Source organism: Macrococcus capreoli (assembly GCF_025628935.1).
Classification (GTDB): Bacteria; Bacillota; Bacilli; order Staphylococcales; family Staphylococcaceae; genus Macrococcoides; species Macrococcoides capreoli.
Window position 1 is genome coordinate 1 of sequence record NZ_JAOTIS010000007.1, and the last position, 115,343, is coordinate 115,343.

119 protein-coding genes, 1 riboswitch and 1 other annotated feature are annotated in these 115,343 nt (G+C 36.1%); of the genes, 87 read left to right on the plus strand and 32 right to left on the minus strand.

The window, feature by feature from the left end:
- Window positions 1-165 precede the first annotated feature (165 nt).
- Both OCL94_RS06435 and pdxR read right to left on the minus strand, forming a co-directional pair.
- On the minus strand, window positions 166-1,059 hold the full coding sequence (locus OCL94_RS06435) for a nuclease-related domain-containing protein (protein WP_262995710.1): 894 nt from the start codon (window positions 1,057-1,059) through the stop codon (window positions 166-168).
- Between the two features lie 9 nt (window positions 1,060-1,068).
- Window positions 1,069-2,412 (minus strand): MocR-like pyridoxine biosynthesis transcription factor PdxR, encoded by a 1,344-nt coding sequence (gene pdxR, locus OCL94_RS06440; RefSeq protein WP_262995712.1) that lies wholly within the window; start codon window positions 2,410-2,412, stop codon window positions 1,069-1,071.
- A 108-nt stretch (window positions 2,413-2,520) separates the two neighbouring features.
- Here pdxR and pdxS point away from each other — a divergent pair, with 108 nt between their 5' ends.
- The 3 genes from pdxS (at window position 2,521) to OCL94_RS06455 (ending at window position 4,702) form a co-directional block, all read left to right on the plus strand.
- Window positions 2,521-3,408 (plus strand): pyridoxal 5'-phosphate synthase lyase subunit PdxS, encoded by an 888-nt coding sequence (gene pdxS, locus OCL94_RS06445; protein WP_262995714.1) that lies wholly within the window; start codon window positions 2,521-2,523, stop codon window positions 3,406-3,408.
- Between the two features lies 1 nt (window position 3,409).
- On the plus strand, window positions 3,410-3,970 hold the full coding sequence (pdxT, locus tag OCL94_RS06450) for a pyridoxal 5'-phosphate synthase glutaminase subunit PdxT (protein WP_262995947.1): 561 nt from the start codon (window positions 3,410-3,412) through the stop codon (window positions 3,968-3,970).
- Window positions 3,971-4,048: 78 nt separating this feature from the next.
- Window positions 4,049-4,702 carry a nitroreductase family protein gene (locus tag OCL94_RS06455; protein WP_262995716.1) on the plus strand — a complete coding sequence of 218 codons (654 nt, stop codon included), beginning with the start codon at window positions 4,049-4,051 and terminating at the stop codon, window positions 4,700-4,702.
- A 47-nt stretch (window positions 4,703-4,749) separates the two neighbouring features.
- Here the strand turns inward: OCL94_RS06455 and OCL94_RS06460 are convergent, their stop codons facing one another.
- Complete coding sequence (locus OCL94_RS06460) at window positions 4,750-5,958, minus strand: NupC/NupG family nucleoside CNT transporter (RefSeq protein WP_262995718.1); 1,209 nt, start codon at window positions 5,956-5,958, stop codon at window positions 4,750-4,752.
- Window positions 5,959-6,143: 185 nt separating this feature from the next.
- Between OCL94_RS06460 and OCL94_RS06465 the strand changes: the two genes are divergently transcribed.
- The 8 genes from OCL94_RS06465 to ispF all read left to right on the plus strand — a co-directional run bounded on the left by OCL94_RS06465 (window position 6,144) and on the right by ispF (window position 14,185).
- Window positions 6,144-6,605, plus strand: coding sequence for a CtsR family transcriptional regulator (locus tag OCL94_RS06465; protein WP_262995720.1), 462 nt, complete (start codon window positions 6,144-6,146; stop codon window positions 6,603-6,605).
- An 11-nt stretch (window positions 6,606-6,616) separates the two neighbouring features.
- Complete coding sequence (locus OCL94_RS06470; RefSeq protein WP_262995722.1) at window positions 6,617-7,009, plus strand: UvrB/UvrC motif-containing protein; 393 nt, start codon at window positions 6,617-6,619, stop codon at window positions 7,007-7,009.
- Window positions 6,999-8,009, plus strand: a complete 1,011-nt coding sequence (locus OCL94_RS06475) for a protein arginine kinase (protein WP_262995723.1) — start codon at window positions 6,999-7,001, stop codon at window positions 8,007-8,009. The genes OCL94_RS06470 and OCL94_RS06475 overlap by 11 nt, the downstream gene beginning before the upstream one ends.
- Window positions 8,010-8,021: 12 nt before the next feature.
- On the plus strand, window positions 8,022-10,445 hold the full coding sequence (locus tag OCL94_RS06480; protein ID WP_262995725.1) for an ATP-dependent Clp protease ATP-binding subunit: 2,424 nt from the start codon (window positions 8,022-8,024) through the stop codon (window positions 10,443-10,445).
- Between the two features lie 161 nt (window positions 10,446-10,606).
- A complete protein-coding gene (gene radA / locus OCL94_RS06485; protein ID WP_262995727.1) occupies window positions 10,607-11,968 on the plus strand; it encodes a DNA repair protein RadA in 1,362 nt (453 codons plus the stop codon).
- A 12-nt stretch (window positions 11,969-11,980) separates the two neighbouring features.
- Window positions 11,981-13,036 (plus strand): PIN/TRAM domain-containing protein, encoded by a 1,056-nt coding sequence (locus tag OCL94_RS06490; RefSeq protein WP_262995729.1) that lies wholly within the window; start codon window positions 11,981-11,983, stop codon window positions 13,034-13,036.
- Window positions 13,029-13,721 (plus strand): 2-C-methyl-D-erythritol 4-phosphate cytidylyltransferase, encoded by a 693-nt coding sequence (gene ispD, locus OCL94_RS06495; protein WP_262995731.1) that lies wholly within the window; start codon window positions 13,029-13,031, stop codon window positions 13,719-13,721. The genes OCL94_RS06490 and ispD overlap by 8 nt, the downstream gene beginning before the upstream one ends.
- The gene (ispF, locus tag OCL94_RS06500) at window positions 13,709-14,185 is read left to right on the plus strand and encodes a 2-C-methyl-D-erythritol 2,4-cyclodiphosphate synthase (RefSeq protein WP_262995733.1); all 477 of its coding nucleotides are present in this window, start codon (window positions 13,709-13,711) and stop codon (window positions 14,183-14,185) included. The genes ispD and ispF overlap by 13 nt, the downstream gene beginning before the upstream one ends.
- A gap of 63 nt (window positions 14,186-14,248) precedes the next feature.
- Here ispF and OCL94_RS06505 read toward each other — a convergent pair whose 3' ends face one another.
- The gene (locus OCL94_RS06505) at window positions 14,249-14,770 is read right to left on the minus strand and encodes a hypothetical protein (protein ID WP_262995735.1); all 522 of its coding nucleotides are present in this window, start codon (window positions 14,768-14,770) and stop codon (window positions 14,249-14,251) included.
- Window positions 14,771-14,951: 181 nt separating this feature from the next.
- Between OCL94_RS06505 and OCL94_RS06510 the strand changes: the two genes are divergently transcribed.
- The 26 genes from OCL94_RS06510 to tuf all read left to right on the plus strand — a co-directional run bounded on the left by OCL94_RS06510 (window position 14,952) and on the right by tuf (window position 43,981).
- Entirely contained in the window at window positions 14,952-15,080 is a 129-nt protein-coding gene (locus tag OCL94_RS06510) for a hypothetical protein (RefSeq protein ID WP_262995737.1), read from the plus strand.
- A 403-nt stretch (window positions 15,081-15,483) separates the two neighbouring features.
- Entirely contained in the window at window positions 15,484-16,935 is a 1,452-nt protein-coding gene (gene gltX / locus OCL94_RS06515) for a glutamate--tRNA ligase (protein ID WP_262995739.1), read from the plus strand.
- Between the two features lie 255 nt (window positions 16,936-17,190).
- Window positions 17,191-17,832 carry a serine O-acetyltransferase gene (gene cysE / locus OCL94_RS06520; protein WP_262995741.1) on the plus strand — a complete coding sequence of 214 codons (642 nt, stop codon included), beginning with the start codon at window positions 17,191-17,193 and terminating at the stop codon, window positions 17,830-17,832.
- Window positions 17,816-19,210 carry a cysteine--tRNA ligase gene (gene cysS, locus OCL94_RS06525; protein WP_262995743.1) on the plus strand — a complete coding sequence of 465 codons (1,395 nt, stop codon included), beginning with the start codon at window positions 17,816-17,818 and terminating at the stop codon, window positions 19,208-19,210. The genes cysE and cysS overlap by 17 nt, the downstream gene beginning before the upstream one ends.
- The gene (locus OCL94_RS06530; RefSeq protein WP_262995745.1) at window positions 19,203-19,601 is read left to right on the plus strand and encodes a Mini-ribonuclease 3; all 399 of its coding nucleotides are present in this window, start codon (window positions 19,203-19,205) and stop codon (window positions 19,599-19,601) included. The genes cysS and OCL94_RS06530 overlap by 8 nt, the downstream gene beginning before the upstream one ends.
- On the plus strand, window positions 19,601-20,350 hold the full coding sequence (rlmB, locus tag OCL94_RS06535) for a 23S rRNA (guanosine(2251)-2'-O)-methyltransferase RlmB (RefSeq protein ID WP_262995747.1): 750 nt from the start codon (window positions 19,601-19,603) through the stop codon (window positions 20,348-20,350). The genes OCL94_RS06530 and rlmB overlap by 1 nt, the downstream gene beginning before the upstream one ends.
- The gene (locus tag OCL94_RS06540) at window positions 20,350-20,868 is read left to right on the plus strand and encodes an NYN domain-containing protein (protein WP_262995749.1); all 519 of its coding nucleotides are present in this window, start codon (window positions 20,350-20,352) and stop codon (window positions 20,866-20,868) included. Before rlmB ends, OCL94_RS06540 begins: the two co-directional genes overlap by 1 nt.
- A 76-nt stretch (window positions 20,869-20,944) precedes the next feature.
- Window positions 20,945-21,571 carry a hypothetical protein gene (locus OCL94_RS06545; protein WP_262995750.1) on the plus strand — a complete coding sequence of 209 codons (627 nt, stop codon included), beginning with the start codon at window positions 20,945-20,947 and terminating at the stop codon, window positions 21,569-21,571.
- Window positions 21,572-21,722: 151 nt separating this feature from the next.
- Complete coding sequence (gene secE / locus OCL94_RS06550) at window positions 21,723-21,902, plus strand: preprotein translocase subunit SecE (protein ID WP_262995752.1); 180 nt, start codon at window positions 21,723-21,725, stop codon at window positions 21,900-21,902.
- Window positions 21,903-21,913: 11 nt separating this feature from the next.
- Window positions 21,914-22,459 (plus strand): transcription termination/antitermination protein NusG, encoded by a 546-nt coding sequence (gene nusG / locus OCL94_RS06555; protein WP_262995753.1) that lies wholly within the window; start codon window positions 21,914-21,916, stop codon window positions 22,457-22,459.
- A 152-nt stretch (window positions 22,460-22,611) separates the two neighbouring features.
- Window positions 22,612-23,034 (plus strand): 50S ribosomal protein L11, encoded by a 423-nt coding sequence (rplK, locus tag OCL94_RS06560; protein ID WP_224183617.1) that lies wholly within the window; start codon window positions 22,612-22,614, stop codon window positions 23,032-23,034.
- A gap of 109 nt (window positions 23,035-23,143) precedes the next feature.
- Entirely contained in the window at window positions 23,144-23,839 is a 696-nt protein-coding gene (gene rplA, locus OCL94_RS06565) for a 50S ribosomal protein L1 (RefSeq protein WP_262995761.1), read from the plus strand.
- Between the two features lie 46 nt (window positions 23,840-23,885).
- Window positions 23,886-24,011 (plus strand) — a sequence feature (ribosomal protein L10 leader region).
- A gap of 38 nt (window positions 24,012-24,049) precedes the next feature.
- Complete coding sequence (rplJ, locus tag OCL94_RS06570; RefSeq protein WP_262995763.1) at window positions 24,050-24,574, plus strand: 50S ribosomal protein L10; 525 nt, start codon at window positions 24,050-24,052, stop codon at window positions 24,572-24,574.
- A 62-nt stretch (window positions 24,575-24,636) separates the two neighbouring features.
- Window positions 24,637-25,002 (plus strand): 50S ribosomal protein L7/L12, encoded by a 366-nt coding sequence (rplL, locus tag OCL94_RS06575; protein WP_411268489.1) that lies wholly within the window; start codon window positions 24,637-24,639, stop codon window positions 25,000-25,002.
- A 112-nt stretch (window positions 25,003-25,114) separates the two neighbouring features.
- Window positions 25,115-25,711 carry a class I SAM-dependent methyltransferase gene (locus tag OCL94_RS06580; RefSeq protein ID WP_262995765.1) on the plus strand — a complete coding sequence of 199 codons (597 nt, stop codon included), beginning with the start codon at window positions 25,115-25,117 and terminating at the stop codon, window positions 25,709-25,711.
- 192 nt (window positions 25,712-25,903) lie between these two features.
- Entirely contained in the window at window positions 25,904-29,446 is a 3,543-nt protein-coding gene (gene rpoB / locus OCL94_RS06585; protein WP_262995766.1) for a DNA-directed RNA polymerase subunit beta, read from the plus strand.
- A 120-nt stretch (window positions 29,447-29,566) separates the two neighbouring features.
- A complete protein-coding gene (rpoC, locus tag OCL94_RS06590) occupies window positions 29,567-33,184 on the plus strand; it encodes a DNA-directed RNA polymerase subunit beta' (RefSeq protein ID WP_262995768.1) in 3,618 nt (1,205 codons plus the stop codon).
- A 70-nt stretch (window positions 33,185-33,254) separates the two neighbouring features.
- On the plus strand, window positions 33,255-33,443 hold the full coding sequence (locus OCL94_RS06595) for a hypothetical protein (protein WP_262995770.1): 189 nt from the start codon (window positions 33,255-33,257) through the stop codon (window positions 33,441-33,443).
- Between the two features lie 393 nt (window positions 33,444-33,836).
- Window positions 33,837-35,840 carry a hypothetical protein gene (locus OCL94_RS06600; protein ID WP_262995772.1) on the plus strand — a complete coding sequence of 668 codons (2,004 nt, stop codon included), beginning with the start codon at window positions 33,837-33,839 and terminating at the stop codon, window positions 35,838-35,840.
- Between the two features lie 17 nt (window positions 35,841-35,857).
- The gene (locus OCL94_RS06605; RefSeq protein WP_262995773.1) at window positions 35,858-37,399 is read left to right on the plus strand and encodes an ABC transporter substrate-binding protein; all 1,542 of its coding nucleotides are present in this window, start codon (window positions 35,858-35,860) and stop codon (window positions 37,397-37,399) included.
- Complete coding sequence (locus OCL94_RS06610) at window positions 37,399-39,021, plus strand: ABC transporter substrate-binding protein (protein ID WP_262995775.1); 1,623 nt, start codon at window positions 37,399-37,401, stop codon at window positions 39,019-39,021. Before OCL94_RS06605 ends, OCL94_RS06610 begins: the two co-directional genes overlap by 1 nt.
- 96 nt (window positions 39,022-39,117) lie before the next feature.
- Window positions 39,118-39,375 (plus strand): ribosomal L7Ae/L30e/S12e/Gadd45 family protein, encoded by a 258-nt coding sequence (locus OCL94_RS06615; RefSeq protein ID WP_262995777.1) that lies wholly within the window; start codon window positions 39,118-39,120, stop codon window positions 39,373-39,375.
- Window positions 39,376-39,461: 86 nt separating this feature from the next.
- Window positions 39,462-39,881 (plus strand): 30S ribosomal protein S12, encoded by a 420-nt coding sequence (gene rpsL, locus OCL94_RS06620; protein WP_262995779.1) that lies wholly within the window; start codon window positions 39,462-39,464, stop codon window positions 39,879-39,881.
- Between the two features lie 107 nt (window positions 39,882-39,988).
- Complete coding sequence (gene rpsG, locus OCL94_RS06625) at window positions 39,989-40,459, plus strand: 30S ribosomal protein S7 (protein ID WP_096077875.1); 471 nt, start codon at window positions 39,989-39,991, stop codon at window positions 40,457-40,459.
- A 104-nt stretch (window positions 40,460-40,563) separates the two neighbouring features.
- Window positions 40,564-42,645, plus strand: coding sequence for an elongation factor G (gene fusA / locus OCL94_RS06630; protein ID WP_262995782.1), 2,082 nt, complete (start codon window positions 40,564-40,566; stop codon window positions 42,643-42,645).
- 148 nt (window positions 42,646-42,793) lie between these two features.
- Window positions 42,794-43,981 carry an elongation factor Tu gene (gene tuf, locus OCL94_RS06635; RefSeq protein WP_262995784.1) on the plus strand — a complete coding sequence of 396 codons (1,188 nt, stop codon included), beginning with the start codon at window positions 42,794-42,796 and terminating at the stop codon, window positions 43,979-43,981.
- Window positions 43,982-44,055: 74 nt separating this feature from the next.
- Here tuf and OCL94_RS06640 read toward each other — a convergent pair whose 3' ends face one another.
- From OCL94_RS06640 to OCL94_RS06650, 3 genes are read right to left on the minus strand one after another with little or no spacing between them, the layout of a single operon-like run.
- A complete protein-coding gene (locus OCL94_RS06640) occupies window positions 44,056-45,225 on the minus strand; it encodes an amidohydrolase (protein ID WP_262995787.1) in 1,170 nt (389 codons plus the stop codon).
- Window positions 45,226-46,398, minus strand: a complete 1,173-nt coding sequence (locus OCL94_RS06645) for an amidohydrolase (RefSeq protein WP_262995789.1) — start codon at window positions 46,396-46,398, stop codon at window positions 45,226-45,228.
- A complete protein-coding gene (locus OCL94_RS06650; protein WP_262995791.1) occupies window positions 46,395-47,558 on the minus strand; it encodes an amidohydrolase in 1,164 nt (387 codons plus the stop codon). The genes OCL94_RS06645 and OCL94_RS06650 overlap by 4 nt, the downstream gene beginning before the upstream one ends.
- A 157-nt stretch (window positions 47,559-47,715) precedes the next feature.
- Here OCL94_RS06650 and OCL94_RS06655 point away from each other — a divergent pair, with 157 nt between their 5' ends.
- The 5 genes from OCL94_RS06655 (at window position 47,716) to OCL94_RS06675 (ending at window position 53,023) form a co-directional block, all read left to right on the plus strand.
- Window positions 47,716-48,906: a glycine C-acetyltransferase gene (locus OCL94_RS06655; RefSeq protein WP_262995793.1), complete on the plus strand. Its 1,191-nt coding sequence runs from the start codon at window positions 47,716-47,718 to the stop codon at window positions 48,904-48,906.
- A 152-nt stretch (window positions 48,907-49,058) separates the two neighbouring features.
- Window positions 49,059-50,012 carry an L-threonine 3-dehydrogenase gene (locus OCL94_RS06660; RefSeq protein ID WP_262995795.1) on the plus strand — a complete coding sequence of 318 codons (954 nt, stop codon included), beginning with the start codon at window positions 49,059-49,061 and terminating at the stop codon, window positions 50,010-50,012.
- 152 nt (window positions 50,013-50,164) lie between these two features.
- On the plus strand, window positions 50,165-51,235 hold the full coding sequence (locus tag OCL94_RS06665) for a branched-chain amino acid aminotransferase (protein WP_262995797.1): 1,071 nt from the start codon (window positions 50,165-50,167) through the stop codon (window positions 51,233-51,235).
- 12 nt (window positions 51,236-51,247) lie between these two features.
- Window positions 51,248-52,282: a PTS sugar transporter subunit IIC gene (locus tag OCL94_RS06670; RefSeq protein WP_262995798.1), complete on the plus strand. Its 1,035-nt coding sequence runs from the start codon at window positions 51,248-51,250 to the stop codon at window positions 52,280-52,282.
- 48 nt (window positions 52,283-52,330) lie between these two features.
- A complete protein-coding gene (locus OCL94_RS06675) occupies window positions 52,331-53,023 on the plus strand; it encodes an HAD family hydrolase (RefSeq protein ID WP_262995799.1) in 693 nt (230 codons plus the stop codon).
- A gap of 94 nt (window positions 53,024-53,117) precedes the next feature.
- On the opposite strand, the gene OCL94_RS06680 is transcribed toward OCL94_RS06675, so the two are convergent.
- Both OCL94_RS06680 and OCL94_RS06685 read right to left on the minus strand, forming a co-directional pair.
- A complete protein-coding gene (locus tag OCL94_RS06680) occupies window positions 53,118-53,774 on the minus strand; it encodes a deoxynucleoside kinase (RefSeq protein WP_233681938.1) in 657 nt (218 codons plus the stop codon).
- Window positions 53,755-54,375 carry a deoxynucleoside kinase gene (locus tag OCL94_RS06685; protein WP_262995800.1) on the minus strand — a complete coding sequence of 207 codons (621 nt, stop codon included), beginning with the start codon at window positions 54,373-54,375 and terminating at the stop codon, window positions 53,755-53,757. The genes OCL94_RS06680 and OCL94_RS06685 overlap by 20 nt, the downstream gene beginning before the upstream one ends.
- Window positions 54,376-54,447: 72 nt before the next feature.
- Between OCL94_RS06685 and tadA the strand changes: the two genes are divergently transcribed.
- The 7 genes from tadA to OCL94_RS06720 all read left to right on the plus strand — a co-directional run bounded on the left by tadA (window position 54,448) and on the right by OCL94_RS06720 (window position 63,060).
- On the plus strand, window positions 54,448-54,942 hold the full coding sequence (gene tadA / locus OCL94_RS06690) for a tRNA adenosine(34) deaminase TadA (RefSeq protein WP_262995801.1): 495 nt from the start codon (window positions 54,448-54,450) through the stop codon (window positions 54,940-54,942).
- A gap of 54 nt (window positions 54,943-54,996) precedes the next feature.
- Entirely contained in the window at window positions 54,997-55,863 is an 867-nt protein-coding gene (locus tag OCL94_RS06695; RefSeq protein WP_262995802.1) for a Cof-type HAD-IIB family hydrolase, read from the plus strand.
- A gap of 349 nt (window positions 55,864-56,212) precedes the next feature.
- A complete protein-coding gene (locus tag OCL94_RS06700; protein ID WP_262995803.1) occupies window positions 56,213-57,286 on the plus strand; it encodes an extracellular solute-binding protein in 1,074 nt (357 codons plus the stop codon).
- A gap of 60 nt (window positions 57,287-57,346) precedes the next feature.
- Entirely contained in the window at window positions 57,347-58,357 is a 1,011-nt protein-coding gene (locus tag OCL94_RS06705) for an ABC transporter ATP-binding protein (RefSeq protein WP_262995805.1), read from the plus strand.
- 1 nt (window position 58,358) lies between these two features.
- Window positions 58,359-60,065, plus strand: coding sequence for an ABC transporter permease (locus OCL94_RS06710; RefSeq protein ID WP_262995808.1), 1,707 nt, complete (start codon window positions 58,359-58,361; stop codon window positions 60,063-60,065).
- A gap of 11 nt (window positions 60,066-60,076) precedes the next feature.
- On the plus strand, window positions 60,077-60,907 hold the full coding sequence (locus OCL94_RS06715; protein WP_262995810.1) for a glycerophosphodiester phosphodiesterase family protein: 831 nt from the start codon (window positions 60,077-60,079) through the stop codon (window positions 60,905-60,907).
- A gap of 20 nt (window positions 60,908-60,927) precedes the next feature.
- Entirely contained in the window at window positions 60,928-63,060 is a 2,133-nt protein-coding gene (locus OCL94_RS06720; protein ID WP_262995812.1) for an extracellular solute-binding protein, read from the plus strand.
- 44 nt (window positions 63,061-63,104) lie between these two features.
- Here the strand turns inward: OCL94_RS06720 and OCL94_RS06725 are convergent, their stop codons facing one another.
- The 5 genes from OCL94_RS06725 to thiD all read right to left on the minus strand — a co-directional run bounded on the left by OCL94_RS06725 (window position 63,105) and on the right by thiD (window position 66,550).
- Window positions 63,105-63,665 carry a sugar O-acetyltransferase gene (locus OCL94_RS06725; protein ID WP_317618547.1) on the minus strand — a complete coding sequence of 187 codons (561 nt, stop codon included), beginning with the start codon at window positions 63,663-63,665 and terminating at the stop codon, window positions 63,105-63,107.
- Window positions 63,666-63,668: 3 nt separating this feature from the next.
- A complete protein-coding gene (folE2, locus tag OCL94_RS06730; RefSeq protein ID WP_262995814.1) occupies window positions 63,669-64,547 on the minus strand; it encodes a GTP cyclohydrolase FolE2 in 879 nt (292 codons plus the stop codon).
- A gap of 13 nt (window positions 64,548-64,560) precedes the next feature.
- The gene (bshB2, locus tag OCL94_RS06735; RefSeq protein ID WP_262995815.1) at window positions 64,561-65,223 is read right to left on the minus strand and encodes a bacillithiol biosynthesis deacetylase BshB2; all 663 of its coding nucleotides are present in this window, start codon (window positions 65,221-65,223) and stop codon (window positions 64,561-64,563) included.
- Window positions 65,224-65,236: 13 nt separating this feature from the next.
- On the minus strand, window positions 65,237-65,596 hold the full coding sequence (locus OCL94_RS06740) for a YojF family protein (protein ID WP_262995817.1): 360 nt from the start codon (window positions 65,594-65,596) through the stop codon (window positions 65,237-65,239).
- Window positions 65,597-65,719: 123 nt separating this feature from the next.
- Window positions 65,720-66,550, minus strand: a complete 831-nt coding sequence (gene thiD, locus OCL94_RS06745; protein WP_262995950.1) for a bifunctional hydroxymethylpyrimidine kinase/phosphomethylpyrimidine kinase — start codon at window positions 66,548-66,550, stop codon at window positions 65,720-65,722.
- Between the two features lie 107 nt (window positions 66,551-66,657).
- Here thiD and OCL94_RS06750 point away from each other — a divergent pair, with 107 nt between their 5' ends.
- The 3 genes from OCL94_RS06750 to OCL94_RS06760 are packed head-to-tail and all read left to right on the plus strand — an operon-like array spanning window position 66,658 to window position 68,008.
- Window positions 66,658-67,314 carry a uracil-DNA glycosylase gene (locus OCL94_RS06750; RefSeq protein WP_262995819.1) on the plus strand — a complete coding sequence of 219 codons (657 nt, stop codon included), beginning with the start codon at window positions 66,658-66,660 and terminating at the stop codon, window positions 67,312-67,314.
- A complete protein-coding gene (locus OCL94_RS06755; protein ID WP_262995821.1) occupies window positions 67,314-67,622 on the plus strand; it encodes a YwdI family protein in 309 nt (102 codons plus the stop codon). The genes OCL94_RS06750 and OCL94_RS06755 overlap by 1 nt, the downstream gene beginning before the upstream one ends.
- 23 nt (window positions 67,623-67,645) lie before the next feature.
- Window positions 67,646-68,008, plus strand: coding sequence for a DUF423 domain-containing protein (locus OCL94_RS06760; protein WP_262995823.1), 363 nt, complete (start codon window positions 67,646-67,648; stop codon window positions 68,006-68,008).
- A gap of 234 nt (window positions 68,009-68,242) precedes the next feature.
- On the opposite strand, the gene OCL94_RS06765 is transcribed toward OCL94_RS06760, so the two are convergent.
- Complete coding sequence (locus OCL94_RS06765; protein ID WP_262995825.1) at window positions 68,243-69,592, minus strand: APC family permease; 1,350 nt, start codon at window positions 69,590-69,592, stop codon at window positions 68,243-68,245.
- A gap of 264 nt (window positions 69,593-69,856) precedes the next feature.
- Here OCL94_RS06765 and OCL94_RS06770 point away from each other — a divergent pair, with 264 nt between their 5' ends.
- The 5 genes from OCL94_RS06770 (at window position 69,857) to OCL94_RS06790 (ending at window position 74,238) form a co-directional block, all read left to right on the plus strand.
- The gene (locus OCL94_RS06770; protein ID WP_262995827.1) at window positions 69,857-70,888 is read left to right on the plus strand and encodes a siderophore ABC transporter substrate-binding protein; all 1,032 of its coding nucleotides are present in this window, start codon (window positions 69,857-69,859) and stop codon (window positions 70,886-70,888) included.
- A 92-nt stretch (window positions 70,889-70,980) separates the two neighbouring features.
- Window positions 70,981-71,937, plus strand: coding sequence for an ABC transporter permease (locus tag OCL94_RS06775; protein WP_262995829.1), 957 nt, complete (start codon window positions 70,981-70,983; stop codon window positions 71,935-71,937).
- The gene (locus tag OCL94_RS06780; RefSeq protein ID WP_262995830.1) at window positions 71,927-72,880 is read left to right on the plus strand and encodes an iron chelate uptake ABC transporter family permease subunit; all 954 of its coding nucleotides are present in this window, start codon (window positions 71,927-71,929) and stop codon (window positions 72,878-72,880) included. The genes OCL94_RS06775 and OCL94_RS06780 overlap by 11 nt, the downstream gene beginning before the upstream one ends.
- Window positions 72,873-73,679 carry an iron ABC transporter ATP-binding protein gene (locus tag OCL94_RS06785; protein WP_262995832.1) on the plus strand — a complete coding sequence of 269 codons (807 nt, stop codon included), beginning with the start codon at window positions 72,873-72,875 and terminating at the stop codon, window positions 73,677-73,679. Before OCL94_RS06780 ends, OCL94_RS06785 begins: the two co-directional genes overlap by 8 nt.
- A gap of 25 nt (window positions 73,680-73,704) precedes the next feature.
- Window positions 73,705-74,238 carry a hypothetical protein gene (locus OCL94_RS06790; protein WP_262995835.1) on the plus strand — a complete coding sequence of 178 codons (534 nt, stop codon included), beginning with the start codon at window positions 73,705-73,707 and terminating at the stop codon, window positions 74,236-74,238.
- A 176-nt stretch (window positions 74,239-74,414) separates the two neighbouring features.
- On the opposite strand, the gene hemQ is transcribed toward OCL94_RS06790, so the two are convergent.
- The gene (gene hemQ, locus OCL94_RS06795) at window positions 74,415-75,164 is read right to left on the minus strand and encodes a hydrogen peroxide-dependent heme synthase (protein WP_262995837.1); all 750 of its coding nucleotides are present in this window, start codon (window positions 75,162-75,164) and stop codon (window positions 74,415-74,417) included.
- Between the two features lie 153 nt (window positions 75,165-75,317).
- Between hemQ and pta the strand changes: the two genes are divergently transcribed.
- From pta to OCL94_RS06840, 9 genes are all read left to right on the plus strand, one after another.
- On the plus strand, window positions 75,318-76,307 hold the full coding sequence (gene pta / locus OCL94_RS06800) for a phosphate acetyltransferase (protein ID WP_262995839.1): 990 nt from the start codon (window positions 75,318-75,320) through the stop codon (window positions 76,305-76,307).
- A 3-nt stretch (window positions 76,308-76,310) separates the two neighbouring features.
- Complete coding sequence (locus OCL94_RS06805) at window positions 76,311-77,150, plus strand: lipoate--protein ligase family protein (RefSeq protein WP_262995841.1); 840 nt, start codon at window positions 76,311-76,313, stop codon at window positions 77,148-77,150.
- A complete protein-coding gene (locus OCL94_RS06810) occupies window positions 77,143-77,469 on the plus strand; it encodes a YuzB family protein (protein ID WP_233681957.1) in 327 nt (108 codons plus the stop codon). The genes OCL94_RS06805 and OCL94_RS06810 overlap by 8 nt, the downstream gene beginning before the upstream one ends.
- A 261-nt stretch (window positions 77,470-77,730) precedes the next feature.
- Window positions 77,731-78,843, plus strand: coding sequence for an ATP-grasp domain-containing protein (locus OCL94_RS06815; RefSeq protein WP_262995844.1), 1,113 nt, complete (start codon window positions 77,731-77,733; stop codon window positions 78,841-78,843).
- Window positions 78,844-78,860: 17 nt separating this feature from the next.
- Window positions 78,861-79,976, plus strand: a complete 1,116-nt coding sequence (locus OCL94_RS06820; RefSeq protein ID WP_262995846.1) for a GNAT family N-acetyltransferase — start codon at window positions 78,861-78,863, stop codon at window positions 79,974-79,976.
- Window positions 79,977-80,053: 77 nt separating this feature from the next.
- Window positions 80,054-80,569 carry a GNAT family N-acetyltransferase gene (locus OCL94_RS06825; RefSeq protein WP_262995848.1) on the plus strand — a complete coding sequence of 172 codons (516 nt, stop codon included), beginning with the start codon at window positions 80,054-80,056 and terminating at the stop codon, window positions 80,567-80,569.
- Window positions 80,556-81,029 carry a GNAT family N-acetyltransferase gene (locus tag OCL94_RS06830; protein ID WP_262995849.1) on the plus strand — a complete coding sequence of 158 codons (474 nt, stop codon included), beginning with the start codon at window positions 80,556-80,558 and terminating at the stop codon, window positions 81,027-81,029. Before OCL94_RS06825 ends, OCL94_RS06830 begins: the two co-directional genes overlap by 14 nt.
- 95 nt (window positions 81,030-81,124) lie before the next feature.
- A complete protein-coding gene (locus OCL94_RS06835) occupies window positions 81,125-81,331 on the plus strand; it encodes a type II toxin-antitoxin system HicA family toxin (protein WP_262995852.1) in 207 nt (68 codons plus the stop codon).
- An 18-nt stretch (window positions 81,332-81,349) separates the two neighbouring features.
- A complete protein-coding gene (locus OCL94_RS06840; protein WP_262995854.1) occupies window positions 81,350-81,745 on the plus strand; it encodes a type II toxin-antitoxin system HicB family antitoxin in 396 nt (131 codons plus the stop codon).
- A 57-nt stretch (window positions 81,746-81,802) separates the two neighbouring features.
- On the opposite strand, the gene OCL94_RS06845 is transcribed toward OCL94_RS06840, so the two are convergent.
- From OCL94_RS06845 to mtnK, 9 genes are read right to left on the minus strand one after another with little or no spacing between them, the layout of a single operon-like run.
- Window positions 81,803-82,321, minus strand: coding sequence for a 1,2-dihydroxy-3-keto-5-methylthiopentene dioxygenase (locus OCL94_RS06845; RefSeq protein WP_262995855.1), 519 nt, complete (start codon window positions 82,319-82,321; stop codon window positions 81,803-81,805).
- A gap of 14 nt (window positions 82,322-82,335) precedes the next feature.
- The gene (mtnB, locus tag OCL94_RS06850; RefSeq protein ID WP_262995857.1) at window positions 82,336-82,941 is read right to left on the minus strand and encodes a methylthioribulose 1-phosphate dehydratase; all 606 of its coding nucleotides are present in this window, start codon (window positions 82,939-82,941) and stop codon (window positions 82,336-82,338) included.
- Window positions 82,938-83,579, minus strand: a complete 642-nt coding sequence (locus OCL94_RS06855; RefSeq protein ID WP_262995859.1) for an MtnX-like HAD-IB family phosphatase — start codon at window positions 83,577-83,579, stop codon at window positions 82,938-82,940. Before OCL94_RS06855 ends, mtnB begins: the two co-directional genes overlap by 4 nt.
- A complete protein-coding gene (locus OCL94_RS06860; RefSeq protein ID WP_262995861.1) occupies window positions 83,564-84,733 on the minus strand; it encodes a 2,3-diketo-5-methylthiopentyl-1-phosphate enolase in 1,170 nt (389 codons plus the stop codon). Before OCL94_RS06860 ends, OCL94_RS06855 begins: the two co-directional genes overlap by 16 nt.
- A complete protein-coding gene (locus OCL94_RS06865; RefSeq protein WP_262995863.1) occupies window positions 84,687-85,688 on the minus strand; it encodes an ABC transporter permease in 1,002 nt (333 codons plus the stop codon). The genes OCL94_RS06860 and OCL94_RS06865 overlap by 47 nt, the downstream gene beginning before the upstream one ends.
- A complete protein-coding gene (locus OCL94_RS06870) occupies window positions 85,678-87,057 on the minus strand; it encodes an ATP-binding cassette domain-containing protein (protein ID WP_262995865.1) in 1,380 nt (459 codons plus the stop codon). Before OCL94_RS06870 ends, OCL94_RS06865 begins: the two co-directional genes overlap by 11 nt.
- A 17-nt stretch (window positions 87,058-87,074) precedes the next feature.
- Window positions 87,075-88,097 carry a sugar ABC transporter substrate-binding protein gene (locus OCL94_RS06875; protein ID WP_262995867.1) on the minus strand — a complete coding sequence of 341 codons (1,023 nt, stop codon included), beginning with the start codon at window positions 88,095-88,097 and terminating at the stop codon, window positions 87,075-87,077.
- Entirely contained in the window at window positions 88,097-89,116 is a 1,020-nt protein-coding gene (gene mtnA / locus OCL94_RS06880; RefSeq protein WP_262995869.1) for an S-methyl-5-thioribose-1-phosphate isomerase, read from the minus strand. Before mtnA ends, OCL94_RS06875 begins: the two co-directional genes overlap by 1 nt.
- Window positions 89,113-90,315, minus strand: a complete 1,203-nt coding sequence (gene mtnK / locus OCL94_RS06885; RefSeq protein ID WP_262995871.1) for an S-methyl-5-thioribose kinase — start codon at window positions 90,313-90,315, stop codon at window positions 89,113-89,115. Before mtnK ends, mtnA begins: the two co-directional genes overlap by 4 nt.
- Before the next feature lie 80 nt (window positions 90,316-90,395).
- A riboswitch (SAM riboswitch) is annotated at window positions 90,396-90,500 on the minus strand.
- Window positions 90,501-90,737: 237 nt separating this feature from the next.
- Between mtnK and OCL94_RS06890 the strand changes: the two genes are divergently transcribed.
- The 6 genes from OCL94_RS06890 (at window position 90,738) to OCL94_RS06915 (ending at window position 96,877) form a co-directional block, all read left to right on the plus strand.
- Window positions 90,738-92,033 carry an HD domain-containing protein gene (locus OCL94_RS06890; RefSeq protein WP_262995873.1) on the plus strand — a complete coding sequence of 432 codons (1,296 nt, stop codon included), beginning with the start codon at window positions 90,738-90,740 and terminating at the stop codon, window positions 92,031-92,033.
- A gap of 9 nt (window positions 92,034-92,042) precedes the next feature.
- Entirely contained in the window at window positions 92,043-92,540 is a 498-nt protein-coding gene (locus OCL94_RS06895; RefSeq protein ID WP_262995875.1) for a YwhD family protein, read from the plus strand.
- Window positions 92,541-92,755: 215 nt separating this feature from the next.
- Window positions 92,756-93,163: a YwiB family protein gene (locus OCL94_RS06900; RefSeq protein WP_262995877.1), complete on the plus strand. Its 408-nt coding sequence runs from the start codon at window positions 92,756-92,758 to the stop codon at window positions 93,161-93,163.
- The gene (gene argS, locus OCL94_RS06905; RefSeq protein WP_262995879.1) at window positions 93,163-94,821 is read left to right on the plus strand and encodes an arginine--tRNA ligase; all 1,659 of its coding nucleotides are present in this window, start codon (window positions 93,163-93,165) and stop codon (window positions 94,819-94,821) included. The genes OCL94_RS06900 and argS overlap by 1 nt, the downstream gene beginning before the upstream one ends.
- Window positions 94,822-95,076: 255 nt before the next feature.
- Window positions 95,077-95,937 carry a heme/hemin ABC transporter substrate-binding protein gene (locus tag OCL94_RS06910; RefSeq protein WP_262995881.1) on the plus strand — a complete coding sequence of 287 codons (861 nt, stop codon included), beginning with the start codon at window positions 95,077-95,079 and terminating at the stop codon, window positions 95,935-95,937.
- Entirely contained in the window at window positions 95,927-96,877 is a 951-nt protein-coding gene (locus OCL94_RS06915) for a FecCD family ABC transporter permease (protein WP_262995883.1), read from the plus strand. The genes OCL94_RS06910 and OCL94_RS06915 overlap by 11 nt, the downstream gene beginning before the upstream one ends.
- On the opposite strand, the gene OCL94_RS06920 is transcribed toward OCL94_RS06915, so the two are convergent.
- The gene (locus OCL94_RS06920) at window positions 96,861-97,382 is read right to left on the minus strand and encodes an NUDIX hydrolase (RefSeq protein WP_262995885.1); all 522 of its coding nucleotides are present in this window, start codon (window positions 97,380-97,382) and stop codon (window positions 96,861-96,863) included. The two genes, OCL94_RS06915 and OCL94_RS06920, sit on opposite strands and share 17 nt — an antisense overlap.
- Window positions 97,383-97,457: 75 nt before the next feature.
- Between OCL94_RS06920 and OCL94_RS06925 the strand changes: the two genes are divergently transcribed.
- Genes OCL94_RS06925 through OCL94_RS06940 form a run of 4 tightly spaced genes read left to right on the plus strand, consistent with a single transcriptional unit; the run spans window position 97,458 to window position 100,387 of the window.
- Window positions 97,458-98,129 carry an HAD family hydrolase gene (locus OCL94_RS06925; protein ID WP_262995886.1) on the plus strand — a complete coding sequence of 224 codons (672 nt, stop codon included), beginning with the start codon at window positions 97,458-97,460 and terminating at the stop codon, window positions 98,127-98,129.
- Window positions 98,130-98,843 (plus strand): hypothetical protein, encoded by a 714-nt coding sequence (locus tag OCL94_RS06930; protein WP_262995889.1) that lies wholly within the window; start codon window positions 98,130-98,132, stop codon window positions 98,841-98,843.
- An 11-nt stretch (window positions 98,844-98,854) separates the two neighbouring features.
- On the plus strand, window positions 98,855-99,637 hold the full coding sequence (locus OCL94_RS06935; protein ID WP_262995891.1) for an alpha/beta fold hydrolase: 783 nt from the start codon (window positions 98,855-98,857) through the stop codon (window positions 99,635-99,637).
- A gap of 15 nt (window positions 99,638-99,652) precedes the next feature.
- Window positions 99,653-100,387 (plus strand): class I SAM-dependent methyltransferase, encoded by a 735-nt coding sequence (locus OCL94_RS06940; protein WP_262995893.1) that lies wholly within the window; start codon window positions 99,653-99,655, stop codon window positions 100,385-100,387.
- A gap of 84 nt (window positions 100,388-100,471) precedes the next feature.
- On the opposite strand, the gene OCL94_RS06945 is transcribed toward OCL94_RS06940, so the two are convergent.
- The 4 genes from OCL94_RS06945 to OCL94_RS06960 form a co-directional block, all read right to left on the minus strand.
- A complete protein-coding gene (locus tag OCL94_RS06945; RefSeq protein ID WP_262995895.1) occupies window positions 100,472-100,771 on the minus strand; it encodes a DUF2316 family protein in 300 nt (99 codons plus the stop codon).
- Window positions 100,772-100,863: 92 nt separating this feature from the next.
- Entirely contained in the window at window positions 100,864-101,349 is a 486-nt protein-coding gene (gene nrdG, locus OCL94_RS06950; RefSeq protein ID WP_262995897.1) for an anaerobic ribonucleoside-triphosphate reductase activating protein, read from the minus strand.
- Window positions 101,346-103,205, minus strand: coding sequence for an anaerobic ribonucleoside-triphosphate reductase (gene nrdD / locus OCL94_RS06955; RefSeq protein ID WP_262995898.1), 1,860 nt, complete (start codon window positions 103,203-103,205; stop codon window positions 101,346-101,348). Before nrdD ends, nrdG begins: the two co-directional genes overlap by 4 nt.
- Window positions 103,206-103,662: 457 nt before the next feature.
- A complete protein-coding gene (locus OCL94_RS06960) occupies window positions 103,663-104,544 on the minus strand; it encodes a 3-hydroxyacyl-CoA dehydrogenase (RefSeq protein WP_317618548.1) in 882 nt (293 codons plus the stop codon).
- A gap of 255 nt (window positions 104,545-104,799) precedes the next feature.
- Between OCL94_RS06960 and OCL94_RS06965 the strand changes: the two genes are divergently transcribed.
- The 9 genes from OCL94_RS06965 to OCL94_RS07005 all read left to right on the plus strand — a co-directional run bounded on the left by OCL94_RS06965 (window position 104,800) and on the right by OCL94_RS07005 (window position 111,233).
- Window positions 104,800-105,918, plus strand: coding sequence for a hypothetical protein (locus tag OCL94_RS06965; protein ID WP_262995901.1), 1,119 nt, complete (start codon window positions 104,800-104,802; stop codon window positions 105,916-105,918).
- Window positions 105,919-105,992: 74 nt separating this feature from the next.
- Window positions 105,993-106,244, plus strand: coding sequence for a hypothetical protein (locus tag OCL94_RS06970; protein ID WP_262995903.1), 252 nt, complete (start codon window positions 105,993-105,995; stop codon window positions 106,242-106,244).
- 97 nt (window positions 106,245-106,341) lie between these two features.
- Window positions 106,342-107,280, plus strand: a complete 939-nt coding sequence (locus OCL94_RS06975) for a nucleoside hydrolase (RefSeq protein WP_262995905.1) — start codon at window positions 106,342-106,344, stop codon at window positions 107,278-107,280.
- A 117-nt stretch (window positions 107,281-107,397) separates the two neighbouring features.
- A complete protein-coding gene (locus OCL94_RS06980) occupies window positions 107,398-107,895 on the plus strand; it encodes a DinB family protein (protein WP_262995907.1) in 498 nt (165 codons plus the stop codon).
- Between the two features lie 9 nt (window positions 107,896-107,904).
- Window positions 107,905-108,579, plus strand: coding sequence for a response regulator transcription factor (locus OCL94_RS06985; protein ID WP_262995909.1), 675 nt, complete (start codon window positions 107,905-107,907; stop codon window positions 108,577-108,579).
- Entirely contained in the window at window positions 108,566-109,219 is a 654-nt protein-coding gene (locus OCL94_RS06990; RefSeq protein WP_262995911.1) for a hypothetical protein, read from the plus strand. Before OCL94_RS06985 ends, OCL94_RS06990 begins: the two co-directional genes overlap by 14 nt.
- Entirely contained in the window at window positions 109,111-109,758 is a 648-nt protein-coding gene (locus OCL94_RS06995) for a sensor histidine kinase (RefSeq protein WP_262995914.1), read from the plus strand. The genes OCL94_RS06990 and OCL94_RS06995 overlap by 109 nt, the downstream gene beginning before the upstream one ends.
- A gap of 85 nt (window positions 109,759-109,843) precedes the next feature.
- Window positions 109,844-110,269: a DUF2231 domain-containing protein gene (locus OCL94_RS07000; RefSeq protein WP_262995915.1), complete on the plus strand. Its 426-nt coding sequence runs from the start codon at window positions 109,844-109,846 to the stop codon at window positions 110,267-110,269.
- A 13-nt stretch (window positions 110,270-110,282) separates the two neighbouring features.
- Window positions 110,283-111,233 (plus strand): cation diffusion facilitator family transporter, encoded by a 951-nt coding sequence (locus OCL94_RS07005; protein ID WP_262995917.1) that lies wholly within the window; start codon window positions 110,283-110,285, stop codon window positions 111,231-111,233.
- Window positions 111,234-111,296: 63 nt separating this feature from the next.
- Here the strand turns inward: OCL94_RS07005 and OCL94_RS07010 are convergent, their stop codons facing one another.
- A complete protein-coding gene (locus OCL94_RS07010) occupies window positions 111,297-111,578 on the minus strand; it encodes a hypothetical protein (RefSeq protein ID WP_262995919.1) in 282 nt (93 codons plus the stop codon).
- Window positions 111,579-111,826: 248 nt separating this feature from the next.
- Here OCL94_RS07010 and OCL94_RS07015 point away from each other — a divergent pair, with 248 nt between their 5' ends.
- Window positions 111,827-112,888 carry a TcaA NTF2-like domain-containing protein gene (locus OCL94_RS07015; RefSeq protein WP_262995921.1) on the plus strand — a complete coding sequence of 354 codons (1,062 nt, stop codon included), beginning with the start codon at window positions 111,827-111,829 and terminating at the stop codon, window positions 112,886-112,888.
- A gap of 167 nt (window positions 112,889-113,055) precedes the next feature.
- Here OCL94_RS07015 and trhA read toward each other — a convergent pair whose 3' ends face one another.
- Window positions 113,056-113,724: a PAQR family membrane homeostasis protein TrhA gene (gene trhA / locus OCL94_RS07020; protein ID WP_262995923.1), complete on the minus strand. Its 669-nt coding sequence runs from the start codon at window positions 113,722-113,724 to the stop codon at window positions 113,056-113,058.
- Window positions 113,725-114,225: 501 nt separating this feature from the next.
- Here trhA and OCL94_RS07025 point away from each other — a divergent pair.
- A complete protein-coding gene (locus tag OCL94_RS07025) occupies window positions 114,226-115,302 on the plus strand; it encodes a LysM peptidoglycan-binding domain-containing protein (RefSeq protein WP_262995925.1) in 1,077 nt (358 codons plus the stop codon).
- The last annotated feature ends 41 nt before the right edge of the window (window positions 115,303-115,343 follow it).

Consider the following 115,343-nt stretch of genomic DNA (forward strand, 5'->3'; position numbering starts at 1 on the left):
ATTCATAAGAGATCCTTCGGGGTCTCTTTTTTGTTTATGTTTTGTATTTGTGAGTGGTCTGTATTCATTAAATACGGACCACTTGTTATTAAAATAATATAAATTTACGAATTGAGTGGGCTGTAAATATAAAATACAGCCCACTCAGAAAATAGAAATAAATCACTATTTCTTATATCGATAATGTGCATCTTTATAACTACCTACTTTTTCACAATACTTTCTTAAGTATCGTTTCAAAGTAGTAGCGTTCACGCCTGTATACCTCTCTACTTCCTTTCTAGTAAAACTTCCATTCTTAAACAAACTCACATCTTCTATTGCTTCAATAATATACTCTTTCTTTTTTACTTCATGTCCACATATACACTGCATCGTTCGTTGTGATTTTTCGAAAAACATTCCAAACATATCACACTGCACACAACGTACACCTTTCTCCATAAGCTCGTATTTATAATAAAATACTCGATTATATTCTTTCTCTACATGATTATCCACTAGTATTAAACCTAGTTTTAAATCCGCCTCATTTGAGACTAAACTCTTTAAATATGAGACGACATCTTTCATTTGATTAAAGAATACAATTTGTTCATTCCCGTTATATCCTTGTAGCTTAAATTCAGGATTAACAAATAATATACGGCTGCTTACTTTATAGTCAAATTTGTGATGCGCTATAAATTGTTCTAACTTTCTATGCGCACGATCTAATTGACTTAAAAGTCCCTGGTGAACATAACCTTTCTGGCTAATAAAGTTTCCGTTATCAAAACGGTATAACCCTGAATAATTCTTAATATCAATATGAATAACAGTTTCATTTGCTACATATAAAAAATCATATTGAGCGGTTCCGAATACATCTAGTGTTAAATCCCATATTCGTACCAAATCATCAAAATCTTTGATGCACTCGAAGAATGCATATTCACCATCAAACCCTCGTAAATAATTTTTGAGATTCTGATAGTCTATATCTTCTAATACAATACGACCATTTACTTTACATAGATAATGATAATAGAATGATCTTTGATGTCGTTTGAGCAGCACGAGAGCCTCCTAATAATCACACAAGAGTTCTTTAATAATCGTGTCTATTTTATCATCATCAAAACTTCCAAAGCCAATAATATATTGATTAAGATATTTTTTATTTTTTCCTTCATAATAATCCTGGATGGTGTTAATCTCTATATCTTTTAAATTTAGTTTAGCACTTGTTTCCAAAACAAAATGCATCCCTGCATCACTACCATAAATTGCGTAGTCCTCAAAATATCTTTCAATGGCTTCAAGGGTAAGCTCTAATTTCTTTTTATAAATTTTACGCATCCTATTAATATTGCGTTCAAATTCTCCATCTTTCAGAAAGGCAGTAATCATAAACTGCATATGCTTAGGGACAGTGTTGTTAGGTTTATTTTCTAGAGTAAAATATTTATCTAACAATAAATTTGGTAATACCATATACGCCACACGAATACTTGGAAAGATCGACTTTGAAAATGTACTCATATAAATCACGCGGTCACTATTACTCATTCCTTGTAAAGCTTTCAAAGGACGTCCTTTATATCTAAATTCACTGTCATAGTCATCTTCAATGATATATCTGTCGCCATTATCAGCCCATTTTAATAATTCAATACGTCGCTTCGCACTTAAAACTACACCAGTAGGGAATTGATGGCTCGGTGTTACATGTACGACACTCGCATTATCTTTTAGTTTATTTGCGATAATACCATCTGCATCGACATCAACATTTACGTATTCATGCGCTTCGTATTGAAGCACTTTCTTTATTAATGGATAACCGGGATTCTCAATATAATACTTTCTACTACCGAGTATACGTGTTAATAATGTAAATAATTGTTCTGTTGAACTTCCAACGATAATTTGTTCATTTGTACAATTCACGCCACGAGAATGATATAAATATCTTCTGATTTCATTGCGCAGTTGTGATTCACCTTGGTCATCACCGCGTTCTAATAAATTAAATTGTTCAGCTTCAAATGCATCTCGTGCATACTTTCTGAATTTTTGAAAAGGAAATGACTTAATATGACTATCTTCAATTTTGAAAGAAGTATATTCTTTATCTTCATATTTTGGAGTGCTATCGATAGTTGTCGCAGGTATCATATTGATGGTTTGAATATTCTCTACGAAAAAACCGACTTTAGGTCGGGAGTAAATATATCCTTCATCGAGTAATTGCTGATAGGCAATTTCTACGGTTGTTAAACTTAGATTCAAATGATGACTTAGCTTTCTTTTTGATGGTAATTTTTCGTTAAACATTAATTTCCCGCTTAAAATATCTTCTTTTATCATTTGATATAATTGTGCGTATAAAAATTCTCCTTCTTTAAAACGATAAGTTAGCATTTCCATATTAAACTGACCCCTTAATTTTGTTGAAATCTGATACTTTTATAATACCAAAAATTACGATACATTTATCAATGTAAATAAATATTCTTACTATTTAGGGGTGTAATGATGAGTAAAATTATAGGATCTGATAAAGTTAAACGTGGTATGGCAGAAATGCAAAAAGGCGGCGTTATTATGGACGTTGTTAACGCTGAGCAAGCTAAAATTGCTGAAGCTGCTGGTGCAGTGGCAGTAATGGCATTAGAACGTGTACCAAGTGATATCCGTGCCGCTGGTGGGGTTGCACGTATGGCTGACCCACGTATCGTTGAAGAAGTTATGAACGCAGTATCTATTCCGGTTATGGCGAAAGGACGTATCGGACACATTACTGAAGCACGTGTATTAGAAGCGATGGGTGTTGACTATATCGATGAGTCAGAAGTATTAACACCAGCAGATGAAGAGTTCCACTTAAAGAAAGATGAATTCACAGTACCATTCGTATGTGGATGCCGCGATTTAGGTGAAGCTGCACGTCGTATTGGTGAAGGTGCTGCAATGTTACGTACGAAAGGTGAACCGGGTACAGGTAACATCGTTGAAGCTGTACGTCACTTACGTAAAGTAAATGCACAAGTACGTAAGTTAACTGTCATGAGCGACGATGAAATTATGACAGAAGCAAAAATCTTAGGCGCACCTTACGAAGTATTAAAAGAAATTAAAGCATTAGGTAAGTTACCAGTTGTTAACTTCGCAGCGGGTGGTGTTGCAACTCCAGCGGATGCAGCTTTAATGATGGAATTAGGAGCTGATGGTGTATTCGTAGGTTCAGGTATCTTCAAATCTGAAAGCCCTGAAAAATTCGCGAAAGCGATCGTACAAGCAACAACTCACTACCAAGACTACAAATTAATCGGAGAATTATCTAAAGAGTTAGGTGCCGCGATGAAAGGTTTAGACATTAATAAACTTTCATTAGAAGAAAGAATGCAAGAGCGTGGCTGGTAAGATGGAAATCGGTATTTTAGCATTACAAGGTGCGGTGCGTGAACACGCGCGCCACATTGAGTTATGCGGTCATACACCTAAACTTATTAAACGTGTTGAAGATCTTGAAGGTATCGATGGTCTAGTATTACCTGGCGGCGAATCAACGACGATGCGTCGACTCATGGATTTGTACGGATTCACTGAAGTACTACGTAATAGTAACTTACCGATGTACGGAACATGTGCCGGGCTTATTCTGCTTGCCGAAAATATCGTCGGTTATGAAGAAGGTCACTTAAAAAAAATGAACATCACGGTTGAACGTAATTCATTTGGACGACAAGTCGATAGCTTTGAAGCTGACCTTGAAGTTAAAGGCATTGAAGATCACGTGAATGCTGTATTTATTCGTGCTCCTCATATTGTATCAGTTGGCGATAACGTAGAAGTTCTTAGTGAAGTAGATGGTAAGAAGGTTGCTGTAAGACAGAATAACTATTTAGGCATTTCATTCCATCCAGAATTGACGGATGACATCAAGATTATGAAGTACTTTATAGAAGAAATGGTTGCAAAATAGTTTAAAAGTGTATGAGCTTATCTTTTTCATTCCAAAAAATAATATGGTATATTTCTTTCAAAAACAGAGGTGTAACCAGTGAAAAATTTAAGTTTAATAGAAGCAATTAACATGCGTCAGTCTGTAAAAGGATTTGATCCTAATGTTAAGATTCCACATGAAACGATGGAAGAAATGATTCAACTTGCTACAAAAGCACCATCATCAATTAATTTACAACCATGGCGTTTCGTCATTGTAGAATCAGATGAAGCTAAAGCTGCAATTAAAGACTTAGTAAGATTTAATACACATCAGCTAGAAACAAGTGCAGCATTTATTCTTGTACTATCAGATAATCATCATACAAAAGATGTAGATAAGATAATGAAGAAAAATGTTGAACTAGGTTATATGCCGGAAGAAGTAGAAGTACAAAATACAGCGATTATTAAACAGTTAGTTTCTAGTGCTCCGGAATCATATTTTGTGCAGCAAGGTATTATGGATGCGAATCTGGCAGCTATGCAACTCATGCTTGTAGCCAAAGAATATGGATATGATACAAATCCAATCGGTGGCTTTGAACGCCAGGAAGTAATGGAAGCATTAAATATTGATACGAACCGTTATGTACCGATTATGTTTATTGCAATTGGAAAAGGTGTGAAGGCACCACACGGTTCAAGTAGGCATGAAGCGAAAGAAATTATGAGTTATGATATTTTAAATAACGGTGTTATAGGAGAATAAAAACAAAGCACTCCAATGCAATTTGCATTGGAGTGCTTTACTTTATATTAGATAAAGAATCCAGCGATTGTCGCTGAGATAAATGATACTAATGTTGCACCATATAATAATTTAAGTCCGAAGCGAGCAACAACGTCACCTTTTTCGTCATTTAATGATTTAATCGCACCAGCGATAATACCAATAGATGAGAAGTTAGCGAATGATACTAAGAAGATTGAAACAACACCAATTGTGTGCTCTGATAAAGCTTTTGTTGCCGCGATTTCTTTCAAGCTACCCATCGCTACGAATTCGTTAGAAACAAGTTTAGTTGCCATTACAGAACCTGCTTTAACAGCATCATCCCATGGGATACCTGCTAAAAATGCAAGTGGCGCGAATACAAATCCTAATACATCCTGGAAGTTCATTTTTCCTGGTGTAATGCCATCAACGATACCATTTAACATTGAGATTAATGCGATATAACCGATTAACATAGCCCCAACGATAATCGCTACTTTAAATCCATCTAAAATATATTCACCCAACATTTCGAAGAATGATTGTCTATGACCTTCTTCAATCACAATAGCATCTTCTTCTTCAGTTAATTTATACGGATTAATAATTGATGCAATAATGAATCCACCGAATAAATTTAATACAATCGCTGTAACAACATATTTAGGCTCAAGAATTGTAAAGTAAGAACCTACGATAGAGAACGAAACAGTACTCATCGCTGAAGCCGTTAATGTGTATAAACGATGTTTAGGAATATGTGGTAATTGTTTCTTAATAGAAATAAATACTTCAGATTGTCCTAAAATTGCTGATGCTACAGCATTGTAAGATTCTAATTTCCCCATACCATTGACTTTAGAAATTGCTAAACCTAAATATTTGATGATAAATGGCAATACTTTAATGTATTGTAAAATACCAATTAATGCAGAAATGAATGTGATCGGTAATAATACGTTTAAGAAGAAGTTAAAACCTGGCACACCTTTTTTATCTGTATTTACTAAGCCACCAAATACGAAGTTAACGCCATCTGATGCATATTTTAATAAATGATCAAATACAGATGCCATCTTTCCTACAACGAATACCCCACCCGTCGTTTTCAGTAATAAGAATGCGAATAAAAACTGGATAGCCATTAAGATACCAATATACTGCCATCTTACTCCTTTTTTATCCGAACTCATAAGCCATGCGAGTAATAAAAAGACGATAAGACCTACGACACTAACAATAATATTCATGATATCGCTCCTTTGTAATATATTATTTGAACTAGTGATATCATACTACATAATTTATGAAAGCGCTAAACATTTTTTCAATAATGCGTGAACATTTGTTCAAAAATGATGTACAAACATATTATTTGCTTAAAAAACATTGATTAAATATAATAAAGTCAAAGAAGGTCAAAGGCGGTGATGTCATGCATAATATGTCAGATATAATTGAACAATATTTAAAGCAACTCCTTGATGAAGCACAGGATGATGTTGTTGTAATTAAACGTGCACATATCGCGGAGAAATTCGATTGTGTTCCATCACAGCTAAACTATGTGATAAAGACGCGATTTACGAATGAACATGGGTATCAAATTGAAAGCAAACGTGGTGGTGGTGGTTATATTCGTATCACTAAAATTGAATCGAACAATAAAGCAGCATTTATTGAACATTTAATTGAGCTTACCGGTCAGCAAATCTCGCAACAAAATGCTGAACGTATTATAGATGGGCTTTATCAAAATGAATTAATTAATGAACGTGAGAAAAAGATTATATTATCAACCATTCATCGTGATACATTAGTGGTTGATGTACCTTATCGTGATTTCATTCGTGCGAATATTTTGCGCAACGTGCTCAATATCATTCACTACAACTAAGGAGAGATAGTATGCAATACGAAGAAGAATTTTCAATGAATCAGTTACTCAAGCACTTACTGAATAGTGGAGAGTTTCATGCGGCACAAACACCGGACAAATGTCCGAATTGTGGATTATCACTCCGAGAAGCTTTGCATATCGGTAAATTTGGTTGTTATGAATGTTATAACACTTTCAGCGATTATGTACCGCAAGTGATAGAAAGAGTTCAGGCAGGTAACTTGCAGCACATCGGTGTTACACCACATAAATCGCAGGAGAAAATAGCGTTAAAGAAAAAGATTGAAGCATTAGAAACGAAGCTTCAGAAGCTCGTTGATGCGCAAGCATTTGAGGAAGCAGTTATTGTTCGCGATGAAATTCGCAAGTTAAAAGAAGGTGGGGATCAACATGTTGAATGAGCATCTGCAAAATATATTAAGTGACTGGATGCAGTCAGCTGATGAACCTGCTGTTATATTGAGTTCACGTATACGTCTTGCACGCAATTTAGAAAACTACGTCCATCCGATGATGTTTACTGAAGGTGTGGGAGAACAAGTGATTAATGAAGTTAATAATGTGTTGTCAGATGATTATCATCTCATTAAAATGGCTGATACACCGATGAAAGAACGTCAAATGCTTGTTGTAAAGCATTTAATGAGTAAAGAGTTGATGGAAACAAAGCATGGCGCGGTATTTATTAATGATGATGAGTCTGAAAGCATCATGGTAAATGAAGAGGATCATATTCGTATCCAGGTATTAGGCAACGATTTATCATTGCATCATTTATATGAGCGTGCGCGTGTTATTGATAAGAAGCTTGATGACAAGTTAATGATTTCATACGATGAACATTATGGTTATTTGACAACGTGTCCAACCAATATTGGAACAGGCCTTCGCGCAAGTGTCATGCTTCATTTGCCGGGACTTTCGATCATGAAACGTATGACTCGTATCGCACAGACTATTAATAGATTTGGCTTTACTATTCGTGGTATATATGGAGAAGGATCTCAAGCATTAGGTCATGTGTTTCAAGTATCCAATCAATTGACGTTAGGTAAATCTGAAGAAAGCATTATCGATGATTTAACGCAAGTTGTTGAGCAGATTATTGAAGAAGAAATCAATATGCGTAAACGTATGAACAATTATGACCATCTTGAAACGATTGATAGAATTTATAGAAGTTTAGGGATTTTAAAGTATAGTCAAAAAATTTCTGTAGAAGAAGCAAGTGTTAGACTAAGTGATATTAAATTAGGGATAGATATGGGTATTATAAAAGATACACCTTTTAGATTTAATGAATTGATGGTTGCGATTCAAGCGCCATTTTTAAATAGTTTGTATCCGGATAATAGAAATATAGATGAAAAAAGAGCACAAATGCTAAGAGCGCATTTGTAAGGAGGATAAAATATGTTTGGAAGATTAACAGAAAGAGCACAACGTGTGTTAGCACATGCACAAGAAGAGGCAATTCGTTTAAATCATAATAATATTGGTACAGAACATTTATTATTAGGACTCGTAAAAGAACCAGATGGTATTGCAGCGAAAGTACTCGCAGCATATAACATTACTGAAGATAAAGTTGTTCAGGAAGTTGAACAATTAATCGGTCATGGCACTGATATGGGTGGTGTGATTCAATATACACCGCGTGCGAAGAAAGTCATTGAATTATCGTTAGATGAGGCGCGTAAATTAAATCATAATTTCGTGGGTACAGAGCATATATTATTAGGTTTAATTCGTGAAAACGAAGGTGTCGCAGCACGTGTGTTAGCTAACCTTGATTTAAATATTACAAAAGCACGTTCTCAAGTCGTGAAACTTTTAGGAAGTCCTGAAATGGATGCGAAAGGGTCAGGTGAATCTAAAGCACAAGGCACACCAACACTTGATGGTTTAGCCCGTGATTTAACTGTTATCGCTAAAGATGGAACGTTAGATCCTGTCATTGGTCGTGCGGCTGAAGTGACGCGCATTATTGAAGTATTAAGTCGACGTACGAAGAATAACCCGGTATTGATTGGTGAGCCGGGTGTCGGAAAAACGGCAATTGTTGAAGGACTAGCACAAGCAATCGTTAATAATGAAGTACCTGAAACTTTAAAAGGAAAACGCGTGATGAGTTTAGATATGGGTACCGTTGTTGCGGGTACGAAATACCGTGGTGAATTTGAAGAACGTCTGAAAAAAGTAATGGATGAAATTCATGCTGCAGGTAATATTATTTTATTCATCGATGAGCTACACACGTTAATTGGTGCGGGTGGTGCTGAAGGTGCAATCGATGCATCAAATATTTTAAAACCTGCATTAGCCCGTGGTGAAATTCAATGTATTGGTGCAACAACATTAGAAGAATACCGTAAATATATCGAGAAAGATGCAGCTTTAGAGCGTCGTTTCCAACCTGTACAAGTAGATGAACCAAATGTAGAAGATGCAATTGAAATATTACGTGGTTTACGTGATCGTTACGAAGCACACCATCGCATTCAAATTTCGGATGAAGCGATTATTGCAGCGGTTAAAATGAGTGACCGTTATATTTCTGACCGTTTCTTACCAGATAAAGCAATCGATTTAATTGATGAAGCAAGTTCAAAAGTGCGTTTACGTAATTACACAACGCCACCAAGTTTAAAGGAACTTGAAGCGGAGCTTGAAAAAGTGAAAAACGAAAAAGATGCGGCGGTACATTCTCAAGAATTCGAACAAGCAGCTGCATTACGTGACAAGCAATCACAACTTGAAAAACAATTAGATGAAACGAAAAAAGAATGGCAAAAAACACAAGGTTCTAACAATACATCAGTGACACCTGATGATATCGCGATTGTTGTTGCGAACTGGACTGGCATTCCATTAAATAAAATCGCAGAAACAGAATCACAAAAATTATTAAACTTAGAAGAAATCTTACATGACCGTGTTGTAGGTCAACACGATGCTGTTGTATCTATTTCTAAAGCAGTACGTCGAGCACGTGCGGGTCTTAAAGATCCGAAACGCCCAATCGGTAGCTTCATCTTCTTAGGACCAACAGGTGTTGGTAAGACTGAGCTTGCGAGAGCATTAGCTGAAGCGATGTTTGGTGAAGAAGATGCAATGATTCGCGTTGACATGAGTGAATTCATGGAGAAACATAGCGTATCTCGATTAGTAGGTTCTCCTCCAGGATATGTTGGCTTTGAAGATGGTGGACAATTGACTGAGAAAGTACGTCGTAAACCATACTCAGTAATTCTGTTCGATGAGATTGAAAAAGCACATCCAGACGTGTTCAACATGTTATTACAAGTGTTAGATGACGGACGTTTAACAGATTCTAAAGGACGTACAGTGGACTTTAGAAATACTGTGATTATTATGACAAGTAACGTTGGCGCACAAGAATTAAAAGATAACAAATTCGTCGGATTCGGTGGTAGCGATGCTGCACAAGACTACGAAACAATCCGTAAGACGATGATGGATGAGTTAAAGAAACAATTCCGTCCTGAATTCTTAAACCGTATCGACGATATTATCGTGTTCCATAAGTTAGAGAAAGAACAATTGAAAGAAATCGTTACATTTATGGTCAATGGTTTAACGAAACGATTGAAAGAACAAGATATCTTTATCACTTTAACTGATGCTGCGAAAGAAAAAGTAGCAGATGACGGATATGACCCAGAATATGGCGCGCGTCCATTAACGCGTTCTATCCAAAAGAATATTGAAGATAAACTATCTGAAGAGTTATTAAAAGGTGAAGAGTTAGCAGGTCATGAAGTAACGATTGATTATAAAGATGGCGAGTTTGTCATTACGAAAGAGAAGAAATAAAGTATAGTAATATAAATTGTAACAGTTGGTGTCATAGTAAAAGTGCTATGATGCCAACTGTTTTTATATTTCAAATAATCTTGCGTTTGATAAGGGTATAACATTGTCTAAATTTACAAAAAGATTTAAAATAAATACATATTAAAATAGGGGGAATAGCGTTGGCTAAAGCAAAGTCGAATTTTGAATGTATGGCCTGTGGTTATCAGTCCCCAAAGTGGATGGGTAAATGTCCTAATTGTGGTGCTTGGAACCAAATGGAAGAAGTCATAGAACATAAACAAAAAGGTCCAAAAACAGCAATTCACCAACAAGAATCGAATTCAAAAGTAGAAAAATTAAAAAATATAACGAAAGAAAGCGTACCACGCGATCATACACAAATGGGAGAGTTGGATCGTGTATTAGGTGGTGGCATTGTTCCGGGCTCACTCGTATTAATTGGTGGGGACCCGGGTATCGGGAAATCTACGTTACTACTTCAAGTGTGTGCCATGTTATCACAGCGTCATCCTGTGTTATACATATCTGGTGAAGAATCTGTAAGACAAACAAAGCTACGTGCAGATCGATTAAAAGAAGACGCGGGCGAATTAGATGTGTATGCGGAGACAAACCTTCAAATCATTCACGAAACTGTGAAGAAGATGCAACCGAGATTTTTAGTTATTGATTCTATACAGACCATCTTTCATCCGGAAGTCACGAGTGCACCAGGATCAGTCTCGCAAGTTCGTGAATGTACTCAGGAATTGATGCGTATCGCAAAACAAATGAATATCGCTACATTCATTGTGGGTCACGTGACGAAAGAAGGTCAGATTGCAGGACCTCGTTTACTTGAACATATGGTTGATACAGTACTTTATTTCGAAGGCGATACACATCATAGTTATCGTATATTACGTGCTGTAAAGAATCGTTTCGGATCGACAAATGAAATGGGTATTTTTGAAATGCGTAATACTGGATTAACTGAAGTATTAAATCCTAGTGAAATGTTCTTAGAAGAACGTACGAAGAATGTTGCAGGGTCTACCATTGTTGCGACGATGGAAGGGACTAGACCACTCCTTGTTGAAGTTCAGTCACTTGTGTCACCAACATCTTTCCATAACCCAAGACGTATGGCCACTGGAATTGATCATAACCGTTTAACGTTATTGATGGCTGTACTTGAGAAGAAGCAAGGGTACTTGTTACAACAACAAGATGCATATGTTAAAGTCGCGGGGGGCGTTAAATTAGACGAACCTGCCGTGGATTTAAGTATTATTATTAGTATTGCATCAAGTTACAACGATAAACCGACGCGTGGTGACGATTGTTTCATTGGAGAAGTTGGATTAACGGGAGAAGTGAGACGTGTAGCGCGTATTGAACAGCGTGTTCAGGAAGCGGAGAAGCTCGGCTTTAAACGTGTTATTATTCCGAAGAATAATATTGGTGGCTGGGATTTCCCGGGTAATATTGAAGTCATCGGTGTTACAAATATTAGCGAAGCATTAAAGCTTGCGTTTTAGGGAGGTGAGAAGATGTTAAAGAAATTAGTAACATTAATATTTGTTGTTGTAGGTGCGAGTTTAGGGATTTTTGCAATTCCGGAATTGATTCGTTTATTTCATTTAAATGTGCCTGATATTTTTAAAAATCCATATGTTGATGGTGCGATTGGGATTATTGTCTTTTTTATATTATTTTATTGGTTGATTGATCGTGTCGTTAACCTCATCATTAAAGGTGAGAAGTCATTATTAAATATCAATTTTATAGAACTGATATTTGCAACGCTTGGTATGATATTAGGTTTGATGATTGCTTCAATGATCAGTTTGATATTTAATTTCATGGGATTTACTTTACTTAAAAATACGGTACCAGTCATTCTGGCGGTAGTATTAGGTTATTTAGGATTTCAAGTAGGGCTTAAGAAACGTGATGAAATTCAGAGCTTTCTTCCTGAACGCTTCCAAAGTAATACGAACAAACGTCGTGTGTTGGATAACACGAAATTATTGGATACGTCAGCGATTATAGATGGTCGTATTTTATCAATCGTAGAGTGCGGCTTCTTAGATGGTACGATTATCGTACCACAAGGTGTATTAGATGAATTACAACTCATTGCTGATTCTACAGACGGTATGAAACGCGATAAAGGTCAACGAGGATTAGACATATTAAGTGATTTACAGGCAACAGGTTATCCTGTGAAGATTGTCCCGGGCAATAAGAATATTAAAGAAGTCGATCAATTATTAATTGCGATGGCAAAAGAGACGAATTCGAGCGTTATTACGACAGACTTTAATTTAAATAAAGTATGTCAAGTTCAAGGAATTAAAGTACTTAACGTAAATGATTTATCTGAAGCAATTAAACCTGTTGTAGCACAAGGTGATCAGTTTACGCTGAACGTTACGAAAGCAGGCAAAGAAGAGAATCAAGGTGTTGGTTATTTAGAAGATGGTACAATGGTTGTCGTTGAGAATGGGAAGCATTTAATTAACAAACAGGTGAATGTTGAAGTACAATCTGTACTCCAGACTTCATCAGGTAGAATTATTTTCACGAAGAAAGTGAATGACTAATATGTATGATGTAATTATTCCAGCAGCAGGTATGGGGAAACGCATGCAAGCTGATAAAAATAAAATACTCTTAACTATTAATGACAAATCCATTCTTGAACATACGGTTTCTGCATTTCAAAACGACAATCATTGCCGCAAGATTCATTTGGCGGCACAACGTGATGAAATTGATACATTGAAATCAATGCTACAAGCATATGATAAAATCGGTGTTATCACTGAAGGTGGAAGCGAGCGTCAATACAGTATTTATAATGTGTTGAAAGCAATAGAGCCGTGTGACTATGTATTTGTTCATGATGCGGCGCGACCATTCATTTCACAAGCAACTTTAAACAATTTGTATACTGCAGTTCAAAGCAATAAAAGTGTTATTGCGGGTGTTAAAGTGAAGGATACGATTAAACGCGTGCAAGACAATAAAGTTGCTGAAACGTTAAAGCGTGATTTGTTATGGCAAATTCAAACGCCACAAGCATTTGATTATAACTTATTACTTGAAGCGTACAATAAGGCAGATGCAGATCAGTTCTTAGGAACAGATGATGCATCACTTGTTGAACGTATTTCAGAAGTGCATATCGTCGAAAGTGATTATGATAATATTAAAATCACAACACCGGAAGACATGTTCTTTGCTGAAGCCATCTTAAAGAAAAGAGGGATTATATGTTTAGGATAGGATATGGATATGACGTGCATCAATTGGTTGAATGCAGACCTTTAATCATTGGTGGTATTGAACTTGAACATGAAAAAGGATTACTAGGACATAGCGATGCGGATGTGTTGTTACATGCGATTACAGATGCGATATTAGGTGCTGTTGCACTTGGAGATATCGGTAAATTCTTTCCTGACGATGACCCTAAGTATAAAGGTGCGGATTCAAAAGTATTGTTAAAGGAAAGTTACGATCACGTCATCAAAATGGGATACAAAATCGGAAATATTGATGCGACGATCATTGCTGAAAAACCGAAATTCAGACCGCATATCGATGCAATGCGTGAAGCAATTGCGAATGTGTTAAATACAGATATCTCAAACGTCAACGTAAAAGCAACAACAAATGAGAAGATGGGGTATTTAGGAAGACAAGAAGGCATACAAGCACAAGCTGTTGTATTGTTGATGAAGCATTAAACATGAACCCTGTATCTTATGAATACAGGGTGTTTTTATAGGTATCTTTTAAAATTAAGTATTTTAATATTTATAGTTGTTTAATCCGTCAAAAAGAAAAAACATTTGCTTATCTTTGTTGAGCATGCGAAGTTGTAGGTTTGTATTTAAATCATTTAAAACTTTTAAATCAGCATTATTTAGGTTGTCTGAAATAATAAAGCGGTTTTGTGTAATATCACCTAATCTTACTTTTAGATTAGGTGTACTATATTTATTGAATTTCTTTTGCAAAATTTCTGGATAAATAATATTTAAATAAATCATTTCATTTTTATTAGAATTTATGTATTTAGAACTTTCAGAATCTAATTTGAAATCTATGGTATAAAAAACTTTAGTGCTATTATTTTTTTTAACTTCAAAATTAGATATTTTAAAATGTGGATCTGTGAATACATCTTTAATGTTTTGAATTTGTTTCTTTTGATTAATTTTTTCCACCTTTAAAGTTTCAGTGTTTGTATTTGAAGAACTTTTTTTGGCATCTGAACAGCCATTTAAGATAAGAGTGATTGCTAGAAAAGGAATACAATAAATTTTCATTATATAAGAACCCCTTTACTGCTTAATTTTGTCAGAGAAACCACGATACGACCAATTTCCAGTAACGTATTTTTTTGTGGAAACTTTCCCATTGCTATATCTTACAATATAACCGTCTGTTTTTACTCTTTCGCTTCCAGCTCTTAATAAATACTTTGTTCTTGGAGGTATGCTATAAGTAATGTTATATGATATTGTACTTGAAGTATTCAAAGATACTTCTGAACCAATATTAACTCCGTTTTTCATAATACCAAATTCAGCAGAAGTAGATACTGAAGCAGAAGCAGATTTTGTTCTTGAAACTTGATAAGTAACAGTATCTGTTGTTGAAGAAGGGTTATAGTGGGAATATGTCCAATTTACAGTTTTGTAAGTTGATTTACTAGATGCCTCGTAGACAGTCCCGTTGTAAGCAATATACCTATTTGGACCATCATTAGTAACCGCTCTAGATTCGTTTATTCGTTTAAAGGTAAAGATAATAGGGCGAAAATGGATAAAGATGTAGTTAATATTTTTTCGTATACATTTCTCCTTTTGGTGTAATATTTTCTTGTAAAAATAGTATGTTTTATAAACTTTAAAAAAGCAACAAAATTCTGAAAATTCAATGTATTTATTTTGCATCTCATTTTGTAATTAATGTAATCACCACATCCTTTAACATATGATATAATTTAATGACAATAAAATTATATGGAGTGAAAAAAATGAGTAAAGTTAGAGTGCGTTATGCACCGAGTCCAACTGGATTTTTACATATTGGGAATGCCCGTACAGCATTATTTAACTATTTATTTGCTAGACATCATGGTGGAGACTTTATCATTCGTATTGAAGATACAGATACTGCCCGCAATGTTGAAGGTGGAGAAGAAAGTCAATTACGGTTCTTAAAATGGTTAGGTATGGATTGGGATGAATCAATTGATAAAGATGGCGGTTTTGGACCTTATCGTCAATCTGAGCGCCAAGCAATCTATCAACCATTAGTTGATAAGTTATTAGCAGAAGATAAAGCATACCGTTGTTACATGACACCTGAAGAATTGGAAGCAGAGCGTGAAGCACAACTTGCACGTGGTGAGATGCCGAGATATGGTGGACAACATGCGCATCTTACGAAAGAAGAAGAAGAAGCATTGATTGCTGAAGGAAGACAACCTTCTATTCGTATTCGCGTACCGAAAGATAAAACGTATACCTTTAACGACATGGTAAAAGGTGAAGTGTCATTTGATTCAAATGGTATCGGTGACTGGGTTATCGTGAAAAAAGATGGTATTCCAACGTACAACTTTGCGGTAGCAATCGATGATCATTTCATGGAAATTACACACGTTATTCGTGGTGATGACCATATTTCTAACACACCGAAGCAAATGATGGTATACGAAGCGTTAGGATACGATATTCCAACTTTCGGTCATATGACGTTAATCGTTAACGAAGAACGTAAAAAATTATCAAAACGTGATGGTTCAATCATTCAATTTATTGAGCAATATCATGATTTAGGTTACTTACCAGAAGCATTATTTAACTTTATCGGTTTACTTGGCTGGTCTCCGGAAGGGGAAGAAGAAATCTTCACTAAAGAGCAATTTATCGAAATGTTTGATGAAAAGCGTTTAAGTAAATCGCCAGCATTCTTCGATAAACAAAAGCTTGCATGGATTAACAACCAGTATATGAAAACGAAAGATTTAGATACAGTGTTTGAAATGACATTGCCGCATATGGAAAAAGCGGGTCTTATCTCAAATAATCCGACAGAAGCAGAACTTGCTTGGGCGAAGTCATTAGTAGGTTTATATCAACAACAAATGAGTTACGCGGGCGAAATCGTTGAACTTTCTGAGTTATTCTTCAAAGATGAATTAACGTTAGACGAAGAAGCAACTGAAGTTGTGAATGGTGAACAAGTGCCTGAACTAGTTAAATCTTTAACGGCGCAACTTGAAGCATTAGAAACATTTGATGCAGCAAGTATTAAAGCAGCGATTAAAGCAGTTCAAAAAGAGACAGGCATTAAAGGTAAAAACTTATTCATGCCAATCCGTGTGATGGTTTCTGGTCAAACACATGGTCCAGAATTACCGAACACGATGGAGTTATTAGGTAAAGAAAAAGTAATTAGCCGTTTAAGTGTATACGCATAGACTAAGTAAAAACAGTTGAAAAATAAGTGCAATCTATTATAATCAATTTAAGAGAAGAAGTAGATAGTTAAAATATCTTTAGAGAGCATACGGTTGGTGGGAGTATGTGATACGTTAATTATTGAATGCATCTCTTGAAGTTATGAGTTGAATAAATTATTAAGTGAGTAGATTGTATCTACTAATCAGAGTGGAACCGTGCAGAAGCACCTCTTGTTAAGAGGTGCTTCTTTTTATCTATTTGGAGGTGTATACATGTTTGCAAGAATTAAAGATGACATTAATATGGTATTCGAACAAGATCCAGCTGCACGTAGTAGTTTAGAAGTCTTTTTAACTTATTCAGGGTTACATGCGGTGTGGTGGCATTTAGTTGCACATTGGTTTTTTAATCACAAAATGTATTTTATTGCGCGTGCCATTAGCCAAATTTCAAGGTTCTTCTCAGGTATAGAAATTCATCCCGGCGCCAAGATTGGAAAACGCTTGTTCATTGACCATGGTATGGGTATTGTGATTGGAGAAACATGTACGATTGGGAATAATGTTACAATTTATCAAGGTGTTACTCTCGGAGGTACCGGGAAAGAAAGTGGTAAGCGTCATCCGGACATTGGCGATAACGTATTAATCGCAGCCGGGGCGAAAGTACTGGGGAATATTCAGATAGGAAATAACGTGAATATCGGTGCGAACTCCGTCGTATTAAAGTGTGTTCCAGATTATTCTACTGTTGTAGGGATTCCAGGTCACATCGTCAAACAAAACGGTGTTAAAGTTGGTAAGAGCTTTGAACATACAAATTTACCGGATCCAATTTACGAGAAATTAAAAGAATTAGAACGTCATATTGAAGCAACTCAAAAGGGAGAGATAATAGATGATTACATTATATAACACATTAAGTCGAAAAAAAGAAAAGTTTGTGCCATTAGAAGAAGGTAAAGTGAAAATGTACGTTTGTGGTCCAACTGTTTATAACTACATTCACATCGGGAACGCTCGTCCGGCTATCAGTTTTGATGTTGTTCGCCGTTACTTTGAGTACCGTGGTTACGAAGTGAATTATGTTTCTAACTTTACGGATGTCGATGACAAATTGATAAAAGCAGCGAATGAACTCAATTCTACAGTACCTGAAGTAGCAGATCGCTTTATTGAAGCATACTTTGAAGATACGGGTGCATTAAACTGTAAGCACGCAACGCATCATCCGCGTGTTATGGATCATATGGATGATATTATTGAGTTTATTGAAGAACTGATTAAGAAAGATTATGCATATGAAAGCAGTGGCGATGTTTACTTTAGAACGCGTAAATTTGAAGGATACGGTAAATTAAGCCACCAATCTATCGATGAATTAAAAGTTGGTGCGCGTATTGCAACGGGTGAATTAAAGGACGACGCATTAGATTTCGCATTATGGAAAACGGCTAAACCAGGAGAGATTAGCTGGAATTCTCCTTGGGGTAAAGGTCGCCCAGGCTGGCACATTGAATGTTCGGTGATGGCGAAGAAACATTTAGGAGATTCAATCGATATTCATGCTGGTGGATCTGATTTAGCGTTCCCTCACCACGAAAATGAAATTGCACAATCCGAAGCACATAATGATACGACGTTTGCGAACTACTGGATGCATAACGGCTTCATTAATATCGATAATGAAAAGATGAGTAAATCATTAGGTAACTTTATTTTAGTCCATGACATTATTAAAGAAATTAATCCAAACGTATTACGCTTCTTTATGATTAGCGTACATTACAGAAATCCAATCAACTACAACATTGACCTAGTGACAAGCGCTAAAGCTGGTTTAGAACGTATCCAGAACGCATATGCAGCTTTAAAAGAGCGTCAGGCAATTTCAGTAGATATTGTCGACCATAGCGAAGTCATTAAGGCAGTGGATGATATTTTACTGCAATTTGAAACTGCTATGGATGATGACTTTAACACAGCTAATGCGATTACAGCATGGTATGAATTAGCGAAACAAGCTAACATTTATAATCAAAATGAATCAACGGATTTAAAAGTAATCGAACGCTTCTTAGAAGTATTTGAAATCATTAGCGAAGTATTAGGCGTGAAACTGGTTGAGGAAGCAGCATTACTGGATGCAGATATTGAAGCTTTAATTGCTGAGCGTGAAGCAGCACGTAAAGAGAAGAATTTTGCTCGAGCAGATGAAATTCGTGACATGTTAAAAGCGCAAAATATTATTCTCGAAGATACGGCACAAGGTGTGAGATTTAAACGTGGTTAATGAAGCGAGTCTTTACAATCCGCTGACACTGGCTTATTTAGGTGATGCTGTGCTTGATTTATATGTAAGAAATTATATTGTCCGTGAGAAAAATAAGAAGCCGAATGAACTGCATCGCCAGGCAACGTTTTTTGTATCTGCAAAAAGTCAGGCACAAACATTTGATGTCTTGGTTGAAAAAAATTTCTTTACAGAACAGGAAACTGAAATATTAATGCGTGGACGCAACGCGAAAAGTCATACGCGTGCAAAAAATACAGATGTGATTTCTTATAAAAAGAGTACGGCATTAGAAGCGGTCATCGGTTATTTGCATTTAAATAACGAAACAGAAAGATTACAAGCGTTACTTGAATACATCATAACGTTATGTGAAATGAGGGGTAAATAATGAATAAACAAACAAATGATGAAATCATTGTAGGACGTCATGCTGTTAAAAGTGCGATTGAATCAGATCACGAAATTAATAAAGTATTGATTCAGGAAGGTATTAATAAGTCGCAAATTTCAAGTATATTAAATTTATGCAAAGAACGAAAAATAATCGTTCAAACGGTGCCAAAATCGAAATTAGATCATTTATCAGATGTGCCACATCAAGGTATTATGGCGATGATTTCACCGTATGAATATGTTGAATTAGATGATTTCCTCAGCGCGCGCGACCAAGAGCGGTTCAGTACGATTATGATTCTAGACGGGCTGGAGGATCCACATAACTTAGGTTCAATCCTTAGAACGGCGGATGCAATAGGTATTGACGGAATTATGATTCCGAAGCGACGTTCAGTAAGTTTAAATCAAACGGTAGTGAAGGCATCTACCGGTGCAATTGAGCACGTACCTGTAATGCGCGTGACAAACATTAGTCAGGCGATTGATAAACTGAAAGAACAAGGGTACTGGGTTGCAGGAACGGATGCGAAGCAATCAGTGGATTATCGTAAGATGGATGCAAACATGAACTTAGCAATTGTAATCGGTTCTGAAGGTGAAGGGATGAGCCGACTCGTAAAAGACAAATGTGATTTCTTAATCCACTTACCAATGGTAGGTCATGTTAACAGTTTGAATGCTTCAGTGGCGGCAAGTTTATTGATGTACGAAGTTTATCGTAAAAGGAATCCGCTTGATTAATGATTAAAAAATATACCATCATTGATGGTTATAATGTCATAGGCCAAAGTACACGATTAAAGCAACTTGCAAAAGAGTCACTTGAAGAAGCGAGAGTTCAGTTGTTACTTGAAATTGCTAATTACAATGCGCGTATTGCTGATGAGATGATTGTCGTATTTGATGCATATGACGTGAAGTCACATGAACGTGAAGAAGTATTTCACGGCATTCGGGTAATCTATTCGCGTGAGAAAGAAACAGCGGATGCTGTGATTGAAAGGCTCGTTTATGAGATGTATGAGAAACATATTACAACTATTAAAGTGGTGACGAGCGATTTGTCTGAGCAGCACACGATCTTTGGTAGTGGTGCACTTAGAATCCCGTCGCGTGAGTTTATCAATAATTTAAGAGAAGAAGAACAACGTGTTGCCAATGATATCCGCCATATGAGAACGCATCAGCCTAGAACGCGTATCGAAATCGATGAAACAACAAAGGAACATTTAGAACGTTTGAGACGTGGAGAAATTTAATTCGAGATAATTTTTTTATTTGAGATATTGTTTAATAACATTTAATCTTAAGGAAAAGAAATCAAGAGGTTAAATAATGTTTAAAACATATACACAACTCATTTGTGAAGAGCAAGCTTTGTATCATTTACAACCCATTGAAACAATCGTAAAAGATATTCAAAACGGAAACGTAGATGCTTTTGAAAGTCTAGTTGCCAGATTACGCAATGGTATTGCTGTGCACATTCGCAGATTAACGTTTAAAGATCACGATGCACTATATCAGGAGAGCCTTATTACACTTTATCAGGCTGTACGTGTATATGATCCTTTAAAGAGCGATGACTTTGAGCGATTTTATTTTTACCATTTGAAATATGCATTACTGGATTACGTTCGTGGTATTCAAAAGGAGCGTAAGCGCCCAATTGTTAGCATAGAAACATCGATGTATGAGGATGAATTAACATTAGATGCATACATTCAGGATATTAATGCACTGGATCCACGAGTGGAAAGTGAGTTTATTGATTTGCAATCGCGTATGACACCTATCGCATTACAATTAAGTCCGATAGAATATCGTGTGCTTGAATATTTAAAGGAACAAATGCCGATTAAGGCCATGGCAGCCATCGAGAATGAATCTTTAAAAACAATTCATAACACGATAGCGCGGCTTAAAGTGAAGGTCAAAACGTTTGTAAAAGGTGTATCATAGTTTGACAAATGAACATTTCACCGTTATATTAAACTAGGATTAGCATGAATTAAATGGACACAATTTCAATCATATAGCACAAGGAATAGACATTGAATTTCGGTTCGGTCTATTTTTTATCAATTATTATTAACGTGACGGAGGCAAACGCATGGAACGTAAAGAGAACTTCTTTCAAGGTGTCATCTCTGAAATGAAAAAAACTTCATGGCCAACAGGTCAGGAAGTTGTAAGAGATACATCAATCGTAGTATTAACAGTAATATTCTTCATCATTTTCTTTTACGCAATCGATTTAGGTATATCTGAACTCATTCGATTAATTAAATAAGGAGGCATACTATGTCTGAGGAAAGTAAAAAGCATTGGTACGCAGTTCATACGTATTCAGGCTATGAAAATAAAGTAAAAGACAATTTAGAAAAGCGTCTTGAATCTATGAATATGCAAGATCAAATCTTTAGAGTGGTTATTCCTGAAGAGGAAGAGACGACAATTAAAGATGGGAAAGCAAAAACATCAGTAAAGAAAACCTTCCCAGGTTACGTATTAGTAGAATTAGTCATGACAGACGAGTCATGGTATGTAGTACGTAATACACCGGGTGTTACTGGATTTGTCGGTTCTGCAGGTGCTGGTTCTAAACCAAATCCATTATTACCAGAAGAAGCGAAGTTCATCTTAAAATCAATGGGTATGAACGAAAAAACAATCGATGTTGAAATTGAAATTGGCGAACAAGTCCGTGTGACAAGTGGACCATTTACGAACCAGGTTGGGGAAGTAAAAGAAATCGATATCGAGAAATACAAATTAACGGTATTAGTTGATATGTTCGGTCGTGAAACGCCAGTTGAAGTGGAATTCGACCAAATCGAGAAACTTTAATAAAAAAATAAAAATAAAATGTAAATTTTCACTTGCAATTCATCTTTGAAAGTGTTAATATTTTATGGTCGTGCTAATTAGTACGGTTGTTGAGTGGGAGGGTAAATATCATACCCTGTGACCACATCACGATATTATAGGAGGTGCACATCGTGGCTAAAAAAGTAATCAAAGTTGTTAAATTACAAATTCCGGCAGGGAAAGCAAACCCAGCGCCACCAGTTGGTCCAGCATTAGGTCAAGCAGGTGTTAACATCATGGGATTCTGTAAAGAATTTAACGCGCGTACACAAGAACAAGCAGGTTTAATTATTCCGGTTGAAATTTCTGTATTTGAAGATCGTTCATTTACATTTATCACTAAAACACCACCTGCAGCAGTTTTACTTAAAAAAGCAGCTAAAATCGAAAAAGGTTCAGGTGAACCTAACAAGACTAAAGTTGCTACAGTAACTGAAGACCAAGTACGTGAAATCGCTGAAGCTAAAATGGAAGATTTAAATGCAGCAAGCGTAGAAGCGGCAATGAGAATTATTGCTGGTACTGCTCGTAGTATGGGTGTAGAAATTAAATAGTATTACATTTAGATTTAACAGCAGACTTACATAAGTCTGCTCTTGCACTGTTATAAGCAGTGCCCGTGGGAGGACATTCCGCTAAAACCACTATAAGGAGGAAATAAAAATGGCTAAAAAAGGTAAAAAGTATCAAGAAGCCGCTCAAAAAGTTGATAGCTCAAAATTCTATTCAATAGAAGAAGCAATCAAACTTGCGCAAGAAACAAGTACTGTTAACTTTGACGCATCAGTTGAAGTTGCATTCCGTTTAGGAATCGATGTACGTAAAAATGACCAACAAATCCGTGGGGCAGTAGTATTACCAAACGGAACTGGTAAAACTCAACGTGTATTAGTATTCGCTAAAGGTGAAAAATTAAAAGAAGCTGAAGCTGCAGGCGCTGACTATGTTGGCGATGCTGAATACATCAACAAAATCAACCAAGGTTGGTTCGAATTCGATGTAATCGTAGCTACTCCAGATATGATGGGCGAAGTTGGTAAACTTGGACGTGTCTTAGGACCTAAAGGTTTAATGCCAAACCCTAAAACTGGTACAGTAACGATGGACGTAACAAAAGCTGTACAAGAAATCAAAGCAGGTAAAGTAGAATACCGTGCTGAGAAATCTGGTATCGTTCATGCGTCAATCGGTAAAGTATCATTCGATACAGCTAAATTAGTTGAAAACTTTAACACTTTAAAAGATGTTTTAGCTAAAGCTAAACCAGCGTCATCAAAAGGTACTTACTTCAAAACTGTTTCTGTAACTTCAACTATGGGCCCTGGTATCAAAGTTGACCCATCAGAAGTAAGAAACTAATTCAAAAAACAATTTGACAAGATTCAAATTTCACGTTATAGTGTAATTTGTATTTTATAAATAACCTAAGACAGTAGGGGCGTAAGCTTAATCATCCTACCGAGGTGAAATTTGACTTGAGACTGTTCAAGCACTTTTTACCATGGGTGAAAAGTGCTTTTTTAATAATATTTATTAGAAAAGCACGAAAATCTTAATGGAGGTGTCATAATGAGTACAAAAGCTATCGAAATCAAACAACAAAAAGCTGATTTGATCACTGAACAATTAAAAAATTCAGTATCTACTATCATCGTTGACTACCGTGGTTTAACAGTTGCGCAAGTAACTGAACTACGTAAACAACTTCGTGAAGCTGGTGTTGAGTTCAAAGTTTACAAAAATACTTTAGTACGTCGTTCTGCAGTAGCTGCAGGTATCGAAGGTATTGAAGAATTTTTAACTGGACCTAACGCGATCGCATTCTCAACTGAAGAAGTTGTAGCGCCAGCAAAAATTATTGCTGACTTCGCTAAAGAAAACGATAAATTAGAAATCAAAGCAGGTATTATCGAAGGTAAAGTGACTAGCGCTGATGATATCAAAGCTATCGCATCATTACCATCAAAAGAAGGACTTATCTCAATGGTTCTTTCAGTATTACAAGCTCCAATGCGTAACTTCGCGTATGCAGTTAAAGCTGTTGGAGAACAAAAAGAAGGCGGAGAAGAAGCTGCTCCTGCTGAAGAAGCATAATTCACTTAGCCAACAACGCAAAGTATCATAAAAAAACTTAAATTAAATGGAGGATTACAATCATGTCAAACGAAAAAATTATCGAAATGATTAAAGAAATGTCAGTTTTAGAATTAAACGATTTAGTTAAAGCTATCGAAGAAGAATTTGGTGTAACTGCTGCTGCTCCTGTAGCTGTAGCTGGTGCTGCTGGTGGCGAAGGTGCTGCTGCAGAGAAAACTGAATTCGACGTAGAATTAGTATCTGCTGGATCTTCAAAAATCAAAGTTGTTAAAGCTGTTAAAGAAGCAACTGGCTTAGGATTAAAAGACGCTAAAGACTTAGTTGATGGCGCTCCTAAAGTAGTTAAAGAAGGCGTATCTAAAGAAGAAGCTGAAGAATTAAAAGCTAAATTAGAAGAAGCTGGAGCAACTGTAGAAGTTAAATAATTTCTCTTTTGTTTTGAAACCCGTTATGTATATAACGGGTTTTTCTTGCTTTATATTGGTATAATTTCAACTGAGTGCGTTTGCACCGAGTAGAAATGAGTGAGGTGTGAAAGTGAGTCATTATTACGATGAAGAACAAACGGTAGAAAGCAATGAAAGTACGATTCGTTTCGATATGGGAGACCACCAGCTTGAACTGACGACGGATGCAGGTGTGTTCTCAAAAGGGAGTATTGATTTCGGATCAAATTTGCTCGTTAAGACCTTTCTAGGTGATGCGAGCCCTAAAAGTGTGCTTGATGTAGGTTGTGGGTACGGTACGATGGGTTTGATGGTAGCGAAGCAACTTCCGGAATCGATAGTACATATGGTCGATGTGAATGAGCGTGCTTTATCTTTATCTGAAAGAAATAGTAAAGCTAACAATATTCACAATACGACGATTTATAAAAGTGATGGCTTAAACGAAGTAACTGAACAGTTTGATGCGGTAATTACGAATCCGCCCATTCGAGCGGGGAAAGAAGTTGTTCATCGCATTCTGGAAGATAGCGCTAAAGTGCTCTATCAAGGTGGCGCATTATATGTCGTCATTCAGAAAAAACAAGGTATGCCATCTGCGAAAAAGAAAATGGAAACTGACTTTGGAAATGTAACTGTACTGAAAAAAGATAAAGGCTATTATATTTTAAAGAGTGTAAAAGGTTGACCTTCTGAACAAGGTCTGTTATAGTAATAGAATGTAAAAATTTAAATGAATAAGTGTGCACTTTTCTATCTAGTACTAGGAGAAATGAGTTTAAAATAAAATGTGAAAATGGAGTTATGTGATTCCGTTTTCTTTTTGTCTTATTGCTTCTGTTTAGGTAAAAGGCACCACAATTTTTGAGGGGTGAATCTGTTGACAGGTCAACTTATCCAATACGGAAGGCATCGTCAGCGTAGAAGTTACGCAAGAATTTCCGAGATTTTAGAATTACCTAACTTAATAGAAATTCAAACAAAATCTTATGAATGGTTCTTAGAAGAAGGTTTAATCGAAATGTTTAAAGACATTTCTCCAATTGAAGACTTCACTGGAAATCTTTCATTAGAATTTGTGGATTACAAATTAGGTGAGCCAAAGTACGATTTAGATGAAGCAAAGAACCGTGATGCTACTTACTCAGCGCCACTTCGAGTAAAGGTTCGATTAATTATTAAAGAAACTGGCGAAGTGAAAGAACAAGAAGTCTTTATGGGTGATTTCCCGTTAATGACAGATACAGGTACCTTTGTTATCAATGGTGCAGAACGTGTTATCGTATCTCAGCTTGTGCGTTCGCCGTCTGTATACTTCAATGATAAAGTCGACAAGAATGGTAAAGTGAGCTTTGGAGCGACTGTTATCCCTAACCGTGGTGCGTGGCTTGAATATGAAACTGATGCGAAAGATGTTGTATTCGTTCGTATTGACCGTACACGTAAGTTACCAATCACTGTACTTTTACGTGCATTAGGTTTCTCTAGTGATCAGGAAATCATCGATTTACTTGGTGATAACGAGTACTTACGTAACGCATTAGACAAAGATAATACTGAGTCAACTGAAGCTGCATTACTTGAAATATATGAACGTTTACGTCCAGGTGAGCCACCAACAGTTGAGAACGCGAAGAGTTTATTATACTCTCGTTTCTTCGACCCAAAACGCTATGATTTAGCAAGCGTTGGACGTTATAAAATGAATAAAAAGTTACATTTAAAACACCGTTTATTCAACCAAACGTTAGCTGAGCCTATCGTTGATGTTGAAACGGGTGAAATTGTAGCTGAAGAAGGTACATTATTAGATCGTCGTAATTTAGATCAAATTTTAGATGTGCTTGAGAACAATGCCAACCAAAAAGTATTCACTTTAGAGAATGGTTTATTAGACGAGCCGATTGAAATTCAATCTGTTAAAGTTTACGTTCCTGGAGATGAAGAAAAACGTACAACGACAATTATCGGGAATGCATTCCCTGATGATGAAGTGAAATGTATCACACCTGCAGATATCTTATCATCTATTAGTTATTTCTTTAACTTATTAGCTGGTGTAGGTTTCACAGATGATATTGACCACTTAGGAAACCGTCGCTTACGTTCAGTTGGTGAGTTATTACAAAACCAATTCCGTATCGGTTTAAGCCGTATGGAACGTGTTGTACGTGAACGTATGAGTTTACAAGACACAGAATCTGTTACACCTCAACAATTAATCAACATTCGACCTGTTATTGCGTCTATTAAAGAATTCTTTGGTAGCTCTCAATTATCTCAGTTCATGGATCAGGCCAACCCATTAGCTGAGCTTACGCATAAACGTCGTTTATCTGCATTAGGACCTGGTGGTTTAACAAGAGAACGTGCCGGTATGGAAGTACGTGACGTTCATTACTCTCACTATGGCCGTATGTGTCCGATTGAAACACCTGAGGGACCAAACATCGGGTTAATCAACTCACTTTCAAGTTATGCGCGTGTCAATGAATTTGGTTTCATTGAAACACCATACAGAAAAGTTGATATCGAAACAAATACAGTTACATCACAAATTGACTACTTAACAGCTGACGAAGAAGATGCTTACGTTGTTGCCCAAGCCAATGCGCGTTTAGACGAAAATGGTAAATTCTTAGATGACGAAGTTGTTTGTCGTTTCCGTGGAGACAACACTGTAATGGCACGTGAACGCATGGATTACATGGACGTATCACCGAAGCAGGTCGTATCTGCTGCCACAGCTTGTATTCCATTCTTAGAAAACGATGACTCGAACCGTGCATTAATGGGTGCGAACATGCAACGTCAAGCAGTGCCGTTAATGAATCCAGAAGCACCATTCGTTGGTACAGGTATGGAACACGTAGCAGCGCGTGACTCTGGAGCTGCAGTAGTTGCTAAATATAAAGGTCGTGTTGAACACGTTGAAGCACGCCAAATTAAAGTTCGCCGAATCATTGAAGAAGGCGGAAAAGAAATCGAAACAGATTTAGACGTATATAAATTAGCGAAATTCGCACGTTCTAACTCGGGTACTTGTTACAACCAACGTCCAATCGTGGCAGTTGGCGATATCGTAACGAAAGGTGAAATCTTAGCAGATGGTCCTTCTATGGAACTTGGTGAGATGGCACTTGGACGTAACGTTGTCGTTGGATTCATGACTTGGGATGGTTACAACTATGAGGATGCTGTTATCATGAGTGAACGTCTTGTTAAAGATGACGTTTACACTTCTATCCATATTGAAGAATATGAATCAGAAGCACGTGATACGAAGCTCGGACCTGAAGAAATTACAAGAGATATTCCTAACGTATCTGATAACGCACTTAAAAACTTAGATGATCGTGGTATCATTTTCGTTGGTGCCGAAGTACGTGATGGCGATATCTTAGTTGGTAAAGTAACGCCTAAAGGGGTTACTGAATTAACAGCTGAAGAGCGCCTTTTACACGCAATCTTCGGTGAAAAAGCACGTGAAGTACGTGATACTTCATTACGTGTACCACATGGTGCAGACGGTATCGTATTAGACGTTAAAGTCTTCAATCGTGAAGATGGCGATGAGTTACCACCAGGTGTTAACCAATTAGTACGTGTTTATATCGTTCAAAAACGTAAAATTCACGTTGGGGACAAAATGTGTGGTCGTCACGGAAATAAAGGGGTTATCTCTCGTATCTTACCAGAAGAAGATATGCCATTTATGCCTGACGGAACGCCAATCGACATCATGTTAAACCCACTTGGGGTACCTTCTCGTATGAACATCGGACAAGTATTAGAGTTACACTTAGGTATGGCTGCTAAAAACTTAGGTCTGCATGTTGCATCTCCAGTATTCGATGGAGCGAACGATGAAGATGTTTGGTCTACAATTGAAGAAGCTGGTATGGCACGTGATGGTAAAACTGTACTTTATGATGGACGTACAGGTGAGCCGTTCGATAACCGTGTATCAGTTGGTGTAATGTACATGCTTAAATTAGCCCACATGGTTGATGACAAGTTACATGCACGTTCAACAGGACCATACTCATTAGTTACACAACAACCACTTGGTGGTAAAGCGCAATTCGGTGGACAACGTTTCGGTGAGATGGAAGTATGGGCACTTGAAGCTTACGGTGCAGCATATACTTTACAAGAAATCTTAACGTACAAATCGGATGATACAGTTGGTCGTGTGAAAACATACGAAGCAATTGTTAAAGGTGAAAATATCCCTCGTCCGGGTGTTCCTGAATCATTCCGCGTATTAATGAAAGAGTTACAAAGTTTAGGGTTAGACGTAAAAGTAATGGATAATAAAGACGAAGAGATTGAAATGCGTGATTTAGAAGATGACGATTTCATCGATTCAAAGATTAACATTGCGAAAAAACCAGAACCAGAAGCTGAGATCACTGAATAATCACTGTCTCAACGCAACAATATCATTGTTTAATCGTCAAGTAGTGATCACTACTTGACTGTTAAGCAACATAAATAATAAATCTTGATAAAATTTTTAATACACTAAGGAGGTAGGGCTTTGATTGATGTAAATAACTTTCATTACATGAAGATAGGTCTCGCTTCACCTGAAAAAATCCGTTCTTGGAGTTTCGGTGAAGTTAAAAAGCCAGAAACAATTAACTACCGTACATTAAAACCTGAAAGAGATGGTTTATTCTGTGAGAAAATTTTCGGTCCGACAAAAGACTGGGAATGTAGCTGTGGTAAATATAAACGTGTACGTTACAAAGGTATGGTCTGTGACCGTTGTGGCGTAGAAGTAACGAAATCAAAAGTACGTCGTGAGCGTATGGGGCATATTGAATTAGCTGCACCTGTATCACACATTTGGTATTTCAAAGGTATTCCATCACGTATGGGATTACTTTTAGATATGTCTCCACGTTCTTTAGAAGAAGTGATTTACTTTGCTTCTTATACAGTAATCGATCCAGGTCCAACTGGATTAGAGAAGAAATCTTTATTATCTGAAAGAGAATACCGCGAGTATTACGATAAGTATCCTGGGCAATTCACTGCGAAAATGGGTGCTGAAGCGATTAAAGATTTATTAATGGACATCGATTTAGATGGCGAGTTAAAATCTTTACGTGAAGAATTAGAAACAGCGACGGGTCAACGTTTAACAAGAGCAATCAAACGTTTAGAAGTTGTTGAATCATTCCGTAACTCTGGTAATGATCCTTCATGGATGATTTTAGATGTATTACCAATTATCCCACCTGAAATTCGTCCGATGGTTCAATTAGATGGTGGACGTTTCGCTACATCTGATTTAAACGATTTATATCGTCGTGTAATCAACCGTAACAACCGTTTAAAACGTTTATTAGATTTAGGTGCGCCTGGTATCATCGTTCAAAACGAAAAACGTATGTTACAAGAAGCTGTAGATGCTTTGATTGATAATGGTCGTCGTGGTCGTCCAGTAACTGGACCGGGTAACCGTCCATTAAAATCTTTATCTCATATGTTAAAAGGGAAACAAGGTCGTTTCCGTCAAAACTTACTTGGTAAACGTGTAGACTATTCTGGTCGTTCGGTTATCGTAGTAGGTCCGAACTTAAAAATGTATCAATGTGGTCTTCCTAAAGAAATGGCACTTGAATTATTCAAACCATTCGTTATGAAAGAACTAGTTGAACGTGAAATTGCAACAAACATCAAGAATGCTAAAGGTAAAATTGAGCGTATGGAACCAGAAATCTGGGATGTTTTAGAAGATGTTATTCGTGAGCATCCAGTATTACTGAACCGTGCACCAACACTTCACCGTTTAGGTATTCAGGCTTTCGAACCAACGTTAGTTGAAGGTCGTGCGATTCGATTACATCCACTTGTAACGACTGCTTACAATGCCGATTTCGATGGTGACCAAATGGCCGTTCACGTACCTTTATCTAAAGAAGCGCAAGCTGAAGCACGTATGTTAATGTTAGCTGCTCAAAATATCTTAAACCCGAAAGATGGTAAACCAGTTGTTACACCGTCTCAGGATATGGTATTAGGTAACTACTACTTAACATTAGAGCGTTTAGGTACAATTGGTGAAGGTAGAATCTTTAAAGATGCGAACGAAGTTATCATGGCTTATGTGAATGGATATGTACATTTACATGCACGTATTGCTGTTCAAGCTGGATCATTTAATAATCCAACGTTTACAGACAAACAAAACAGCCAGTTACTTGTAACTTCTGTTGGTAAAGTTATCTTTAATGAAATTATGCCGGAATCATTCCCGTTCATTAACGAACCAACATTATCAAACTTAGAAACTGTAACACCTGATAAATATTTCATCGATGCAACTGAATTAACTGAAGAAGGATTATTAAAATACTTAAACGATCAACCACTTGTTAAGCCGTTTAATAAGAAATTCTTAGGTCAAATTATTGCAGAAGTGTTCAATAGATTCCATATTACTGATACTTCAATGATGTTAGATAGAATGAAAGACTTAGGATTTAAGTACTCATCACGTGCTGGTATTACAGTAGGTGTATCTGATATCGTCGTATTACCTGATAAACAGGATATTATTGGATTAGCAGAAGAAAAAGTAGATAGAGTAACGAAACAATTCACACGTGGTTTAATTACTGAAAGTGAACGTTACGCAGCTGTTATTGAGATTTGGACGAAAGCGAAAGATGACATCCAAGCGAAATTAATGAACTCTTTAGATGACTTAAACCCAATCTTCATGATGAGTGACTCTGGTGCCCGTGGTAACGCGTCTAACTTTACACAGTTAGCCGGTATGCGTGGACTGATGGCCAACCCGGCTGGACGTATCATCGAGTTACCGATCAAATCTTCATTCCGTGAAGGTTTAACAGTATTAGAATACTTTATCTCTACGCATGGTGCGCGTAAAGGTCTTGCCGATACAGCACTTAAGACTGCCGATTCAGGTTACTTAACACGTCGTTTAGTTGACGTTGCACAAGACGTTATCGTTCGTGAACCTGATTGTGGTACTGACCGTGGATTACTTGTTTCAGCGATTCGTGAAGGTTCTGAGTTAATCGAGCCATTCATCGAGCGTTTAGAAGGACGTTATTCTCGTGAAACAGTAAGACACCCAGAAACGAAAGAAATTCTTGTTAAAGTAAACGAGCTTATTACACCTGAAATCGCGAAACAAATCGTTGATGCAGGTATCGAAGAAATGCATATCCGTTCAGCATTTACATGTAACTCTCGTCATGGGGTTTGTGAAAAATGTTACGGTAAAAACTTAGCAACAGGTGAAAAAGTAGAAGTTGGGGAAGCAGTTGGTACAATCGCTGCCCAATCTATCGGGGAGCCTGGTACTCAGTTAACAATGCGTACATTCCATACGGGTGGGGTTGCCGGTGCCGATATTACACAAGGTTTACCTCGTATCCAGGAGTTATTCGAAGCGCGTAATCCGAAAGGTCAAGCTGTAATCTCTGAGATTAACGGTGAAATCATCGAATTAAACGTTGTAAAAGATCGTATGCAGGAAATTAAAGTTAAAGGTGAAAACGAAGTACGTACGTACTTAGCACCTGGTACTGCAAGACTTAAAGTAGAAATTGGTCAAAAAATCGCGCGTGGTGAAGTAATGACTGAAGGTTCTATCGAGCCTAAACAATTATTAGCTGTAGCGGGACTTAATGCGACGCAAAGCTACTTATTAAAAGAAGTTCAAAAAGTTTACCGTATGCAAGGGGTAGAAATCTCAGATAAACACGTTGAGGTAATGGTTCGTCAAATGTTACGTAAAGTTCGTATTATCGAAGCGGGTGACACGAAATTATTACCAGGTGCGTTAGTAGATATTCATACATTTACTGATGCAAACCGTGAAGTGTTTAAACAAAGAAAACATCCAGCGACAGCTAAACCTGTATTACTTGGTATTACGAAAGCATCACTTGAAACAGAAAGTTTCTTATCTGCAGCGTCATTCCAGGAAACAACACGTGTGTTAACGGATGCGGCGATTAAAGGTAAACGTGATGACTTATTAGGACTTAAAGAAAACGTAATTATCGGTAAGTTAATTCCTGCTGGTACTGGTATGAGACGCTATAGTGGTGTTGAATACGAGAAAGATGCACCTGCATTAGAACAGGAAGAAGTAGTAACTGAAAAATAATTCATTTTTTAACCCCAACCTTCATTTGAGGTTGGGGTTTTTTAATTATGAAATTGAAAGGTTGATATACATGTCTTTACAAATGAAACAGCTCATATTTTTAGTATTAGGATTAGCAGAAATTATTGCAGGATTATCATTATATAAATCTTCACAATTAGGTGGATCTATATTTATCGTATTAGGAATGGCTTTCTTATCAATTATGTACATTATGTACAAAAAAGATGACGAAGAAAAACATTATCATACAAAATAGAATATAATAAAAAATATATAATTATAATAACATAGACGATTTTAAACAAATTAATAATCTTAGAATTACGTATTGTGAAATATTGTTATGTAGTGTAAAATTATATTCTGACTGAAAGATTGTAAAAGGGGACACGTTTATGAAATATGTCACCTTTTTTTCTTGTATCAACAATAATTATTAACAAAACATAGTAAGTGATAAAACTTTCTATATATAATAAAATTGTATTAAACATCTTATGCAATTTAATTGTTTAAGATATAAGTTATGCATCCAAGATAAATGTGAGATTTACAAAAAAGTAATATTAAGTCTAAATAATAAAAAGGTAATACTATGATTAGATATTTGTTGTTGGTCAAATATCTAATCATAGAAAAGGTGTAAATTATGAAAAAAAAACATGCTAAAAAAGCCTCGTTGATAGCTACAACGAGTATACTCGGGACAATCGGGATATTGAATCAATCTGTTGTTGCACATGCCGTAGAAGTGCAGACGGTTCAAAATCAAGTACAGATTAAATCACTTATGATGAAAAAGGCAGCACTTCGTTTTCTTGAAGGTACTGCTTATTATGATGAAAATAATGATGGTATTGGCGATATGGTTTTAGCTAATACTACTTTAGAATTAATTGGCCCTGATGGAAGTGTCATGCAAGGATCTACGGATAGTATGGGTTACTTTTATTTTGAAGGAATGTTACTAGGAGATTTCACGCTTCGATTTTATTTGAATGTAGTCGATAATAATGGAGCACCATCTATAGATGTTGTTGACACACAGATTGTAATTGATAAAAATATTGCTAATCGTATTAAAATGACTATTGCACCAACTGGTGATGTTCCAACAACAGAAGCACCGACAACAGAAGCACCGACAACAGAAGTGCCAACAACGGAAGCGCCGACAACAGAAGTGCCAACGACAGAAGCACCAACAACAGAAGCACCAACAACGGAAGTTCCAACAACGGAAGTACCAACAACGGAAGTTCCAACAACAGAAGTACCAACAACAGAAGCACCAACAACAGAAACACCGACAACAGAAGCACCAACAACAGAAACACCGACAACAGAAGCACCAACAACAGAAACACCAACAACAGAAGTACCAACAACGGAAGCACCAACGACGGAAGCGCCGACAACCGAAGTCCCGACAACGGAAGTACCAACAACGGAAGTACCAACAACAGAAGTGCCAACAACAGAAGCACCAACGACAGAAACACCGACAACAGAAGCACCAACGACAGAAACACCGACAACGGAAGCACCAACAACAGAAATTCCAACAACAGAAGTTCCAATAACAGAAATTCCAACAACAGAAGTTCCAATAACAGAAATTCCAACAACAGAAGTTCCAATAACAGAAATTCCAACAACGGAAGCACCAACAACGGAAGCACCAACAACGGAAGTTCCAACAACAGAAGTTCCAACAACGGAAGTACCGACGACAGAAGTACCAACAACGGAAGTACCAACAACGGAAGTTCCAACAACAGAAACACCGACAACAGAAGTGCCAGCAACAGAAGTACCAACAACAGAAGCACCAACAACAGAAACACCAACAACAGAAGTTCCAACAACAGAAATTCCAACGACAGAAACACCAACAACAGAAGTTCCAACAACGGAAGTACCAACAACGGAAGTTCCGACAACCGAAGTGCCAACAACGGAAGCACCAACAACGGAAGTTCCAACAACAGAAGCACCAACAACGAAAGCGCCGACAACAGAAGCGCCGACAACAGAAGCGCCGACAACCGAAGTCCCAACAACAGAAGCGCCGACAACAGAAGCGCCAACGACAGAAGCACCGACAACAGAAGTGCCCGTAATATCTGTACCTACAATTGAGCAACCTGGTATTACGATACCACCAATCATAGTGGAGCCACCAACTAAATCAGAGCAAACAAATAGTACTAATACGAATGCTAGTACAAACAAAAATCCATCTTCACGTAGTGTTGTAATAATTGAACCTGAGGCAGAAGTTGCATCTAATGACGCAACTGCGTCTGTTTTACCAGGTACCGCTAATACGAAGCAACGTGATGCAGTAGATGCATTAGATCTAGATGTCAGTTTACAACCAATTATTCTTCCAAAAATAGGGGCGATGGTAGATAAACAGAATGAGAAAATTCAAAAAAATGATCAAAAGTCGAGCGCTGATAAATCTGATAAAACTAAAAGTGGCTCAATAGAGGTCGCTAACGCAGATCAAAATAAAGGGAAAAATAAAAATTATTCAAAATTAAAATTGAAGTCGATACCTGCACCGACGATTGAAGAACCTATGCCGGACATAGCAACGGCATTGCCTACGTTTATTTCAGGGTTAGGTGGATTTAATATGAAATAAGAGGGAGGAGATATGAAATGGTAGAAGTTGATGAGAAGTTATTAAAGCTATATTTATATATGCAACAAAATACATTTTCACGTGATACCGTTTCAGATTACCTAGAAATCTCTCCCCGCCAACTTACACGCCTATTAAACAAATGGAGTGAAGAAGGTTTTATTTCATTTAATAGTGGTGTTGGACGTGGTAATGCTACAACCATAGAATTTCTAAAAAATATTGAAGGTGAGTATATTAACCACCTTATTCGAGAAATAGAATCCTATGATGTTCAGCAATTACAATCTGTGATGGCTTTAAATATGACAGATAAATCGAAACGTATTCTCCGCTTATGCGTCGAAGAAGTACTCTATAGTCGTAGGGATTATGATACTAAACATTTGAACTACGTGGATTATTTATACAGAATTCCGAACGTCATCCATCCATTAGAACCATTAGACGTTGCACTACTTACTGTACTTACAAACGTGGGAGATTGTCTTTATACCGTTCGTGAAAATGAACTTGCTAAAAACCTCGTTGTATATGATGAATGGGTCGGTAATGATTTAGTTATTCATTTACATAAAGATATTCATTTTTCTAATGGTGATTTGTTATTTGCAGATGACGTTGTGAATGCGTTGAAATCATTAGTGAAAGCACGTAATAGTCTACCTGGGCTATCTGATGTTATTGATATTGTAGTGTTAGATATTTTTAAATTCAAAATTAAGCTGCAACGTAAAACAGATTTAATTAAATCGATATTGAGTCAGGAATTTTCGGCGATTTATAAAAATGATGGCGAGCGTATATTGTTTACAGGTCCCTACTACGTCGATTCAATTAAACCTGAAATACTAAAGTTAAAAATAAATCCATACTGTACGAATAAACTGCCTGATATTACGGATATTTGGTTGATTAACGATGCAGAACAATATCAGGAGTTTGTTCAATCGAAAGCATTGAAAGTAGAGCATACGAAAAATAGCTATAGTATAGACTTTTTATTATTTAATCCAGAAAGTAAATTAACGACTGATGAAAGACTTCGATTAGGACGAGTTGTACAGGATATGGAAGCACCTGACGTATTTGTAGAAGAGCTGAAGTTATTAGGGTTAAAAGGTTCACGTGAAAAATTAAATACAACAATTGAAAAATTAGAACAGTGTGTTAAATCATTTGAGTTTATAGAAATTAGTTTTGATCAATACATTACTTCATCGCTTAGTGATTTTAATGTGGATGTTGTCATGATGAATGAAGCAGTACCTGTTGAATGTAAGTATTTTGATTTATTAATGAGTGGGAAATTTACTGAGTGGATGAAATCCTTCAAGGAAAGTCAACAACTACTCTATATTTACGAACACAAAAGTGTAGATTTCTGGCCATATGCAGAAAGAAATTACGAATCATTTCTTATTCGAAATGGTTTAATGGTTATTATCGATTATTTCGGTAAGAAAATATTAAAGATGGATAGCTTTAAAGATTATGAAGTGAATGCATACGGCATTGTAAGATATGATTCAATTATAGCAGTGGAAGAGGTGAATTGATGATTGATCAACGTATTATCGAGTTAGAATATTACATTAATCATATAGATGACTTCACTTTAGATGATATTGCAGAGAAAATGTTAATTTCAAGAAAACAATTAGGCCGATTACTAAAAACGTGGGATGAGGCAGGAATAATCACTTATACTCCAGGTCGTGGGCGTGGTAATAAAGTTAAGATTGAAATGAAACGGGACGTGCAAACCGAAACGGTTGAAGAAGTATATCGTAATATCAATAATATGAGTGTTAAAGAATTACAAAAGTTATTACAATTACCTTGGCGCCACCATTCTTTTTTAAATCTACAGGCCATTGTCAATAAGAAAATTAGTGAAGTGGAGAAACCTGATAGTTATGAACTGATTGAATGGGTGCGAAAAATTCCAGAATTAATTCACCCTGCACATATTAATGATTATCTTGGCGCACAATTAAGTCACCAAATGTTTGATACGCTTTATCGTGTTTCATCAACTGGCGAAATAATACGAAATTTAGTGAGTTATGATAATTGGGTAGACAATGCCTTGCATATTCATTTGAAGAAACAAGTGAAATTTTCTGATGGAACGCTATTAACCACAAGAGATGTAAAGCGCAGTTTAGAGTATTGTGCCAGTGAACAAAGCCCCTTTGCAGCATTATTTACTGTTATTGAACAGATTGAAATCATCAATGAATATTATTTAATTTTGAACTTTAGTCGTCGTCCGAAGTTTTTTGAATATACATTAACGCAAAAGTATAGTGCGATTTATAAGCAAGTGGATGAAAAACGTCTAATCGGCACAGGGCCATATCAATTAGAAGACCATCAGGAAGATAGCTTAACGATACGTTACAATTTGTTTTATAGAGGACATTTACCAGATATCGAGAAAATTAAGTATTTGAATAAATTGAGTGAACACAATCAATTCGACTCATATAAAAAGGAAAATAATGATGTTCTATTTATTACGATTGGTGAAGAGTTCTTATTGTTTAATCCGCATAAAGATTTAACGACAAAGCAACGCGCATTTTTAAGTGCGGTATTCATGGAAGTTGCTGAAGAATATGTAGAAAGTGATCAAAGTAACGCACGCAACCGAGAATATCCATTAACGCAACCACTTGAAGAAGAACATAAAATAACGCGTCCAGTTAAAGTGGTTGGGAATCGTTATACACAAACATTTTATGAGGCGCTTAAACATCGATTATTAAGTTACGATGTCCAGTTGCTGATTATCGATATTGAGCCAATCGATTATATTAATAAGAACTTGATGACGTTAGATGTAGATTTCATCTGGATGTATGAGAATTATCATAATCTACAACCGTATAAAACGCTCGACTTGTTAAAGCAATGTAAATTCCAGGAATGGTATGGGCATTTAACAGAAGGGTATAAGATAGTAAACGATTTAGAGTATAAAGCGCATGAAACGCAAAGTAATGTAGGTTATCAATATTTCAAAAAATTAAATCAAAAATATTTATTTGTACCTGTACGAAAAGTGAAACGAAAAATTTATGTTGCCGCTCACACGAAAAATGTTGATGCACTACCATATGGTATCGTTAATTATATAGATGTTGTCCTGGATAAGAAAACAACTATAAATTAATCGAAAAAATATACTAAATAAAATTGACATTCTTCTGAATTGATGATAATATTATTTAGGTTGATGAGTAGCACTTAATAGCTTTGGAGGATTGCAATGTCTAATGAAAAAGTTATGCACTCTAGTCAATATGTAGTGGGACTTAAAGAGTCTGTAAAGGCGCTTAAGAAGGATCGTGTAACATCTCTTGAGATTGCATGCGATGCTAATATTCACTTATTAACTACCGTGCTATTACTAGCATACCAAAAGCAATTACCTATTGAATTCAGTAAATCGAAAGAGGAACTGGGTAAACAATATGGCATTCAAGTGAGGGCAACAGTCGTTGCACATTTGAAACCCGCTTTGTAAGGCGGTATTCTTACAAATCTTTTTTTACTTTAAAAATGAACCACCTGGATGTGTGGAATTAAACAAAAGAGAGGAGGACATTCAAAATGCCAACTATTAACCAATTAGTTAAGAAGCCAAGAACTTCAAAAATTAAAAAATCAACTGCGCCTGCATTAAACAAAGGTTATAACAGTCATAAGAAAAAAGCTACTGACATTTCATCTCCACAAAAACGTGGTGTATGTACTCGTGTAGGAACAATGACACCTAAAAAACCTAACTCAGCGTTACGTAAATATGCACGTGTGCGTTTATCAAATAATATTGAAGTTAATGCTTACATTCCTGGTATCGGACACAACTTACAAGAACATAGTGTAGTACTTATTCGTGGAGGTCGTGTAAAAGATTTACCGGGGGTACGTTACCATATCGTACGTGGAGCATTAGATACTTCAGGTGTTGACGGCCGTATGCAAGGACGTTCTTTATACGGAGCTAAAAAACCTAAAGCTAAAAAATAATTCACACTGAATTTAAGTTGAAATAGAATATTTCATTTTTGTAAATGTAATGTTCTTACTAGACATCGAAAAATAAAAAAAATATACTGAGGAAGGAGGATATTAATATGCCTCGTAAAGGACCTGTTGCAAAGAGAGACGTATTACCGGATCCAATTCATAATTCAAAATTAGTTACTAAATTAATCAACAAAATTATGATCGATGGAAAACGTGGTACTGCTCAAAAGATTTTATATAACGCGTTTGAATTAGTTCAAGAACGTTCTGGTCGTGATTCAATGGAAGTATTTGAAGAAGCGATCAACAACATCATGCCTGTATTAGAAGTTAAAGCTCGTCGTGTTGGGGGTTCTAACTACCAAGTACCTGTAGAAGTACGCGCTGAGCGTCGTACAACTTTAGGTTTACGTTGGTTAGTGAACTACGCACGTCTTCGTGGTGAAAAAACTATGGAAGAGCGTTTAGCTAACGAAATCTTAGATGCGGCTAACAACACTGGTGGTGCTGTTAAGAAACGCGAAGATACACACAAAATGGCTGAAGCAAATAAAGCATTTGCTCATTACCGTTGGTAAGATTAAAGTTAACCCTTTAGTAATTGTATACAGCTTGCTGTCATCAATTTACTTGAGGGCTACTTTCTTAAAATAAACCAATCCTGGAAGGAGAAAGAATACCCATGGCAAGAGAATTCTCTTTGAGCAACACTCGTAATATCGGTATCATGGCTCACATCGATGCTGGTAAAACGACGACTACTGAACGTATTCTTTATTATACTGGTCGTATCCACAAAATTGGTGAAACACACGAAGGTGCTTCACAAATGGACTGGATGGAACAAGAACAAGAACGTGGTATCACAATCACTTCAGCTGCTACAACAGCTCAGTGGAAAGGTACTCGTATCAACATCATCGATACACCTGGACACGTAGACTTCACTGTTGAAGTTGAACGTTCTTTACGTGTACTTGATGGAGCAGTTACAGTACTTGATGCACAATCAGGTGTTGAACCACAAACTGAAACTGTATGGCGCCAAGCTACTACATACGGAGTTCCTCGTATTGTATTTATCAACAAAATGGATAAAACAGGTGCGGACTTCAAATACTCTGTAGGTACTTTACACGATAGATTACAAGCCAATGCACACCCAATTCAAATGCCTATCGGTGCTGAAGATCAATTCAACGCAATCGTAGATTTAGTTGAAATGAAATTACACACTTATACAAATGATTTAGGTACTGACATTGAAGTAACTGACGTTCCTGAAGAGCACTTAGCAGAAGCAGAAGCAATGCGTGAACAATTAATTGAAGCTGTTGCGGATGTTAACGAAGAATTAATGGACAAATACTTAGGTGGAGAAGAGATTTCAGTTGAAGAATTGAAAGCTGCTATCCGTCAAGCAACTTGTGATGTTGAATTCTTCCCAGTATTAGCTGGTACAGCATTCAAAAACAAAGGTGTTCAATTAATGTTAGATGCTGCAATTGCATACTTACCATCACCATTAGATGTTAAGCCAATCGTAGGTCACGAAGTTGACGATAAAGATGCTGAAATCATCGCTAAACCAGATGATAACGAGCCATTCGCGGCGTTAGCATTCAAAGTTATGACTGACCCATTCGTAGGTAAATTAACATTCTTCCGTGTGTACTCAGGTACTTTAAGTTCTGGTTCATACGTACAAAACGCTACTAAAGGTAAACGTGAACGTGTAGGACGTATTTTACAAATGCACGCAAACTCACGTGAAGAAATCTCTGAAGTTTACGCTGGAGATATCGCTGCTGCAGTAGGTTTAAAAGATACAACAACTGGGGACACTTTATGTGATGAAAAGGTTCAAGTAATCTTAGAATCTATGGAATTCCCAGAACCAGTTATTCACTTATCTGTTGAGCCTAAATCAAAAGCTGACCAAGATAAAATGACTAACGCTTTAGTTAAATTACAAGAAGAAGATCCAACTTTCCATGCACATACTGATCCAGAAACTGGGCAAGTTATCATCGGTGGTATGGGTGAGCTTCACTTAGACATCCTTGTTGACCGTATGAAACGTGAATTTAAAGTTGAATGTACAGTTGGGGCGCCAATGGTATCTTACCGTGAAACGTTCAAAACAGCTGCTGCAGTTCAAGGTAAATTCTCTCGTCAATCTGGTGGACGTGGACAATACGGTGACGTTCATATCGAATTCACACCTAACGAAACAGGTGCTGGTTTCGAATTCGAAAACGCTATCGTCGGTGGGGTAGTTCCTCGTGAATACATCCCTTCAGTAGAAGCTGGATTAAAAGATGCAATGGAAAACGGTGTATTAGCTGGATATCCATTAATCGATGTAAAAGCTAAATTATTTGATGGTTCATACCATGATGTCGATTCATCTGAGATGGCCTTCAAAGTTGCTGCTTCATTAGCATTAAAAGAAGCTGCTAAAAAATGTAACCCTGTTATTTTAGAACCTATGATGAAGGTAGAAATCGTTATGCCTGAAGAATACATGGGAGATATCATGGGTGACGTAACAAGCCGTCGTGGACGTGTTGAAGGTATGGAAGCTCGCGGTAACGCACAAGTTGTTCGCGCATTCGTACCATTAGCTGAAATGTTCGGTTATGCTACAAACTTACGTTCTAATACACAAGGTCGCGGAACTTACTCAATGGTGTTCGATCACTATGAAGAAGTACCAAAATCAGTATCAGAAGAAATCATCAAGAAAAACAAAGGTCAATAATTTGTAAAGACTTGAGCGGTGCACAGCTCAATATATTGCAATTTATTACTAAATGATTTATAAATGAAATATGTATTTCCTCATGAGGGTGAGAATCCCTCATGAGTAATATTAAAAAACTAACATATACTTAAGGAGAGATTTCGAAATGGCTAAAGAAAAATTTGATCGCTCGAAAACACATGCCAATATTGGTACTATCGGTCACGTTGACCACGGTAAAACAACTTTAACAGCTGCTATCGCAACTGTATTATCAAAAAGATTAGGTGGGGAAGCTCGTTCTTACGACCAAATCGATAACGCACCAGAAGAAAAAGAACGTGGTATCACAATCAATACTTCTCACATCGAGTATGAAACTGAAAAACGTCACTATGCTCACGTTGACTGCCCAGGACACGCTGACTATGTTAAAAACATGATCACTGGTGCTGCTCAAATGGACGGTGGTATCTTAGTAGTATCTGCTGCTGACGGTCCAATGCCTCAAACTCGTGAACACATCCTTTTATCACGTAACGTAGGTGTACCTGCATTAGTAGTATTCTTAAACAAAGTTGACATGGTTGACGATGAAGAATTATTAGAATTAGTTGAAATGGAAGTTCGTGACTTATTATCTGAATACGATTTCCCAGGCGACGACATTCCTGTAATCGCTGGTTCAGCATTAAAAGCATTAGAAGGCGAAGAAAAATACGAAGAAAAAATCATGGAATTAATGAACGCAGTTGATGAGTACATCCCAACTCCAGAACGTGATTCTGAAAAACCATTCATGATGCCAGTTGAGGACGTATTCTCAATCACTGGTCGTGGTACAGTTGCTACTGGACGTGTTGAACGTGGACAAGTTAAAGTTGGTGAAGAAGTTGAAATCATCGGTTTAACTGAAGAGCCATCTAAAACAACTGTAACAGGTGTTGAAATGTTCCGTAAATTATTAGATTACGCTGAAGCTGGTGACAACATCGGTGCATTATTACGTGGGGTTTCACGTGACGATGTTCAACGTGGTCAAGTATTAGCTAAACCAGGAACTATCACTCCTCATACTAAGTTCAAAGCTGAAGTATACGTATTATCAAAAGAAGAGGGTGGACGTCATACTCCATTCTTCACTAACTACCGTCCACAGTTCTACTTCCGTACAACTGACGTAACTGGTGTAGTTAACTTACCTGAAGGTACTGAAATGGTTATGCCTGGGGACAACGTTGAAATGAACGTTGAATTAATTTCTCCAATCGCGATTGAAGACGGAACTCGTTTCTCAATTCGTGAAGGTGGACGTACTGTAGGATCAGGCGTTGTATCTGTAATTGAAAAATAATATCACTTTTGTGATTTTTAAAACCCACGAGGGACGCCTCGTGGGTTTATTTTTTGTAATTATATTATTCAATTTTATAGTTCATGCATATGCTCAACTAATTGGAGGAACACTCTAACGCCATTGAGTAAGCCATTCTCGTCCATATCAAACCTTGGATGATGATGAGGAAAATCTGCTTTCAGCGTCTCGTTTTTTACACCCGTATTAAAATAGCAACCAGGTCTTTGTTGTAAGAAATATGCAAAATCTTCACCACCTAGTGAAGGTTCTCCTACTTCTACAGCATTTATTTCTTCTATTTGCTCACTTAAGTTTTTCAGCCACAGTGTTTCCTTTTCGCTATTAACAAGTGCTGGGTAACCATCTTCATAATCTAATGTAACTTCCACATTGAAACTGTTTTCTATGCCTTTAATCATCTCATTCATTCTCTTAATGATTTGAGTTTTTACTGTTTTACTATACGTACGAACTGTTCCACTCAAGTGAGCAGTTTCTGCAATCACATTAAATGCATCGCCACTATTGAATTCTCCAATTGTTAATACGCCAGTCTCAATGGGATCGATACTTCTCGAAACAATCGTTTGAAGTTGAATAATTAAATGACTAGCTGCTATTACTGCATCATGTGTCGTATGAGGCTCAGCTCCGTGGCCACCAAGCCCTTTAATATTGATTGTAAATGCATCTGCGTATGCATAAGCAGGCCCTGTAATAAAGCTGACTGCATCGCTATTTAAGCTGCTTGAAGTATGTGTTCCAAAAACGTAATCAACACCTTCGAGTATACCTGTTTCTATCATCGATTTCGCGCCACCCGGGAGAACTTCCTCAGCATGTTGATGGCAAAGAATAACTTTACCTTGTAGTTTATCACGATACTTTTGAATAATTTTAGCTGTGATCAGTAGCATTGCTGTGTGACCGTCATGTCCACAAGCATGCATCACTCCTGGAACTGTAGATTTATAGGGTACTTCTTTTAAGTCTTGAATAGGTAGCGCGTCAAAATCAGCACGAAGGAGTATTGTTGGACCGGGTAATGCGCCTTCAATTACTCCGTACAATCCATTCCCCCCAACATTTTTACTGATGGGAATGTCAAGTGACGTTAAATAGTTTGCAATATATTCTGCCGTCTTTGTCTCTTGAAATGAAAGCTCTGGGTGCATATGTAAATATCTTCTGATATCAATTAATTCTTCTTTATACTGGGTAACATCTTCATACCAAGCCATCTATATTCCTCCCTCATTAAAATAATCATCAGTAGCCTGTAGAAATACCTTAACTGCATTTAATAATCCTTTTTCATCAACATCAAATTTAGGATGATGATGAGGAAAATCAGCTTTAAAGTTCTCATTGCGGGTGCCCGTATAGAAGAAAGATCCTGGAACACGTTGCAAGTAGTAGGAGAAGTCTTCTCCTCCAAGAGAAGGTTCAAGCTCAACTAATTCTTCTACACTATCAATTTTACGTGCAGCGCTGACGATTAAATCTGTTTCGTTCGTAGTATTTATAACAGGAGGATATCCCTTTAAATATTTTAATTCATAAGTAATACCCGTCGTAGTTACCAAGCCTTCAAGACACTTTTTCAATTCTTTGTACATTAAGTTTTGTGTTTCGGAATCAAAGGTTCTGATTGTACCAGCGATTTTAGCTGTATCAGGTATTACGTTGTTTTGATCCCCTGCTTCAAGTTGCGTAACAGATAACACAGTGGGTGTTGTCGGGCTTGTTTTACGTGAAACAATATATTGCAAATCATTACATAGACGAATTGTTGCTGCGACTGGATCAATTGTAGTATTAGGGTGTGCTGCATGCCCACCTTTACCTTGTATCGTTATCCAGAAATCGTCTGGTATACCGGTGGCAGTACCGTATTTATAGCCAATCTTGCCTACATCTAGAGAACTTGATACATGTTGACCAATGATTGCATCGACACCGCTTAAGCAGTTATCAGCAATCATCTGAATAGCCCCACCTGGATCTACTTCTTCAGCATGTTGGTGAATGAAGACTAAATTACCATTCAGTTGATCAAAGTTTTCCGATAAGATTTTGGCAGTAATAAGTAAAACAGCAGTATGGGCATCATGCCCACATGCATGCATGACACCTGGCACTTTAGATTTATAAGGCACTTCTTTTTCATCTTGAATCGGCAAGGCATCAAAGTCAGCACGAATGGCGAGCGTAGGAAGTTCAGGGTCTTTAATAAGTCGCCCAACAACACCACGTCCACCAACGCCTGTTTCAACTTCAATGCCTAAATCAGAAAGATATTGTGCAATGAACCTGGGAGTTTCTTCTTCGTGAAAAGAAAGTTCTGGATACATATGAAAATGACGACGTAATGTAACGAGTTCTTCATAATACTTATCTACTTGATTAATCATAAGACACCTTCTTCAGCTAGAATATATAAGAATATTGTCAATGCATCGACCATCGCATCTTCATCAAAATCAAATAATGGATGATGATGTGGGGCAGTGATACCTTGTGCTTTGTTACCCGCTGCAGTAAAGAAAAAGGCACCAGGTTTGGATTGTAAGTAATACGAAAAGTCTTCTCCTATCATAACTTGTTCCATTTCTTTAAATGGAATACCCGCTTTTTCTGAAGCACGACGTATGACATCGACGCATTCATTTTGGTTAATAACTGCCGGATAGCCATCAATATAATCTAATTCATATGTAATGCCTTTTGAGATAGATAATCCTTTAAGTTCATTTTCTATTGCTGTTTTAATTTTTGTTTTTATTTCAGGATCGAATGTTCTTACAGTTCCTGTACAAAATGCCTTATCACTTATGATGTTAAATGCGTCACCTGCAATAACTTTGCCTATCGTCAAGACGGCTTCACTAGTAGGTGAAATAGTGCGAGAAACAACAGTTTGAATATTGGTGATAAAAGTGGCCAATGCAACGATAGCATCAATAGCTGTATCAGGGTGTGCACCATGACCACCTTTACCTTGAATTGTAATACTAAACATATCAGGGCTAGCCATCATTGCATCATTTTTACTGTGTATTGCACCTCGTTCAAATGGTGACCATAGGTGATTACCATATACCCTGTCGACACCATCTAAAGCACCATCATGCGTCATGGGCTCTGCACCCCCAGGAGCAAGCTCTTCACCAAATTGGAAGATGAGAACGACTGTACCATTGATAGTGTCATAAACTTTATTAAGGATACGAGCGACACCAAGTAGGATAGAAGTATGTCCATCATGTCCACATGCATGCATGACCCCATCATTTTGTGATTTGTAAGTCACAACCTTCTGGTCTTGAATCGGTAATGCATCAAAATCAGCTCGAAATGCAATCGTTGGCCCATGTCCGTTTGTTATAGTGGCGACAAGTCCTTTCTCACCAACGCGTTCACGTATTGTAAAGTTAGAGTGTTGCTTTAATGATTGCAAGATATATTCATATGTATTGGTCTCCTGAAATGATAATTCTGGATGCATGTGTAAATAACGTCGACTTTTTACTAATTCTTCTTTTTCATCTGTTACTAGTGACTGAATATTCAATCGAACCACTCCCGTTAATAGATAGTGATATAAGTGTAACAAAGATTTTAGAATATTTAAACTTCTTAAACTAAAAGAAACCGTTTACTTATTCAATAGCAGTTAGAATACCTTTATGATATGATGAAATTGAAAAATCATTCAAGGGGTGTTATATATGTCAAAAGTATTGCAAGACTTTCTAACAGAGAACTTAGATTATTTAAAGAACAACGGTTTATATAATGAAATTAACGTTGTAGAAGGTGCAAATGGTCCGAAAATTAAAATTCAAGGAAAAGAATTAATTAACTTATCTTCTAATAACTATCTAGGTTTAGCAACGAATGATCGTTTAAAACAAGTTGCAAAAGAAGCAATCGATTCTCATGGTGTAGGTGCTGGTGCGGTACGTACAATCAACGGAACATTAGATTTACATGTTCAATTAGAAGAGAAATTAGCAGAATTTAAAGGTACTGAAGCAGCAATTGCATTCCAATCAGGTTTCAACTGTAATATGGCAGCAATCAGTGCAGTAATGAACAAAGAAGATGCAATTCTTTCTGATGAGTTAAACCACGCATCTATTATTGATGGTTGCCGTTTATCTAAAGCAAAGATTATTCGTGTTAATCATTCTGATATGGATGACTTACGTGCAAAAGCGAAAGAAGCTGTAGAATCAGGTTTATACAAAAAAGTAATGTACATTACTGATGGCGTATTCTCAATGGATGGCGACGTTGCAAAATTACCTGAAATCGTAGAGATCGCTGAAGAGTTTGGTTTAATCACTTATGTTGATGATGCACATGGATCAGGTGTTATGGGTAAAGGTGCAGGTACTGTAAAACACTTCGGTTTACAAGACAAAATTGACTTCCAAATCGGTACGTTATCTAAAGCTATCGGTGTAGTGGGTGGATATGTAGCAGGTTCTAAAGATTTAATCGACTGGTTAAAAGTAGCGGGACGTCCATTCCTATTCTCTACATCTTTAACTCCAGGCGATACACGCGCCATCACTGAAGCAATTGATATTTTAATGGAATCAACTGAATTACATGATAAGTTATGGGATAACGGTAACTATTTAAAAGACGGACTTAAAAAATTAGGTTTTGATATTGGTCACTCTGAAACACCAATTACACCATGTATTATTGGTGATGAGAAAACAACACAAGAATTCTCTAAACGTTTAATGGAAGAAGGCGTGTATGCGAAATCAATCGTCTTCCCAACAGTGCCAAAAGGAACAGGTCGTGTTCGTAATATGCCAACAGCAGCACATACAAAAGAAATGTTAGATGAAGCATTAGCGATTTATGAGCGTGTTGGAAAAGAATTAAATATCATTAAATAATCATTAAAGACTGGGTGTATTAATTCCCAGTCTTTTTTGTTCCTCTCTAATGGACATGAAAACGGTTTTATAGTAATATAGAGTCGGAATGGAATAAAAAATCATTAAATTGTACACTTGAGGTGTACAGTTGTATAAAAGGGGTTTTAATAATGAAAAGAATTATGATTACTGGGGCATTAGGCCAAATTGGAACTGAATTAACACTTAAACTACGTGAAATTTATGGTGTAGATAATGTATTAGCAACAGATTTACGCCGTCCAGAAGAAGGCGCTAAAGTATTAGAAGGGCCTTTCGAAGAATTAGACGTAACTGATGCAGAACGTATGGACAAATTAGCTGGTGAATTTAAAGCAGATACAATCATGCATATGGCAGCGCTTTTATCAGCAACGGCTGAGAAGAATCCAGTATTCGCATGGAACTTAAACATGGGTGGTTTATTAAACGCATTAGAAGTTGCACGTAAATACAACATGCAATTCTTCACACCATCATCAATCGGTGCATTCGGACCAAGCACACCAGCTGACAATACACCACAAGTAACGATCCAACGTCCTACTACAATGTATGGTGTAAACAAAGTATCGGGTGAATTATTATGTGACTATTACTTCCACAAATTTGGTGTAGATACACGTGGTGTTCGTTTCCCAGGACTTATCTCTCACGTTAAAGAACCGGGCGGCGGTACTACAGATTATGCAGTTGAAATCTACTTTAAAGCTGTACGTGAAGGTAAATATACTTCATACATCGGTAAAGATACTTTCATGGATATGATGTTTATGGATGATGCAATTGATGCAATCATCAAATTAATGGAAGCACCAGCTGAAAACTTAAAAGACCGTAACGCATTTAACGTTACAGCAATGAGTATCGATCCTGAAATGGTAGCAGCAAGTATTCGTAAACACATTCCGGATTTCGAGTTAGATTATGATGTAGATCCAGTACGTCAAGGGATTGCTGAAAGCTGGCCAAATTCAATTGATGCTTCAGAAGCGAAGAAACAATGGGGCTTTGATCCTAAGTTTGACTTAGATAAGATGACTGAAGAAATGCTTACAGCCATCAAAGCGAAAGAAAATAAATAATTAAATATAACAATTTCTAGAGCAGATCTTTTAAGGTCTGCTTTTTTAATTTTATGAAAATCATTTTAAATAAATTTAAAAATTCTGAAAACTTATTGAAATGTATAATTTTTTTGCTATACTTAAATTTATTAAATTAATGGAGGGATAATATGGTACAAATCAAATTTGAGAAACGCGAGCAACTGAAGCAAAAACCAGATCAAAGTCAATTAGGATTTGGTCGATATTTTACAGATTATATGTTTAGTATGGATTACACTGAAGACAAAGGTTGGCATGATGCAAAGATTACGGCATATCAAAATATTGAAATGTCACCGGCTGCACAAAGTATTCATTATGGTCAGTCTGTATTTGAAGGATTGAAAGCATATCGTACCAATGAGGGTATCCAGTTATTCCGTCCAGAACAAAACTTTAAACGCATGAATCAATCACTTGAACGATTAGATATGCCTCAAATCGATGAAGCGGTAGCACTTGATGGTTTAAAGGAACTTGTAAAGTTAGAACAAGATTGGGTTCCTTCAGAGCCAGGACAATCATTATATATTCGTCCTGTTGTTTTTGCGACAGAACCCTTTTTAGGTGTTCGACCAGCGAATCAATATAAGTTTTTAATTATTTTATCTCCGGTTGGTGCTTATTATGGCGATGGACAACTGCTGCCGACAAAGATATACGTAGAAGATGAATATGTTCGTGCAGTACGTGGTGGTGTTGGATTTGCTAAAGTTGCAGGCAACTATGCGGCGAGTTTACTAGCACAATCAAAAGCATCGAAGTTTGGATATGATCAAGTGTTATGGCTGGATGGTGTTGAACAACAATTTGTTGAAGAAGTAGGGAGTATGAATATTTTCTTTGTGTATGGTAAAAAGCTTGTAACACCTGCATTAAATGGTAGCATCTTACCAGGTATAACACGCAAGTCGATTTTAGAACTAGCACAGCGTTTAGGATATGAAGTTGAAGAACGTAAGATCGCGGTAGAAGAAGTATTTAATGCAGCAAAAAATGGAGACATCACTGAAATCTTTGGATCAGGTACCGCAGTTGTCGTGTCTCCTGTAGGTGAAATTAAATATAAAGATGACGTAGCTGTTATCAATGACTTTAAAACAGGTGACGTTACAAATAAATTGTACGAAGCATACACTTCAATTCAAAATGGTACATCAGAAGATACATTTGGATGGACAGTTAAAGTAACAGAATAAGGGGGAATGTCTATGGTGAGTACAGCGCGTGAGAAATCATATTGGATGGATAGGATGGAAAAAGGTGCTGGAGGTATTTCAGCAGCCATCCTCGTATCTTTAGGGGTAGGATTATTATTAAAATCAGTCGGTGGATTACTCCATATTGATTTACTCGTGATGATTGGAACGATTGCAACATTTTTAATGACGCCTGCACTAGGCGGTGCGATTGCAGTTAGTCTAGGTGCCAATGGATTAACAATTGTTGCAAGTATGATTAGTGCGGCTGTCGGTGGTAATGCAATTACTAAAGTGGATGATGCATATAATATCGTTACTGGAGAACCCATTGGTGCTATTATAGCAGCCATCATTGCAACATTTGTTGGTAAGAAAGTGACGGGTAAGACATTTCTTGATTTAATGGCAGTGCCAGTATCAAGTGTACTTGCAGGAAGTATCGCAGGATTTTATCTATCCAAGGTGATTTCACCGACATTAGTTGCGATTTCTAAATTTATTACATCAACTGTTGGGAATCAGCCGTTACTAGCATCGATTGTTATTGCGATTGTATTTGCTGTGCTAGTGATGACGCCTGCCTCAAGTGCCGCTTTAGCTGTCGCACTTCAGCTTGATCCACATGCATCTAGTGCCGCACTTGTTGGTATCTCGGCACAATTTGTCGGGTATACAGCAATGAGTTTCAGGGAAAATGATTTAGGTGGATTTCTTGCACAATCAATCTGTACGCCAAAGGTACAATTTCCAAATATCGTAAAGAATCCGCTTGTAACGATTGCGCCACTCATTGCTGCAGCAGTAGCTGGGCCGGTTGCTGTACTTATTTTTAATATGAAGTTACCATTTGAAATCGCTGGTCTTGGTTTATGTGCTCTTATTGCACCAATTCAAATTTTAAATGCACAAGGTGTCGGGGTGTTGCTGCAATTTATTGTTGCAGGTGTAGTCGTACCGCTTGTTGTGACACTACTTGTACATTATTTAATAATGAGACCGAGACAATGGGTGAAACATGGGGATTTGCATTTAGAAGTGAATTAATTCAGAACTTCATTTATAATATAGAAAAACATGAATGGAGTGTCTCAGTTGGTAAAGTTAATCGTGTTTGATAAAGACGGTACATTAATGGAACTTGGTTCACATATGGTAAAACTTGCCGATGATTTAATTAATGAATTCTCAGTGAGAACAAATATAAATGTTCCGAAGTCAGAGATTAAAGATGCGTTTGGTATTGTAGATGGCAAGATTGATAAAGTGATCGGAGCCAAATCTACAAAGACTGTCGTTGAAAGTATAGAGAAATTACCGAATGGTGATGCAATGGCCAGTTGGTTACTTCAAAAGATTGAACACTTAACGTCAGACAATGAAGCGGCAGATATAACCATTATAGATGGTGTGGAAGAGACGTTGAAACAATTACATGACAAAGGATACAAACTTGCTATTGTTTCAGCAGATGATACTGCTTCGATGGATTTATTTATCGATAAATATAATATCCGTACGTATTTTGACTTAATTGTGACGAGTGATTCTTCTAAGTATCACAAACCACAAAAAGAACTATTACAGGAAATTATGACGCACTTTAAAGTTGATGCTGCTGACACGATGATGGTGGGTGACACTGAAATGGATGTAGAACTTGGTCGTAATGGTGAAGCGAGTAAAGTTATAGGTGTATTATCAGGTTCAGGTGATGCACAGGATTTGCGCAATGCTGATGTTGTATTATCTAGCGTAGCAGAGATGGTTGAAAAGTTAGGTTTATAGATTTGCAGATGGCACGAAATTGCTTAAAAGCGTGCCAAAACGCATCAAATGGCACGATATTAGAAGATATCGTGCCATTTTTTCATACATTGTATTATCTTTTATGCATTTCGCGGTGTGTTTCAATGACTTTGGCGATTTTTTGGATGACTGGATCCAGTGAATCAATATCGTCATAAACATCGTATTCATTGATGTTAATACGTACGACAGGGCATGCGTTAAAACCATCAATCCATTTTTCGTAACGGGCAAATAATGCACGCCAGTATGCTTCATCTGTCTCAATCTCCATTTGGCGACCACGTTCAGCGATACGATTGATGACAGACTCGTAGTCACATTCTAAATAGATTAAGCAGTCAGGTTTCGGGAAATAAGGTGTCATTACCATTGCTTCGTAAAGCTCATAGTACGTCTTGAAATCTTCAGCAGTCATCGTACCGCCTTCTTCATGCATCTTAGCAAAGATATCTACGTCTTCATAGATTGAGCGATCTTGAATAAAGCCGCCTCCATATTCAAACATACGCTTTTGTTCTTTGAAGCGTTCTGCTAAGAAATAAATTTGTAGGTGGAAACTCCAACGGTCAAAGTCTGCATAGAATTTCTCTAAATATGGATTATTATCTACTTTCTCAAAAGAAGTTCTAAAGTTTAATTTCTCAGCTAATGCTTTCGTTAAAGAAGATTTGCCGACACCGACTGTGCCTGCGATAGTGATAATTGCATCATTTGGTATTTGGTACATTTTGTTCTCCAATTCTCGCTGTAATGCGTTGTAATATTTGTTTAAAATCTGCTTCGTTATTCACGAAATCAATATCAGTTGTATCGATTAATAGTGTTGTATGATGATCTTTCATCGATTCGTACACTTGCTTGTAGTCCTCGGTCAATTTGATTAAATAATCATCTTCAATAATTTGTTCAAAGTCTCGTGCTCGCTTATGAATACGAGATTTTAAAGTATCAAGCTCTGCAGTTAGGAATATCGTTGCATCAGGCTTGCGAATATCTTCAGTTAAAATATCATAAATGCGAATGAATTTATCATATTCAGTTGGGTTTAAAGTATTTTTAGCAAATACTTTATTTTTTAGAATATGGTAATCACTAACGATTGCAGTATCTTGATTGAGTTCACTTAATTCTTTGTAACGATGACATAAGAAAAACATCTCGGTCTGGAAGCTCCACTTTTCAATATCAGCATAAAAGTCTGAAAGAAATGGATTCTCTTCTACGATTTCATACATCGCAGGTACGCCTAGATGTTTAGAAAGTAATGTAGTTAATGAACTCTTGCCGACACCGATAGGGCCTTCAATCGCAATATATAAAGGTGTCATAATAATCTCCTCTAATGTAGAATAAAATAGTATATGTATTGTAACACAAAATATGAGAAGGTGGACGAAAATTTGAATCATGAAATTTATATGAAACTTGCGATTGCAGAAGCACAAAAAGCACTGGCGATTGATGAGGTGCCGATTGGTGCGGTTGTCGTTCATCACGGAGAAGTCATTGGACGTGGCTATAATACGCGCGAATCAGAACAAAATCCTGTACATCATGCAGAAATGATGGCAATACAGGCAGCAAGTGAACATCTTGGTTCATGGAGATTAGAAGAATGTACTTTGTATGTAACGCTTGAACCATGTGTGATGTGTAGCGGTGCAATTGTCATGAGTAGGATACCGATTGTCGTCTACGGAGCACACGATCCGAAAGGTGGCTGTAGTGGCAGCTTGATGAATCTACTGAATCAACCGGCATTTAATCATCGTGCGACTGTTATTAGTGGTATTTGTCATGAAGAATGTAGTCAGTTACTAACTTCATTCTTTAAAACTCTTAGACAAAAAAAGTTGCTTGAAAAACAAAAGAAACTTAATAATGATAATATTTAGCGCACTTTTAATAAATTTGGTAAACTGAATGTATTCCAAATAGGAGATGAAGTCATGATTAAACTTATTGCAACAGATATGGACGGTACATTACTAAACAGTGCACATGAAGTGTCTGATGAAAATATAAAGGCGATTCAATATGCACAATCACAAGGTGTAACAGTTGTCATTGCAACTGGGCGTGCTTTCTATGAAGCGAATACGCCGATCAAACCAACTGGGCTAAAAGTACCGTTTATTTGTCTGAATGGTGCTGAAGTGCGTGATGAGGAATTTAATATATTACACACATCGAAATTAAGTAACGAACAAATAAAAGACATCACTTCGATTTTAGATAAACACAATTTATATTATCAAGTTTATACGAGTGCAAGAATTTACACGGAAGATAAAGAGAAAGATTTACAAATTTATATTGATATCGCTGAAAAAATGGGTCACACACCGAATGTTGAAAAAATACGTCAATCGATTCAAAAACGTATTGATAATGGCTCGCTTAAAGAAGTATCAAGTTATCAGGAAGTATACGACAGAGATGGAGAAATCGTGATGAAGTTTCTAGCATTCTCAAGTGATCTTGAAAAGATTGATGCGGCGAAAGCGGAATTGGCCAAATTTCAACATTTAGCAGTATCAGCATCATCTCGCGGAAATATTGAAATTACGCATAACGATGCGCAAAAAGGTATTGCTCTGGAAGCATTATGTGAACAACTGCAGATTGGTATGGATCAGGTTATGGCAATAGGTGATAACTTAAATGATATCTCAATGATTGAGCGAGCAAAATATTCATTTGCAATGGAAAATGGAACGGACGAAGTGAAAGCAGCTGCGAATTATATGGCAGGCTCTAATGAAGAGAGTGGCGTAGGTCGTGCAATTATGAAAGTCATGAATGGGGAAGTGTAGTATAGCTTTGATTTTTTTACTTTATTGAAATTTCCAATAAGTAGAAGATAATTGGCAAGTGACTGAAGAAATTAAGTCAAATTCATCTGACTATGTTCAATAAAGTATGAATTGGGTAAGTGTAGTCCTAGGCATTGACCGAAGAAATTTGTATTTATACTATATTAATTAAAAGAATATTATTTTAATCTCAACATTAATTTTTATTAATTGATGTTGAGATTTTTTTGTTTACATTCCCTTAATATTTTTTACATAAACTAAATGAAAAATTACTTTTATAAAGAAATATTATATGCTAATATTTACTTGTATTAAAAATTGACACGTTCCAAAAAAGGAGGACAAAATGAAAAAAGTATTTAAGTTAGTTTTAGTTATGGTTGCAATGTTATTGGTAATTACAGGTTGTGGTCAAGGTGAAAAGAGCGATTCAGCTTCAAAGAGCGAAGATAAAAAAGATAAGAAATTAGTCGTTTACACGAACTCTGCTTCAGATGGTCGAGGAGATTGGTTAAAAGAAAAAGCGAAGGAAAAAGGATTCAATATTGAATTAGTAGAATTAGGTGGCGGTGATTTATACAATAGATTACTTGCTGAAAAAGGAAACCCTATCGCGGACGTTACTTATGGGTTAAGTCAAATGGACTGGGCATCATTAGAAAAAGAAGATACTTTACAAGAATTTAAACCGAAATGGTCAAGCAAAGTAGATTCTAAACTTTTAAATAAAACAAATAAATATTCTCCGTTAGTAGAACAAAGAATTTTAATGGTATATAACGAAGACAAAATTAAAAAGGCGGATGCTCCAAGTGATTGGGCTGACCTATATGAAACAGATAAGTATAAAGGTAAATATCATGTTCCTAGTAATTTAGGTGGCGGCACGGATAAACAAGTTGCAATTAACATTTTAACAAGATTTTTAGATAAGTCTGGAGAATTAGGTGTATCTAAAGAGGGCTGGAAAGCAGTAGAGAAATATTATAAAAACGGATATCAAACGCCTGAAGGTGAAGATAGAAATACTAATTTAGCCGAAGGAAAAACCCCTGTTTCTTACTGGTTCTCATCTGGTATGCCAAATTTAGAAAAACAATATAAAGTTAAATTAGGATTAGTAAAACCTAAAATTGGTGTACCTTCAGTTGTTGAACAAATAGGTATTATGAAGAAAAAAGACGGGCACGACTACAAAAACGCAGAAGAATTTGTTGAATGGTTTGGTTCGGCTGAAGTTCAAGGGGAATGGGCTAAAAAATTCGGCTCTATTCCAGCTAATAAAGATGCCATTAAGGATACACAACCAATGATTAAGGAAATATATGAATCTACTAAACCAATGGAAATCGACTATAGTATTGTTCAGAAGTACATTGACAAATGGGTAGAAAAAATTGAATTGGAAATTATGCAATAGAAAAAATTGACTCGATTATCTATAAATCGAGTCTTTTCTTTAAGAAGAGGAGGAATAATAATGATTAAATTTCAGGATGTCCAAATTAAATATGATGACTTTATAGCAATCGATAACTTGAATTTAGAAGTAAAAAAAGGCGAATTTTTTACATTGCTAGGTCCATCAGGGTGTGGAAAAACAACGACTTTAAGATCATTAGTAGGATTTGCACCTGTTTCAAAAGGGGCAATCTATGTTGATGATAAGGAGATTACACATTTACCTATTGAAAATAGAGGAATCGGAATTGTATTTCAAAGTTATGCCCTGTTTCCTAGCATGAGTGTTTACGAAAATATTGCTTTTGGATTGAAAGTAAGAAAGAAAAGTAAAGATGCTATTGATAAAAAAGTAAAAGAAATGGCGAATGTTGTTGATTTAGATGAGAAGCAACTAAATAAAAATGTTTCAGAATTATCTGGAGGTCAACAACAAAGGGTAGCTATCGCAAGGGCATTAGCACTCGAACCTGAAATTTTAGTTCTTGACGAGCCTCTTTCAAACTTAGATGCGAAATTAAGAAAACAATTAAGAAAAGAATTGAAAAAATTACAATTTGAAAATGGACTAACAGCAATCTATGTAACCCACGATCAAGAGGAAGCACTCACATTATCAGATCGTATTGCAGTATTCAATAAAGGAAGAATAGAGCAGGTAGGTACTCCGAGAGAAATCTACGAAAAATCATCGACAGAATTTGTTTGTAATTTTATTGGCGATGCGAACTACATACCAACAGTATTAATTGAAGAAATAAATAAAGAAGTTGGTGGAAAGTTCAATATTAATAATCATCACTATATTAGACTTGAGAAAATTATGATGAATAATCTTTCACCTGCTCGCATTCAATTAAAAGGGAAAATTGTTAACGAAGAGTACTATGGCTTGTACACGTTATTCACTATTTCAATTCAAGGTACATTGTTAAAAGTGATTGGAGATTACGATGATATTATTCAATCTGATGATGACGTAACTGTATCCATTAACCCGTTAGATATATTGGAGTATGGAGGTAACTAAAATGATTAAAAGTATGAATGTTTCTAACTTATTAAAAATTTTTATTTATGTTGCTATTATTTGGTTCATCGTCGCATTTCTGGTAGTGCCGAATGTAAATATTTTATTAACTTCTTTTTATCAAAATGGTACTTTAGGTTTTGAATCAGTAACTAAGATTTTAAGATCAGATAAGGCTATGGAAAGTCTAAAAAACAGTTTTATTTTAGCATTTTGCTTAGCGATAACATGTAATATAGTAGGTATCTTTTTAGTTTTAATTACCGACTATTTTGATATTAAAGGATCAAAATTATTATTAATAGGTTATAGTTCTGTCTTAGTATTCGGGGGGATTATTCTGGCAAACGGATATAACTTTGTATATGGTGAGAACGGGATAATCACACATTTCCTTTTGAATTTTTTCCCTAGTTTAAACCCAAAGTGGTTCCAAGGTTTTCCAGCTGTTCTGTTCATGATGTCATTCGCCTGTACTTCCCTTCATATGATTTTTTTGAGAGGAGCACTTAAAAACGTTGATTATCAAACAATTGAGGCAGCAAGAAATATGGGCGCAAGTCAAACACGAATTCTAACTAAAGTTGTACTACCCACATTAAAACCTGTTTTAATAACTTTAACTATTTTGTTATTTCAAACAGGATTAGGAGCACTTAGTGGACCATTAATTATAGGAGGACCTGATTTTCAAACAATTAGTCCAATGATATTACGATTTGCACAAAGACCATCATCTAGAGATCTTGCTGCTTTACTATCTATCGTATTAGGTGTAGCACAGTTGGTCTTATTATTAATAGTACTGTATGTTGAGAAAAAAACAAATTATGCTAGTGGTTCAAAAGTTAAAACTAAATTTGTTAAACAAAAAATACAAAACAAATGGATTAATACTTTGGTACACATTATAGCGTATATAATTTTCTTAATTTATACATTACCGTTACTACTTGTAGTATTATTTTCGTTTACTGATAGTAGTACTATTGGTTCAGGTAAGTTATCTTTAGAAAGCTTTACTTTAAAAAATTATCTCTCAATATTAACAGATGAAGGAGCATATAAACCTTTCCTAACTAGTATAGTATATTCTGGAGTAGCATCTTTCATAGTAATTGTAGCAATGTTATACATTGCAAGATTATTTCAAAAACACAAATCAAGATTTAATTCATTCCTTGAAATGATGTTCTATATCCCATGGTTATTACCAGGATTACTATTTGCATTGGGATTAATTATTACTTATGACAAACCAAATCTACTGATTTTTAACAATGTATTAACAGGAACAATATATATTATGCTAATAGGATATATCATTGTTAATATTCCTTTTACTTTAAGAGTGTTGAAAGCCACATATTATTCATTTGATAATACTCTTGAAGAAGCAGCTAAAAATTTAGGTGCAAAACCTTTTTATACATTTATGAGAGTGATTTTACCAGTCGTGTTACCCACTGCTTTAGCCGTCTTTGCATTGAATTTTAATGGTCATTTATCGGATTATGATTTATCAGTATTTTTATATTATCCGACATTAAAACCGCTAGGTGTAGAAATTTATACAGCATCAGATGCTCAAGCTAATATTGATGCAAAAGCTATTAGTATGGTCTATTCAGTACTGTTGATGATTATCAATTCAATCGTCATTTATTTCGTATATGGAAAAGGTAATAAAATAACTACAGCATTATAAGGAGATAAGAAGTGAATAAAGAGAAAAATAAGAATTTAATAAGAAAATTGAATGAACATGATTTCTTAATTGCTTCTCATAGAGGGGTATTTGGAGGAAATATAATAGAAAATACAATGTTATCTGTAAAAGCAGCCTTTCTTTCAGGAGCGGACATTGTTGAACAGGACGTTGTGAAATCAAAAGACGGAGAATATTATACTTTTCATGATGGGAATGAAAATAGGTTATTCGGTGAGAAATTTGATATTAGACTTAAAACTAGTGATGAAATCGATGAACTAATATATTTAAATGGAATTTCAGAAGAATCTGGATATAAAGTAGAAAAGCTTGCAACATTACTCCATAGTTTAGATGATAATAAGCTAGTCAATCTAGATAGATCTTGGTATTACTGGCCAGATTTTCTTAATTATATTGTGCCTTTTGAAAAAGAAGAAAGCATCATATTGAAATCACCGCCAGATAAGGATTTTTTGGAGTATTTGAATGAATTTGAGGTCAAATTTATGTACTTCCCCATAGTAAAATCTAGGAAAGAAATTGAATTGGTTAATTCTTATCCTCACATTAACCTTGTGGGATATGAACTTATTATTGGAAGTGAGCAATCAGATTTATTGGATAAAAAGTTTTTAAATGAATTGAAATCCCAAGGAAAGTTCATATTCGCTAACGCATTAAAAATAAATGCTGATAAAAAGTTATTACTAAATTTTGATGATGATTCTACTATAAAATCAAGCATGAATGAAGGTTGGGCTGGAATAATTGATTTAGGATTTAATATTATTCAAACTGACTGGACTAGTTTATTATATAATTACAGAAGTAAATAGCAGATACTTGAGGTGATTTAGTGGTAACTATTCTTGACATAGCTCGAAAAGCAGGAGTCTCTCATGGTACAGTATCCAATGTTATCAATGAAAAAGGAAACGTTAGTGTCGATAAAATAAAAAAAGTTAGAGCCGCTGCAGAAGAACTCGGATATACAATAAATAATAATGCAAAATTGCTGAGAGCAGGGGAATCAAATACAGTTTGTCTAGTGATTCCTAATATTGATCGCAAAGAATACTTAGAATTATTTGAAGGTCTAAACCATCAATTTCAAAAAAATGATATTAAATTTTTATTATTTATAACGAATGATAATCAACAAAAAGAATTATCATGTTTAAAGAAAATAGCAAAAGAGAATCCAAAGTATATTATTTCAATTACATCATTGAATGATTGTAAGGATTATGAGAAAGAACTCTCTATCGATAAATCGAAAATATTATTTATTAATAGAAAACCTAAAAATGCAAAAAATTTTATTTGCTTCGACTTTAAACAAGCAGCTATTGATATTATAGACTTTTTTGAGAGGAAAAAGGTTGAAAATCTTTGCTTAGCCTTTCACGATGAAACATCAACAAATCAAAAAGAATTATTAAATGCAATTAAAAAATACAATAAAATTATTGATATTACAGTTATCCCTTCAGATTCTTTAAAGAATTCGAGTATAGCATACGATGTGTTAAAAAATTATAATTTTGATGCGGTATTAATTAACGGAACGTCTAATTTAAATATATTAAATAAAGTACTATATTTCAGGAGAAATATAAGATTACCGATTATTGTTACAATAGGTGCCCATCCTGAAGTTTATAGTGAAAACATTTTTAATTATTTTCAAAATTACTATTCCTTAGGTTTAAATATTGCGGATAATATTCGAGAAAATAATAATTTTTCTAGTAATGCTTTGTGTCAAAATGAAGGGTTTGATTTATTGTTTGAGAAATTAGAAGAAAATAATACTATATTAAAAGTTCTAACTTTAAAATCACCTTCAGCATTAGCGCTGGAGAAACTAGTACCTGATAATATAAAATTAGATATCAAATCGTATGAAGAAGTATTAGAAATAGTAAGTAGTGATTTATATAAAAATTATGACTTAATTCGAATTGATATGGCGATTTTTCCATGGATAGGAAAAAAAGTGTTTAGAAAACTGAATGGTTTAAACAATGATGTTGACAAATTAATTAATGGTTTAGATACAAAAACTCAAAATTATTATAGTTGCATAGGAGACTATTCATATGGTTTACCGTTGGATCCTACAGTTCAAATGATGTTTTATAGAAAAGACATATTTGAAGATGAGATTATTAAACGAATTTATTTTAAAGAAAACAAAACAGAATTGAAACCACCTGAAAGTATAGAAGATTTTGATAAAGTAATGAAATTCTTATACAACCAATACATTAATAATAAAAAAGTTATGCCTAAATCAGTGAATGTAAAAAATCCGATATTGATAGCTGCCGAGTTTTTAGGCATATATTATGGTTTAGGTGGGCAAATTATTAATAAAAATATTGAATTGAATGTGAAAATTGGAAAAGAAGCGATAGAAAAATATTTTGAATTAATGCATTATAGTAAAAAAGAAGAAGCTGATTGGTGGAATGAAAGCATTGATTCATTTATTAATGGACAAACATTGATGGTAATAGGTTTTGTAAATCATTTGTCAATTACTGCTTTATCCGATATTTGCAATTGTATAGGGTATTCTAAAGTTCCAGGTAACAAACCTTTACTCGGAGGAGGAGTCATTGGTATTGTCAATACTTCCCGTAATATTGATGCTGCTATTGATTTTATTCTATGGCTTAATAGTAAGACAATTTCAAAAGAAATTACCCAGTTAGGAGGATTAGGAGCTCAAAAAAGAGTTTATGAAGAAAAAGAAATACATAAACTATATCCTTGGTTAAGATATATGGAGGAAAGTATTGCAATTGGTGTACGACCAATAAAGCATAGTCACAATTATGCTATTAATATTTATGAAATTGAAAATATTATTGGGCATATAATTAAAGAAAATATTAATAATCAAAAACTTGATTCAGAAGATATCATTAATCAAATTAATTTGAGTCTTAGAACTAAAAAGTTAAAGAAAAAACTTACTTAAAGAAAAACTCAGCAATCGTATTATAAGATTTGCTGAGTTTTCTCTTATTCTATCACTTGCATCACCCTTGCCGGCACACCAGCAACGACAACATTATCAGGAACGTCTTTCGTTACAACGGCACCACTAGCAATAACAACGTTATTACCAATGGTCACACCTGGATTAATCACACTACGGCCACCAATCCAGCAGTTATCACCGATGACTACGGGTTTCGCATATTCTTTGCCACTATTACGCTGGGCAGGATCAATCGGATGTGTTGCAGTATATATATGCACGCCTGGTGCAATCATACAATTGTCACCAATGGTTACCGGTGCAACATCTAAAATAGTTAAATCATGATTAGCATAAAAGTTTTCACCCACATGAATATTATAACCATAGTCGCATCTAAAATCTGTTTCTATCGTTACATTTTCTTTCGTAGATCCAAGAATGCCTTTAATACGTTTCTTACGTTCATCCTCTAGATTCTCAGGTGTATTGTTATATGCTCGGACAGTAATTTTAGCATTCATACGATCGTTTTTTAACTCGACATCTTGAGGATCGTACATTAATCCTGCTAACATTTTTTCTTTTTCCGTCATGATCATCACCTATTTCATATAAGTTAATCTTGCAAATGCATCGTGCTGGTGAATTGATTCTTCATTACGGCATTCAATCGTAAAGCCACGAATGAAATCTAATTCTACTAAATCAGCTGCAATTAAACGTAATAAATCTTCTACAAAACGAGGATTTTCATATGCACGTTCTGTTACTGATTTCTCGTCCGTACGTTTTAAGATAGGGTACAACATCGAACTCGCGTTAACTTCCATTGCCTCTAAGATTTGCTCTTTAAAGTTCTCCGGTAATTCACTTTCAGGTGCAAAGTCGGCTTTCACTGTCACGATGCCACGCTGATTATGTGCTGAATACTCACTAATTTCTTTTGAGCAAGGGCAAAGTGTTGTGACCATTGCTGTTAGCGTTAATGATTTACTTACGACTGACTCGCCTTCAACTGTCATTGAAAATCTTGTATCCGCATGTCCAACCGCACGTAAATTCGTTACTGGACTGAAACGGTCAAAGAACCATTTCGCATCAACATCAACCGTTGCGTCCTTTTGATGCATAACCGTTTGTAACGTGATCAATACAGCTTTCAATGTATCAAAATCTAACGCTAAGCCATTATCATAATGTGCTTCAACAGATTCTAATATACGGCTCATGTTAATGCCTTTTTCGTCTTTTGCTAAATGTGTGGAAAGACTAAATGTACCTGCTGTTTGATAGCCATCTAAACGTACAGGATATGTTAAATTCTTAATTCCGACGTGATCAATTTCAAATAAAAAGTCTTTTTTTGAACTTTGAAGATCCGTCATTTTTTCCTTCTCAGTAGGTTTCGTACCTTTAATAGGATCTACTGAACCAAAATGTTTCCAACGGCCTTCACGTGTATTTAAATTATATTGCTCCATGTCATTCTCCTAATTAAAGTTCATATTGATAGAAGCGTTCTTTACGCAGCCACATATCTTTTGCTGCTTCCGCTTCTTGTGTATTTGCTGCTAAATTTTCTAACATAGGTCCTGTTTGAGATGCATGTGCACCTAATACATTCATTTTTCTATCTTCATAACCAGCGATATCATTAATAATATTAGGTTCGCCAATATTCTCAACAGCATCATTACTAAATGCAACTAAATGTAATTTCGGCTTGTTACCTTTCATACGACGTACCGCTTCAACAACAGCATCTGCTGTCGCTTCGTGATCCGGATGGACTGAATAGCCTGGATAGAAAGAGATGATAAGTGATGGATTGAGTTCATTAATTAAACGCATTACCATATCAACTAAATCATCTAGTAATTCGAATTCTAACGTCTTGTCACGGTATCCCATTTTACGTAAATCTGTAATACCCATCACACGACACGCATCTTCTAATTCTTTCTCACGGATCTTCGGTAACGTTTCACGCGTTGCAAACGGTGGGTTACCTAAGTTACGTCCCATTTGTCCTAATGTTAAACATGCATAGGTCACGGGTGTGCCTGCATCAATATGTTTCATAATCGTACCTGATACGCCGAATGCTTCATCATCCGGGTGAGGGAAGATTACGAGTACTTGTCTTTCTTGTTCCATCTCTATTTCCCCCTTACACCTCAAACGGCGTTTCACTGATTTCAAGTGCTGCTGCCAGCTGTCCTTGATAATTTAATCCAGCCATTAAGAATCGACCTTCTGCATCAATCTCAAAATGCGTTAAACCTTGGACATAAATCCAGCCGCCATCTAATTTTAATCCGACACGGAATGGCTCTTTACCGCCACCTGTAATAATACCTTGAATATATGATACTTTAATATTGCGTAAAAATGTACCTGCATTGAACACTTTTTCGTCAAAGTGGCTTGCATAAGCACCGTTTGTTGTCTCTACATGTAAATAAACAGGTTTATTTTGAAACTGATTCAATAATTCCTGCACTTGTTGTTTTTCGATTAATTCCATCATCATTACTCCTCAAAGTTTATACTAGACTATTTTACTAAATATATTGTAAAAATTATACCTTTTGAGCTTGGTAACGATAAAAAGTACAAAAAAGCTGAGACAAATGTCCCAGCCTCAAAGTCACTAAACTTCTTTCGTTGTTACTTCAATTTTTTCTACGTGGTTGTATGCACCGTGATTCACAGGACCAACGAATTCATTCATCTTCCAGCCATGTTTGATTGCTGAAGCAACAAACCCTTTCGCTGCGATAACCGCTTCACGAGGTGATTTACCTAATGCTAAGTTCGCTGTTGTTGCAGCTGCAAATGTACAACCTGCACCGTGGTTATACGATGATTGGAATTTATCTGTAGTCAGTAATGTGTAAGTTTCACCGTCGAAGTATAAATCTAATGCTTCATCAGATTCTAACGCTTTACCACCTTTAATGATAACGTGTTTCGCACCGCGGTCGTGAATAATCTTAGCTGCTTCTTTCATTTGATCGATTGTCGTTAATTTACCTAAACCAGATAATTGACCTGCTTCAAACAAGTTTGGTGTTACGACAGTTGCAAGTGGTAATAAATATTTGATCATTGCTTCTGTATTGCCTGGATTTAATACTTCGTCTTCACCTTTACATACCATTACTGGGTCTACAACGAAGAATTGCGCATTTGAATCTTTGAAAGCAAGTGCAGCACGTTCAATGATTTCTTCAGTACCTAACATACCTGTCTTAATTGCATCAGGACCGATAGATAAAGCTGTTTTGATTTGTTTATCTAATAATTCAATCGGTAAAGGTGTAACGTCATGTCCCCAAGTTTCAGGATCCATTGCTACAACAGCTGTTAAAGCGACCATACCATATGTGTTGTATTCCTGGAATGTTTTTAAGTCCGCTTGCATACCCGCTCCGGCACTTGTATCAGATCCTGCAATTGTTAAAATCTTTTTTAAGCTCATCATTCATTTCCCCTAATTAGTTATTTGTTATATTATCATATCATTATTATGTATTTTAAAAAATAAATAAATTCAAAGGTATGTTACAATTTTGTAGAGGTGAGTATATGGATTGGCAAACAATTTTTCATGACATAAAAAATAAACATGATTTTTCGCAAATGGAAGCATTTTTAGAAGATGTCTATCAAACGAAAACGATATATCCACCCCGTGAGGCGATATACAATGCATTTACATTAACGCCGTTTGACGCAGTTAAAGTGGTTATTATCGGGCAAGATCCTTACCATGGACCTAATCAGGCTCATGGGCTGGCATTCTCTGTGCAACAAGGCACGAAGCTACCGCCATCTTTACGTAATATATATAAGGAACTAGAAAGTGATTTGAAAGTTACGAGGATGACGGGTGATTTGACAGGATGGGCGAAAGAGGGCGTATTACTCTTAAACAGAGTTCTGACTGTTGAAGAGAAGATGGCGAATGCGCATAAAGATATCGGATGGGAAATATTTACGCGTGCCATTATTGAATCTATTTCTGCACATAAAGATCACGTCGTCTTTGTACTGTGGGGAAGTCCTGCGCAAACGTTAGCCCAATTTATTAATACTGATAAACATACGATTATAAAAAGTGCTCATCCGAGTCCATTGAGTGCATATAGAGGGTTCTTTGGGTCGAAACCATTCAGTCAAATTAACGAGGATTTGCAGAGACACGGATTAACGCCTGTTGATTGGGCAAGGGAGGAATTATAATGAACGATAAATTAATCGCGCAATTATCGCAGGAAATCGCGAATTTAAAGCAGGCGAAGAGTAATGCTGAATTCAATAAACATTTATATGCGATTGAAATGTTAGCGCGTTTCGGTCAAACTGAAGAGAGTGGCGTAGTGATGCCACAAACACCGGTACAACAAACAAATGTTAGTCGAAGTACTGGGCCGCATGCAGGCATTACGACAGAAGAGCTGAGAATGATGGGGGCGAAAGTTGTTGCCAACGATAGTAAAGTAGCGACAGATGATGGATTTGGTAATGGAGATTCAATTTTTGACTTTTAAACTATAGCGAGGAGGAAGCGGAAATGAAATTATTTTTAATTATTGGTGCGATTAATGCGATGATGGCAGTTGCTTGTGGAGCATTTGGTGCGCATGGATTAGAAGGTAAATTAACTGAAAAGTATATGAGTATATGGGAGAAAGCGACAACATATCAAATGTATCATGCATTAGGATTACTGGTGATTGGTATATTAAATGGCACAACGAAAATGAATTTAGTGCCGGCAGGATGGATGATGACGTTCGGGATTGTATTCTTTAGTGGGTCTTTATACATTTTAGCATTAACACAAATTAAGATTTTAGGTGCGATTACGCCAATCGGTGGTGTATTATTTATCGCAGCGTGGGTAGCTTTAGTGATAGCGGCTATGAAACTATAATAAATAAGGGCAAATGTGATCAGTTCACATTTGCCCTTATTTTTATTAATTATTTAGCTTGCGTTGGATTGTTACGTTGTTGTTGAGCACGTTTCTCTAATTGAGCTTTAACGATTGGAATGATAATCGGACTTAATTTAATAATTAAACGAACTAATTTATTCATAGTCATTTGCCTCATTTCTATAAGTTGTATTACTCACTATATAACCGTATTTTGAGGCAATAAACATATTAATGTCTATTTCTTAATACGAAGTAGAACGGTATGCCGATAATAACGAGAATAACGCCAAGCATTGATCCGACAAAGTCACTCATTAATGTACTGATGATAATAAAGAATCCACCTAATAATGCAATAATCGGTACAATCGGATAAAGTGGCACTGAGTAGTCACGTTTAACCCCTTTATTACGTTTACGAAGGATAAATAAACCAATAAATGCAGCACTATAGAATAAATAAATAATGAAAATGCAAATTTCTGATAAGTAATCCGCATTAACGATTTTAGGGATAATGATTGTTAATAATAATAAAATCATACTAATAATATATACCCCAATAAGTGCTCCAATTGGCGTCTTGAACCTTGGGCTCACATAGCTGATGGCTTTATCGAATGGTAATAAATGATCATCAGCCATCGCGAATGGAATACGTGGGAATGTCATAATCTTACCGTTTAAACATCCGAAGATTGAAATAATAACCCCAATGTTAACGACTTTAGAACCGAAATCCCCGAATAATATTTTCGCTGCTTCTGCTGAAGATGTATTGCCTAATCCAACTAAAGTTTCAGCTGGGATAACGCGTAATACTGCAAAGTTGATTAATACATATGCAAGTGTAACTGTACCAATACCTGCCATCATTGCAAGTGGTAAGTTACGTTTCGCATTTTTCATTTCCCCTGTTAAGTTTGTTAATAGAATCCAGCCGTCATACGCAAATAATGTCGCAAGGACAGCACGGCCAAAGTTAATTTCTTCTTGATTTTTAATCAAGCTTGTAACGTCGTGACCAAACACGCCTTCTTTTCCCCATAATAAACCGAAAATGATAATCGCAAATACAGGAATCAATTTACAAACTGTCGTAAATGTTTGCATCGCACCGCCTAAACCTGTGCCCATAATATTTAAAATAACAAGAAACGTAAAGGCTGCAATACCAATCCAGATACCTAAAGCAGGATCTAATTCAAAAAAGTTTGTTACTAAAATACCAAAGAATAATGATAAAGACGCAATAACTGCGGGACCATAAATAACGGTTTGCATCCATCCTGTTAAGAATCCCCAGAATGGTCCGTAAATATCACGAATATAAGCATAAAGACCACCTGTTTTTGGAATTTGTGCGCCGACTTCTGCAATTGTAAGTCCTGCAGCTAATGTTAATATTCCCCCAACGACCCATGCCCAAATTGCTAAATCACTCGTACCGGCATGATTGAGTACGACAGAAGGTTTAACGAACACACCAGAACCGATAATTGTTCCTATAACAACTGTAATGGCTGTCCAGAATCCAATCGTTTTCTCGAGTGCTTGTTCTCCGTGTTGTTTGTTCATAAAACTTCACCCCTTAATCTATTTCTTAAGTTCAATATATCACGAAATAAAGCGCTATCAATATAAAAATTTGATAAAAAACATAAAAAATTTTGTATTTTTTTAAATACAGGTTGAAAATGATTCTCAATTTGGTATAGTAATAACTGATAATGATTCTCATTGATAATTATTATCAGTTGAGCTGGAAATTCCGGATGAAGAGTGCACTTATTTATGGAGTATCAGCAAATATTAAATATACATAACGAAGGAGAGTTAATTGTGAAGCGTTTTTCATTATTTTTAGTCGCATTACTTGTAATGCTTACAGTTGCTGCTTGTGGTAGCAAAGAAACAAAGAAAGAAACAGAGGATAAAGATTCGAAATCAGCAAGTTCAATTGAAGTTGAAAGAACTTACTTGAAATATGGAACGAAGCCTGATGGTTCTGACTCAAAAAAAGTCACTGAGAAAGTGAAAGTCCCTTTAAATCCTAAAAAGGTTGTCGTTTTTGATTTTGGTACATTAACAACAATGAAAGATTTAAAAGTTGAAGATCGTGTTGTCGCATTACCTAAAGGTGAAAATGATTCATTATTACCGAAATTCTTAAGTGACTTTAAAAATAAAAAATATGAGAACTTAGGCAGCATGAAAGAACCCAACTTTGAGAAAATCGCGGAGCTTTCACCTGATCTTATCTTAATCAATGGTCGTCAGGCAAATACGAAAGTATTAGACGAATTAAAGAAAGCAGCGCCTAATGCAGCAATACTTTATTCAGCACCACAAAACGATCGCTATATTGATAGTGTTAAAGAAAATACTGAAACTTTAGGGAAAATCTTTGGTAAAGAAAAAGAATCAAAAGATTTAAATAAAAAATTAGAAGATAAAATTGCGTCGGCTAAAGAAAAAATTTCAAAAGCAAAAGAGAAAGCGTTATTCCTACTTGTTAATGAAGGTGAGTTATCAGTCTTCGGTCCGAAAGGTCGTTACGGATTCTTATATGAAGATTTAGGCGTTAAAACGGCTGATGAAAATATTAAGCCTGATACAGGACATGGTCAGCCAGTTAACTTCGAATATTTAAATGCTAAAAATCCGGATTTAATCTTTGCGATGGACCGTGGTGTAGCGATTGGTGGTAAAGCGACAAGTAAGCAAACACTGTCAAACGATGTTGTTAAGAAAGTAAACGCAGTGAAAAATGATAAAGTTGTCGATTTTGATCCATTCTTATGGTACTTAGCAGGTGGAAGTCCGACAACAACAATTCAACAAATCGAACAAGTAGAAGCAGCATACAAATAAAGATGACATGACGATATTTTGAGGGTCAGATAAATATTATTTATCTTGCCCTCTTATGTCTGTTTTAAGTATCCATTTGTTAGGAGCTAATTATGAAGATATTATATGCAGGTCTCATACTCTTATTACTATCTGTAATATCGGTGTTTATCGGTGTTGTAGAGATTTCACCGAAAAGTTTAATGCATTTAACAGAGAATCAATGGAATGTTTTATTAAATAGTAGATTTCCACGTACGTTATCCATTATTTTAGCCGGAGCAGCTTTAAGTGTTGCCGGCCTACTGATGCAGCAATTAACGCGTAATAAGTTTGTATCGCCAACGACTGCCGGAACGATGGATTTCGCAAAGTTAGGTGTACTCGTATCAATGATTTTCTTTACGGAAGTTCATATTTTGATAAAGCTTACGATGAGTATATTGGCAGCCGTTATCGGGACGCTTTCATTTATGTGGATTGTAAAGAAGATTAAATATAAAGACGCAATATTTATACCGCTCGTTGGTTTAATGTTAGGTAATATTGTTTCAAGTATTGCAACGTTCTTAGCACTACGATTTAATGTTGTGCAAAGCTTATCTAACTTTTTTGTAGGGGATTTCTCGATGATCACGAAAGGGCGTTATGAAGTACTAATCTTAATTGTCCCGATGGTCATACTCGTTTATATCTTTGCGCATCACTTCACGATTGTCGGTATGGGTGAATCATTTAGTAAGAATTTAGGTATCTCTTATGAGAAAATGATGCACTTAGGCGTAATTATTGCTGCTGTTGTATCAGCGACAGTAGTCGTGACGATTGGGATACTACCATTCCTTGGGTTGATTGTTCCGAATATCGTTGCAATTTATGCAGGTGATCATTTAGAACGTGCGGTACCATATACTGCTTTACTTGGAGCGATTATAGTAATGATCGCTGATATCTTTAGTCGTCTGATTATATTCCCGTACGAGATTCCAATTGGATTAACTTTAGGTATTCTTGGCAGTGTTGTATTTTTAGTTATTTTACTGAAAAGGAGAAATTCATATGCATCCTAATATGAAGAAAATTATGATGTTAATCCTCGTTGTAGTGTTGCTAATCACTGGATTTATCCTAATTCAACTTAACTTTAATGCACTCAACTATTTATTGCCGACGAGAATTCGAAAGGTTATTGCGATTATCCTGGTAGGAGCAGCGATTGGTGTATCATCTCTCATTTTTCAGACGATTACTGAGAATAATCTATTAACACCGTCTGTTATTGGTTTGGATGCTGTATATTTATTCTTACAGACGATGATTATCTTTATATTCGGTCAAATGGGAGACCAAATCTTTAATGTCTATACGAATTTTGCATTATCAGTCGTTTGTATGATTGTGTTTACATTACTGCTCTTTAGACTGGTCTTCAAAAATTCAACTTCTGTTTATTTCGTATTATTGTTTGGTTTGGTGATGGGGACATTCTTTCAAAGTTTATCAAGCTTTATGAATATGGTGATGAATCCGGATGACTTCCTATTAGTACAGGATAAACTCTTTGCCAGTTTCAATACGGTGAATGAAAAGTTACTGTTCATTAGTGCAATCATTATCATATTATCGCTCGTTTATATCTATAGAAATAATTACCGTTTAGATGTCATGAGGCTTGGTAAAGACCATGCGATTAACTTAGGTGTAAACGTTAATCGTCTGACAAAAGCAATGTTATTAATTGTCTCAATATTAGTAAGCGTTTCTACTGCGCTTGTTGGTCCGATTACATTCTTAGGCATTATCGTGTGTAATATCGCATACCAGTATTTAAATACATACAAACATCAGCCGCTAGTAATCGCAACGATACTCATTTCTATCATTACATTACTAATGGGTCAGATGGCTAATCAATATTTGTTTGAAGGCAGTTCTGAGATAACGATTATGATTAACTTATTCGGTGGTATTTATTTCATTTACCTACTATTCAGGGAGGGTGCACATGATTAACGTAAAGCATATTTACAAAACAATTGGTAAGAAAGAAATATTAACAGATGTATCAGCAACAATTAATAAAGGTAAGATTACGGCGATTATAGGGCCGAATGGCGCCGGGAAATCAACGTTATTATCAGCGATTACACGACTATCAGACTTTGATAGTGGGGAAGTGTTGCTTGATGACAAACCGTTACACAAGATGAAATCTGAAGATATTGCGATGCAACTTGCTGTACTAAAGCAAAGTAACCATACAAACTTGAAGATTACAGTTCGTGAGCTTGTTAACTTCGGACGATTTCCGTATTCGAAAGGCAGACTGACGAAAGAAGATCAACGTATCGTAGATGAGGCGCTGGAATACTTAGTGCTGGAAGAAATTCAGGACCGCTATGTTGATGAATTAAGTGGGGGTCAGAAGCAACGAGCGTATATTGCGATGACGTTAGCACAGGATACGGATTATATCTTTTTAGATGAACCATTAAACAATTTGGACATGAAACATTCTGTTCAGATGATGCAGTTGTTACGACGTTTAGTCCGTGAGAAAAATAAAACAATTGTGATCGTAATTCACGATATTAACTTTGCATCTTGCTATGCAGATGATATCATTGCACTTAAGGACGGAGAAGTGTTACTTGAAGGTCCAAAAGAAGAGGTCATTACGACTGAGAAATTGAAAGCCGTGTATGATATGGATATCAATATTGAATGTATCTTCGGTCAACAAATTTGTGTATACTTTGATGATGAGAACATGTCGGTGGATGAATTTATTGAAGAAGTGCAAGTCGTCTAAAATCTAAAATAGAGAAGAGAAGCTAATGATGAAAGAGATATTTACGAAGAAATTTCTAATGATGATACTTGTATTGTTGGGGATATTTGCTATTGGGATTACTATACAGAATTTAATGAACCCACAGCAATTTCCGAAAGTGACGAAAAGTCAGATTGCAGATTTTGAGAAGATGCGCTTTAAGACGCAGGATGAAGCTAGTGAAGCGGTGAAAGAGAAGTTGTTTAAGGGTGTGAAAGAAAGCAGTTTATCTTTAGCTTCACATGAAGGTACACCAGGGATTGGGATTCATGCTTTTTATGATGGAAAGACGAAAGATTATGTAACGACGTATTATGTCATTAAAAATAAAGCCGACTATCAAGTGAAAATCGGTAAAGTGAATGTGACGTATCAAAAAGGTGATAAAAAAATGTGGACCGATAACATCGATGGTCATCAATATGATTGTTATATTAATGATTACCGACGATTCAGAGATGATATTGCAAAAGAGGGTACAACATCAACAGCACCATTGCATAATGACGGAGCAATTCATATCGTTCAGAAAAAATAAAACTAGGAATGGGTTTATTTTTTTTATCCAAAAAAGTATACAAGTGGACTTGGTTGTTTAGTATGGAGGTGTTGACGGATCGTTGATGGAGATTGCCCGTTGAGCACTACTATACGTACAAAAATCAAACAAAATGCCCGTTTAGTATAACCAAACGGGCATCGTCACAACGCATATTAAACTGTAAATAAACCTTGTAAATCTTCTGTTTTTAAGATGTTACCAACATAGAATGAACCGAATTCACCGTAACGTGCTGATACTTCATCGAAACGCATTTCGTATACTAATTTCTTGAATTGTAATACGTCATCAGAGAATAATGTTACACCCCACTCGTAATCATCAAATCCGACAGAACCTGTGATGAACTGTTTCACGATACCTGCGTATCCGCGACCAATCATACCGTGAGAACGCATTAAACCTTTACGGTGATCCATGTCTAACATGTACCAGTTATCTTCGCCTTGTCGACGTTTGTCCATTGGGTAGAAACATACATATTCAGAACGTGGTAATTCTGGATATAATCTTGCTTTAATATGTGGATTTTCATATGGATCTTCATCAGAACCTTGTGCAAGGTAGTTACTTAACTCAATCACTGAAACATATGAATATGTTGGGATTAAGTAATCACGGATTGCTAATTTGTTGAATTCCGTTTCAACAGCTGTTAAATCTTTCATTTCAGGACGTAACATCCAAAGCATTAAGTCCGCTTTTTGACCTGTAATGTTATAAAGTGCGTAAGAACCTTCTTTCGCCACATGATTAGCTTCTAATTTATTGATGAATGCACTTAATTCGTCTACCATTTTTGTACGGTCTTCAGCTTCAACTAATTTTAAACTTGTGAAGTCAATTGCGTAGAATAAGTGTAAACTATACCAACCATCTAATGTTTTTGCTGCTTCGTTCATTATTCATCTCTCCTCTAATTGTAATCATTATCATTCTATCATATCTAAATTAATATGTATCTTCGTAGAAATATTAAATTGATAACGTGTAATTTCTATAAAAAGAGTCTATAATGAGTGATGGGGATGAATTAAAATATTCGGGAGGCTATTATGGCTAAATTATTAGATGTATTAAATGAAAAACTTTCAGGTAAAAACGTTAAGATTGTATTACCAGAAGGTAATGACGAGCGTGTATTACAAGCTGCTGTTGAATTACACAAAGGTGACAAAGTATCACCAATCGTATTAGGTAACGCTGAAGAAGTTAAAGCACTTGCTGAAAAGTTAAATATTTCAATCGAAGGTATTGAAGTAATCGATCCAACAACAAGTGAATTACGCGAAGAGTTAATCGCGAAATTTGTTGAACGCCGTAAAGGTAAAGCAACTGAAGAACAAGCAACAGAAATGTTAAAAGACCCTAACTACTTCGGTACAATGTTAGTTTACACTGGCCGTGCTGCTGGATTAGTATCAGGTGCTGCACATTCTACAGCTGACACTGTACGCCCTGCATTACAAATCATCAAGACGAAACCAGGCGTATCTCGTACATCAGGTGTATTCTTCATGATTCGTGAAGACGAGCAATATTTAATGGGAGATTGTGCAATCAACCCAACATTAGATGCAGCTGCTTTAGCTGAAATCGGCATCGAATCTGCTAAGACAGCAAAAGCATTCGGTATGGAACCTAAAGTTGCAATGTTAAGTTTCTCTACTAAAGGTTCAGCGAAAACACCTGAAACTGAAAAAGTTGTAGAAGCGACTAAATTAGCACAAGAAAAATTAGCATCTGAGTCTGACTTAGAAGGCGTAGTAATCGACGGAGAATTCCAATTTGATGCTGCATTCGTACCATCAGTAGCAGCGAAAAAAGCACCAGAATCACCAATTCAAGGTGACGCAAACGTATTCGTATTCCCTAGCTTAGAAGCGGGAAATATCGGTTACAAAATTGCGCAACGTTTAGGTGGATTTGATGCAGTTGGACCAATCTTACAAGGATTAAATGCACCAGTGAATGATTTATCACGTGGATGTTCAACTGAAGACGTTGTATCATTATCAATCATTACTGCAGCGCAATCTTTATAATAGATGACAAAGTCAATTTTTGAAGAAAATTGGCAATACGTTGATCATACGCGAGGACTGCAGCCAATGCAGTCCTTTGCTTTTGATGATATGTATTGTCATTTGAATGGTCAGGAGAATCACGACAGTGTGGTACGCACGTGGATTCATGACCATGTTGTTATTCTGGGTATACATGATGCAAGACTCCCTTACATTGCAAAGGGTATCGAATTTCTTAACAATCATGGATATGGCGCAATCGTTCGTAATTCTGGTGGACTTGGTGTCGTACTGGATGCTGGAGTACTGAATATTTCACTCATATTTCCAGGTTCTATTACGTATCCGATAGATGCGGGGTATGAATTTATGTATGAACTGATACAGGAAATGTTTAAGGAGTATCATAAACACATCGAAGCGAAAGAAATCACACACTCATATTGCCCGGGTAGTTATGATTTAAGTATTGATAACAAGAAATTTGCCGGGATTTCTCAACGTCGTGTGAAAGATGGGATTGCTGTGCAAATCTATCTTTGTGTGGAAGGAAGCGGGAGCGCACGTGCTGAACTGATGCGACAGTTTTATGAAGTGGCACTTCGCGGTGAAACTACGAAATTCACGTATCCAGATATTGAGCCTGCATGTATGGCAAGCTTATCTGAATTGCTTGGGGTGGAGCTTACAGTGGATGAAGTAATCTTCAAATTACTGTACGCCATGAAAGATTTAGGTGCAACTTTATCAAATAATGAGATGACAGATGATATGTGGACGTTGTATAATAATTACTTCGAACGCATGATTGAACGAAATTCAAAAATAAAAATAAATCAAGGTGGTGAATCAAATGCGTAATAAGTTTCAAGTATGCGATGATTGCCAAGGTGTGTGTTTAAGAACATTACTACCGAAATTAGAGAAGTTAGATCCAGATGCTGAAGTTGAAATCGCATGCCAGTCTTACTGTGGACCTGGTAGACGAAAAACTTTCGCATTTGTAAATAACCGTCCTTTGGCAGCCGCAACTGAAGAAGAATTACTTGAGAAAGTAAAGAAACGTTTAGCACAGAAACGCGATCCGGAAGAGGAAGCGCGACTTGCGAAACGTAACGCAGAACGTAAACGTCGATTAGACGAACAGAATGCGAAGTTGAAAGAGAAATTGAATAGATAAAACATACTGTCGACAAAGCGGTTAGTCGCTGAAAAACTGGTGAAAACCCATCAGAAATCGTTCTTTGATTTAGGTTGAGTTTTGTTTTTGTCGAAAGGGCTGAAATGAGGCTGGGATTAAGTTCCCGGTCTTTTTTGTTTCTTAACCCTCTTTACAATCCTACATACTTCTTTAATGTAAATTTACATGAGTTTAACATCCTTTTGATAAGATTAATTTGTATAACTATAAGGTCGAATTAATAGAAGGGTGGAACGATTCGTGCAACGTATATTAATTACTGGTGCTCGTGCGCCAATTTCATACGAAGTTGTTCAGCAACAGGTCGCACTAGGCAGAACAGTATTCTTAACGGACTCTACCAAAAAGGTCAGCATCAAGAATTCTAAATTTATCGAAGCATTTATTCAAACGACGTCACCACGATTCTCTACTGAAGAATATATTAACGACATTAATAATATTGTTAAAGAACACAATATCGATTTAATCATCCCATTAAACGAAGAATCATTTTATTTATCATACATGAAAGACAAACTCATCGCGCCTGTATGGGTTGAAGATATCACTAAAATGCTTTCAGTGCATAACAAGTATAACTTCACAAAATTAATTGATGCGATGGGCTTTAAAGTACCAGATACGAAATATGTTATGAATCAGAATGACTTAACAACGTTTATAAACGATTTCCCGGGTGATGAATATATCGTTAAACAGCCTTACGGTCGTTTCGGTCAATCAGTGCGAAAACTTACACGTATGTCTTTAGAGAATGACAACATGATCGAGTTCCCATTCATGATTCAGACGCTAATTAAAGGTACTGAATGGTGTTCATATAGTTTTGCTAAAGATGGTGAAACTTTATCAACTTCTTTATATTTATCAAATACACACGATAGCTATAATTGTTCAACACACTTCACTTCTGAGAAGAATTCAGAGTTACAGGAGATTATTGAAGCAGTAATCAAGAACTTGAACTGGTCTTATCAAATCGCCTTTGACGTCATTAAATGTGACACAACTGGTGAATACTACTTTATCGAATGTAATCCACGTGCGACGAATGGTGCATTATTTATGCAACCTGAAGTATGGGAATTAAAGCAATGTGCACCGAAATACGAAGCACGTCAATTAATTTTCGTATCATTATATAACTTCATTATGCGACCTAAGAAACATAATTTAGAACGATTAAAATATGGAAAAGATATATTCTGGCACCCAAGTGAGAAATCAATATTCTTTGAACAAATCATCAGTGGTGCACAGTGGTGGTTTGAAGCGAAGACGCAGAAGACAACAGTTAATACGATCACAACGTATGATATCGAATGGAATGAAGACATTGTAAATCTATAGATAAAGAGGTTTTACGAATGGCGATTTATACCAATTTTGAGGATATCCCTTTTAACGAAGTGGATATCTCTCCTTTTAATAAGGCGTATTTAAAGTATATGATGGAGGGGATCCATCGTGGCATTGAGAATATTCATGCACGTGTTGAAGTCATTCTGCTAAACGGACAACTTATTCCATACAGTGTTAAAGATGGTGGGAATAAAGAGTCGTGGATTCATTCGTTCACAGGTCAATACATAGATGAAATGCATTCAGAAGTAGACCGCATGGAAATGCCGGGCGTTATTAAGACGTTAGCGAATCAACTTCTGAATATTGGTCGAACAATCTTAAGATTTACAGGTGAGAAGACGGTTACTGTATTTCCATCGTTTATGTCGACAACGATGTATGAAGGTTTTGAATTTGACCAAATACAAGAAGTGACAAGAATTCTTGTTGCAAGATTCCCGAAACATGCCATTGTTTATCGTACTTTAAATGATAAATTTCATCAGGAGAAGATGAAACAGTTAGCTGGAGTAGGTTATTCTGAGATGATTTCTCGTGCCATTTACATCTTTGCTCCAAGCGATGGACATAGCAAGAATGAACGTAAAGATTTGAAGAAAGATATGAAACGATTCGAGAAAAGTGGGTATACATTTACGAGTGAAATTAAAGACGATGAATTTAGTCAGTTGATGCCACTTTATAAACAAGTATATCTGGATAAGTATTCGGACTTTAATCCACATTACACGGAGGACTTCTTCAGATTTATATATAATGAACTGAATCTTGCATGGTTTGTTGTAAAAGACAGTGATCGTATCATTTCATTTATGGGTGTGAGTCAAACAGGAAATGTGTTATTCCCTGCGTATTTTGGAATGGATCAGTCAGTGAAAGGTTTATACTTTATGACAAGTGGGTTACTTTACAATTTTGCAAAGGACAATGGCTATCAAATCAATAACAGTGCTGGTGCGAAAGACTATAAATTAGCACGTGGTAGTAGACCATATTTAGAATATCATTATATTTACTATAAGCATTTAAAGATTGTGCCGTTTGTGAGTTATGCTTTATTCACTAAGGTAGCGACACCATTAGGAAAGTATCTACTAAAAAAGTTGCAGTTTAAGTAATTTTTAATAAATATATTTATTATTCTGACATTAATAATGTTATAATATGACTATCTTAATTTTAGGCGGTGATGCACATGTCGATAGAGATGAGACGTGCAACAATCAATGATTTGCCGCGTATTGTTGAAATTTACAATTCCACAATTGAAAGTAGATTAGTCACTGCAGACACTGAGCCTGTAACCGTAGAAAGTCGGACAGAATGGTTTTTAAATCATTCGGATAAGCGTCCGATTTTTTTATTTCTCAAAAATAATGCAGTTGCGGGATGGTTGAGCTTTGAGACATTTTACGGACGACCAGCATACGGTAAAACGGTTGAAATTAGTTTATATTTAGATGAAAGCTTCCGTGGCGTTGGGTTAGGAGACTATGCGGTGACTGAGATGAAGCGTATTGCAAATGAATTAAATATTGAAACGCTTCTGGCATTTACTTTTTCACATAATACACGTGCATTGAAATTATTTATGAAACATGGATTTATGACATACGGAGAACTACCTGATGTAGCGATTATGGATGGAAATTATTATTCCTTAACTATATTAGGATGTAAAATAGGAGGAAGCACAGATGGTGAACATTAGAAAAGCAACAAAAGAAGATGTACCTAAAATTAAAAAAATCGCGTCAATGGCGTGGTATGATACATATGCAAAAATCATGGAGGCAGGTACTATCGCGAAGTTCTTAGAAGCGGCCTATAATGATGAACGTTTAGAGAGAAGAATTGATGACTCATTATTTTTAGTTGCTGAAAATGACGATGAAGTGATTGGCTTTGCGAACTTTATTAACGGGACAGAATTGTTCTTATCAGCAATTTATGTGAATCCTGCGTTTCAAAGAAAGCATGTCGGTGCTGATTTGTTAGAAGCGGGACTTGAATACTTTAATGAATACAATGAATTGTTCGTTGAGGTTGCCAGCAACAATGCACTTGCCCGTGCGTTCTATGACAAGACAGGATTTGAACTTGTACGTGAGTACGAAGAAGAACTGTTTGGAGAGAAAGTAACGACAGGGTTGTTGAAGAAAGATATATAAAATAAACAACCTTTGAAATGTGTATTGAGTGTGTATCTAAAATTTGTTATAATAACTATATAACTTCATCTCACTAGTACAGGAGGAAATGGCGAATGCCTAAGACCTATCGCCAAATACGAAAAATACTTCTAAAACATGGATTTATTGAATTATCTCGCCGTGGTAAAGGTGGTCACGTTATGTTCTATAATCCAACGAATAAAAGGAAAGTAACACTTCCGAGTCATTCTGGTGATATTGGATTGGGATTAGAGAAAGCAATTTGGAAACAGGCTGGATTAGAGGGAGAAAATATATAAATTAAAGTAGGTGAAGATATGCACAATTATATGCTTTATACTGCAGATGTTCGAAAAGAAAATAATCGTTATTGGGCTAATTTTGTAGAAATTCCTGAGGCATTCTCAGAAGCAGAAACAAAAGAAGAATTATATAGTGGATTAGTAGAGGCATTAGATGTTCATATTCTCTCGTTGATTGATTTAGGGGAAGCGTACCCGGAACCGATAAATGATGCAGCTGCAAAAGTTGAAGGTGATTTTTATATGACTATTCCAATGAGTGTAGATAGAATTATTCACAGTAAATCACCTAAATATGATAGAAGAAATGTGACAATTCCTCATTATCTAAATGAACTTGCAAAATCTAGAAATATCGAAGTTTCTAAAGTTCTTCGAGAAGCTCTGGAAAAAGAACTATTGCATTATTAATATAAGAATGAAACAGGTCTGGTAATTTTTTCTACCAGACCTGTTTTAATCTTTTATTTACTTCTCGTACACAGGTACCCATCCTGCTTCATCCACAAAGATGCGTACGGCTACAACTTTACGATTATCTGATAGTGTGAAGTAATGTCGAACATTTGGTGGTACGGAGATTAAATCTCCTGGATCTAAATGTACTTCAAAGAACTTCTCATCTTTACCTTGAATGACAAATACACCATTACCACTCACAATAAAGCGTACTTCATCATCTGTATGGTGGTGTTCGCGCTGGAAGTTCGTAAGTAATTCATCTAAGTTTGGTGTCGTATCTGATAAGCTAATCACATCACTTGCTTTATACCCACGACGCGCACTAATCGCATCGATTTCCTCTTTAAATGTGCTTAAGATTTCACTTTTATCTTCATCTGTTAAACTGTAGTTCTCTTTTAAGTTGTCTGGCAATTTTGTCGTATCCCACTGTTCATAGATGACTTCATTACTTTCTAAAAATGCGTGAATTTCCTCTTGATTATCTAAACGTTTACCTGTTTCCTGAAAAATTAAATATGCCATAATTATCTCTCCTCTTAGTTATTAATATATTGTCTTGCTGCTGCAAGTTGCAGATGATACTGAAATAAAAATTCTGCTGCTTCAAATAATTTATAGGCTTCTAATGTTGTCTTGCCCCAAGCATTAATACCATGGTTGCGAATCAGTACAACACCACTATCTTGTATGACGTGTTCGCCGAAAAGCTCTGCAAGGATGGTTACGTCAGCGGGGTTCTCGATAATGGGTATGCGCAGTACATCAGTTTCCTGCCATAATCCAAACGCTTTAATCAATTCCTGATTTCGAAATTCAACATAACCTTGATCACCATACAGTTCCGAAATTACATTATTCGCAACTGTATGGATATGAATTGATGCATTGGCATTACTTCGTTTAAAGATTTCTAAATGAAGTACCGTTTCAAGTGAAGGGACTAAATCGGTGTCAATCGGCTTTCCATCCATATCGACTTTCACAAAGCTTGTGTCTGTCGTTTCATATTTATCAACACCACTCGTCGTAACATACAAACTATGCGCATCAATTCGAACGCCTAAATTACCACTTGTGCCAGGGAAATGATTGTTTCTGGCAAGTCTTTCTTTAATGTGTGTAATGTCTAGTAATGCACTCATGAAATCACCTCGCTTAACTTAATATCATCAAATGTTTCAAAGTGATGATGGTCGATGCCTTTTTCACGTGCGAATTGAGTGAGCTTGGACGTTGTAAAAGCAACATCAGCGATTTCTAATAACTTCAAATCAGTAACACTATCACCGATTGCAATCACACGCTCTTCTTTAACCAGTTGTCTCACAATCGATGGTTTACATGTGCCACATTGACCCGTACATTGTGCATCGCATGGATGTGTCCATATGACTTCCATTGTACGACCGGAAAAATCCACCTCGTTCGCAAACGCTTGAGTAATCCCGTTAAACTGCTTTAAGATTGGATCGATAAAGAAGTGCATACCACCACTAATAATATAGAAAGGGATTTTTAATACACGCGCATCATCTAGTAACTTTTGAAAGCCAGGTCTTAATTTGACTTCCTCTAATGCAAACTGAATGACTTCATCTTTCTTATCGCATGGCAGTAAACGAAAGAGTTCAGTGACGCCATGTTGAATTGAAATCTCCTGATTCAGGATTTGTTTGACGATAGGTGTGCCATTATCTGGCGCAAAGCGCTTTATAATCGCTACAATCGTATCGGTTGCAGTAACCGTTCCATCAAAATCACATGCTATGATGTACCCCATAATGCCACCGCCTTATCGTAAGCTTCACCGCGAGCGCCAGTCTTATAATGGCTGATTGCTTGTAAGAACGCTTCTCCACCAGCAGTTGCACCGTCTGGATGACCATGTACACCACCGCCTGCATTAATTACGATATCTTCTCCAAAATCATCGATGATGCGTTTAACGAGACCTGGATGTACACCAGCAGATGGAACAGGGAAGGCACGTTTTATCGTACTTTCTGCTATTGCATCAGACACGATTTCTTTAGCGTCTCTCTCAGTTAATTCAATCGAGCCATACGGAACAGGGAAGAGAATTAAATCTGCACCAGCAATACGGGTAAGTTTTGCTAACAATAGATGATAACTTATACCGTAGTCAGGACTACCGCATAAGGCACCACTTAATGCAGGGTGTGCAAGAATGGGTAATCCTAAATCCAAATCACGGATACCTTTCAAAGCATCAAGACCGTATGTGTGTACATTGAATAATAACGCATTGGCACCTAAACTCTTCGCTCTATGCGCTTTTTGCGGTAGTTCAAAGACCGGACCAGATAAGTTCACTGCATATAGTACGCGACGGCCAGTTGTTTCATATATGTCGTCGAGTACACGTTTACCAATTTGAATACGTTCTTCAAACGGAAGTTCTGGCACGTCATACAAGATTTCATCATCTTTAATGATATCGACACTAAGCGCTTGTGCGCGTAGTTGGGTCTTAAAGAACTGTGCATCACGCCCGATGATGCCTTTAAAGATACTCATAACAAGTGGGCGATCATGGACGTTCAGTAACGCTCTTACACCTTCAATTCCAAGGGCTGGACCTTTAAAGTGTTTAATATAATCACCAAAATCAATATCTAGCAATTTTATTTTGCCATCGAGCGATAACTTACCGAACACAGTTGTCAGTATTGAAGAAAAATCAGGCGTAATATTATGCTCTGGGTAGGCGATTGAAATATTGTGAATACCTTTATCTTCATCAATAATTTCCTTGGAAATAACCTCACCTTTATATTTCTCTAAGTGCGCCTGATCTTCTTCAGTTAAATCAGTCCAGCTACCAACCGTTAATCCAATTGCTAACTTTTCTGCAATCGCATCAATATTAGATGGATTGTTGTGCAGCTGGTACTTCGCTATGATATGTGCCACGCTTTAGCCTCCTTTGTTTAAATTGTGCATAGTTGATAATCAGTGCGCCAGCTAATACTAAACCTTTAATAATATTCAAACCGTAATAAGGTACTGATAGCATGACGAGTCCATTTTCAAGAATTGCAATCAGTAATGCCCCTAGAAATGTCCCCATAATGTTAGGTTTACCTGATTTCGAAACAGTTGCACCGATAAATGCTGCGGCAACAGCAGTCATTAAATAGCCTGCACCTGAATTCACTTGAGCAGATGAAACTTGGCTTGCAAGTAAAATTCCGCCAAGACAAGCAAAAAATGCAGAAGCTAAATAGCTAATGATGATATACTTCGTTGTATTGATTCCACCAAATTGTACAGCTTGCTTGTTATCACCAATCATATACATGATTCGCCCTGGGTTTGTTCTATGTAGTAGGATGTATGTGATAAAGACAACAGTGAGCATTGCGATAATTAGAGGAACGGGTTCAGATAGAGCTTTAAAAGCATCAGGAATTTTACCTGTTGTAGCAACTCCATTTTGTCTTGTCATACCTTGACTGATTGATCCACCCTCTGAATATGTTAATGCGACACCTTCTACAATAAACATCGTTGCAAGTGTAGCGTATAAATCAGGTACTTTAAATTTAATAATGAGTACAATGTTAATAAATGCTACAAGTAGTGAAACTGCTAATGCTATAGCGATAGATAAACCGATATTCATTCCGTGCCACACAAATAGTGAAATAATAACAGCGTTACTTAATGTGACAGTTGAACCGACTGACAAATCAAAGCCGTCAACACTTAAACTAAACGTAATCCCGATAGCGACTATCGTTACAATTGCCATTCCACTAACAACTGAAAGTAAATTGTCGGTAGTTAAAAAATTGGGAGCCGTCACGCTAAATAGTATGACAAGCAATGTAATCACGGAAATCAAACCGTATTGTTTAAACTGCATGTTGAATTCCTCCGGTAGTTTTGTGTAATAAATCAGACTCAGACGTATTTATTGTTAATTGCTCATCAACGATGTGGCCTTTATATAATGTATATATGCGATCAGTAACATGCATTAATTCATTGAAATCACTGGAAGCATAAATAATAGTTTTTCCGTCAGCAGCCAATTGATTGATTATTTTAAATAAATCCTGTTTAGCACCCACATCGATACCAACAGTAGGTTCGTCCAGAATAAAAATATTAGACTGCTGATAAAGGCCACGTAATAAAACTACCTTTTGTTGATTGCCCCCGGACAATGATTGAACAGGCTGATTTAACGATTTGTATTTTAGGCCAATATTATTTGCTAGAGGTAACGTCAAACTTTCTTCATTTTTATTATGAGTAAAGAAATGATTACTCTTAAAACAAATATTATTCTGGATGCTATGAGGCATGACCAGACCATGTTTTTGGCGTTCTTCAGTACAATATGATATTTTTTCGTGAGATAAATTGTGGTATAGCCATTCGCATAATTCTGTTTTTCCTGCACCGACAAGTCCTGCAATACCAATGACTTCACCTTTAAAGCCATGAATATCAATGTTGTGTAATCGATCTGTCTTAATGTTCTGGAAAGAAAATACTTTATTAGCGCTTGAATGATTTTTCTTTGTATGTACGATACTTGTACCAGCGATTGATTGGTATAGTGTTTCAGCATCATATAAATTTGCTGGTGACGAATGAGAAATCGCACCATCTTTTAATACAGAAATGTCATCAGCTATTTGCAACAACTCTGGAATACGATGAGAAATAAAGATGATTGCCATATTCTCTTTTAACAACGCTAATTCCTTAAATAATATATCTACTTCACGTTGACTAAGAGATGCTGTTGGTTCGTCTAAAATCAGCAAACGCTTATTTTCTAAAATAGCTCGAACAATTACAAGAAGTTGTTTTTCAGAAACACTTAAGTCTCGGACGAAAGTATCTAGAGAAAATGATAGACCAAATTTATTGATATAGTCTTTTAATACTTGCTTACGCTGTTGTTTATACAAGAATCCTTTTGTTCGATCTTTATAGGTTAAATTGTCATAAACAGTTAAGGATTGAAATAATACTTCATCAACTTCTTGGGCGACATAAGCAATTTCATCAGAAAAGTTTGCAACTGATTTATTGTTAATCGAAAGCGTACCTTTTTGATATGCATATGAACCATTTAACACTTTCATCAACGATGACTTACCCGCTCCATTTCCACCGATAAGAGCATGAATTTTACCTTGATCAAAATGAATAGAAACATTTTTAAGAATATGGTGTGTGTTAATCGTCAAATCTAAATTAGAAACTTCGAAATGCATAGCGTTCAGTCCCATCGTTATTTAATTTTAAAGGCGTCTTCCTGGCTAAAAGCAGGTACTGATTTTGATAGATTTTCCATATTCGTGTCTTGTTTTAAGTCTTTTTGTGTTATTTGTACAGGTTTAAATGCGTAAGTAGATGGTACTTTTTCTTCTTTTATTAACTTAGCTAGAATTCGTACGTCCGTTTCGCCGATTACTTTTGGATTAACACTTGCTGAAGTCTTCCAGTTACTATTTTTGGATTTCATAAAGTTGATATCTTGATTTGAAATATCAATTGAATAAATAGGAAGATTGATTTTCTTCTCATTTAATGCAAGATATGCTCCTTTAGTCATTTCATCCCAAGACCCCCATACAGCATCGAAATCTTTAGGATTATGTTTCGAAAGTATTGCTTGAGTCTTCTTCTTTACATCTCCTTGAACATCTTCAAAGTTAGTAGGCCCAATACTTTCAACAACTTTTATCTTTCCATCTTGCTCATATTTCTTAAAAATTTCCTGGCGTTTATCAAGAGGAAGGAACCCTGGTCCAACCCAAAGCTTAAGCACCTTGACAGGTTGTTTTTTGTCTTCGATTAAGGCATCGAGAGATAACTTAGCAAGTGCATGATCATCTTGACTTGTTGCTACTACGTTATCAATTACTTTGCCGTCTTTATCTGATTTTGTATCGAATGTGACAACTTTAATCTTAGCGTCAGAAATCTTTTTTACTAAGTCGTAGCTATAATCTTCTTTGCCGTGAGAAAGTACGATACCATCGTATTTTTTTAGGATTGCCTGGTCAACGAGCTGTTGGAACTTTGCATCATTTCCATTGGATAGGAAAGTATCTACTTTTAAACCGAGTTTTTCGCCTTGAGCTTTAGCACCATCAACGAACTGTTTCGTATGATCGTCACTGCCTAAATTACGAATTACGGCAATTTTCTTGCCTTTAAGAGCTCCTGTATCTTTAGTTTGTGATGTTGCCTGATTGCATCCTGTCAGTAAGATGCTTGTTGCAAGTAATAATTGTAATGGTTTCTTCATCAGTCTATCTCCTCAAATAATTTAGTAATATCGTGTTCGTTTGCTTCGATAATGCCGTGTTCCGTGATTAATCCTGTAATCAAATGATTTGGTGTTATATCAAACGCTGGGTTATACACAGGAACATCTGCAGCGATTTGAATCTCTTGAATATGTGTAACTTCACGTGTATTGCGTTCTTCAATCGGTATGTCATTGCCACTTCTCACCGTCAAATCAAATGTTGGTGTAGGGGCAGCAACGTAAAATGGCACGTTATAGAAATTCGCTGCAATCGCGAGTGGGAGTGTGCCGATTTTATTCACAACATCTCCATTGAGTGCTACTCTGTCACACCCGACAATAACGGCGGTCACTTCTTGCTGTTGTAAGACGCTTGCCGCTGTGCTATCTGTAATCGTCGTTACATCAATGCCTGCTTGAGATAATTCAAAAGCAGTAAGTGCACCTTGAAACCGTGGTCGCGTTTCGTCGCTAAAGACTTTAAAAGGAATCCCTTGTTCATGTGCTAAGTAAAATCCTGCTGTTGCAGTTCCTAACATACTCGTTGCAAGGCTACCTGGATTACAATGCGTAATAAATGTTGTGTTCGGTTGAATGAGTGATAATGTATGATGTCCGATTTGCTCATTGATTTTTTTATCTTCTTCAAAAATGGTTTCAGCTAAAGCTTCAAGAGCTTTAATCGTTGGGTTAACATCTTCAGTTACTTCCTTTTCCATTCGATTTAAAGCCCATAAAAGATTTATTGCTGTTGGACGAGTGTTAGCAAGTCGCTTTATTACAGACTCCATATAGTGCGAAAAGCTTGTTTCGCCATTATACTGCAAGGCACCAAGTACAACACCGTAAGCTGCAGTGATACCGATTGCCGGTGCACCACGCACAACCATATCTTCTATCGCGATAGCTACTGCCTCATAATCTGTATAGTCGATGTACGTAATATCATGTGGTAACTTTGTTTGGTCAAGCAGTGTTAATACACCGTCGTTATATTGAATCGCTTTTAATGTCATGCTGCAATCTCCTTAAATTCTGAATAAAGTGAGAAGATTGAAGGATAGATAGACACTGATGATGGATATTGAATAAGTGACTTAGCAAACTTGATAAGCTGTACTTCTGTTTGCACACGTTTATCTTCTGGTAACGTTGTTAAGTCACTCACTTTCGCTAGTCCTACAATGCGGCGGATAAGCTCTAATCCGCATACGACATATGCATCTTCAATGATTGAGCGAATATAACTTGCGTACACGGATGATTGTTTAAGCGCAACGTCATGCGTTTTCTCCTGTAAGAGTGCTAAGCTCTTTTGTTTAAATACCTCTAGTACTTCTGTAATACTTTCGGCGATAAACTTTGCTTGTTCATCTCTCTTGTGTGCCTGAGCATTGCTGTAAGCAAAGAAGAGGTGAGCAAGTACATTTCCAACGTCATACCCGGCCGGACCATAGAAACCAAACTCGGGATCAATAACCTTTGTACCAGAGTGATTGACAAAGACCGAACCAGAATGCAGATCACCATGAATTAAGCTTTGACTTTTGTTTAAGAATTTAAGCTTTGCTTCTGCGACCGCAAGCTTTAATGTTTCGTCGTTGTATAGCAATTGCTCAACATGTGGTAAAAGTGCATCGCTTACTTCATTACGTGAATAGTTATCGTAGAAAGGTTCTGTGAACACGAGATCTTCGGAGATTTCGCAAAGTTCCGGATTAATCGTTTCCTTCTGTAATGCTTTCTTTTCTTTCGCATCAAGCACGAAGTCTGAAGTGTTGATTAACGTTTCAGCTAAATAAGTACCTAAGTCATTCCCGATACGTGGATATATCTCACCATCAATTAACCCTTGTCTTAAGACTTTATATTCTTTTAAATCTTCCATGATGACACACTTCATTACTTCATCGATTGTATAAATATGTGGTACAAGATGCGGTACAATCTCTCCGTGAACTTGAAGTAACTTTCCTTCGCGAATTGTGCGATCAGTTGATAACTTAAACTCATCTGAAATACGGGCGACGACACCGGAATGTTTGACAATAACGGATGTTGAACCGTTTGATACACGGAATACGTAGTTTAAATTACCATCACCGATTTCATTTACAGTTAAAGTATCGTTCTTTTTGAATAAGTCGGTTGTTTCAAGTATGTATGTTGCAATATCTGCTTCCTGCATTAAGAAATACGAATCAAAATTACCCAATAACCTCACCCCAATATAAATTTTTACAACAAAAAAACGTTTCCCCGCATGCACGGGAAAACGTTAGCCATTAGTATCTCTACTTATCTTTCAGCACAAATGTGCTGTAGGAATTGGCACCTTTTCCGTGTGGACAGGTTGCTGGACGTCATAGGGCCTAATCCCTCAGTCACTCTTGATAAATATTTGTATTTAATTTTTGTTAAGTTGAATATTAAATGAATTATTTTAAGAAGTCAATAAAAATCTGAAAATTTTTTGTATTCAAACTTTTGGGGAGCGAATTGGTCTTGTGAGTAAGTTCGCAATACTCGAAAGAATTGCGAACCGCCACCAAATCAACACAAAACATCCATAATAGATTCATAATTTATCTATGTATGATAAACTTTAATTAATGAAAACAATAAAGGAGTACCGCTATGGATTACCAATTCCAGAAAATGCATGAAGAAAAAGTTTTTAAAGATCCAGTTCATCGTTATGTGCATGTGCGTGATCAACTCATTTGGGATTTAATTAAGACGAAAGAATTCCAGCGTTTACGCCGTATTAAACAACTCGGTACGCTTTATTTATCGTTCCATACAGCAGAACATTCACGTTTCAATCACTCTTTAGGTGTGTACGAAATTGTACGCCGAATGATAGATGAAATATTTACGGGGAGAGCGCACTGGAATGATAAGGATAGACCTCTTGCGTTATGTGCAGCTTTACTGCATGATTTAGGGCATGGTCCTTTCTCACATTGTTTCGAGAAAATATTTAACACAGACCATGAGTTATATACGCAGCAAATTATCCTTGGAGATACAGAGGTCAATCAAGTATTATCACGTGTATCGAAAGATTTCCCGAAAGAAGTTGCCGATGTGATTAATAAGACCCATCATAATAAACTCGTGATTTCGATGATTTCATCACAAATTGATGCTGACCGAATGGATTATTTACAACGTGATGCATTTTATACAGGTGTGAGTTATGGTAGCTTTGATATGGAGCGTATTTTAAGACTGATGCGTCCGACAGAAGATGAAGTTGTGATTAAAGAAAGTGGGATGCATGCGGTTGAAGATTATTTAATGAGCCGTTACCAGATGTACTGGCAAGTGTACTTCCATCCGGTAAGTCGTGGTGGAGAAGTATTATTAAATCGCGTACTGAAGCGCGCGAAAGTATTGTATGAAGCAGGATATGAATTTAAAGAACCGCCCAAATATTTAGTGCCATTCTTTAAATCAAATCAAGTGACGGTACACGAATATTTAAGGCTCGATGAAATGGTCGTAAACTATTATCTACAGGAGTGGATTGATGAAGACGATGCGATATTAAGTGATTTATCACGTCGTTTTGTCAACCGTGATTTGTTTAAACATTTGCCGTTTGATGGTAATCGATTTACAATCGATGAATTGACTGAGTTATTTCATAAAGCAGGGATTGACCCGGATTATTATTTCGTTGTAGACTCGTTTAGTGATTTACCGTATGACTATAATAGACCTGGTATTAACTCGCGTAAACCAATTCACTTGATAACGAGTACAGGTAAGATTAAAGAGATTAGTACGCAATCAGTGATTATTAATAGTATTACAGGTATTCAACGAAAAGATTATAAAATCTTCTATCCGAAAGAAACGATATTAAATATACAAGACCTTGAAGTTAGAGGCGCAATTATTAATTTATTAAACGAATTAGAATAGGGTGGTACAATGGCAGAATTTCAATTTAACATTATTAAGAACGATCCGCTTGATGGACATAAAGGGACAAATATTGGTGCAATTAGTTTAGACAATGTAGCACCCGTATTTATCGATGTTGCAGAAAAGAAAGCTTTTATCGATATTGGTGCGATGCACGCACGTAGTGAAGTTGAGAAACGCGTGAAATGGGTGACTGATAAATCAGAAACTGAAGGTCCGGATCAGAAAGAATACTGGCTTGTTTGGGTGACGACTGAACGCGCTGAAGTAGGGCCATATTATGCAGGTGTGACGGCATGTTATATGGCAGTCAATAAAGAACGTAAACGTGGCTATAAAGTAATGGCAGAACACGTGAATATGATGGATAAATCGATGAAACATAAATTTATATTAGATCAAATCGGTGATGACAACAAAGCCGTATTGAAAGATTTCCTGATGAATCATAATCCTGAAATGTGGAAGAATTCCGGGGATGAATTGAAAGAGATGTTAAGGTAAGAAACTAGTCCTAATGGTTTATAATGTTTATTTTAATTTGTGACAATAATATGACTTTATTAAACATGTACATTTTCGGTTGTTTTTTTTGCTCAACATTAGTAAGATATGAATAGCTATAAAAATAGCTAGGACACTAAAGAAAGCAGGTATTTGTATACCTGCTTTCTTTAATTTTATGCAACATTTGTTATAATCATAAGTAGGTGATAAACGTGGAAATAGACATTCAAATTAAACAACAAATCACGAACAGCGAAGGTACTGAAACGTTCGAATTTACTACTGTTGGTACACGATTACAAAAATCTCATACATATATTATGTATAAAGAATACATTGATGACATTTCGACAGACGTTCGTGTTAAAATTGAATCAGAACGGGTGCGTATAAACCGAAAAGGCGAATTAACGCTAGACTTTCTATTCGTACCATTTGAAACAACTCAAAACATGTATACCCTCGCTAATCAAAAAACGGTCATGGAAGTGACAACGAACCAATTGCTCATCGAACAAGAAGCGCATTCAGGTAAGGTTTATATACAATATTCAATTACTAATAACAATACTGTACTCGGCAGTTACACATATGAACTACAATATAAGGAGCGATTATAATGAATATCGTACAACAACAAAAAGAAACTTTAATCGAAGAAATTAAACAAGCGATCTTAAAAGCTGAGCTTGTTACAGAGGTGCCTGAAATCAAGATCGAAGTGCCAAAAGACACGAAAAATGGTGACTATGCGACAAACATTGCGATGGTATTAACGAAGCTTGCTAAACGTAATCCGCGTGAAATTGCGCAAGCGATTGTAGATAATTTAGATGTAAAAAAAGCAGACGTTACAAAAATTGATATCGCAGGACCGGGATTCATAAACTTCTATATGGATAACGCGTATCTTACAGGTATTATTTCTGAAGCATTGAATAAAAAAGAAAACTTCGGTAAAGCAGAACAACCTAAAAATGAAAAAATATTAGTAGAATACGTTTCAGCAAACCCTACAGGTAGTCTACACATTGGTCATGCACGTAATGCTGCAGTTGGTGATACGTTAAGTAACGTATTAGTTGCTGCAGGTTATGAAGTACTGCGTGAATACTATATTAATGACGCGGGTAAACAAATAGAGAACTTAGCGTACTCAATTGAAGCGCGTTATTTCCAGGCGTTAGGTCAGGACATGGATTTACCTGAAGATGGCTACCACGGAAAAGATATTATTGAAATTGGTAAGCAATTAGCTGCAGAACATCCAGAGTATAAAGAGGTTGAGCAATCAGAGCGTATTAAAGCTTTCCGTAAACTTGGTTTAGACTACGAAATGGATAAACTAAAAAAAGATTTAACTGAATTCAATGTTCATTTCGATAACTGGTTCAGTGAAACGTCATTATATGAAAATAAAGAAATTGATAAAGCATTAGAAAAAATGCGTGAAAATGGTTACTTATTTGAGCAAGACGGTGCTACATGGTTACGTACGACTGAATTTGGTGACGATAAAGACCGTGTACTAATTAAGAAAGATGGTAGTTACACATACTTCTTACCAGACATTGCATATCACTATGACAAGATTGAACGTGGCTACGACACACTAATTAATCTTTTCGGTGCCGATCACCACGGTTATATCAACCGTTTAAAAGCATCGCTTGAAACATTCGGTACAGATTCTAAACGTTTAGAAATTCAAGTCATGCAAATGGTACGTTTATTACAAGACGGACAAGAAGTGAAGATGAGTAAACGTACAGGTAACGCGATTACGTTACGTGATATTATGGACGAAGTAGGCATTGACGCTGCACGTTACTTCTTAACGATGAGAAGTGCAGATACACACTTTGACTTTGATATGGAACTTGCGAAGAGTCAGTCTAGTGATAACCCAGTGTACTATGCACAATATGCTCATGCTAGAATTTGCTCTATGTTACGTCAAGCTGCTGAGAACGGTATTGTGCCTGCAACAGATGTGGACTTCTCATTGATTACAAATGAAAAAGCATTCGAATTATTGAAACGTATCGCTGACTTTGAAACAGTGATTGAACAAGCAGCAGATGCACGTGCACCACATAGAATTACGAACTATATTCAAGACTTAGCAGCACACTTCCACAAATTCTATAACGCTGAGAAAGTATTAACAGATGATGTTGAGAAATCTAAAGCTCACGTTGCGTTAATTGAAGCAGCAAGAATCACACTTCAAAACGCATTAACTTTGGTAGGAGTAACAAGTCCAGAAAAAATGTAGTCGGAGAGGCTGTTTTCAATGCGTTTAGAACCGAACAAATTGGAAGCAACACTGAAAAATCGTTCTTTGATTTTGAAAGTGTTGCTGAAATTTGACGAGGTTCTGCATTGAAAACGCCGTTTGAGAGGTTGTTTTCAATGCGTTTAGAACGAATCATAAGGAAAAAGGCAACGAATTTTTCGTTGTCTTTTTCCTTTTTGATAGTTGTATGATACACATGGTATAATTATACAAAAAGAGTGGCGTGGAGGGCTTATGAAAAGATCGATATTAATTTTATTTATGCTAATGATGGTGATTGCAGGGTGTGGCAATAAAGCGGTAGTAAAGCAAGATAAATCTGAGGAACGTATTATTTCATTAATTCCGAGTAATACCGAAATACTGTATGCATTAGGATTAGGCAAAGAGATTATTGGTGTTTCAACGGTAGATGATTATCCAAAGCAAGTGGAAGATAAAGAGAAGTTTGACGGGATGAAACTGGACTATGAAGCATTATTAAAAGCGAAGCCGACGATGGTATTTGCTCATGAATCTATGGAAAAAGCCCAGGAAAAAACGTTACAAAAACTAAAGGATAAAGGAATTAAAGTGATTATCGTTAGCGATGCAAGCTCGTTTGACGGACTGTATCAAAGTATTGGCCAGATCGCAAAAGCAACACACAAAGAACAACAAGGTCAAACCTTAATTGAAGATATTAAAAAGCAAGTAAAAGCAACAACAGATAAATACAAGCAAACAATTGCGGGGAAAAAAGTTTTTATTGAAGTTTCTTCAAATCCGGATATTTATACTGGCGGGAACCATACGTTAATGAATGATTTATTAAACCAGCTTGGCGCACAGAACATCTTTAGTGGTATTGAAGGATATCAGGCTGTAAGTGCAGAAGCAATTGTAAAGAAAAATCCAGATATCATTATTTCAACGAGTGAAATGCCTGAGAAGGAATTGATTAAAGTCGTGAAATCCCGTAATGGATTTAGTGATGTCAATGCAGTGAAACACAATCAAATATTTGCAGTTGATCCGGATACAGTTTCCAGACCAGGTCCTAGAATTGCACAAGGTATGGAAGCAATAGCGAAAGTTATTACAAATGAAAAATAAATTATTTGTCTTCGGTTTAATCATCATCGTCATCATACTCTCATTATTTTATGATAATAATGGCGTACTTGATTTGAACGACTCAATCAATCGAACTGTATTACTGGAAATAAGGTTACCGAGAGTAATGACCGGCATACTAGTGGGTGTAATACTTTCGGTGACTGGCTATGTGTTTCAAACGATATTAAATAACTATCTGGCAGATAGCTTTTCATTAGGCTTAGCAAGTGGCGCAAGTTTTGGCAGTGCGTTATCGATTGTTCTCAGTATGAGCATTGCAATGACTATGCTGTTTAGCATTGCATTTAGTATGTTGACATTGTTCATCGTACTCGTTGCAAGTCGACTTTATCATTATCAACAGCAAACAACATGGATGATACTGATTGGGATGTTTATTAACTTTTTCTTTTCGAGTTTAGTGTACATGTTAGTACTGATTGTACCGAATAAAGCGACACATATAATGAATTATTTGTTTGGCTCGATTAGTACAGTATCGTTTACTGATATATATATATTGGTACTAGTGACGGTTATCGGTTTAATGATTATTTATTACTTCCATCAACAAATTGAGATATTAGGCTTAGGTACTGAACGGGCTACGTCATTAGGGTTACGAACAGATGTTATGATATACGTATTATTAATTACGACAAGTATGATGTGTGCAGTTCTCATCAGTATGACCGGCATCATTGGATTTGTCGGAATGATAATACCGCCGTTCGTCAGACTAAACTTTAAAGGTAGTCACCTTTCAAAGCTAAATATGACGTTACTCATTGCTGTCTTATTTGTACTGACCGGTGATTTGTTAGGTCGGGAAATCGTTCAACCTGTACAAATTCCAGTATCAATTATGATGTGCCTGCTCGGAATGCCATTATTACTCTGGGTAATTTTACAGCAACATGTTAAACGTTTAAACTAAAGTATTGCATTAAGCTTGCAAGCGTCAGAGCATTGGTGATCTCACCGTGCGCTATTTTTTGTTTAAGTTCATGCATCGGCACCAATACGATTTCAATATCTTCAAATATTTCTCGGGAAATTTCATTTGTCTTTCTGGCATCTGTCACCAATACAGTATGTAATTGATTGGTGAATAACGCTGGGTTAGGAAACATCGTGCCAATCACTTGTGCGTCTCCAGAGAAACCTGTTTCTTCGGCTAATTCTCTCACACCTGCTGCAAGTGCGGGTTCATGCGAATCAATTAAACCACCAGGCAATTCCAGTACATAATCTTCAATACCTATTCTAAACTGGCGAATCATCATAATCTGCTGCTTTATTTCGCAAATGACATTTACCCAGTCCGGCGCTTTGATTTGGTAGAAGATCCCGTTATGTTGACCGCGTGAAAATTCTGTCGTATTCACTGTAAATACTTTATAATCCTCTGCTGAAATTAATTTAACTTTACGCCACTGCATCAAATACACCTCGCACATATTATTCGATTTCAGTTTAACAGATAAGCTATACTAATGTTAACTGGGGGGAGTATCGTGAAAGCTATTATATTTGATTTAGACGGGACATTGTTAGATCGAGAACGATCGTTAAAGTTATTTCTTGATGATCAGTTTGAGCGATTTAGAGAATATTTTACACATGTACAAAAGAATGATTACATTAATTATTTCGTTGAATACGATGCGCACGGCTATGTGAAGAAAGAACGTGTATATAAAGCATTATTAGAACAACTAGATATTCATTATATAGAAACAGAAGATTTATTAAAGGACTACGATACCAATTATCCAAAATACGCGACAGAATATGCTGGAGCAAAAGAAGTCGTATTAAGATTGCACAACAGAGGGTATAAATTAGGTATTATTACGAATGGTAAAGTTAATCATCAAAGTTATATTATAGATGTATTGGGTATAGAGGAATATATTTTAGAAATTATCATTTCAGAAGCGGTCGGATATCGAAAGCCAGATGCTGAAATATTCTTAATGATGTGTGATAAATTAGGTGTTTCACCACAGGAATGCATGTTTGTAGGTGACCACCCGGTTAACGATATCGCTGCACCACATCAACTTGGAATGCAGACCGTATTTAAAGACAATCATTATTTTGAATTACCGGAGCAACAAATGATGAACTATCGTATAGAAGATTTATCGGAGTTAATTAATATATTAAGTGAGGAGACGATTTAAATGACGTATGTAACATGGCATGATGAGCAAGTCGTTGGTGGTATATTTGAAACGATTCAAGTTGAAGGGAAAGCTGTAGCAACGTCAAGTATAGAAGCAAATGAATTATCTGTTGAGAAAGATGCAAGTTTAACGATCGAAGGACAATTAAATGTACCGTATTTGAAAGTAGAAGGCGAGTTAATTATTGAAGGGACATTAGAAACAAATGAATTAAGTATTGGTGAGCAAGGTTATTTAGTCGTACAGGATGATGCAATCTGTGAATCAATTGTTAATCGTGGTACGATTGATTTACGACATGGTTTGAAGACAAATGAAATACATAATAAAGGCGCGTTCATTGGTATGGGTCAGGTGAAAGCATCAGCATTTCATTCGAAAGGATCTATTCGTTTAGACAATGAACTGAATGCAGAAGATATAACAATTACGGTTGCTGAAATGAGTAATATTCGATACATTGTATGCGATGCACTGACGGTTAAAGCAGAACGTGAGAAATTGATCTTTAAAGACGAAGATTCATTATTAACGGTGCGTGAAATTGATGCAGTGAATGCAAATGTTGAGAATGTTGTGAGCGATTTATTACGTGCCGATAATGTTGATATTCATAAGAACTGTTCAATTAAAGTTGTTGAATTTGTCAATGATTATCAATATAACGAAGCTTCAGATGTATTAGAGTTCACAAAAATCACTAGAAACTAGAGGGATGTTGAATGGAAATAGCATTAACAAATAATGATGTTGCAGTGCATTATGAATTAATTGGTAAAGGATACCCACTTGTCATGCTGCACGGTCAGTTCATGAACACAACAATGTTTAATGATTTTGATACGGAATTCATGAAAGATTTCCAGATTATAAAGATTGATTTACGTGGCCATGGATATAGCGATAAACCGATGCATATTAAGATGGATGACTATGTTGAAGATGTATTAACGGTGCTGGATTGTTTGTATATTAAAGAAGCGCACTTTTTAGGATTTGGATTAGGTGGTGCTGTAGCAGCAACGATTGCATCTAAGTATCCGAATTACGTGAACAAATTAATTTTAATTAGCACAGGGATTAAAAGTTACTATGAAGCAGAGAATGAATTTCATAATCGCTATGCCAGCATATTAAGAACAATGTCACGTAAAGAACGTAATAAAGTGCTGGAAGAATATATGTTCCACGATACGAAGACCGTAAAGAAATATTATAAAAGAATGAAAGATACACAAACTGGGATGACAGAACGAGAAGAAGATGCAGTGATTACATCAACGATAGATTACAATCCTCAAAAACTTGATGTAATTGAAACTGAAACTTTAATTATGTGTGGTAAACATGATGAACTTGTACCATTAGATGAAGTTGAAGCACTTGCATCGCTATTACCTGCAAGTAAGTTATCGATTTATGAGAAGAGTGGCCATGGATTACTTTATGAACAATATGATGAATTTGTCCAGGAAGTAAAATCATTTTTACAGACTACGATTTAAGAAGAAGGAGCGGCTATGGACAATAATAACTATGATAAACGGTCGTTATTTGATAAATATAGTGAAATGGAACGTTCAGTGAAAGGGTTAGAAGCAGCAGGAGAATGGGAAAGCTTTAAAGCAATGTTACCGGAACTTAAAGGGGCTGCTGTGCTTGATTTAGGATGTGGATACGGCTGGCATTGTCAGTATGCAGTAGAACAAGGCGCAGAGAAAGTTGTCGGGATTGATATTTCTGAAAAGATGCTTGAACGTGCAAAAGCTCAGCCTGATGCTGATAAAATATCGTTTATTAATCAATCGATGGATGAATTAGACTTTGAACCGCATGAGTTTGAAGTGGTTATGAGTTCGTTAGCGATACATTATTTACCGTCGTTTAAAGAAGTTGTTGAACAAGTTAAAGAAGTATTAACGATAAACGGAACTTTTATATTTAGTGTTGAACATCCAGTGTTTACAGCGGAAGGAAGTCAAGATTGGGTATATGATGAAGCGGGCAATAAATTGTATTGGCCTGTGGATCATTATTATAAAGAAGGCGAACGAGAAACGAAATTTCTTGGTGAAGAAGTTAGAAAGTATCATCGAACATTGTCACATTATTTAAGTACTTTAATTGAATATGACTTTGAGATTAAAGGGATTTCAGAACCAGAGCCAAGTGAAAAGTTATTGGATGAAGTCCCTGGCATGAAAGACGAGTTAAGAAGACCGATGATGCTTATCATATCTGCAAGGCGTAAGTAACGAGGCCGTCGGGCAAAGCGTTCATAAACAACGTCCCCCTATAGTGTGCATCACACACTATAGGGGGACGTTTAATATGCTGGATTATTGTAAGAACCAATAATCAGTCTTCATGCCTTTTAAATAACTGTATTCTTTCGGCGTAAGGCCGTTAGTACGTAATTCATCATTGATATAATCTCGTACATCCCATACTAAATGTATAAATTCATTCATTGGTACAGGTGTAACCATCTGAGTATTATCCATATCTAATATTGCTATAATATCCTGAATTGTTAAATTAAATCGTGTAGCGATTGTTTCAATAGATAAAGCCGCATCTTTTAAATGATTATATAATTCTTTACTTGTAATTTGACGTTCTTCAATTGATAATGACATAATCAACCTTCTTTCTATGTGTAGAAAGTAATTATAAACGTTTCTATGCAAATTACAACCTTTTTTACTTTAATGTGATAAAATGTTCATATTTAAATATGACTTAAATAATGAATTCTTTGATTGATTGACCCCCGAAATTTCAAATCCGGTTTGTATAAACTTTGTACAAATGGACCGTCTACTAATACATCGATATTATTGAGAATAAATGAAAGTTCCGGTGTATGTTCAATGTATTCTTTCATATAACCAGACCACACCCATATATCTTTCGTAGTGCCGAAGCGTTGTCTGAACGTTGTTATTAATGGTCGGATGACAGCTAAATTTTGCAATGGCTCTCCGCCTAATATCGATAACCCACTAATATATGGCTTATCGATTAAAGCAAGGATGTTCTCTAGTTGCTGCTCTGTATATAATGTTCCATTATTAAAAGACCAAATACTTGCGTTAAAGCAACCAGGACAGTGAAATTGACAGCCTGAAACGTAAACGCTGACACGCATACCTGTCCCATCTGTAACTACGCAATTCATGACTTTCGCAATGCGACCTTGTCCTTCGTAATTCATAGTAAATCATCTCTTGAAGTCATATGTTTTACGCGCGTTGCAATTTCGATTTGACGTCCTTTTACCATTGGACGTTTCAGTGGTTGGCCGAGATACCCACACGTACGTTTTACCACATCTGATGTTTCAGGATTATTATTACCACATTTCGGACAAACGTATCCTGATGCTGTTGATGTAAATTCTCCGGAGAAGCCACATGCATAACATTGATCAATCGGCGTATTTGTTCCTAAATAGCCGACTCGCGTATAAGCGTAATCCCATACGGCTTCTAAAGCTTCAGGATTATGCTGGAGTGAAGGATATTCACAATAATGAATAAAGCCTCCTGTTGAATAACGTGCAAATTCTTTTTCGAAGTCAATTTTTTCGAATGGTGTAATCGATTTACGAATATCATAATGAAATGAGTTCGTATAGTATCCTTTATCTGTTACGTTATCGACCGAGCCAAAGCGCTCAAAATCAAGGCGACAAAAACGATCGGTAAGAGACTCACTCGGTGTACCATACACACTAAACTGGATATCGTATTGTGTTGTTAATCGATCTGCATAATCTTTTAACGTTTTTAATATATTGAGGATGAAGCGCTTTGCGTCTTCATTCGTTTCCCAATCTTCACTGAATAAAGCAGCACCCACTTCATATAAACCGATATAACCCATGCTGATTGTACTGCGTCGCCCAGTAAATAGAATAGAAACATCTTCATCTGCCTTCAGATGTCGGCCGAATGCGCCATGTTGATATAGAATTGGGGCATTTTGTGGTAGCGCTTCTTTAAGTCGATTTATTCTAAATAAGCACGCATCTCGAAGTAAATGAAGCCTTTGTTTAAGTTCAGTCATAAATGTTTCGGGTGAATGACTCATAAGTGCGATGCGTGGTAAGTTCAGTGTCACTACACCTAAATTGAAGCGGCCATTATTGATGTACTGTCCATCTTCCTGATATGCATTTAAGAAACTACGACACCCCATTGGCGCTTTAAAATCACCAATCATATCTTTCAATGCGTGGTAGTTTAAGACGTCTGGGTACATTCGTTTAGTAGCACATTGCAATGCCAGTTGTTTAATATCATAATTCGGGTCGGTCGGCTTTAAATTTATGCCGTCTTTTAAACTGAATACGAGTTTCGGAAATATAGCTGTTGCACCATCTACACCTAAACCTTGTATACGGGTATTCAATATCGCACGTTGAATCATCACGCTATAATGATCTGTTCCTAAGCCGAAGCCAAATGTGACGAAAGGTGTTTGGCCATTACTTGTATATAATGTATTTATTTCATATTCGAGTGATTGAATTGCATCTTTTATATCCTTCTCTGTCATTTGTTCTACATAGGCATCTCTTCTTGCGGGTTCGATATACTGAAGGGCGATGGCACGATGTTTCTTTTCATTGAGTAAAGCATATGGACTTAATACTTCATCGATGCGGTCTACAGAACACCCACCATACTGGCTACTTGCAACATTTGCAATAATTTGAGCGATTTGAGCTGCGGCTGTTTGTATAGATTTAGGGCTATCAACATTAGCATTTCCAATTTTAAAACCATTACTAAGCATGTTTGGTATATCGATTAAGCAACAGTTGGTCATTGGCATATATGGATGATAGTCTAAATCATGAAAGTGAATATCGCCTTCAAGATGTGCGTTACGAATATGTTCAGGTAACATTTCTAATCCAATCGATTTCGCGACAGTACCAGCAGTTAAATCGCGTAACGTATTGAATACATTCGCATCTTTATTGGCATTCTCATGAATGACTTCCGGTGATTTATTTATTAAGTGTTGTAAACGAACTTTTAAATCATCTGTTTGTGTAACCATTTCTTTCACCTACTATATATTGTGTTTTGGTTAAATGATAATACTATATATAGTGTTTGTCATGTGAGAATCGGTCTGTTAATAAAGATGTCATAAATACGACGAAGGAATGGGGAATGGCGGCAGTTAGGTGTGAGAAAAAACACAAGTGGGTGAGCCGGAAATATGGTTTGCAGCTCACTCGAGGTTAAAAACAGGAGTGGGTGAGCCGGAAATGTGGTTTGCAGCTCACTCGAGGTTAAAAACAGGAGTGGGTGAGCCGGAAATGTGGTTTGCAGCTCACTCGAGGTTAAAAACACAAGTGGGTGAGCCGGAAATATGGTTTGCAGCTCACTCGAGGTTAAAAACACAAGTGGGTGAGCCGGAAATGTGGTTTGCAGCTCACTCGAGGTTAAAAACAGGAGTGGGTGAGCCACAAACATCCTTTGCAGCTCACCCATAATCTTATTCAAATTTATTATCCTTTTAAAAAGTCTGACGCTTTATAACGTGGGTCTGGATATTGATAAAATCCTTCACCTGTTGCAACGCCTAATTTACCTGCATCGATGTATTCTTTTAACATATCTGATACAACTTTTAATTTCGGGTTAACTTGTGCAGCTTGTAATGAAATATTATATGCTGTCGTTAAACCAATCACATCAAGCATTGCAAATGGACCAAGTGGTGCACCTGTTGCAATCATCCATGTTCTATCAATTGTTTCAACATCACCAACGCCATTTGCATATAATAGCTCTGCAGATTGTAATAACGGTACGAGTAAAGAATTTAATATATAACCCGGTTGTTCCTTCTTAACAAGTATCGGTACCATATTTATCTGTTTCGCGAAATCCATCACAATTTGATTGTACTTTGGATCGGTCGAATCATGACTCATCACTTCAGCAATATTATTTTGCCAGATAGAATTTGCAAAGTGTAACGCTAAGAAACGATCAGGTCTATCTGTAAAGTTACGGAATGTACTTGGCATCATTGTTGAAGAGTTGGTTAAGAATATCGTTTTCTCTGGAGCGATACCTTGGATACTTGAATAGAGTGCTTGTTTTGCCTCTAAATTCTCAGCGATTGATTCAATCATGACATCACTATCATTTAACACTGTGTTCAAATCCATCGAAATTTGAATTGCATCATGTGCAGTTTGTGCTTTTTCTGGATTGTTGAAATAAGCTCCGTAAATCGGTACAAGCTTAGCTAATTTCTCCTGCATACGTTTAACGGATGCTTCACTGCGTGCATACATGATGACGTTACAGTCAAAGAAAGCGCATTGAAATGCGATTTGACTACCTAATACGCCACCACCAATAATACTCACGTTCTTCATAACAATCACTCCTCTTTCAATTAATAAAGTGCAGTATGTTGCTTTCAATTTCATTATACACCGGTCTTAAAATGATGTAATATGCTAATTGTGACAATATTAATATCGTGTACAGCCATGTTTTATTGATAAATAAGTATGTAAAGTTTAAATTTCACTTAATAATTGGTAAAATAGTATCAATGTAAATTAAGCGCTGGGCGTACAATCGTGAATTGTATTAAGGAATAATTGAGCCACGGAGGAAGCACATATATGACGAATGAATTAAATATCGATGTGAAAGAACAAGAAGAGAAGAAACAACACGCAGCGAAACATTATCATGATTACACATTAGATTGGTATTTATCAGGTTTGTCGAAAGATGAATTAAAGAATATTTGTCGTAATCTGGAGATTAAAGGTTTTTCATCTAAAAATAAAGAAGATTTAGTTACTTTAATTACAGATGCATACTTTGAGAACTTCGATATATTAAAAGCAACTTTTGAAACGTATGATAGTAATTTCAAAGTCGCGATAGATGAATTAACGGAACAAGATGACAATTATATTGTATTCCACCGTGATATTCCGGATGAAGTATTTCTATTCTATGCTGAAGGAACTGAGTTTCTATTTATTCCGAAAGATGTTAAAGCGCATTTCAAAGCATATAAAAAAGAACATCCTTCATTTAAGCAGGAGATTGATACAATCCATTTCTATCGCAGTGCATTGAACTTATACGGTTTCGTTAGCTTGAAGCATTTAGCATTGTTAAAAGAAAAATATTTCAATATCACAATGACGGAAGACGCAATTCGTGATGAATTGATTGCTGCAATGCCAGAATATGCACCATTAATTAAAGATGGTAGTGTGAAACACATTGAATTGACACCGGTTCAACTTGATTTGAAAAAGTTAACGTTTAATAAAGATTATTATATTCCGGATTATGAGACGTATCAGTTATATACCGAAAGATTCTATATTGAACGTACACCAGAAATCAACGCGTTAGCTGAATATTTGTCGAACGCACTATTAGAAGATTTTAAAGGGACAGATACAGAACAACTGATTATTGATACAATCCTGTTCGGATTACGCGCGAATGAAACACCAGATCAAATCGTATTGCATATCGAAAATGTTGAAGTGAACGGCTTCATGAAGATTGCATCTTATGATACGCTAAGAGGTTTAATTGCAGATGCATTATTAACGGCGAGATTATGGACATTAAATGGTCATAAAAGCGGTGAAGTAAAAGATTTAGTATTAAACACACTACCTAAGAGAAAGCCGGTACAAATTAAACGTAAATCTAAAAAGCGTGGCAAAAATAAAAATATCGCGCATGTCGCAAAACTTAAAAATAAGTAGTAAAAGCATTTTACTAGTGACGTTATTCTATTGATGATATAGTGTAACGTAACTTATATTTAGAGGTGAACAATTTGAATAGAACTGGAGAAACAACTATTTGGGGTCGGATTTATAATATATTGAATATTGCTGTTGTCATTATGATCATTATTCGATTACTGACAGATATGAATTTCAATATGCTTATCGTATGTTTATTTGCAGCGTTACTTGTACTTGGACTGTTAGATAGTTTAGACCGCAATGCATGGCGCGAGAATATGTTCCGCCATATATTTGATTTCGTATTACTAGTATTATTTGCAGTTTTATATTTTGGATAATATATAGTTTCTTTAATAAGATTTCAATCTATTGATAAACGCTTCTTGTTGCTCATATAATGAGGAGAACAAATCAAAAGATTGGAGTCTTATTTTTATGAAAACAAATGTGTATTTTAACCATGATGGTGGCGTGGATGATTTAATTTCTCTATTTTTATTATTACAAATGGATAATGTGAAACTAACAGGTGTAAGTGTCATTGATGCCGATTGTTATATCGAACCGGCGACGTATGCATCACGTAAGATTATCGACCGATTCGGTGACGGTAAATTAGAAACGGCAAAGTCAATCATTCGTGGGAAGAATCCTTTTCCGAAAGATTGGAGAATGCATGCATTCTTTATGGATGCCCTTCCTATTCTTAACGAAAAAGGTGCGATTGATGCGCCGTTATCAGATATTCCAGCGCATCAACATTTGATCAATGCAGTAATGAATGAAAAAGGAAAGACAACGTTATTATTTACAGGACCTTTATCAGATTTAGCAGAAGCGTTAAAGGTTGAGCCTAAGATTACAGAAAAAATTGAAAAGCTCGTGTGGATGGGTGGCACATATTTACCAGACGGCAATGTGCATGAACCAGAACATGATGGAACAGCAGAATGGAATGCATATTGGGATCCGGAAGCTGTCGGTGTTGTGTTTGATGCGGATATTAAGATTGATATGGTAGCGCTGGAAAGTACAAATCAAGTCCCGTTAACACCAGCAATTCGACAAATGTGGGCGAATGAACGTCAATATCCAGGTGTAGATTTCTTAGGGGTGAGTTATGCCATTGTTCCGCCTTTAGTGCATTTCATTACGAATTCGACTTATTTCTTATGGGATGTATTAACGACAGCTTCTGTTGGGAATCCTGAGCTTGTTAAATCTAAAGAAGTATTATCAGGTGTGTACACACATGGACCAAGCCAAGGCAGAACGTATGAAATGGAGAATGGCCGTCCTGTTAATGTCGTGTATGATGTCGATCATGACGGATTCTTCAACTATATTACAGAACTTGCTAAGAAAGTGAAATAAGTTATAAAGATGTTTGATGCGAAATTGGAGTATCCCCAATTTCGCGAGCAAAATCCAAACCGAAATTGGAGTATCCCCAATTTCGTAAACCCAAATCACAACTTTAGGAGAACTATTATGTTTAAATTATTTAAAAAGCAACAGGCAAAGACTAACGATATGCTGACAGTACTTGGCGTAGATGATCGTGTACGTGGTACAGTTGGTGAGGAATATGTTCACCATGAGCAACAAATTATCGAATTAATTACACCGATTACCGAAGCGGAAGCAAAGACAATTATTAAAGGCTTACCTAACAATATTTACTGGATGGTCGGCCATATTCTTGTCGAAAACGAATACCGCTTATCAAATAATAACATTGACCCACAAATCGAGACTTTCGCGAAATACTTTAAATCAGGCACAAGCCCGGATGATTTCGATGAGCAAATTCCACCTTTCGACACGTTGAAATCACTGCTTAAAGATCAAACGAAACGTTTATTAGGTGGGATGTGCGAAAGAAAGGAAATCGAGAAAAAGCATGATGAGATTGAATATGCTGCTAATCACATGACGCTGCATTTAGGTCAAATGAAGACGATGTATCAACTTGTTGCTGCAAGCTAGGAGGTCTATATGCAAGTACTATTAATAGAGGATGATTTACGATTAGGCAAAATGATGCGCCTGCTACTTACGAAACAAAATCACGTCGTCACATGGTTGGATGGTGGTTCAGATGCCGTAGATTACGCATTAACGAATCGGTACGATATGATTCTATTGGACTGGATGTTACCTGATATTCAAGGAATCGATATTTTAAAGCAAATTCGCGCGAAACGTATGATGACTCCAGTCATTATGATGACTGCTAAAGGTGAGCTGGACGATAAGATTTCAGGATTTGAAACGGGTGCTGACGATTATATCGTGAAACCATTTGAATTTGATGAGCTGATGATTAGAATGAATGCATTGCACCGCAGAACTGTGGGTCAATCGACAAATATCCTTAAAGTAGGTCCGATTGCGATTGATACAGCAAAGAAAAAAGTTAGTATCAATGATACCGATGTCAGTCTGACCAATAAAGAATATACGTTACTCGTGTTGGTAATGGAATATCAAGGCATTGTTTCAAAAGATATAATACTTGATAAAGTGTGGTCAATTGATGAAGTAGTGAGTGATAACAATGTAGAAACACTGATTAAACGCCTCCGTCAAAAGCTAGGGACATCCATTGCACCATATAAAATAAAAGCGATAAGAAACATGGGGTATACACTGACGAATGATGAATCATAAACAAATTCGATTGTATCTTTTATTCGCGGCTGGAATTTTTCTATTACTTGTTACTTTCTCAATCATTACGTATATCAGTACAGCTTCAAGCATTCAGTATCAACTGAAACTAAAATCTGACCATATTTTATCAACAGAGTATAAAGAGCATTTCATCCAGCAAAAGGATGGTGTGCATTTGAACTTGAACAATGATTCACAGGAATCCAGTCATCAAATTTATTATATTACAGACAATAATCGCATCATTAAACAACCTGAGTTCAATCAGAATCTTGTTCAGCACATTAATACAAAGATCAAACGCAACAAAGAATATTTACATCATTATATGAACATTCAAGATGGACACTATTACGTATCCAGTAAGCAAGTAAAACTTTATAACGATAAGACAGTGTTTATTTACACTGTGTTAGAAACGACTGAAAGTTATCACGGACTCTCTCAACTTAAAAATGTATTAATCGGACTAACGGTCATTTATATATTTCTTATACTACTCATGACGCATTTCTTTTCTAAAAAACGATGGCACCACTGGAATATGCCGTACAACGTCAAAAACAATTCGTTCAGGACGCATCACACGAACTCAAAACGCCGATTGCGGTTGTTAAAGCAGGAACTGAAGTTATAGAACAGTTTGATGGTGATAAACTATCGGATGTAGGACAGGAAATGTTAGGAGATATTAAAAGTGAATTAAATCATATGAATGCATTAATTAATGATCTTTTATCGTTAACGCGTCTTGAAAAAGATATGGTGATGGAAGATGTCGATTTATCATCATTAGTAACTGAACGCATTCAACACTTTCAAAAGACGCATCAACTCACAGTTACGAGTGATATTGCAACGCATATTCAAATAAAAGGGAATGCAGTAGCGCTGAAGCAAGCAGTATCAATACTGTTTGAAAATGCAGTTAAATACGTAGAACAACCTATAATCAATATTCAGTTAAATGAACACAAATTGATATTTAGTGATAATGGACCAGGTGTACAATCAGAAGATTTATCCCATCTGTTTGAAAGGTTTTATAGGGGGAATACGTCTAAAGAAGGTTCAGGTATTGGGCTCGCGCTATTTAAAGAAATAATGGATTATCATCATGCAGATGTCAAAGTGAAGAATGACAAAGGTTTAAAGTTTATTATTACTTTTAAATAAATTACAGAATGTCAGTTTGATGTCAGTTTCACCTGTTATTTTATGTGTATAGAAAAAACAGCAGAAAACAGGAGGAATTATCATTATGCCATTACATCCATTAATCGTTCACTTTCCAATCGCCTTATTACTTGTAGGAACTTTATTCGAATTATTATCATTGAAATATAGAAAGCAGTTAAATCTTGCAGGAACTATCTTACTTGCTTTAGGATTTGTCAGCGGAGTCGTTGCATTCTTAACGGGAGATAGTGGAGAACGATTTGCTGAAATGCACTTCGGAGATATTGAGAACATGGTTCACCAACATGAAGATATGGCCCGTAACGCGATGATTATGTTTGGAATTGCCGTTGCATTAAAGTGTATTACACATTTCACAACACGTTATCAGAAAGTACTTTACATCGCAGTAATCGTTATCGCAATCATTGGTAGTGGGTTATTAGCATACACAGGTCACTTAGGTGGTCAAATTGTTTATGAAAATGCAAAAATATTAAATCATTAAAAGGAAGATTACGATGAGAAAACAATTAGAGAGTCCAACATACTTTCACCACGTAGAACATTTAAAACAACAACAAGGATCTAAACGTACATTATGGGCATCATTGTACATTACATTATTCTTCACAATTGTTGAAATCGTCGGAGGAATATTATCAAACTCATTAGCATTATTATCAGATTCAATGCATATGATGAGTGACGTGCTTGCGTTAGGTTTATCGATGCTTGCGATATACTTTGCAGCGAAAGCACCGACTGCTAAACATACATTTGGTTACTTACGCTTAGAAATACTTGCAGCACTGTTAAATGGTATAGCTTTAATTATCATCGCGTTGGGAATTACGTACGAAGGTGTTATGCGTATATTGCATCCACAAACAGTAGACGTTAAGTTAATGCTAATCATTTCAACGATTGGATTAATCGTTAATATTATTTTAACAATTATATTAGCACGCTCGTTAAAAGGTGAAGACAATATTAACGTACAAAGTGCATTATGGCATTTCTTTGGCGATTTATTAAACTCAGTTGGTGTAATTGTTGCCGTAGTCATTATTTACTTTACACATTGGACACTAATTGACCCGATATTAAGTATTATTATCTCGTTTATCATTTTACGTGGCGGTTATAAAATTTGTAAAAACACTTGGGGTATCTTAATGGAAAGCGTACCTGAAGGTTTAGATACAGATGAAATTATTCATAGTATGAAACAGCACCCAGCTGTTGTCGATGTTCATGAATTTCATTTATGGTCGATTACGACAGATCATCCATCAATTACAGCACACGTTGTAGTTGAACCATCTACAGATGATAGAAACTATCAAGTGATTAACGAATTATCTAAATTATTAGCAGATAAATATAATTTGAAACATTCAACGTTACAAATTGAGCATTTAGAAAAGAATAATCCAGATAATCAATATTTTGAAGATATTAAACAATAATATATTAATAAGCGCCGGGATATCAGTTGATCATTAACTGATATCCCGGCGCTTTTTCTTTTTTCAATATAATGATTGATCTTTCGGTATAGGCGATACGTCGGCTAATTTATAAGCGTTATGGCTGACGAATTGAAGTTCATCTAAATAACGAGAAATATAACGCAATAGACGTAAAAGTGTTAATTCGTCGTTATTTGTTTCCATAATTCGATCATAATTTAAAGCTCTACAACGTAATCGCATAAATGAAGGGGCTTCATGATATTGCTCGTTTTGATAAATTGTACAGCGCCATTGATGATTGAAGCGGTCAAAGATTTCATATGTACCTAACGCATTCAAAATAGCCCCTCCTTTCTTAGTAAATTTAATATAACATGTAAATTATCAGAATAATACATAAATAAATTACATTAATTTATAGCAATTAAATTTTGAAATAAAATATATTGTTTAGTATTTTATGGTGTGATTTACAATCGTTCATCTTACGAGAAGCTGAATATAATATTTGAAGTATAGACTTTTTTAGGATGCCTTAATCTTATATGGTAATATAATAGTAAATAAATTGATGAGAGGTGTTTAATATGCGCATCACTAAAATTATGCTCGCATTATTATTGTCGTTTGTACTTGCAGCGTGTAGTAACAACGCAGAGAAGAAACAAGAAACAGAAGCAGCGAAATCTGAAACATCTACGAAACTGAAGTCTGACGAAACGAAAGAAAAATCGACTGAAAGTAAAGAAAGTAAAGCGAAAGCGAAAAAGTCAGATGCGAAAGATGAAAGTAAACCTGATTTAAAGCAATTAACACAACAAGCTTTAAATGATTATTTAACAGCAATGCCTGATGCTTTTAATACGAGAAATTACGAAGCAATCCGTCAGTATATTAAAGCAGATTCTAAAGCAGCACAATATATACAATCAACATTACCGACAGGCAATTTTGATCATTACAAAATTATATCTAAAAGTATTGATCGTATCGATGTAAAAGGTGATGTGGCGCATGCGATTGTGACGCGTGTGATGTCATCAGATGCAACGAATGGGCAACAAAAGCGTGTCGTTACAGTGTTTGACTTTATGTATAATAAAGCAACTAAGAAAATGGAGCTTTATGACTTTAATGATCAAGCGATATTTGATGTAAATCAAGGAAGCACGGAAGTAAATCAAATACCAAATACAGCGCCTCAAAAGCAACAGGCACAAGGAGACGCAACGACATGTATACAAACGCGATTTGCATCAAGTTGTGAGGGTGTGAGTGATGCGCAATTGTTAAATGCGTATAATACGCTTGTTGCGTCAGGTGAAATGCCGAATGCAACATATAATGGGTGTGTGACATGTACTATTAAAGCGGCGTATCAGTTGCAGGATCAACAAGCAAGTGGTGTTGCAGTGTCGAATTTGCAGCAGGCCGTTCAACTGACGACTGATCAGTATCGTAATCAAGTTGAAGTGCGTTATCCAAATAAAGATATTGCGATATTAGGTGCAGAGCCGATTAATGGTACGGATATTCAGGAAGATTTAGGAGGCAAGTATTATAATGTAAAAGCCATTGATATTCGTACGAAAGAGCTATTACAAACATACAAAGTGTATGTGCAGAACGGAAGTATCGTAGCGGAGTAAGCGAGATAGTCTGGAATGCGCAAATGATTGGTGTTATTTGAGTATTCTTGTACCAGCCTGTTGAGCTTCGTGCAAAAATGAGCAGTAAATTACATCGAATGTGCCGAAAAAACATGGGACGAATGTATTTGTGATTAAAATTTCAAATACATCCGTCCCATGTTTTATTATTTAATAAAATACAGCAGCGCAATGAAATGACAACCTGCTCCAGCTAATATAAAAAAATGCCAAATCATATGGAAATAATGGCGGTGTTTTTGTGCATAAAACCATGCGCCGACACTATACATAATGCCACCGAGAACAATAAATGAGATAAATAACCATGATGCTTTCGTAACTAATGAAGGAAAAAGAATGACTCCTAGCCAACCCATTATTAAATAAATCGCTAAACTTATCTTCGGATTAACATTTTTGGCAGTTGATTTATATACAATCCCACCGATTGTAATTAACCACTCTACAATCATAATTCCCCAGCCCAAAGTACCTCCCACTAAACTTAATGCAATTGGTGTATAAGTTCCAGCAATCGCGATATAGATCATCGCATGGTCAATAATACGCATTACATATTTATGGATCGATTTAGGTGGCATTAAATGATAGATAGCAGAGGACAAGAACATTAATAAGATACTGATTAAGAATATACTAATCCCAAATGCAAATGTCGTCCCATGTGCCATGAATGTTTTTATCGAAAAATACGGTAATGTGAATAAAATTAGCAATGCAGGTATACCGTGAGAGACGGAATTTCCAACTTCTTCGCCCAATTTTAATTCTTTTATATCCCTGAAATTATATTGTGGTGATTTTGGTTTCATGTCATCATCCCTTATATGAAGTACTTCTATTTTAACACAGAACACCAAATTTAAAATTTTTACGCAGTTGTTTCCTAACTAAAATCCCAATTGCACACAACATTAATCAGAAAATTGTATAAGTAACTCAGAATTGTTACAGAATCATTACAAATGAAAACTTGAATAAACAATTATGCTGTAGCACGTGAAAATAAAGCGGTTTCAAATGTTGGTATGACAACGAATATGTTGGAATTTTGATGAACATATTTTTATTAAGATTATGAAATTATTTGTCGAATACAACTTAAGTAATTAATTTTGAACTTTTACCCCCGAACACCTGGAACTGTTGATAATATTAATGTTGCGAGGGATTATTAATTGAGCTGTTCGTATTACGAATAAAAATATTTACGTATGGTAGTTTAAGTAATTGAAAGGAAACTGTAATATCTATAACACATAAAATATGCAATAATAAATGTATTGAAAAAGTAAGTATAGGAGGAACAGGATTTGAAGAAAAAATTAATATTCGCGGCAACAACTGCATCAGCTGCCATGGCTGCTTATTCATATCAAGCAGAAGCTGCCGAGCATACAGTTCAACCTGGTGAATCATTATGGTTAATCGCCAACAAATATAATACTACAATTGATCAGTTAAAGTCGTTAAATCGCTTATCATCAAATTTGATTTTTCCTTATCAAACTTTAAAAGTATCAGGTACACCAACAACAGTAAAAAAACCAGCTTCAACAAACGTCTATCGTAAACCGGTAACAACAACTACTAGTGCGACACATACGGTACAACCGGGTGAAAGTGTATATTCTATTGCAACGAAATATAAAATGAGCATGACACAATTAATGAAATTAAATAATTTATCAAGTTATTTAATTTTCCCTAATCAAAAGTTGAAAATTAGTGGGACAGTTACGCCTGTTAAGACAACTACAACAAACACAAGTACGAATACACAAGTGAGCAGAGCGCCACAAGCGACGACAATATCAAATGTAAAAACATATGTTGTTCGTCCTGGCGATTATTTAGCGAAGATTGCGAATCAATACGGCGTGACAGTGCAAAACATTAAAACTTGGAATAACTTAACTTCAAATGTTATTTATTCTAACCAACGTTTAATTGTTAGTGGTGGGTCAACTGCAACAGTAAGCACACCGGTTAAAACGGTTAACACAACGCCTGCAAAAGTAGCGGTAGTGCCACAAACAGCACAAACACCGATATTCTATCATTCAAATTTATATGATTACGGGCAATGTACATGGTACGTATTTAATCGACGTGCTTCAATTGGTAAGAATATTTCTACGTATTGGTGGCATGCATATAACTGGGCAAATGGAGCACGTAATGATGGTTATACAGTAGACAGAACACCAACAGTTGGTTCTATTGCTACTACAACAGATGGACCATACGGCCACGTTGCATTCGTAGAACGTGTTAATCCAGATGGTACAATCTTAGTTTCTGAAACGAACTACTTAACGCCAGCAGGTGTAGTAGGTTACCGTACATTAACATATGCTCAAATGAGCAGATATCAATTTATTCACTAAGAGGCTGCCGACAAAGCGTTCAGTCACGAGAAAACTGGAGA

Bases quoted from the DNA above. Each gene is read 5' to 3' on its own strand.
- ispD (WP_262995731.1), top strand. From the start codon at position 13,029: ATGACTAATATGTATGATGTAATTATTCCAGCAGCAGGTATGGGGAAA.
- rpsL (WP_262995779.1), top strand. From the start codon at position 39,462: ATGCCAACTATTAACCAATTAGTTAAGAAGCCAAGAACTTCAAAAATT.
- OCL94_RS06610 (WP_262995775.1), top strand. From the start codon at position 37,399: ATGATTGATCAACGTATTATCGAGTTAGAATATTACATTAATCATATA.
- OCL94_RS06775 (WP_262995829.1), top strand. From the start codon at position 70,981: ATGAAGATATTATATGCAGGTCTCATACTCTTATTACTATCTGTAATA.
- OCL94_RS06940 (WP_262995893.1), top strand. From the start codon at position 99,653: ATGGACAATAATAACTATGATAAACGGTCGTTATTTGATAAATATAGT.
- OCL94_RS06680 (WP_233681938.1), bottom strand. From the start codon at position 53,774: ATGTACCAAATACCAAATGATGCAATTATCACTATCGCAGGCACAGTC.
- OCL94_RS06805 (WP_262995841.1), top strand. From the start codon at position 76,311: ATGACAAAGTCAATTTTTGAAGAAAATTGGCAATACGTTGATCATACG.
- OCL94_RS06875 (WP_262995867.1), bottom strand. From the start codon at position 88,097: ATGAAGAAACCATTACAATTATTACTTGCAACAAGCATCTTACTGACA.
- OCL94_RS06760 (WP_262995823.1), top strand. From the start codon at position 67,646: ATGAAATTATTTTTAATTATTGGTGCGATTAATGCGATGATGGCAGTT.
- OCL94_RS06790 (WP_262995835.1), top strand. From the start codon at position 73,705: ATGATGAAAGAGATATTTACGAAGAAATTTCTAATGATGATACTTGTA.
- OCL94_RS06785 (WP_262995832.1), top strand. From the start codon at position 72,873: ATGATTAACGTAAAGCATATTTACAAAACAATTGGTAAGAAAGAAATA.
- OCL94_RS07015 (WP_262995921.1), top strand. From the start codon at position 111,827: ATGCGCATCACTAAAATTATGCTCGCATTATTATTGTCGTTTGTACTT.
- mtnA (WP_262995869.1), bottom strand. From the start codon at position 89,116: ATGACATTAAAAGCGATTCAATATAACGACGGTGTATTAACACTGCTT.
- OCL94_RS06920 (WP_262995885.1), bottom strand. From the start codon at position 97,382: ATGCAGTGGCGTAAAGTTAAATTAATTTCAGCAGAGGATTATAAAGTA.
- OCL94_RS06845 (WP_262995855.1), bottom strand. From the start codon at position 82,321: ATGGCATATTTAATTTTTCAGGAAACAGGTAAACGTTTAGATAATCAA.
- rplA (WP_262995761.1), top strand. From the start codon at position 23,144: ATGGCTAAAAAAGGTAAAAAGTATCAAGAAGCCGCTCAAAAAGTTGAT.
- OCL94_RS06460 (WP_262995718.1), bottom strand. From the start codon at position 5,958: ATGAATATTATTGTTAGTGTCGTAGGTCTTATCGTCTTTTTATTACTC.
- OCL94_RS06705 (WP_262995805.1), top strand. From the start codon at position 57,347: ATGATTAAATTTCAGGATGTCCAAATTAAATATGATGACTTTATAGCA.
- cysE (WP_262995741.1), top strand. From the start codon at position 17,191: ATGTTTGCAAGAATTAAAGATGACATTAATATGGTATTCGAACAAGAT.
- OCL94_RS06655 (WP_262995793.1), top strand. From the start codon at position 47,716: ATGTCAAAAGTATTGCAAGACTTTCTAACAGAGAACTTAGATTATTTA.
- OCL94_RS06545 (WP_262995750.1), top strand. From the start codon at position 20,945: ATGTTTAAAACATATACACAACTCATTTGTGAAGAGCAAGCTTTGTAT.
- fusA (WP_262995782.1), top strand. From the start codon at position 40,564: ATGGCAAGAGAATTCTCTTTGAGCAACACTCGTAATATCGGTATCATG.
- OCL94_RS06890 (WP_262995873.1), top strand. From the start codon at position 90,738: ATGGATTACCAATTCCAGAAAATGCATGAAGAAAAAGTTTTTAAAGAT.
- OCL94_RS07005 (WP_262995917.1), top strand. From the start codon at position 110,283: ATGAGAAAACAATTAGAGAGTCCAACATACTTTCACCACGTAGAACAT.
- OCL94_RS06710 (WP_262995808.1), top strand. From the start codon at position 58,359: ATGATTAAAAGTATGAATGTTTCTAACTTATTAAAAATTTTTATTTAT.
- OCL94_RS06640 (WP_262995787.1), bottom strand. From the start codon at position 45,225: ATGGCTTGGTATGAAGATGTTACCCAGTATAAAGAAGAATTAATTGAT.
- nrdG (WP_262995897.1), bottom strand. From the start codon at position 101,349: ATGAATTACGAAGGACAAGGTCGCATTGCGAAAGTCATGAATTGCGTA.
- OCL94_RS06695 (WP_262995802.1), top strand. From the start codon at position 54,997: ATGATTAAACTTATTGCAACAGATATGGACGGTACATTACTAAACAGT.
- OCL94_RS06600 (WP_262995772.1), top strand. From the start codon at position 33,837: ATGAAAAAAAAACATGCTAAAAAAGCCTCGTTGATAGCTACAACGAGT.
- rplL (WP_411268489.1), top strand. From the start codon at position 24,637: ATGTCAAACGAAAAAATTATCGAAATGATTAAAGAAATGTCAGTTTTA.
- OCL94_RS06975 (WP_262995905.1), top strand. From the start codon at position 106,342: ATGAAAACAAATGTGTATTTTAACCATGATGGTGGCGTGGATGATTTA.
- nrdD (WP_262995898.1), bottom strand. From the start codon at position 103,205: ATGGTTACACAAACAGATGATTTAAAAGTTCGTTTACAACACTTAATA.
- OCL94_RS06615 (WP_262995777.1), top strand. From the start codon at position 39,118: ATGTCTAATGAAAAAGTTATGCACTCTAGTCAATATGTAGTGGGACTT.
- OCL94_RS06605 (WP_262995773.1), top strand. From the start codon at position 35,858: ATGGTAGAAGTTGATGAGAAGTTATTAAAGCTATATTTATATATGCAA.
- OCL94_RS06660 (WP_262995795.1), top strand. From the start codon at position 49,059: ATGAAAAGAATTATGATTACTGGGGCATTAGGCCAAATTGGAACTGAA.
- OCL94_RS06670 (WP_262995798.1), top strand. From the start codon at position 51,248: ATGGTGAGTACAGCGCGTGAGAAATCATATTGGATGGATAGGATGGAA.
- OCL94_RS06510 (WP_262995737.1), top strand. From the start codon at position 14,952: ATGTTATATGATATTGTACTTGAAGTATTCAAAGATACTTCTGAACCA.
- OCL94_RS06810 (WP_233681957.1), top strand. From the start codon at position 77,143: ATGCGTAATAAGTTTCAAGTATGCGATGATTGCCAAGGTGTGTGTTTA.
- OCL94_RS06985 (WP_262995909.1), top strand. From the start codon at position 107,905: ATGCAAGTACTATTAATAGAGGATGATTTACGATTAGGCAAAATGATG.
- OCL94_RS06480 (WP_262995725.1), top strand. From the start codon at position 8,022: ATGTTTGGAAGATTAACAGAAAGAGCACAACGTGTGTTAGCACATGCA.
- OCL94_RS06540 (WP_262995749.1), top strand. From the start codon at position 20,350: ATGATTAAAAAATATACCATCATTGATGGTTATAATGTCATAGGCCAA.
- folE2 (WP_262995814.1), bottom strand. From the start codon at position 64,547: ATGGAGCAATATAATTTAAATACACGTGAAGGCCGTTGGAAACATTTT.
- OCL94_RS06835 (WP_262995852.1), top strand. From the start codon at position 81,125: ATGCCTAAGACCTATCGCCAAATACGAAAAATACTTCTAAAACATGGA.
- OCL94_RS06990 (WP_262995911.1), top strand. From the start codon at position 108,566: ATGATGAATCATAAACAAATTCGATTGTATCTTTTATTCGCGGCTGGA.
- argS (WP_262995879.1), top strand. From the start codon at position 93,163: ATGAATATCGTACAACAACAAAAAGAAACTTTAATCGAAGAAATTAAA.
- OCL94_RS06665 (WP_262995797.1), top strand. From the start codon at position 50,165: ATGGTACAAATCAAATTTGAGAAACGCGAGCAACTGAAGCAAAAACCA.
- OCL94_RS06910 (WP_262995881.1), top strand. From the start codon at position 95,077: ATGAAAAGATCGATATTAATTTTATTTATGCTAATGATGGTGATTGCA.
- OCL94_RS06490 (WP_262995729.1), top strand. From the start codon at position 11,981: ATGTTAAAGAAATTAGTAACATTAATATTTGTTGTTGTAGGTGCGAGT.
- OCL94_RS06865 (WP_262995863.1), bottom strand. From the start codon at position 85,688: ATGCAGTTTAAACAATACGGTTTGATTTCCGTGATTACATTGCTTGTC.
- OCL94_RS06960 (WP_317618548.1), bottom strand. From the start codon at position 104,544: ATGAAGAACGTGAGTATTATTGGTGGTGGCGTATTAGGTAGTCAAATC.
- OCL94_RS06935 (WP_262995891.1), top strand. From the start codon at position 98,855: ATGGAAATAGCATTAACAAATAATGATGTTGCAGTGCATTATGAATTA.
- thiD (WP_262995950.1), bottom strand. From the start codon at position 66,550: ATGAGCTTAAAAAAGATTTTAACAATTGCAGGATCTGATACAAGTGCC.
- pdxT (WP_262995947.1), top strand. From the start codon at position 3,410: ATGGAAATCGGTATTTTAGCATTACAAGGTGCGGTGCGTGAACACGCG.
- OCL94_RS06840 (WP_262995854.1), top strand. From the start codon at position 81,350: ATGCACAATTATATGCTTTATACTGCAGATGTTCGAAAAGAAAATAAT.
- OCL94_RS06470 (WP_262995722.1), top strand. From the start codon at position 6,617: ATGCAATACGAAGAAGAATTTTCAATGAATCAGTTACTCAAGCACTTA.
- OCL94_RS06645 (WP_262995789.1), bottom strand. From the start codon at position 46,398: ATGATTAATCAAGTAGATAAGTATTATGAAGAACTCGTTACATTACGT.
- OCL94_RS06685 (WP_262995800.1), bottom strand. From the start codon at position 54,375: ATGACACCTTTATATATTGCGATTGAAGGCCCTATCGGTGTCGGCAAG.
- OCL94_RS06765 (WP_262995825.1), bottom strand. From the start codon at position 69,592: ATGAACAAACAACACGGAGAACAAGCACTCGAGAAAACGATTGGATTC.
- pta (WP_262995839.1), top strand. From the start codon at position 75,318: ATGGCTAAATTATTAGATGTATTAAATGAAAAACTTTCAGGTAAAAAC.
- ispF (WP_262995733.1), top strand. From the start codon at position 13,709: ATGTTTAGGATAGGATATGGATATGACGTGCATCAATTGGTTGAATGC.
- OCL94_RS06825 (WP_262995848.1), top strand. From the start codon at position 80,054: ATGTCGATAGAGATGAGACGTGCAACAATCAATGATTTGCCGCGTATT.
- OCL94_RS06750 (WP_262995819.1), top strand. From the start codon at position 66,658: ATGGATTGGCAAACAATTTTTCATGACATAAAAAATAAACATGATTTT.
- OCL94_RS06965 (WP_262995901.1), top strand. From the start codon at position 104,800: ATGACGAATGAATTAAATATCGATGTGAAAGAACAAGAAGAGAAGAAA.
- rlmB (WP_262995747.1), top strand. From the start codon at position 19,601: ATGAATAAACAAACAAATGATGAAATCATTGTAGGACGTCATGCTGTT.
- OCL94_RS06475 (WP_262995723.1), top strand. From the start codon at position 6,999: ATGTTGAATGAGCATCTGCAAAATATATTAAGTGACTGGATGCAGTCA.
- OCL94_RS06915 (WP_262995883.1), top strand. From the start codon at position 95,927: ATGAAAAATAAATTATTTGTCTTCGGTTTAATCATCATCGTCATCATA.
- secE (WP_262995752.1), top strand. From the start codon at position 21,723: ATGGAACGTAAAGAGAACTTCTTTCAAGGTGTCATCTCTGAAATGAAA.
- trhA (WP_262995923.1), bottom strand. From the start codon at position 113,724: ATGAAACCAAAATCACCACAATATAATTTCAGGGATATAAAAGAATTA.
- OCL94_RS06820 (WP_262995846.1), top strand. From the start codon at position 78,861: ATGGCGATTTATACCAATTTTGAGGATATCCCTTTTAACGAAGTGGAT.
- hemQ (WP_262995837.1), bottom strand. From the start codon at position 75,164: ATGAACGAAGCAGCAAAAACATTAGATGGTTGGTATAGTTTACACTTA.
- OCL94_RS06755 (WP_262995821.1), top strand. From the start codon at position 67,314: ATGAACGATAAATTAATCGCGCAATTATCGCAGGAAATCGCGAATTTA.
- OCL94_RS06505 (WP_262995735.1), bottom strand. From the start codon at position 14,770: ATGAAAATTTATTGTATTCCTTTTCTAGCAATCACTCTTATCTTAAAT.
- nusG (WP_262995753.1), top strand. From the start codon at position 21,914: ATGTCTGAGGAAAGTAAAAAGCATTGGTACGCAGTTCATACGTATTCA.
- rplJ (WP_262995763.1), top strand. From the start codon at position 24,050: ATGAGTACAAAAGCTATCGAAATCAAACAACAAAAAGCTGATTTGATC.
- pdxS (WP_262995714.1), top strand. From the start codon at position 2,521: ATGAGTAAAATTATAGGATCTGATAAAGTTAAACGTGGTATGGCAGAA.
- OCL94_RS06725 (WP_317618547.1), bottom strand. From the start codon at position 63,665: ATGATCATGACGGAAAAAGAAAAAATGTTAGCAGGATTAATGTACGAT.
- mtnB (WP_262995857.1), bottom strand. From the start codon at position 82,941: ATGAGTGCATTACTAGACATTACACACATTAAAGAAAGACTTGCCAGA.
- OCL94_RS06740 (WP_262995817.1), bottom strand. From the start codon at position 65,596: ATGATGGAATTAATCGAAAAACAACAAGTGCAGGAATTATTGAATCAG.
- OCL94_RS06780 (WP_262995830.1), top strand. From the start codon at position 71,927: ATGCATCCTAATATGAAGAAAATTATGATGTTAATCCTCGTTGTAGTG.
- OCL94_RS06700 (WP_262995803.1), top strand. From the start codon at position 56,213: ATGAAAAAAGTATTTAAGTTAGTTTTAGTTATGGTTGCAATGTTATTG.
- OCL94_RS06465 (WP_262995720.1), top strand. From the start codon at position 6,144: ATGCATAATATGTCAGATATAATTGAACAATATTTAAAGCAACTCCTT.
- OCL94_RS06895 (WP_262995875.1), top strand. From the start codon at position 92,043: ATGGCAGAATTTCAATTTAACATTATTAAGAACGATCCGCTTGATGGA.
- OCL94_RS06945 (WP_262995895.1), bottom strand. From the start codon at position 100,771: ATGTCATTATCAATTGAAGAACGTCAAATTACAAGTAAAGAATTATAT.
- rpsG (WP_096077875.1), top strand. From the start codon at position 39,989: ATGCCTCGTAAAGGACCTGTTGCAAAGAGAGACGTATTACCGGATCCA.
- tuf (WP_262995784.1), top strand. From the start codon at position 42,794: ATGGCTAAAGAAAAATTTGATCGCTCGAAAACACATGCCAATATTGGT.
- cysS (WP_262995743.1), top strand. From the start codon at position 17,816: ATGATTACATTATATAACACATTAAGTCGAAAAAAAGAAAAGTTTGTG.
- OCL94_RS07000 (WP_262995915.1), top strand. From the start codon at position 109,844: ATGCCATTACATCCATTAATCGTTCACTTTCCAATCGCCTTATTACTT.
- OCL94_RS06930 (WP_262995889.1), top strand. From the start codon at position 98,130: ATGACGTATGTAACATGGCATGATGAGCAAGTCGTTGGTGGTATATTT.
- OCL94_RS06870 (WP_262995865.1), bottom strand. From the start codon at position 87,057: ATGCATTTCGAAGTTTCTAATTTAGATTTGACGATTAACACACACCAT.
- OCL94_RS06830 (WP_262995849.1), top strand. From the start codon at position 80,556: ATGGTGAACATTAGAAAAGCAACAAAAGAAGATGTACCTAAAATTAAA.
- OCL94_RS06855 (WP_262995859.1), bottom strand. From the start codon at position 83,579: ATGGGGTACATCATAGCATGTGATTTTGATGGAACGGTTACTGCAACC.
- pdxR (WP_262995712.1), bottom strand. From the start codon at position 2,412: ATGGAAATGCTAACTTATCGTTTTAAAGAAGGAGAATTTTTATACGCA.
- gltX (WP_262995739.1), top strand. From the start codon at position 15,484: ATGAGTAAAGTTAGAGTGCGTTATGCACCGAGTCCAACTGGATTTTTA.
- OCL94_RS06995 (WP_262995914.1), top strand. From the start codon at position 109,111: ATGGCACCACTGGAATATGCCGTACAACGTCAAAAACAATTCGTTCAG.
- OCL94_RS06595 (WP_262995770.1), top strand. From the start codon at position 33,255: ATGTCTTTACAAATGAAACAGCTCATATTTTTAGTATTAGGATTAGCA.
- OCL94_RS06980 (WP_262995907.1), top strand. From the start codon at position 107,398: ATGTTTAAATTATTTAAAAAGCAACAGGCAAAGACTAACGATATGCTG.
- bshB2 (WP_262995815.1), bottom strand. From the start codon at position 65,223: ATGGAACAAGAAAGACAAGTACTCGTAATCTTCCCTCACCCGGATGAT.